The 115,343-nt window shown below is 61.2% G+C and carries 99 protein-coding genes (1 of these 99 only partly in view); 68 read left to right on the forward strand and 31 right to left on the reverse strand.

Features of this window, described 5'->3' with window-relative positions:
- Positions 1-440 precede the first annotated feature (440 nt).
- From HPY65_03130 to HPY65_03215, 18 genes are all read left to right on the forward strand, one after another.
- Complete coding sequence (locus tag HPY65_03130; GenBank protein ID NPU83457.1) at positions 441-1,583, forward strand: acyl-CoA dehydrogenase; 1,143 nt, start codon at positions 441-443, stop codon at positions 1,581-1,583.
- A 76-nt stretch (positions 1,584-1,659) separates the two neighbouring features.
- Positions 1,660-2,466 carry a crotonase/enoyl-CoA hydratase family protein gene (locus tag HPY65_03135; protein NPU83458.1) on the forward strand — a complete coding sequence of 269 codons (807 nt, stop codon included), beginning with the start codon at positions 1,660-1,662 and terminating at the stop codon, positions 2,464-2,466.
- 229 nt (positions 2,467-2,695) lie between these two features.
- Positions 2,696-4,237, forward strand: coding sequence for an AMP-binding protein (locus HPY65_03140; GenBank protein ID NPU83459.1), 1,542 nt, complete (start codon positions 2,696-2,698; stop codon positions 4,235-4,237).
- Between the two features lie 149 nt (positions 4,238-4,386).
- Positions 4,387-6,054: an AMP-binding protein gene (locus tag HPY65_03145; protein NPU83460.1), complete on the forward strand. Its 1,668-nt coding sequence runs from the start codon at positions 4,387-4,389 to the stop codon at positions 6,052-6,054.
- Positions 6,055-6,270: 216 nt separating this feature from the next.
- Positions 6,271-7,947 carry a long-chain fatty acid--CoA ligase gene (locus HPY65_03150; GenBank protein NPU83461.1) on the forward strand — a complete coding sequence of 559 codons (1,677 nt, stop codon included), beginning with the start codon at positions 6,271-6,273 and terminating at the stop codon, positions 7,945-7,947.
- A 4-nt stretch (positions 7,948-7,951) separates the two neighbouring features.
- A complete protein-coding gene (locus tag HPY65_03155) occupies positions 7,952-8,755 on the forward strand; it encodes an enoyl-CoA hydratase/isomerase family protein (protein ID NPU83462.1) in 804 nt (267 codons plus the stop codon).
- A 282-nt stretch (positions 8,756-9,037) separates the two neighbouring features.
- Positions 9,038-9,646, forward strand: coding sequence for a TetR/AcrR family transcriptional regulator (locus HPY65_03160; protein NPU83463.1), 609 nt, complete (start codon positions 9,038-9,040; stop codon positions 9,644-9,646).
- A 333-nt stretch (positions 9,647-9,979) separates the two neighbouring features.
- Positions 9,980-11,122, forward strand: a complete 1,143-nt coding sequence (locus HPY65_03165; protein NPU83464.1) for an acyl-CoA dehydrogenase — start codon at positions 9,980-9,982, stop codon at positions 11,120-11,122.
- A 32-nt stretch (positions 11,123-11,154) separates the two neighbouring features.
- Positions 11,155-12,336, forward strand: a complete 1,182-nt coding sequence (locus HPY65_03170; GenBank protein NPU83465.1) for a CoA transferase — start codon at positions 11,155-11,157, stop codon at positions 12,334-12,336.
- A gap of 168 nt (positions 12,337-12,504) precedes the next feature.
- A complete protein-coding gene (locus HPY65_03175; protein ID NPU83466.1) occupies positions 12,505-13,272 on the forward strand; it encodes a 3-hydroxyacyl-CoA dehydrogenase in 768 nt (255 codons plus the stop codon).
- Between the two features lie 219 nt (positions 13,273-13,491).
- Complete coding sequence (locus HPY65_03180; GenBank protein ID NPU83467.1) at positions 13,492-14,715, forward strand: thiolase family protein; 1,224 nt, start codon at positions 13,492-13,494, stop codon at positions 14,713-14,715.
- A gap of 170 nt (positions 14,716-14,885) precedes the next feature.
- Positions 14,886-16,544 carry a long-chain fatty acid--CoA ligase gene (locus HPY65_03185; protein ID NPU83468.1) on the forward strand — a complete coding sequence of 553 codons (1,659 nt, stop codon included), beginning with the start codon at positions 14,886-14,888 and terminating at the stop codon, positions 16,542-16,544.
- 71 nt (positions 16,545-16,615) lie between these two features.
- Positions 16,616-18,286 (forward strand): acyl--CoA ligase, encoded by a 1,671-nt coding sequence (locus HPY65_03190; protein ID NPU83469.1) that lies wholly within the window; start codon positions 16,616-16,618, stop codon positions 18,284-18,286.
- 538 nt (positions 18,287-18,824) lie between these two features.
- Positions 18,825-20,450, forward strand: a complete 1,626-nt coding sequence (locus HPY65_03195) for a long-chain fatty acid--CoA ligase (protein NPU83470.1) — start codon at positions 18,825-18,827, stop codon at positions 20,448-20,450.
- Positions 20,451-20,830: 380 nt separating this feature from the next.
- A complete protein-coding gene (locus tag HPY65_03200; GenBank protein ID NPU83471.1) occupies positions 20,831-21,364 on the forward strand; it encodes a hypothetical protein in 534 nt (177 codons plus the stop codon).
- Between the two features lie 135 nt (positions 21,365-21,499).
- Positions 21,500-22,348, forward strand: coding sequence for a bifunctional methylenetetrahydrofolate dehydrogenase/methenyltetrahydrofolate cyclohydrolase FolD (folD, locus tag HPY65_03205; GenBank protein NPU83472.1), 849 nt, complete (start codon positions 21,500-21,502; stop codon positions 22,346-22,348).
- 24 nt (positions 22,349-22,372) lie between these two features.
- Positions 22,373-22,975 (forward strand): CatB-related O-acetyltransferase, encoded by a 603-nt coding sequence (locus HPY65_03210; protein ID NPU83473.1) that lies wholly within the window; start codon positions 22,373-22,375, stop codon positions 22,973-22,975.
- Complete coding sequence (locus HPY65_03215; GenBank protein NPU83474.1) at positions 22,972-24,096, forward strand: SGNH/GDSL hydrolase family protein; 1,125 nt, start codon at positions 22,972-22,974, stop codon at positions 24,094-24,096. The genes HPY65_03210 and HPY65_03215 overlap by 4 nt, the downstream gene beginning before the upstream one ends.
- A 36-nt stretch (positions 24,097-24,132) precedes the next feature.
- Here HPY65_03215 and HPY65_03220 read toward each other — a convergent pair whose 3' ends face one another.
- The 9 genes from HPY65_03220 to HPY65_03260 all read right to left on the reverse strand — a co-directional run bounded on the left by HPY65_03220 (position 24,133) and on the right by HPY65_03260 (position 32,767).
- Complete coding sequence (locus tag HPY65_03220) at positions 24,133-24,597, reverse strand: hypothetical protein (GenBank protein ID NPU83475.1); 465 nt, start codon at positions 24,595-24,597, stop codon at positions 24,133-24,135.
- 61 nt (positions 24,598-24,658) lie between these two features.
- A complete protein-coding gene (locus HPY65_03225) occupies positions 24,659-25,708 on the reverse strand; it encodes an alpha/beta fold hydrolase (GenBank protein ID NPU83476.1) in 1,050 nt (349 codons plus the stop codon).
- On the reverse strand, positions 25,705-26,883 hold the full coding sequence (locus HPY65_03230) for a glycosyltransferase (GenBank protein ID NPU83477.1): 1,179 nt from the start codon (positions 26,881-26,883) through the stop codon (positions 25,705-25,707). Before HPY65_03230 ends, HPY65_03225 begins: the two co-directional genes overlap by 4 nt.
- Before the next feature lie 672 nt (positions 26,884-27,555).
- On the reverse strand, positions 27,556-28,476 hold the full coding sequence (locus HPY65_03235; protein ID NPU83478.1) for a hypothetical protein: 921 nt from the start codon (positions 28,474-28,476) through the stop codon (positions 27,556-27,558).
- 26 nt (positions 28,477-28,502) lie between these two features.
- Complete coding sequence (locus tag HPY65_03240; protein ID NPU83479.1) at positions 28,503-29,279, reverse strand: class I SAM-dependent methyltransferase; 777 nt, start codon at positions 29,277-29,279, stop codon at positions 28,503-28,505.
- A gap of 10 nt (positions 29,280-29,289) precedes the next feature.
- On the reverse strand, positions 29,290-29,670 hold the full coding sequence (locus tag HPY65_03245; GenBank protein ID NPU83480.1) for a hypothetical protein: 381 nt from the start codon (positions 29,668-29,670) through the stop codon (positions 29,290-29,292).
- Positions 29,671-29,682: 12 nt separating this feature from the next.
- Positions 29,683-29,829 (reverse strand): hypothetical protein, encoded by a 147-nt coding sequence (locus HPY65_03250; protein NPU83481.1) that lies wholly within the window; start codon positions 29,827-29,829, stop codon positions 29,683-29,685.
- Positions 29,830-29,866: 37 nt separating this feature from the next.
- Entirely contained in the window at positions 29,867-30,886 is a 1,020-nt protein-coding gene (locus tag HPY65_03255; GenBank protein NPU83482.1) for a hypothetical protein, read from the reverse strand.
- An 18-nt stretch (positions 30,887-30,904) separates the two neighbouring features.
- Positions 30,905-32,767, reverse strand: coding sequence for a carbamoyltransferase (locus tag HPY65_03260; protein ID NPU83483.1), 1,863 nt, complete (start codon positions 32,765-32,767; stop codon positions 30,905-30,907).
- Positions 32,768-32,883: 116 nt separating this feature from the next.
- Between HPY65_03260 and HPY65_03265 the strand changes: the two genes are divergently transcribed.
- The 6 genes from HPY65_03265 to ftcD all read left to right on the forward strand — a co-directional run bounded on the left by HPY65_03265 (position 32,884) and on the right by ftcD (position 43,012).
- The gene (locus HPY65_03265) at positions 32,884-34,350 is read left to right on the forward strand and encodes an MBOAT family protein (GenBank protein ID NPU83484.1); all 1,467 of its coding nucleotides are present in this window, start codon (positions 32,884-32,886) and stop codon (positions 34,348-34,350) included.
- Positions 34,351-34,706: 356 nt separating this feature from the next.
- The gene (locus tag HPY65_03270; GenBank protein ID NPU83485.1) at positions 34,707-39,329 is read left to right on the forward strand and encodes an RHS repeat protein; all 4,623 of its coding nucleotides are present in this window, start codon (positions 34,707-34,709) and stop codon (positions 39,327-39,329) included.
- A gap of 10 nt (positions 39,330-39,339) precedes the next feature.
- The gene (locus HPY65_03275; GenBank protein NPU83486.1) at positions 39,340-39,783 is read left to right on the forward strand and encodes a hypothetical protein; all 444 of its coding nucleotides are present in this window, start codon (positions 39,340-39,342) and stop codon (positions 39,781-39,783) included.
- Between the two features lie 687 nt (positions 39,784-40,470).
- Complete coding sequence (ftsY, locus tag HPY65_03280) at positions 40,471-41,406, forward strand: signal recognition particle-docking protein FtsY (GenBank protein ID NPU83487.1); 936 nt, start codon at positions 40,471-40,473, stop codon at positions 41,404-41,406.
- Positions 41,407-41,453: 47 nt separating this feature from the next.
- The gene (locus tag HPY65_03285; protein NPU83488.1) at positions 41,454-42,110 is read left to right on the forward strand and encodes a serine/threonine protein phosphatase; all 657 of its coding nucleotides are present in this window, start codon (positions 41,454-41,456) and stop codon (positions 42,108-42,110) included.
- Positions 42,107-43,012, forward strand: a complete 906-nt coding sequence (gene ftcD, locus HPY65_03290) for a glutamate formimidoyltransferase (GenBank protein ID NPU83489.1) — start codon at positions 42,107-42,109, stop codon at positions 43,010-43,012. The genes HPY65_03285 and ftcD overlap by 4 nt, the downstream gene beginning before the upstream one ends.
- On the opposite strand, the gene hypB is transcribed toward ftcD, so the two are convergent.
- Positions 42,969-43,649, reverse strand: a complete 681-nt coding sequence (gene hypB / locus HPY65_03295; GenBank protein NPU83490.1) for a hydrogenase nickel incorporation protein HypB — start codon at positions 43,647-43,649, stop codon at positions 42,969-42,971. The genes ftcD and hypB overlap by 44 nt on opposite strands.
- Positions 43,649-43,999, reverse strand: a complete 351-nt coding sequence (hypA, locus tag HPY65_03300; protein NPU83491.1) for a hydrogenase maturation nickel metallochaperone HypA — start codon at positions 43,997-43,999, stop codon at positions 43,649-43,651. The genes hypB and hypA overlap by 1 nt, the downstream gene beginning before the upstream one ends.
- A gap of 251 nt (positions 44,000-44,250) precedes the next feature.
- Here hypA and HPY65_03305 point away from each other — a divergent pair, with 251 nt between their 5' ends.
- The 23 genes from HPY65_03305 to HPY65_03415 all read left to right on the forward strand — a co-directional run bounded on the left by HPY65_03305 (position 44,251) and on the right by HPY65_03415 (position 76,595).
- Positions 44,251-45,378, forward strand: a complete 1,128-nt coding sequence (locus tag HPY65_03305) for an ImmA/IrrE family metallo-endopeptidase (protein ID NPU83492.1) — start codon at positions 44,251-44,253, stop codon at positions 45,376-45,378.
- 667 nt (positions 45,379-46,045) lie between these two features.
- Entirely contained in the window at positions 46,046-46,807 is a 762-nt protein-coding gene (locus HPY65_03310; GenBank protein ID NPU83493.1) for an SDR family oxidoreductase, read from the forward strand.
- A gap of 76 nt (positions 46,808-46,883) precedes the next feature.
- Complete coding sequence (locus HPY65_03315) at positions 46,884-47,015, forward strand: redoxin domain-containing protein (protein NPU83494.1); 132 nt, start codon at positions 46,884-46,886, stop codon at positions 47,013-47,015.
- A gap of 18 nt (positions 47,016-47,033) precedes the next feature.
- Positions 47,034-47,360, forward strand: a complete 327-nt coding sequence (locus tag HPY65_03320) for a redoxin domain-containing protein (protein NPU83495.1) — start codon at positions 47,034-47,036, stop codon at positions 47,358-47,360.
- A gap of 194 nt (positions 47,361-47,554) precedes the next feature.
- A complete protein-coding gene (locus HPY65_03325) occupies positions 47,555-48,019 on the forward strand; it encodes an Lrp/AsnC family transcriptional regulator (protein NPU83496.1) in 465 nt (154 codons plus the stop codon).
- Between the two features lies 1 nt (position 48,020).
- Positions 48,021-49,304: a glutamate-1-semialdehyde 2,1-aminomutase gene (gene hemL / locus HPY65_03330; protein NPU83497.1), complete on the forward strand. Its 1,284-nt coding sequence runs from the start codon at positions 48,021-48,023 to the stop codon at positions 49,302-49,304.
- 17 nt (positions 49,305-49,321) lie between these two features.
- Positions 49,322-51,064 carry an acyl--CoA ligase gene (locus tag HPY65_03335; GenBank protein ID NPU83498.1) on the forward strand — a complete coding sequence of 581 codons (1,743 nt, stop codon included), beginning with the start codon at positions 49,322-49,324 and terminating at the stop codon, positions 51,062-51,064.
- Positions 51,061-52,083 carry an NAD-dependent epimerase gene (locus HPY65_03340; protein NPU83499.1) on the forward strand — a complete coding sequence of 341 codons (1,023 nt, stop codon included), beginning with the start codon at positions 51,061-51,063 and terminating at the stop codon, positions 52,081-52,083. The genes HPY65_03335 and HPY65_03340 overlap by 4 nt, the downstream gene beginning before the upstream one ends.
- A gap of 163 nt (positions 52,084-52,246) precedes the next feature.
- Entirely contained in the window at positions 52,247-53,278 is a 1,032-nt protein-coding gene (gene gmd, locus HPY65_03345; GenBank protein NPU83500.1) for a GDP-mannose 4,6-dehydratase, read from the forward strand.
- A 183-nt stretch (positions 53,279-53,461) separates the two neighbouring features.
- On the forward strand, positions 53,462-54,394 hold the full coding sequence (locus HPY65_03350; GenBank protein ID NPU83501.1) for a GDP-L-fucose synthase: 933 nt from the start codon (positions 53,462-53,464) through the stop codon (positions 54,392-54,394).
- A gap of 355 nt (positions 54,395-54,749) precedes the next feature.
- The gene (locus HPY65_03355; GenBank protein ID NPU83502.1) at positions 54,750-55,214 is read left to right on the forward strand and encodes a MarR family transcriptional regulator; all 465 of its coding nucleotides are present in this window, start codon (positions 54,750-54,752) and stop codon (positions 55,212-55,214) included.
- Between the two features lie 19 nt (positions 55,215-55,233).
- Positions 55,234-56,082, forward strand: a complete 849-nt coding sequence (locus tag HPY65_03360) for an amidohydrolase (GenBank protein NPU83503.1) — start codon at positions 55,234-55,236, stop codon at positions 56,080-56,082.
- Between the two features lie 437 nt (positions 56,083-56,519).
- On the forward strand, positions 56,520-58,439 hold the full coding sequence (locus HPY65_03365) for a PAS domain S-box protein (protein ID NPU83504.1): 1,920 nt from the start codon (positions 56,520-56,522) through the stop codon (positions 58,437-58,439).
- Positions 58,440-59,416: 977 nt separating this feature from the next.
- Positions 59,417-59,785 carry a hypothetical protein gene (locus tag HPY65_03370; protein ID NPU83505.1) on the forward strand — a complete coding sequence of 123 codons (369 nt, stop codon included), beginning with the start codon at positions 59,417-59,419 and terminating at the stop codon, positions 59,783-59,785.
- A gap of 180 nt (positions 59,786-59,965) precedes the next feature.
- Entirely contained in the window at positions 59,966-61,453 is a 1,488-nt protein-coding gene (locus tag HPY65_03375) for a sigma 54-interacting transcriptional regulator (protein ID NPU83506.1), read from the forward strand.
- 681 nt (positions 61,454-62,134) lie between these two features.
- Positions 62,135-63,871, forward strand: a complete 1,737-nt coding sequence (locus HPY65_03380) for an aldehyde ferredoxin oxidoreductase (GenBank protein NPU83507.1) — start codon at positions 62,135-62,137, stop codon at positions 63,869-63,871.
- 107 nt (positions 63,872-63,978) lie between these two features.
- Positions 63,979-64,203: a MoaD/ThiS family protein gene (locus HPY65_03385; GenBank protein NPU83508.1), complete on the forward strand. Its 225-nt coding sequence runs from the start codon at positions 63,979-63,981 to the stop codon at positions 64,201-64,203.
- Positions 64,204-64,207: 4 nt separating this feature from the next.
- Complete coding sequence (locus HPY65_03390) at positions 64,208-65,026, forward strand: HesA/MoeB/ThiF family protein (protein NPU83509.1); 819 nt, start codon at positions 64,208-64,210, stop codon at positions 65,024-65,026.
- Positions 65,027-65,432: 406 nt separating this feature from the next.
- Positions 65,433-71,939 carry an autotransporter domain-containing protein gene (locus tag HPY65_03395; GenBank protein NPU83510.1) on the forward strand — a complete coding sequence of 2,169 codons (6,507 nt, stop codon included), beginning with the start codon at positions 65,433-65,435 and terminating at the stop codon, positions 71,937-71,939.
- A gap of 51 nt (positions 71,940-71,990) precedes the next feature.
- Positions 71,991-72,566 carry a flavin reductase family protein gene (locus HPY65_03400; GenBank protein NPU83511.1) on the forward strand — a complete coding sequence of 192 codons (576 nt, stop codon included), beginning with the start codon at positions 71,991-71,993 and terminating at the stop codon, positions 72,564-72,566.
- A gap of 155 nt (positions 72,567-72,721) precedes the next feature.
- Positions 72,722-73,420 (forward strand): aspartate/glutamate racemase family protein, encoded by a 699-nt coding sequence (locus tag HPY65_03405; protein NPU83512.1) that lies wholly within the window; start codon positions 72,722-72,724, stop codon positions 73,418-73,420.
- Between the two features lie 210 nt (positions 73,421-73,630).
- Positions 73,631-75,034 carry an NCS2 family permease gene (locus HPY65_03410; protein ID NPU83513.1) on the forward strand — a complete coding sequence of 468 codons (1,404 nt, stop codon included), beginning with the start codon at positions 73,631-73,633 and terminating at the stop codon, positions 75,032-75,034.
- Positions 75,035-75,071: 37 nt separating this feature from the next.
- The gene (locus HPY65_03415; GenBank protein ID NPU83514.1) at positions 75,072-76,595 is read left to right on the forward strand and encodes an ABC transporter substrate-binding protein; all 1,524 of its coding nucleotides are present in this window, start codon (positions 75,072-75,074) and stop codon (positions 76,593-76,595) included.
- A 340-nt stretch (positions 76,596-76,935) separates the two neighbouring features.
- On the opposite strand, the gene HPY65_03420 is transcribed toward HPY65_03415, so the two are convergent.
- The 18 genes from HPY65_03420 to HPY65_03505 all read right to left on the reverse strand — a co-directional run bounded on the left by HPY65_03420 (position 76,936) and on the right by HPY65_03505 (position 95,098).
- A complete protein-coding gene (locus HPY65_03420; GenBank protein NPU83515.1) occupies positions 76,936-77,157 on the reverse strand; it encodes a hypothetical protein in 222 nt (73 codons plus the stop codon).
- A gap of 3 nt (positions 77,158-77,160) precedes the next feature.
- Positions 77,161-77,541: a hypothetical protein gene (locus HPY65_03425; GenBank protein ID NPU83516.1), complete on the reverse strand. Its 381-nt coding sequence runs from the start codon at positions 77,539-77,541 to the stop codon at positions 77,161-77,163.
- A 65-nt stretch (positions 77,542-77,606) separates the two neighbouring features.
- Entirely contained in the window at positions 77,607-78,140 is a 534-nt protein-coding gene (locus HPY65_03430; protein ID NPU83517.1) for a MerR family transcriptional regulator, read from the reverse strand.
- Positions 78,141-78,362: 222 nt separating this feature from the next.
- A complete protein-coding gene (locus tag HPY65_03435) occupies positions 78,363-79,277 on the reverse strand; it encodes a lysophospholipid acyltransferase family protein (GenBank protein ID NPU83518.1) in 915 nt (304 codons plus the stop codon).
- Positions 79,274-82,363: a methyltransferase domain-containing protein gene (locus tag HPY65_03440; GenBank protein ID NPU83519.1), complete on the reverse strand. Its 3,090-nt coding sequence runs from the start codon at positions 82,361-82,363 to the stop codon at positions 79,274-79,276. The genes HPY65_03435 and HPY65_03440 overlap by 4 nt, the downstream gene beginning before the upstream one ends.
- A complete protein-coding gene (locus HPY65_03445) occupies positions 82,360-82,992 on the reverse strand; it encodes an AMIN domain-containing protein (protein NPU83520.1) in 633 nt (210 codons plus the stop codon). Before HPY65_03445 ends, HPY65_03440 begins: the two co-directional genes overlap by 4 nt.
- Before the next feature lie 62 nt (positions 82,993-83,054).
- Positions 83,055-83,789: a leucyl/phenylalanyl-tRNA--protein transferase gene (locus HPY65_03450; GenBank protein NPU83521.1), complete on the reverse strand. Its 735-nt coding sequence runs from the start codon at positions 83,787-83,789 to the stop codon at positions 83,055-83,057.
- Positions 83,790-83,792: 3 nt separating this feature from the next.
- A complete protein-coding gene (clpA, locus tag HPY65_03455) occupies positions 83,793-86,081 on the reverse strand; it encodes an ATP-dependent Clp protease ATP-binding subunit ClpA (GenBank protein ID NPU83522.1) in 2,289 nt (762 codons plus the stop codon).
- Positions 86,082-86,113: 32 nt separating this feature from the next.
- A complete protein-coding gene (clpS, locus tag HPY65_03460; protein NPU83523.1) occupies positions 86,114-86,437 on the reverse strand; it encodes an ATP-dependent Clp protease adapter ClpS in 324 nt (107 codons plus the stop codon).
- A 121-nt stretch (positions 86,438-86,558) separates the two neighbouring features.
- The gene (locus tag HPY65_03465) at positions 86,559-87,299 is read right to left on the reverse strand and encodes a glycosyltransferase family 2 protein (GenBank protein NPU83524.1); all 741 of its coding nucleotides are present in this window, start codon (positions 87,297-87,299) and stop codon (positions 86,559-86,561) included.
- 25 nt (positions 87,300-87,324) lie between these two features.
- Positions 87,325-89,055, reverse strand: coding sequence for a DegV family EDD domain-containing protein (locus HPY65_03470; GenBank protein ID NPU83525.1), 1,731 nt, complete (start codon positions 89,053-89,055; stop codon positions 87,325-87,327).
- A 9-nt stretch (positions 89,056-89,064) separates the two neighbouring features.
- Entirely contained in the window at positions 89,065-89,484 is a 420-nt protein-coding gene (locus HPY65_03475; GenBank protein NPU83526.1) for an acyl-CoA thioesterase, read from the reverse strand.
- 32 nt (positions 89,485-89,516) lie between these two features.
- A complete protein-coding gene (locus tag HPY65_03480) occupies positions 89,517-91,082 on the reverse strand; it encodes an aromatic amino acid lyase (protein NPU83527.1) in 1,566 nt (521 codons plus the stop codon).
- Between the two features lie 54 nt (positions 91,083-91,136).
- Positions 91,137-92,429 carry a radical SAM protein gene (locus tag HPY65_03485; protein ID NPU83528.1) on the reverse strand — a complete coding sequence of 431 codons (1,293 nt, stop codon included), beginning with the start codon at positions 92,427-92,429 and terminating at the stop codon, positions 91,137-91,139.
- 34 nt (positions 92,430-92,463) lie between these two features.
- Positions 92,464-93,177: a hypothetical protein gene (locus tag HPY65_03490; protein ID NPU83529.1), complete on the reverse strand. Its 714-nt coding sequence runs from the start codon at positions 93,175-93,177 to the stop codon at positions 92,464-92,466.
- Positions 93,174-93,791 carry an outer membrane lipoprotein carrier protein LolA gene (locus HPY65_03495; GenBank protein ID NPU83530.1) on the reverse strand — a complete coding sequence of 206 codons (618 nt, stop codon included), beginning with the start codon at positions 93,789-93,791 and terminating at the stop codon, positions 93,174-93,176. Before HPY65_03495 ends, HPY65_03490 begins: the two co-directional genes overlap by 4 nt.
- Before the next feature lie 129 nt (positions 93,792-93,920).
- Positions 93,921-94,649 carry a 3-oxoacyl-ACP reductase FabG gene (gene fabG / locus HPY65_03500; protein NPU83531.1) on the reverse strand — a complete coding sequence of 243 codons (729 nt, stop codon included), beginning with the start codon at positions 94,647-94,649 and terminating at the stop codon, positions 93,921-93,923.
- Entirely contained in the window at positions 94,646-95,098 is a 453-nt protein-coding gene (locus HPY65_03505; GenBank protein ID NPU83532.1) for a hypothetical protein, read from the reverse strand. Before HPY65_03505 ends, fabG begins: the two co-directional genes overlap by 4 nt.
- Positions 95,099-95,408: 310 nt before the next feature.
- Here HPY65_03505 and HPY65_03510 point away from each other — a divergent pair, with 310 nt between their 5' ends.
- From HPY65_03510 to HPY65_03535, 6 genes are all read left to right on the forward strand, one after another.
- Complete coding sequence (locus HPY65_03510) at positions 95,409-96,719, forward strand: AMP-binding protein (GenBank protein ID NPU83533.1); 1,311 nt, start codon at positions 95,409-95,411, stop codon at positions 96,717-96,719.
- The gene (locus HPY65_03515) at positions 96,706-97,626 is read left to right on the forward strand and encodes an ABC transporter ATP-binding protein (GenBank protein ID NPU83534.1); all 921 of its coding nucleotides are present in this window, start codon (positions 96,706-96,708) and stop codon (positions 97,624-97,626) included. Before HPY65_03510 ends, HPY65_03515 begins: the two co-directional genes overlap by 14 nt.
- Positions 97,623-98,864 (forward strand): ABC transporter permease, encoded by a 1,242-nt coding sequence (locus HPY65_03520; protein ID NPU83535.1) that lies wholly within the window; start codon positions 97,623-97,625, stop codon positions 98,862-98,864. The genes HPY65_03515 and HPY65_03520 overlap by 4 nt, the downstream gene beginning before the upstream one ends.
- A gap of 93 nt (positions 98,865-98,957) precedes the next feature.
- Complete coding sequence (locus tag HPY65_03525; GenBank protein NPU83536.1) at positions 98,958-99,227, forward strand: acyl carrier protein; 270 nt, start codon at positions 98,958-98,960, stop codon at positions 99,225-99,227.
- A 4-nt stretch (positions 99,228-99,231) separates the two neighbouring features.
- The gene (locus HPY65_03530; protein NPU83537.1) at positions 99,232-100,395 is read left to right on the forward strand and encodes a hypothetical protein; all 1,164 of its coding nucleotides are present in this window, start codon (positions 99,232-99,234) and stop codon (positions 100,393-100,395) included.
- A gap of 2 nt (positions 100,396-100,397) precedes the next feature.
- Positions 100,398-101,273: a hypothetical protein gene (locus HPY65_03535; protein NPU83538.1), complete on the forward strand. Its 876-nt coding sequence runs from the start codon at positions 100,398-100,400 to the stop codon at positions 101,271-101,273.
- Positions 101,274-101,341: 68 nt separating this feature from the next.
- On the opposite strand, the gene HPY65_03540 is transcribed toward HPY65_03535, so the two are convergent.
- Positions 101,342-102,178 carry an arsenite methyltransferase gene (locus tag HPY65_03540; protein ID NPU83539.1) on the reverse strand — a complete coding sequence of 279 codons (837 nt, stop codon included), beginning with the start codon at positions 102,176-102,178 and terminating at the stop codon, positions 101,342-101,344.
- Between the two features lie 106 nt (positions 102,179-102,284).
- Positions 102,285-102,566 carry an AbrB/MazE/SpoVT family DNA-binding domain-containing protein gene (locus tag HPY65_03545; GenBank protein NPU83540.1) on the reverse strand — a complete coding sequence of 94 codons (282 nt, stop codon included), beginning with the start codon at positions 102,564-102,566 and terminating at the stop codon, positions 102,285-102,287.
- A 182-nt stretch (positions 102,567-102,748) separates the two neighbouring features.
- Here HPY65_03545 and HPY65_03550 point away from each other — a divergent pair, with 182 nt between their 5' ends.
- From HPY65_03550 to HPY65_03620, 15 genes are all read left to right on the forward strand, one after another.
- Positions 102,749-104,095, forward strand: coding sequence for a radical SAM protein (locus tag HPY65_03550; GenBank protein NPU83541.1), 1,347 nt, complete (start codon positions 102,749-102,751; stop codon positions 104,093-104,095).
- Positions 104,092-104,934, forward strand: coding sequence for a polysaccharide deacetylase family protein (locus HPY65_03555; GenBank protein ID NPU83542.1), 843 nt, complete (start codon positions 104,092-104,094; stop codon positions 104,932-104,934). The genes HPY65_03550 and HPY65_03555 overlap by 4 nt, the downstream gene beginning before the upstream one ends.
- Before the next feature lie 102 nt (positions 104,935-105,036).
- Complete coding sequence (locus HPY65_03560) at positions 105,037-105,420, forward strand: hypothetical protein (protein NPU83543.1); 384 nt, start codon at positions 105,037-105,039, stop codon at positions 105,418-105,420.
- Between the two features lie 29 nt (positions 105,421-105,449).
- Positions 105,450-105,725 carry a phosphopantetheine-binding protein gene (locus HPY65_03565; GenBank protein ID NPU83544.1) on the forward strand — a complete coding sequence of 92 codons (276 nt, stop codon included), beginning with the start codon at positions 105,450-105,452 and terminating at the stop codon, positions 105,723-105,725.
- Between the two features lie 39 nt (positions 105,726-105,764).
- Complete coding sequence (locus tag HPY65_03570; GenBank protein ID NPU83545.1) at positions 105,765-106,847, forward strand: radical SAM protein; 1,083 nt, start codon at positions 105,765-105,767, stop codon at positions 106,845-106,847.
- 39 nt (positions 106,848-106,886) lie between these two features.
- Positions 106,887-107,522 (forward strand): hypothetical protein, encoded by a 636-nt coding sequence (locus HPY65_03575; protein NPU83546.1) that lies wholly within the window; start codon positions 106,887-106,889, stop codon positions 107,520-107,522.
- Positions 107,522-108,520 carry a radical SAM protein gene (locus tag HPY65_03580; GenBank protein ID NPU83547.1) on the forward strand — a complete coding sequence of 333 codons (999 nt, stop codon included), beginning with the start codon at positions 107,522-107,524 and terminating at the stop codon, positions 108,518-108,520. Before HPY65_03575 ends, HPY65_03580 begins: the two co-directional genes overlap by 1 nt.
- 37 nt (positions 108,521-108,557) lie before the next feature.
- Positions 108,558-109,811 carry a beta-ketoacyl-[acyl-carrier-protein] synthase family protein gene (locus HPY65_03585; protein NPU83548.1) on the forward strand — a complete coding sequence of 418 codons (1,254 nt, stop codon included), beginning with the start codon at positions 108,558-108,560 and terminating at the stop codon, positions 109,809-109,811.
- Positions 109,812-110,039: 228 nt separating this feature from the next.
- A complete protein-coding gene (locus HPY65_03590; protein ID NPU83549.1) occupies positions 110,040-111,305 on the forward strand; it encodes a beta-ketoacyl-[acyl-carrier-protein] synthase family protein in 1,266 nt (421 codons plus the stop codon).
- Positions 111,306-111,386: 81 nt separating this feature from the next.
- Positions 111,387-111,863, forward strand: coding sequence for an acyl-CoA thioesterase (locus tag HPY65_03595; GenBank protein NPU83550.1), 477 nt, complete (start codon positions 111,387-111,389; stop codon positions 111,861-111,863).
- On the forward strand, positions 111,860-112,717 hold the full coding sequence (locus tag HPY65_03600) for a hypothetical protein (GenBank protein NPU83551.1): 858 nt from the start codon (positions 111,860-111,862) through the stop codon (positions 112,715-112,717). Before HPY65_03595 ends, HPY65_03600 begins: the two co-directional genes overlap by 4 nt.
- Positions 112,718-112,873: 156 nt before the next feature.
- Positions 112,874-113,173 (forward strand): acyl carrier protein, encoded by a 300-nt coding sequence (locus HPY65_03605; GenBank protein NPU83552.1) that lies wholly within the window; start codon positions 112,874-112,876, stop codon positions 113,171-113,173.
- Positions 113,155-114,390, forward strand: coding sequence for a 3-oxoacyl-ACP synthase (locus HPY65_03610; protein ID NPU83553.1), 1,236 nt, complete (start codon positions 113,155-113,157; stop codon positions 114,388-114,390). Before HPY65_03605 ends, HPY65_03610 begins: the two co-directional genes overlap by 19 nt.
- Before the next feature lie 22 nt (positions 114,391-114,412).
- A complete protein-coding gene (locus tag HPY65_03615; protein NPU83554.1) occupies positions 114,413-115,270 on the forward strand; it encodes a 1-acyl-sn-glycerol-3-phosphate acyltransferase in 858 nt (285 codons plus the stop codon).
- Positions 115,267-115,343 carry the 5' end (the start) of a glycerol-3-phosphate acyltransferase gene (locus tag HPY65_03620; GenBank protein ID NPU83555.1) on the forward strand. Its footprint extends 550 nt past the window's final position, so the window shows 77 of its 627 coding nt (coding positions 1-77); the start codon lies at positions 115,267-115,269; its stop codon lies beyond the right edge, outside the window. The genes HPY65_03615 and HPY65_03620 overlap by 4 nt, the downstream gene beginning before the upstream one ends.

Below are 115,343 nucleotides of genomic sequence, written 5' to 3' on the forward strand. Positions count from 1 at the left end.
TCCGATGCCGATCATGGGCTCTCTGGACGGTTCAGGCAACACGGTTTCTGTGAGACAGCCGAACGAGCGATTCCCCGGGAGGTTGTCGTCCACGCCTCCGCGCCATACTGCTGCCGACGTGACGGGAAAGACCTGAATCCGGCGTCTGTTCCATCCATCAGGAAAAACCGGGGACAAAACCCGCCGGAACGGGAGATGGACATCCATTCCTGCAAGACTGGTTCACTCTGCGATGAAGCGCGCATCGACCCCTTGAAACGTCACTCGATCAATCAGCGATTTCCTGTGATCTCCAGGGGCGGCCACCGGTGGAAGGACCATCTCCCGGCCGTCGACCGCAGCATTCCGCATGTATTTTATGCCGCCCGGCAGCAAAGGGCTCCGTGGCGGCGGCATTTATCCATTTCGGATTCATCGGCATATCGCCAAGGAGACAGATCATGGACATTCTGAATTATACGGAAGAGCACGGGATCTTCCGCGACACGGCACGAAGGTTCGTTGCGAACGAACTGACACCTCACGCCGAAGAATGGGAAGATGCCGGCATCGTTCCCCGGAGCGTCTGGCTGAAGATGGGACAGCAGGGATTCCTGGGTACTTCCGTTCCCATGGAATACGGCGGACCGGGAGCGGATTTCCTCTACTCGATGATTGTGATCGAAGAGCTGGCCCGGGCGAACCTGTCGAGCTTCTCCACGTGGCTCCACAGCGACATCGTCGTCCCGTATATCGTGTCGTTCGCGACGGAAGATCAGAAGCAAAAGTATCTTCCCGGCTGTGTGAGCGGCGACATCATCACATCGGTGGCCATGACGGAGCCCAACGCGGGGAGCGATCTGGCGGCCATGAAGACAACGGCCGTGGAGGACGGCGACTTCGTCGTCATAAACGGCCAGAAGACGTTCATCTCGAACGGGATCAACTGCGACCTGTGCGTCCTGGCCGCCAAGGACCCGTCCGAGAAGAACCCCCACGCGTCGGTGGACCTGTATCTCGTGGAGGCGGACACGCCGGGCTTCGAGAAGGGCAGGAGGATCAAAAAGGCCGGCTGTCACAGCCAGGACACGGCGGAACTCTATTTTACGGACTGCCGGATTCCGAAGCAGAACCGGCTGGGGGAAAAGGGCACGGGCTTTTTAAAGCTGATGCAGAAGCTCCAGCAGGAGCGCCTGGTCTGCTCCGTCGTGGCCATCGCCGGAGCGGAATACATGCTCGACATCACCATCCCCTACTGCCGCGAGCGGACGGTATTCGGGAAGCCGATCTCCAAGTTCCAGCACAATCAGTTCGAGATCGTGGAGATGGCGACGGAAATCAAGCTGGGCAGGACCTTCATCGACAAGCTGGTGGCGGACCACATGGAGGGCCGCAACATCGTCATCGAGACGTCCATGGCCAAGTACTGGACGACGGACCTGGCCTTCAAGGTGGCCGACCGGTGCATGCAGCTTCACGGCGGCTACGGGTACTGCGATGAATATCCGATCTCGCGCGCCTGGCGGGACTGCCGGGCGGCCCGGATTTTCGCCGGCACCAACGAGATCATGAAGGTCATCATCGCGCGCTTCATGGGGCTGTAGGGAAGACAGCGGACCGCGGCCGCAGGTGTGACGGCGGCCTTTGAAAGAACCGGCATGGACCGGGGAAGGAGGAACGATGGCTGAAAAGGCTCCCTTCAGGGTGGAAAAGGAAGGACATGTGGCCTGGCTGATCCTCGATCGGCCGGAGAAGCGGAACTGCATGACGTTCGATTTTTTCTCCGGACTCACGGAGCATTTCGGGCGGTTCAACGACGATCCGGAGGTCCGGGTCGTTGTCGTCCGAGCCGAGGGGAAGACGTTCTGTGCCGGTCTGGACCTGGTCGAGGGGGCGGCGATCCTCGGGGACGGGTCCGCATCGGGGCGCGAGAAGACAAGATGGAAGATCCGGTGGCTCCAGGACTGCATCAGCGCCGTGGAGCGCTGCCGGAAGCCCGTCATAGCCGCCGTACACGGCCACTGCGTCGGCGGCGGCATCGACCTGACAAGCGCCTCCGACATCCGCCTGGCCTCCCAGGATGCCATTTTCTCGATCCGGGAGACGCGCATCGGGATCGTGGCCGATGTGGGCACTCTGCAGCGGTTCCCCACGATTGTCGGCCAGGGGCTGTTCCGGGAGCTGGCCCTGACGGGAAGGGATTTCACCGCCGAGGAGGCCTTGCGGATCGGTTACATCAACCGCCTTTATGAGAACCGCGAAGCCCTCCATCAGGGGGCACGAGCGCTGGCGGAGGAGATCGCCGCCAATCCTCCCATGACGGTGCAGGGCGTCAAGGAGTCCATCCTGTTCAACCGGGACAACGGTGTTTTCCCGGGGCTCGATTACATAGCGCAGATGAACTCTGCGATCCTGCCGAGCAAGGATTTGATGGAGGCCGTGGCGGCATTCATGGAGAAGCGGAAGCCCCATTTTGTCGGGGACTGATCCGGAGCATTGCCGGGTTGCAGTAAAGGAAGACGAATTCCCTCCGGTACGGGCCTGAGCGGCCGGAGCGGTTTATTTCTTTTTCAGGCGGGCCGGCCCGGTCCCGGGCGCCGCAGATACCGACCGGGAGGAACCGGGGAATATCGCCCATTCGCTGCTGATTGTAGAACTTCATTACGGAAGAACGGTTTGAAAAGGATTTTTCATTCGGCTTGTAAAGGAGGAATACATGTCAGGAAAAGCAACGGGAACGTTTACGATCGGTAACTATCCGAAGGTCGCCGCTGTACGCTACGGTGACCGGGAGGCGATCAGCTGCATGACGACGGGCCGTCGCCTCACCTTCCGGCAGGTCAACCAGCGGATCAACGGCCTGGCGAACGGGCTTCTGGGACTCGGCATCAAGAAAGGAGACAACACCGCTTTCCTTTCCTACAACCGCCACGAAATCGTGGAGACCTATCTTGCCCTGGGCAAGATAGGCAGCATCGGGCTGCCGCTCAACTATCGCCTGTCACCCCAGGAGATGGTCGAGCTGATGGTCTTCTGCGGTACGGAAAACCTGATTTTCGACGCTTCCTTCACAGCGCTTGTCGAGGGACTTCGCCCGCAGCTCCCGGCGATCAAGCGTTTCGTCTGTTTCGGGAATGAGATTCCGGATTTTGCCGTGTCTTATGAAGAACTCATCCTCAAGTCCTCGCCGGAGGAGCCGGACGTGGAGATCACCGAGGAGGATCCCCAGTACCTCAACCTGACCTCCGGGACCACGGGGCTGCCGAAGGCCTACATGCTCTCGCAGTACAACAACGCCGGCGGCGGCCCGACCATGATCTACATGCACGACGTGACGCCGAACGACGTGGTCATGACCGTGTTTCCGATTTACGGACGCGTCGGCTTTGCCTGGTCGGCCTGCGCGCTTTTTGCGGGGGCCCGCAACGTCATTCACCAGTTCGACCTGTCGAAGATTCTGGGGGTCATCGAGCAGGAGAAGGTGACCATCTCCAATTGGGTGCCCACCATGGCAAGCTTCGTTCTCGCCCTTCCGGACGTCGAAAAGTACGACCTTTCCTCGCTGCGCGCCCTCGTCTTCTGCTCCTCGCCGTTTTCCGTGGCGCTTCAGGAGCAGGTCAAGAAACGGCTGTGTCCAAACCTCTATGAGTTTTACGGGCTTCAGGAGACCGGCCTCCTGGTCAACATCGGGCCCAAGGACAAGGAGCGCAAGCCCGAGTCCGTCGGGACGCTTTATTTCGGGGCGGATGTGCGGATCGTGGACTTTCAGGGCAAAGACGTTCCCGTCGGTGAAGTGGGCGAGATCATCGGCCGGGGAGTTGCCGTCACAGCGGGTTATTACAAGAACGAGGAAAAGACGAAGGATATGTTCAAGGACGGCTGGTTCTACACCGGCGACCTGGGACGCTTCGACGAAGAGGGGTTTCTATACCTGGCCGGCCGGAAGAAGGACATGATCATCACGGGCGGCCAGAATGTGTATGCGATCGAGGTGGAGGAGATGCTGATGGGCCACCCGGCGGTCCTGCAGTGCGCCGTCATCGGCCTGCCCGACGACACCTGGGGCGAGATGGTGACGGCCGTCATCATCCCATTTCCCGGCCGCGAGGTGACGGAAGATGAACTCATCGCCTTCGGCCGCGAGCGGATCGCCCATTTCAAGGCCCCGAAAAAAATCATTTTCGTGGACAATCTTCCCATGACCCCGACGGGAAAAGTCCAGAAGTTTCTCCTCGTGGAGCAGTTTGCCTCTACGTGAGCGGAGGCTGTCTCTGAATGTTAACATTTTTTTAGGACGGATCGCGCAGGTTTCCCATGGCGTGAGCGTCCCACCGGCACTCTTGCGGAATCGGGACATCTGCAGTTCCCCGGAAATCCGGTGCGGCGCGGTCCGTGAAGGAGAGTGACATGGATGATGTATACGCGGCGAGGCCCTGGCTGCGCAACTATGACAGGGCGGTTCCAGAGAAACTCGAATATCCTTCCATATCTTACGCCGACGCATTGCGGAAGGCCTTCCAGGAGGTCCCCTCCCGGGTTGCCCTCCTTTACATGGGAACGGAGATTACGTACCGGGAACTGGACGAACTGTCCGACCGGTTCGCCCGGTTTCTGATTGAAACGGGGTGCCGGCCCGGCGACGTGGTCGGTTTCCACATGCCCAACATCCCCGCCAGCTATATCGGATCCGCCGGCACCCAGAAGGCGGGCTGCATCTTCACGGGGGTGAGCCCGCTGCTTACCGCCGAAGAGCTTGCCTACCAGTTGAACGATTCCGGAGCGAAGGTCCTGATCACGGCGGATCTGCTGTTCCCCGTCGTGAAGCAGGCCGTCGGCGAAACGGGCGTGAAGGTTGTCGTGGTGGCCTCCATCTTCGACTATATGCCCCAGGATGTCCCCGCTTCTCCAGTGACCCCGATCCCCGGGATCGAGACACTCGGCTTCAGGGAGGCCATCGGGTCCATGCCGGCCGATCCGATCGATGTGAAGGTCGATCCGGGCGCCGCCTGCCTCATGATGTACACGGGCGGGACGACGGGACCCCCGAAAGGGGCGCTCCTCACGAACGACAACATCGTCGGCCACATGACGCAGCTCAACGCCTGGCTGGGCTATCCGATGGGAGAACACGTCGCGATGTCCGCCTTCCCCATGTTCCACCAGGCGGGAAATTTTATGGTCATGTGGAACATGGCAATGGGATCCACGAACATCATCATTCCCAATCCGCGGGACCTCCAGTACTTCGTGAAGGCCATGGAGACCTATCGCCCGACGATGACCGTCAATGTGCCCACCATCTACCTGGAATTGTTGAAGCTGCCCGAGTTCCGGGCCCTCGATTTCTCCGGGGTTCGGTTCTTCGTCAGCGGCGCCGCGGCGTTCCCGGCCGAGAACATCCGGGAGTTCGAGGAAGTCGTCGGGAAGGGAAAGGTGATCGAGGTCTGCGGCATGACGGAGACCAGCCCGGTCATTGTCGCCCTGCCGCTGAAGGGGGTCAAGAAGGTCGGGTCCGTCGGCATGCCCGTCTGCGATACGGAGGTGAAGCTGGTGGATCCTGAGACCGGAATGACAGTTCCCCTCGGGGAGCCCGGGGAAATGGTTGCCCGGGGCCCCCAGGTCTTTTCCCTGGGATACCACAACAAGCCCGAGGAAACGGCCAATACCCTCCGGGACGGGTGGATCTATACAGGCGACGTGGCGGTCATGGACGAGGACGGATACTTCTTCATCGTGGACCGGCTGAAGGACATGGTGAGCGTATCCGGCTTCAAGGTCTTCACCCGGGTCGTGGACGACGCCCTTATGGCCCATCCGGACATCGACAACGCCGCGACCATCGGCCTGCCGGACCCGAAAAGGCCGGGTTCGGAACTCGTGGCCTGCGCTGTGATCCTGAAACCGAATTGCAAAGGCGATGAGGCGATGCGGGAGAAGATTACCGATTACATGAAGAAGGCGGTGGCGCCCTACAAGGTGCCGAAGGTTATTCAATTCGTGGATACCCTGCCCATGAGCGCCGTGGGCAAGGTGCTCAAGCGGGAGCTCCGGAAAAGCATGCAGGAAGTCTCGTAAGACGGATTTCCTCCGCAGTGGCAAGAAGCAATCGGGGGTCATGCGCCAAGGCGAATGCGGATTCGCGCCGCCTGATGAAGGTTGTTCCGCTCCTGCCGCTTCCATTCACGGAGGCGGCTGTGAGCGGCCCGGACGTTTCCCGGTCCGGAAAACAGCGCGGGTTGCGAGGACCGTTTTGCCGGCCAGCCCTGAAATATTTGCAGGAGGATTGGGTCAATGGCTTTTGAGAGAATCTGGCACAAATCGTATGCCCCGGGAGTGCCCCCGGAGATCGAATTTCAGAAAATCACGACGGCGCAGGCCCTGATCCGGTCGGCCAAGAATTTTCCTAACCACATCGCTTTCATCTACATGGGCCGGCGGATCACCTACCGCGAGCTGGACGCCCTCGTGAACCGCTTCGCCAACGCGCTCATTGACCTGGGCGTGAAGGAGGGTGACAAGGTGGGGATGCTCCTGCCCAACCTTCCCCAACTGATCATCGCCTGCCATGCCGTCCACCGGCTCGGGGCCGTGACGGCCATGAACAACCCCCTCTACACGGAAAAGGAACTGGCGCACCAGTTGAAGGACTGCGACGCCCGGTTCCTCATCACCCTCGATCTGCTCCTGCCCCGGGCGCTTGCCCTGAAGGGGCAGACGAGCGTCGAGGCGATCATCACCTGCCATATCAACGACTACCTGCCCTTCCCGAAGAAGCAGCTCTTCCCCTTCGTGAAGAAGGCCATGTACCGGAAGGTGGACCCCCGGAAAGACGTTCACGAGTTCATGACCCTCATGGACAAGGCCTCCTCGAATCCTGTCCCGGACCGGTCCCGATGGGACAAGCTGGGTGCGCTGATCTACACGGGGGGAACAACGGGTGTTTCCAAGGGAGCGATGCTGACCCATGCGAACCTCTCCTCCGTCGTCCAGATCTTCCGTGCCTGGCTGCCCGATCTCAAGGACGGGGAGGTGCACATCGTGGGAACCTATCCCATCTTCCACTCGGCAGGTTACACCGCGAGCCAGAACCTGACCATCGGAAGTGGCTGGACCTCGACGATCATCCCGCGGCCGGAGCCGGGCATCCTCATCGAGACCGTGAAGAAGTACAAGCCGAACTTCCTGCCCGGCGTGGCCTCCATCTTTGTCGGGCTCCTGGCCGACAAGGAGTTCCGCAGCATGGACAAGTCCTTCCTCAAGGGCTTCTTCACCGGGGCATCCCCCATCGCCGCCGACACCGTGCAGGATCTGAAAAAGCTGACCGGCAAGGACGTCTACGAGATCTACGGGATGACGGAAAACACGGCCTTCGCCACGGCGACCCCCTGGGGGGGGAAGGTGAAGGCGGGCACGGTCGGGCTGCCGCTTCCGAATACGGAACTGAAGGTGGTCGACCTGGACGAGGGCACTACGGTTCTCAAGCCCGGTGAGGCCGGCGAGATCTGCATCAAAGGCCCCCAGGTGATGACGGGGTACTACAAGCGTCCCGACGAGACGGCCCTGGCCATCCGCGACGGCTGGCTTTACACGGGGGACATCGGCATCATGGATGAGGAAGGGTATTTCCGCATCGTGGACCGAAAAAAGGACATGATCGTCGCCGGGGGCTACAACATCTATCCCAAGGACATCGACGAGATCCTCTTCCAGCACGACAAGATTCTCGAGGCCTGTACCATCGGTGTTCCCGACACCTACCGGGGGGAGACGGTCAAGGCCTTTGTTGTCCTGAAAGGAGGCGAGAAGATGACGGCGGACGAGGTCATCGCCCACTGCAAGGCGCACCTGGCCGCCTACAAGGTTCCCAAAATCATCGAGTTTACAAGCGAACTTCCGAAGAGCAACGTGGGAAAGATCCTGCGCCGGGAACTCCGGGACCAAGAGATGAAAAAACAATCCAAAGGATGAGGAAATGAAGGAATTCGAGACATTCAGGTTTGAAGAAGTCGAGCCCCGGGTGGGGCTTGTCACCATGAACCGGCCGGAACAGCTCAATGCGGTCAACATCATGATGCTGGACGAATTCGGAGAGCTGTTTTCCCTTCTGTCGAAGGACGACGCCATCCGGGTCCTGATCCTGACCGGGGAAGGCCGCGGATTCTGCGCCGGCGCAGATCTGAACGACGCAGTCGTCCACAAGGATACGCAAGCCTTTTCCGACCCGGAAAACTTTCTCCGGATCGTCCAGGAGCGCTACGGCTCCCTGGTCCTGGGCCTCCGGCGGATTCCCCAGCCGGTCATTTCCGCCGTCAACGGACCGGCCGCGGGCGCCGGATTCTGCATGACCCTGGCGAGCGACGTCCGGGTGGCGGCGCCGGAGGCTTCCTTCATTGCCTCCTTTGCGAACATCGGCCTCTCCGGAGGCGAACTGGGAACCTCCTACTTCCTGCCCCGCCTGATCGGTGTTGCCCGGTCGTCGGAAATTCTCCTGACGGGCAGGAAAGTGAAGGCGGACGAAGCGGAGCGGATCGGGCTGGTCAACCGGGTCGTGTCGCGGGAGGCTCTCCTGGAGACCGCCCTTTCCTATGCCCGGCCCATGATCGCCAAGTCCGTCGGGGCACTGAAGCTGACGAAGCGGGTCCTGGACCAGAACATCGATGCGCCGTCCCTGGAGGCGGCCGTCAATCTGGAGAACCGGAACCAGGCGCTCATGGTCTTCTCCGGCGAATTCTTCAAGCTGGTTCAGCCGTTCTTCAAGGGAGGCGGGAAGGCCTGACCTGCGGCGAAATCGAAAGAATGCGCGGCCCATGGGCGGATCGAAACGCCCGGCCGCGCTTCATTTTTTTCGCCGGAATGCGCCTGTTCCCGGTTTCCGGAGACGGGGATCCGGGAACCTCTGCCGGGGAAGGCGGGCCTCATGTACGGGACAATGGCCCTGGAACCTTCTAATTGACAGGGGCGAAGGTTTCTGGTTAGGTTGCTTTACAATGCTTCAATCATTAGATGGAACAATTTGATGAAGACCGCCCTCGACAAAGCCCGCCAGGATCCCGAATCGATGAAGGCGCGGATCCTGGCCGTTGCCCGGCGGATCTTCGGCGACTACGGCTACCATGGAACCACGACCCGGATGATCGCCCAGGAGGTGGGGATCGACGTTTCCACCCTCCACTATCACTGGGGGGACAAGAGGGGCCTGTACGAGGCGGTTGTCCTGGATATCAACAAGGACCTTGGACAGAGCCTCCGGGACGTGGAAAGGATGATCCACGGGAAGCCCCTGGGCGAACGGCTGGCCATTTCGATCGACGTCATGACGGATTACCTGTTCGAACACCCGGAAATCGCCAACCTCATCCTTCATCGCTATTTCGGCCGCACCCGGGAAGAGGCCGTGCAGGAAATCCAGGTTCCCGAGTTTACCGCCGACATGGCCCGTTCCATGAACCTGATCCAGAGCCGGAAGAAGGCGACTCCGCGGGCTCTTCTGGAGGTCCTGGCGGTCATAAACGGGATCTACAACTTCGTGTCCGGCGAGGTGTTCTTCCGCTCCATCGTGGAGATAGACCGGGAAACATACATTGCCCAGGTAAAGGAAGTGCTGAAATTTATTTTAGTCCCCGCCTTTGTCCAGAGGGAGGGCAAAGGCGATTCTGAGCCGGCGTGATGTTCCAATCCGCCCAATCCCGCTGACCGTTCTTCAAAACCGCCTGTCACTCCGTTCCAGGATGTCTTCCGTGGCAGCCGGTACCGACCGCCGATCATCGACTCTCAAGGAGGAAAACGCATCGCTCGGAACGCGCGAGCCCGCATAAAAACCTGACAGCTCCTCAATGGGGACCAAAACCGGCAGGATGATCTTCCCTGCGACTTCTGCAGAGAAAAGAATCCTTTACAAGCATCGTCCGTCATTCATTCCCGCCCGGATCGAGCCGGATCCGCGGGAACGGCTCATTGTCCATCTTTCTGAAACATTGAAAAAACGAAGGGGAGGAGAGCAATGGAGATTCTGACGTTCACGGAGGAGCACAAGATTTTTCGCGAGAGCCTGCGGCGTTTCCTGGAGAAGGAGATCGTTCCCCACATCGAGGAGTGGGAGGAAGCGGGCATCGTCCCCAAGAGCTACTGGCAGAAAATGGGGGAGAACGGCTTTCTCAGCACCTGGGTTCCCGAGGAGTACGGCGGGGTAGGAGCGGATTTCCTGTATTCCGTCATCGTCTGCGAGGAGATGGCAAAGTGCAATTTCTCGGGCCTCGCGGCTTCCCTTCACAGCGACATCATCGTGCCCTACATCGCCTCCTTCGGAACCGAGGAGCAGAAGAAGAAATATCTCCCGGGATGCGTGACCGGAGACTGCATCACCGCCGTCGCCATGACGGAGCCCAATACGGGAAGCGACCTGGCGGCGATCCGCACCACCGCCGCCGAGAAGGACGGCATGATCGTCCTCAACGGCCAGAAAACCTTCATCTCCAACGGGATCAACTGTGATGTCCTCGTCCTGGCGGCCAAGGACCCGGCGGTGGAGAACCCCCACCGGGCCGTGGACCTCTACCTCGTCGACGCGGGGACGCCCGGTTTTGAAAAGGGCCGGCGCATCAAGAAGGTCGGCTGGCACAGCCAGGACACGGCGGAACTCTATTTCACCGACTGCCGGATTCCGGCGGAGAACCGGCTGGGGACGAAAGGGTCGGGTTTCCTCAACCTGATGATGAAGCTTCAGCAGGAGCGCCTGATCTGCGGGATCGGGGCGCAGGTGGCGGCGGAGTGCATGCTGGAGTGGACGATCAAGTACTGCCGGGAACGGACGGCCTTCGGGAAGCCCATCGCCAAGTTCCAGCACAGCCAGTTCGAGTTCGCGGAGATGGCCACGGAGATCAAGATCGGCCGGACGTTCATCGACAAACTCGTCGCCGACCACATGGAGGGGAAGAACGTCACCGTCGAGGTGTCCATGGCCAAGTACTGGCTCACCGAGATGGCCTGCCGCGTCGCGGACCGATGTGTCCAGCTGCATGGAGGATATGGGTATTGCGAAGAATATCCCATCGCCCGGGCGTGGCGGGACATCCGGGTGACCCGGATTTTTGCCGGCACCAACGAGATCATGAAAGGAATCGTGGCGAAGTTCATGGGACTGTAACATCGGCGCAAGGCTGAAGAAAGGAGGCAGTGATGGCCGGACCTCTTCAAGGACTGAAGGTTCTCGATTTTACAACCCTCCTGCCCGGACCTTACGCCACCATGCTCCTGGCCGATATGGGGGCGGAAGTGCTGCGCATCGTATCGCCCTCCAGGCCGGACCTGGTGGATTTTTTCCCCCCGTTCATTCCGGAAACAAAGCTCTCCGCGGCGTCGGCGTATCTCGGCCGCAACAAGCGGAGCATGGCCCTCAACCTGAAAATCCCCAAGGCCATCGAAGTCGTACACCGCCTGCTTGCCGACTATGACGTCGTTGTCGAGCAGTTCCGTCCCGGCGTCATGGCCAAGCTCGGCCTCGACTACGACTCCCTCGGAAAAGTGAATCCCCGCATCGTCTACTGCTCCATCACCGGGTACGGCCAGACGGGGCCCCTGCGCGACCGGGCGGGGCACGACATCAACTACATCGCCCGTTCCGGCGTTGCTTCCTACACGGGCAAGAAGTCTTCGGGACCGTCCCTCGTGAGCATGCAGATCGCCGACGTCGCCTCGGGCTCCAACCACGCCGTCATCGGCATCCTCGCCGCCGTCTTCGGCCGGCGGCAGACGGGAGAAGGACAGTTCGTCGATATCTCCATGACCGACGGCATGATCGCCTTCAACGCCATGTTCGGCGCCGCCTTTCTGGTGGACGGGAGGGAACAGGTCTTCGAGGGAAACCTCCTCAACGGCGGCTCCCTCTACGATTACTACGAGACGAAGGACGGCCGCTGGCTGAGCTGCGGCCCCCTGGAGCCGCAGTTCTTCGCCAATTTCTGCAATACCCTGGGTCGTCCCGACCTGATTGCCGGCAGTGTGTCCCCGAAGAATCTTGCCCGGGTGAAGGAGGAGGTCCGAGCTGTCTTCCGGACGAAGACCCTGGCGGAGTGGAAGGCCCTGTTCGACGCCACGGACGCCTGCACGGAGCCGGTTCTGACACTGGCGGAGGCCTTCGCGGACCCTCTGGCGGTCGAGCGGGAGATGGTTGTGGACGTCCCGCTGCCGGCGGGGGGAACGGTGCGGCAGCTCGGCTGTCCCATCAAGTTCTCTTCCATGAAGCCGGAGTTCCGCCATGCGGGGGCGCCCGCCGGAGGCGACACGGCGGCGGTTCTCAGGGAGGCGGGTTACACGGCTGCCGAGATCGCGGAGATGGAGGCGGCGGGACTGTTCCGGTAAGGAACGGCTTCCTTCAACCAACCTGCCGGTTCCGTCGGACCCATCGGTGACGGCGGGGCCCGGCCGGGTCGGAAGGAGGACATGGAGTTTTCCGGAGGCAGGATCCGGGCGGGTGCTGTTTCCGGCTGTTATCGGAGCGATTTTTTTCACAAAGGAGGATCAGGATTCATGAACGTGAAGGACTGCATTGCCGTCGTAACGGGAGGGGCTTCCGGACTGGGGGAGGCCTGTGTGAGAACCATCGTGAAGAACGGGGGGAAGGCGGTCATCTTCGATCTTCAGGATGAGCGCGGCGCCAACCTGGCCGCCGAGCTGGGCGCAAACTGCCTGTATACCAAGACGGACGTGACGAACGAGGAGAGCGTCCAGGCCTCCATCGCCAAGGCCGCCGAGGCCTTCGGAACGATCAACGCCGCCATCAACTGTGCCGGCGTCGGAGCTGCCGCCAAGGTCCTCTCCAAGAAGGGGCCCTACCCGTTGAAAGCCTTCAACTGGGTTGTCCAGATCAACCTCATCGGAACCTTCAACGTGATCCGCCTGACGGTGGAGCAGATGGCGAAGAACACGCCGAATGCCGAAGGCGAACGGGGCGTCATCATCAACACCGCCTCAGCGGCGGCCTTCGACGGCCAGATCGGCCAGGCGGCCTACAGCGCCTCCAAGGCCGGCGTCGTGGGGATGACCCTTCCCGTCGCCCGGGAGTGCGCCGATTACGGGATCCGCGTGATGACCATCGCCCCGGGGCTATTCGATACGCCCATGCTGGCCCTGCTGCCGCAGGAGGCCCGGGACGCCCTCGGCGCGAGCGTTCCCTTCCCGAAGCGGCTTGGAAACCCGATGGAATACGCCATGCTGGCGAAGCACATCATCGAGAACACGATGCTCAACGGGGAAGTGATCCGCCTGGACGGTGCGATCCGGATGGCGGCGAAATAAGTTGCGGAATCGGCGTTTATCAAGCGCTCAGAGATTTTTCTCCGACCGTGCACCTGCTCGCTGCACTGCAGCCGCCAAACTTGCGCTGGCGCGCTTCGGACATGGCGGCTGCGGGCGTTCCGCTGCGCGGGCACGGGGCCCGGGAAAAATCTGGTTCACCCCTGATAAACGCCGATTCCCACATGTTTTTATGAGAAAGAAAAAGGAAGGGAAGGAATTATGAGTCATCACGACAAAGATGAAATCGTCATCGTCAGCGCCTGCAGGACGCCTTTCAGCCGATTCGACTCCGCCATGGCGGACATCGCCAGTATCGACCTGGCGGTCATCGTCATGAAGGAGGTCATTGCGAGGGTCGGCGTGAAGCCGGAGGAGCTGGGCGAGATCAACTACGGCAGCTGCGTCATGGCGGAGATGGCCCTGGAGACGGACATCCCCGTCCGCCAGGCCGCGCTCCTGGCGGGCTGGCCTCCGGAGATCCTCTCCGTTACCCTCGACCGGGCCTGCTGCTCCTCCCTGACGGCCCTCCGCCTGGGAGTCCGGGCCATCCGGGCTGGGGAGGCGGAGATCTGCATGTCCGTCGGCTCCGAGAACATGCCCCGGATGCCCCACCTGGTTCCCGGGTTGCGAAAGGGTGTGCGTCTCGGCCACATCCGGATGCTCGACGGCCTCTTCGAACTGGGCTACGGTGCCAAGGGTTTTGCGCCGGTGTCCGTCGACGCCGGCGAGGTCTCCCTGGAGTACGGGGTCACCCGGGAGATGCAGGACGCCTGGGCCTGCCAGACCCAGGATCGCTACGCCCAGGCCTTTGCCGCCGGAAAGTACAAGGTGGGAGAGGAGATCGTACCCGTAGTCATTCCCCAGAAGAAGGGGGATCCCATCGTTATCGACCGGGACGAATCGCCCCGGCGGACCACCATGGAGATCCTGTCAAAGCTGAGGACCGTTTACGGAAGCCCGACGGTCACCGCCGGAAACGCGCCGCCCATCAGCGCGGGCTCCAGCGCGATTCTGTTCATGACGCGGCGGCAGGCCGAGGCAAAAGGACTGAAGCCCCTGGCTACGATTCTCGCGTCCGTTGGAACGGCCACGAAGCCGCGGGACATTCCCGTCATTCCCGCCCTGACCATCCGGGAGGCCCTCAAGCGGACCGGCCTGACCATCGACCGGATGGACCTGATCGAAATCAACGAGGCCTTCGCCGCCATGCCGCTCGTGTCCACGAAGATCCTGGCGGACGGCGACGAGGGGAAGTGGAAGGCCCTCCAGGAGAAGACGAACGTCAACGGCGGCGCCATCGCCATCGGCCACCCGGTGGGCGCCAGCGCCGGGCGGATCACCATGCACCTGGCCTACGAGCTCCAGCGCCGCGGCGGCGGCTACGGCGTCGCGTCCATTTGCGGCGGGTTGGCCCAAGGCGAGGCGGTGATCCTGAAAGTGTAAAAAAGAGCGAAAAAGACCAGAAGGAGGTGGTTTCAGAAAGCATTTCAAAGAACATGAGGAATCGGGGTTCCGGGCCTGATGCGACCGGTGCGGCAGCCCCGATTCCACGCGTTGTCGGACCGAGATCCTTGCAGTCCAACGTTCCACAGTGAAAGAAAAGGAGGGAACCTATGTCTTTCCAGCGGATCTGGCACAAGAGCTATCCACCGGGTCTTCCGGCGGAGATCGACTTCGACCGCATCACCATGCCCGAGGCCCTTACACGGTCGGCCTCGCGGTTTCCCGATAACCCCGCCCTGGTTTATTTCGGCACTGTCATCACGTACCGGGAACTGGACAAGCTGGTCAACCGCTTCGCCAGGGCTCTCCTCGCCCTGGGGGTCAAAAAGGGCGACAAGGTGTCCATGATCCTGCCCAACATCCCCCAGATCGTCATCGCCGAATACGCGGCGTTCCGCATCGGGGCGGTCAACGTCATGAACAATCCCCTGTACACGGAGCACGAGCTGGCCCATCAGCTCAACGACTCCGAGTCCACCGTCCTGGTCACCCTGGACCTGTTCCACCCGGTGGCACGGAAGCTCCAGGAAAGCACCGGAGCGAAAAAGGCCATCCTTTGCGGCCTGGCGGATTACCTGCCGGAGCCGCTGAAGCCCCTCTTCCCGCCGGCCGACGTCCCGCCAGCGGAGGGGGTATACAAATTCATGGACCTGATCGGTCCCCAGCCGGACGATCCCGTCCCGAACGATGCCTCCCTGGAGGAACTGGGGGCCCTCATCTACACGGGCGGGACGACGGGCCTCAGCAAGGGCGTCATGCTGAGCCATGCCAACATCTCCTTCAACGCCCAGCAGTTCCGGAGGTGGTACATCGGGCTCAAGGACGGCGAGGAGAGGCTGCTGGCCATCTTCCCCTTCTTCCACGCCGCCGGATGGACAGGGCTCCAGAATACGTCCATTTACGCCGGGTGGGCGGACATCCTCGTTCCCCGGCCGGAGCCGGACCGGATCCTGGACCTGCTGGAGAAGTTCAAGCCGACTCTCCTTCCGGGCGTGTCCACGATTTTTGTGGCGCTTCTCAACACCGAGCGGTTCCGGAAAATGGACCTGTCCTTCCTGAAGGCCTATCTCACCGGATCGGCCCCCATGGCGGTGGAGACCATCAAGATGCTCAAAGATCTCCGGGACGTGCCCCTGGTCAACGTGTACGGCCTCACGGAGATCACGCCCATGGGGACGGCGACGCCCTGGGGCGGCGACGAGAAGCCCGGCACCGTCGGAATCCCCTTTCCCAATACGGACCTCAGGATCATGGACCTCGAGACGGGGACGAAGGAAGTACCGCTGGGCGAGGCCGGCGAGATCTGTTTCAAGGGACCCCAGGTCATGATGGGATACTACAAGAATCCCGAGGAGACGGCGAAGGTCCTTGTGGACGGCTGGCTCCTGACGGGCGACATCGGGGTCATGGACGAGGATGGGTACGTCACCATCGTGGATCGGAAGAAGGACATGATCCTCGCCAGCGGATTCAACATCTATCCCAAGGAGATCGACGAGCTCCTGATGACCCACCCGAAAGTCCTCGAGGTGTGCACCATCGGGGTTCCCGACGCCTACCGGGGGGAGACGGTGAAGACCTTCGTGGTCGTCAAGCCGGGGCAGACCATGTCGGAGGAGGACGTGACGTCCTTCTGCCGGCAGACACTGGCGGCCTACAAGATTCCGAAAATGGTGGAATTCCTGGAGGCGCTGCCGAAGAGCGCCGTCGGCAAGATCCTGCGGCGGGAGCTCCGGGACCTGGAGATGAAGAAAATGGGAAAGGCCTGACGTTCCGGGCCTTTGAACGATTCCGCCGGCCCTTCGGGGGCCGGCCTTGCACAGATTGAAAGGAGAATACGATGATCCTGGCATCACAGGAAACGATTCGCCGGTGGACTGAGGCGGGGGCCTGGGGACACAAGACGCTGCTCGATTATTTCCGTTTTCACGTCCGCAAGGCGCCTGACAAGATCTGTCTGGTCGATCCATTGAACAAGGAAGCCCTCGTGGGGCTGAAACCGGAGAAGCTGACCTACGGGGAACTCGCCCGAGCGGCCGATGCCGTGGCCGAAGGGCTCCTGGCGAAGGGATACGGGAAGGACGACATTTTCATGGTCCAGCTTCCCAACGTCTGGGAACTGGCCATGCTGTACCTAGCAATCTCGCGCATGGGCGGACTCATTTCTCCCATGCCCATGCAGTGGCGGGCCTCGGAGCTGGAGTTCATCGCAGGGATCACGGAGGCCAAGGCCATCCTGACGGTCGAATCCTTCGGGAACTTCGGCCACGGGGAGATGGCGGAGAAGGTCAAGGCAAAGCAGGCCTCGATCCGGGAGATCATCTACCTGCCGGAGATCCGGGAAATGTCGAAGCAGCCTCTGACGGGGAAGCTCGACGGCATCGTCGTCGACCCCAACGACATCTTCACCCTCTCCTGGTCGTCGGGGACCGAGGCGGAGCCCAAGGGTTGCCCGCTGTCGCACAACAACTGGATCTTTCAGGGGAACCTGTGCTTCGAGATGGCGCCCATCTCCTGGGGGGACAACCTGATCACGGCGGGACCGCTGGTCAACATGGCCTCCATCGGGACGGTCTACATCCCCTGGCTCATCGGCGGCGGAAAGCTCGTTCTCCACCACCCCTTCGACGGTCCTTCGTTCGTCATGCAGCTCATGGCGGAGGAGATCCACTACACCCTGCTGGTGCCGGCGGTCGTGAACGCCCTCCTGAAGCACCCCATGGTGGACAAGTTCGACTTCAGCAAGATGAGGGCCATCACGATCGGCGCCGCTCCACCGTCCCTGTGGTCTGTTCAGGAGCTCCAGCGCCGCTGGGGAATCGACTTCGCCAACATCTGGGGACAGAACGAGGGGACGGCCAACGTGGCCAGCGGCTACGACATTCCCGACATGGCCATGCGCCTGGATCATTTCCTCTTCACCGGCCCGGGGAGCAAGTGGACCCGGACGGGCACCCAGATGTCGAAGCATGTTTCCATGAAGCTGATCAACGCCGGCATCCCCGGCGGCCCGAAGAAAGAAGGGGACGTAGGGGAACTGTGGTACCGGGGGCCCAATGTGATCCCCGGCTACTTCAAGCGGCCCGACCTGACGGCCAAGGCCTTCGACGCGGAGGGTTACTTCAACACGGGTGACCTCTTCCAGTTGAAGGACAACGAGTGCATCGGCTTCTTCGAGCGGTCCAAGGACATCATCATCCGGGGCGGCTTCAACGTCAGCGCCCAGGAGGTGGAGAACATGGTCCTCGGCCACCCGAAGGTCCTGGACGCCGCGGCCGTGGCCATGCCCGACGAGGCCCTCGGGGAGCGGACCTGCGTCTACGTCGTTCCGAAACCGGGCGAAACGGTGACCCTCGAGGAGATCGTGGCTTTCATGAAGGAGAAGGGGCTGGCGGTCTACAAGATCCCCGAGCGGCTGGAGATCATCGAAGCCATCCCGCGCAATCCCGTGGGAAAGATCCTCAAGAAGGTCCTGCGAGAGGACATCAAGAAGAAGTTGGGCACACCCTGACGTCCGCCGGGAGACCACGGCTGCGTTCGGGCGCGGTACAAAAATATGTGGGAGGGGGCTTCCCTCGCGCTCAGAAGCGTTTTTTCGACCCTGCAACGTCTCGCTCCGCTGCAAAGTCATAACTCGCACCTGGCGGTGCTCAGACAGATGACTTTGCGGGCGCTACGCTGCGACGGCAGGGTGCCCCGAAAAAGCCGCTATTCGCGCTCCGGGAAGCCCCCTCTCCCCGACGGACGTTCGCGGGGGCGCGACCGGGGGTTTCCAGAGGAGCAATTGGGACTTTTTTCCCATCCCTCCATCCTGACGGACCGTCGACGACGGATCGCGGGAAAAAACGTCCGCGACGGCGGAAGCCCCCGTGGCAGCCCCCGCGCCAAGGCGCATCCTGCACAGGAAAGGGTGATCCGGCCGGATGGGAAACAAAAGGGGAATAAGGTATGGGGCGGGCTTGAAAGCCGTTCCTTTCTTCAAAGAGCGAAAGATACAGCGCAATGAATTATCCGGGCTTTTCCCAAGGTTGAGAAAGGAGGAGAACGACATGATGGATTACCCGCTCCTGCTGACGACGTTCATGACTCGGACAGCGAAATTCTTTTCGAAGAAGGAAATCGTCTCCGTCTATCCCGAGGAGAACTTCCGCTACACCTATGCCGATTATTACCGGCGGACCTGCCAGCTGGCTCACGCCCTGAAGTCCCTGGGAGTGAAGAGGGGTGACCGGGTGGCCAGCATGGCCCTCAACAGCCATCGCCACCTGGAGCTGTATTTCGGTGTTCCCTGCATGGGGGCGGCCCTGCACACGGTGAACTTCCGCCTGCCGCCGCATCACCTGGCCTACATCCTGAATCACGCAGAGGACCAGGTGGTCTTCGTGGACGAGGATCTGGTCTTCTTCCTGGAGATGATCAAAGACCAGCTCAAGACGGTGAAGCATTTCGTGATCCTTTCGCAGACGGGCAAGATGCCGCAGACGTCGCTCAGCCCCGTCACCCTTTACGACGACCTCATTGCCCCCTTCCCGACGGAGTACGACTGGCCGCGGGACCTCTCCGAGTGGGATCCGGCGCTCATCTGCTACACCTCCGCCACAACGGGAGATCCGAAGGGGGTCGTGTACAGCCATCGCGGTATCGTGATGCACACGTACGCCGCCTGCTGCACCCTCGGCACCACGGAGAGCGACTGCTGCCTCCACGTCGTGCCCATGTTCCATGCCAACGCCTGGGGCGTTCCCTTCGCCTGCATGGCCCTGGGCTGCAAGCAGGTCCTCCCGGGACGGGAGTTGTTGAACATGGAGAAGATCTGCCGGATGATCGCCGACGAGAAGGTCACCTTCACCGCCGGTGTGCCGACGATCTGGATGATGCTGTACCAGTACCTGGAGGCGGGCGGCTGGTACGATTTTTCCTCCCTGAAGGGGATCTTTTCCGGCGGATCCGCCTGCCCCCGGTTCCTCATGGAGGGCCTGAACGAGAAGTACGGATTCCCCATCCACCAGGCCTACGGCATGACGGAGACGACGCCCCTGGTCCTGGCGGCGATCCCGAAAAGTGACATGCAGGGCCTGTCCCAGCAGGAGATGTACGACATCAAATCCAGCGCCGGACTCCTGGTGCCGGGGCTGGAGATGCGGATCGTCGACGAGCGGGGCCGGGACGTCCCCATGGACGGCAAGTCCTGGGGAGAGATCCTGCTCCGTGGCCCCTGGATCGCCAGGGAATACTACAAGGATCCCGAGCGGTCGGCGCCTGTCTTCGCCGGTGGCTGGCTTCACACGGGCGACGTGGGGACCATCGATTCCGAGGGGTACGTTCGCCTGGTGGACCGGACGAAGGACCTCGTGAAAAGCGGCGGCGAGTGGATCTCATCGGTGGACCTGGAGAACCTCATCATGGCCCATCCCAAGGTTCTCGAGGCGGCAATTATCGGGATTCCCGACGAAAAGTGGTCCGAGCGGCCCCTGGGCTGCATCGTCGTGAAGCCCGGGGAGACGCTTACCACATCGGAGATCAGGGACTTTCTCAAGGACCGGGTCAAGGCCGACTGGTGGATTCCCAAACAGTTTGCTTTTATTGATGCGATTCCCAAGACGAGCGTCGGCAAGTTCAGCAAGCGCGACCTCCGGCAGATGCATGCGGAGGGGAAGCTGACGCTGACGTCTTGATCGTCAAGGCTGTTGAAAAAGGGTGTCTGCTGCGTTGTCCTCATCCCACCCCGCTCGACGTACAGTCTAGTACGCCTCACGGTCCGGGATTTCGGGCGCCTTGCATTCAACCCTTTTTGAAAAGCCTCTGGCAATAAGTCGCAACACGATGCTCCTGCTTCTCCGGGGTTCCCCGGCAGCACCACCGCGGGAATCGGTCGGTCACCGGGCGCATGGGCTGTCACGGTGGAAGCGGTTTTCCCCTTGCCTGCCGCAGGCTTTTTCCCTATAATCGGCCCGCTTCCGCAGGAGGGACCCCGGCCTGGGAAAAGGCTGCGCCATCCGGTTGGTGGCGCGAGGGGTGCGGCGGCGAATTCAACCATTCACACGGAGGCATCATCATGAAGAAAGCGTTGGTTTTTTGTGCGGCGATCCTTTTCCTTCTTGGATCGACGGCCGTTGCGGCGGAGTTGAAGGTTGGCGCCAAGGCGTCGGATTTCAATTTCAAGGACTCGAAGGGGAAGGCCTACAGCCTGAACTCCCCGGAGCTGGCCGGTAAGGTCGTTTCATTCTTCTATGCCGACCCGGGCTCCAAGGACATGAACAATGAGGCCCAGGCCGCCCTCAAGGCAGCCCCCGGCATCGAGCGGAACACGAAATACAAGGGGCTCGGTGTGGTCAACCTGAAGGCCAGCATGCTGCCCGACTTTCTCCTGAAGAAGGCGATTGCCAGCAAGCAGAAGGAAGCGCCCGATGCGATCATCCTCATGGATCCCGATTACTCCATGCTGAACGCCTGGGGCCTCACGAACAAGGTGTCCAACGTGATCGTCCTCGACAAGCAGCGGATCTGCCGCTACATCTACAAGGGGAAGCTTCCGAAGGCCGAGATCGACAAGCTGATCAATGTGATCAGGGAATATCAGAACAAATAACGACCCGCGGGTCGATCGGAACGAATCCCCCTTCCTTCAGCCCCGGATATGACGGCGATGGAAGGGGGATTTCTTTTTTCCGTCCCTTTTGATACAGGAAACGGGCAGGTTCCGACAGGGAAGGTTTGAAGAGATATGGCGGCGATCATCGACGGCAAGGCCGTGGCAGGACAGGTGAGGGAAGAGCTGCGACAGAAGGCGGCGATTCTGAAACAGGCGAAGGGCATCGCACCGGGGCTGGCGGTCATCCTCGTCGGGGACGACCCGGCGTCCCAGGTGTACGTCCGGGGAAAGAGGAAGGCCTGCGACGAGGCGGGGTTTCTTTCCCGGGAATACCGGCTCCCGGCGGAGACGCCGGAGACGGAGGTGCTGCGCATCATCGGAGAGCTCAATGCGGACCCGGAAATCCACGGAATCCTCGTCCAGATGCCTGTCCCCCCGCAGATCCGTCCCGAGGCCGTCGTCGAGGCGATCGACCCCCGGAAGGACGTGGACGGGCTGCACCCCTTCAACGCGGGAAGGCTCTTCTCGGGCGACCCGTTTCACAAGGCCTGCACCCCCTCCGGGGTTATCGAGCTGATGGACCGGTACGGGATCCCCATCGAAGGGAAAGAGGCCGTCATCGTGGGCCGGAGCAACCTCGTCGGCAAGCCCCTGTCCCTGATGCTTCTGGCCCGGCACGCCACCGTCACGATCTGCCACACCCGGACCCGCGACCTCGGAGCGGTGTGCCGCCGGGCGGAGATCCTGGTGGCCGCGGCGGGCAAGGCCGGGATGATCCGGGGCGACATGGTCCGCGACGGCGCCGTCGTGATCGATGTGGGCATCAACCGCGTCGAAGGCAGGCTGCTGGGTGACGTAGCTTTCCAGGATGCGGAGCCCCGGGCCTCCTGGATCACCCCGGTGCCGGGCGGTGTCGGCCCCATGACGATCGCCATGCTCCTGGCGAACACGTACCGGGCGGCGGAGCGGGCGACGGAATAAGAAAACCGCGGTGGGACGGGTGCCATGAAATCACTCAAGGACATCTTCGGCCGGCGCAAGGACGCCTTCTACACCCGGGACTGGCTCCGGGAGCCCTACGCGGAGATCGGCGTCCATACCTACGGGAAACCGGAAGTGGTCCAGTTCCACGGTGCCGAGGCGCATCTGACGATCGGTAAATTCTGCTCCATCGCGGGGTCGGTCACGATTTTCCTCGGCGGAGACCACCGGACCGACTGGGTGACGACTTATCCCTTTCCCGTCCTGTCGGCCTTCTGGCCTTCCGTGCCGTCGATTCCCCACTCGGCCGTGACCAAGGGCGACGTGGTCATCGGAAACGACGTCTGGATCGGCTTCGGGGCCATGATCCTCTCAGGCGTGACTATTGGCGACGGGGCCGTGATCGGGGCCAGGGCCATGGTGGCCTCGGACGTCAAGCCCTACACGGTGGCCGTAGGCAATCCCGCGCGATCGGTGAGCCAGCGTTTCGACGATGAAACCGTCGCCCGCCTTCTCAGGATCCGCTGGTGGGACTGGCCCGACGAGGTCATCGCCGAGCGGATCCCCCTGCTGTGCGGCGGCGATATCGCGTCTTTCCTCGACCGCTTCGATCCCGACGGCCCATGAAGGGACGCCTTCGACCCCTCCTCCTTGACACCCTGCTGTTCCTCCTGTCGGTGGCAGCGGCCCTGGCCGTCGCCGAGTGTTCCCTCCCCCTGGTCAAAAACCGCAGCCTCGACGAAGCCGTTTACCAGGCCCGCCGGCCCGTAATCCAGGCCCAGTACGGGGCCTTCCATCCCGTCCTCGGATTCACCCTGCAGAATAACCTCCGGGGCGTCCGGCAGTTCTATCCGGGACAGCTCGACTACACGGTGGACACGAATTCACAGGGATTCCGGGGACCCGAGTGGGACCTGTCTCCGAGGCGGAAAAACGTGCTGATCCTGGGGGATTCCTTCGCCTTCGGCTGGGGTGTTGCCTGGGGGGAAACAATGGGGCAGGTCCTGGAGCGGGAGCTTCGGAAGTCCGATCCCGCCTGGCAGGTGATCAACCTGGCCATGCCCGGCTGGAGCATCCGGGAGGTTGTAGCGGCCCTTGAACTTTATCGGGACGTCCTGAAGCCCGTTGCCGTGATCTATGTCTTCTGTCCCAACGACATCGACGGGATGACGCCGCCGCTCCCCGACGGGACCTATGACCTGTCGTATCATCCGCCGCCGGGCGCCGGGAAAATCTTCGCCGATCTTGTCCGGCGGAACCAGCCTGAGTACCGGTCCCTGAAAAAATGGCTCTACCGGTCCTACCTGAAGGCGTTCCACGCCCGCTTCATCCGGCCGCTGTTGAGCAGACGGATCCGGACGTCCATGCGGGTGGACGCGCCCCCCGCCGGATTCGACTTCCCGCCTCCCCTGGAGACGGCGGACACGCCGGACGGCCCCGAGACCCGTTTCCTTCGCTACGGCCTGCAGCGCCTCCGGACGGCGGCAGGCGGGGCCGAGCTGATCCTGACGACCACGTCCGACAAGTCCATCGTCTACAAGGCGGACCGGCCGGAGAACCTCCGGTGGGTCCTGAAGGACTTCAGCCTGAAAACACCGGGGGCCCGCTTTGTCGATTTCGAGGAATTCGTCAGGCGTTCGCCGGACGGGCGGAAATTCTACCTGGACTTTGACGACCACTGGTCGTCGGCGGGACATGCAGCGGCGGCAGGAATGATTCTTCCGGCCCTCCGGTCGGAGAGCCGGTGAATCGGTACTGCTGAGGTTTCCTGGACGGACGGCCCGTCACTGCGGGCAGGACAGGACGATCTTCTTTCCGAAACCCGCTTCCGGAGACGCCGATGTCCGGTGAACGCGGGAACTGTCGCCGCAATGCCACTCGGCCGTGTAATCCTTTCCGCATCCCACAACCGGATCACCGATCACCTGGTAATTGATCGTGTATTCGCAGCGGGACTTGCCATCGCAGGCCCGGGCAAGGTGTTCCGTCTTGTTTCCGTGAGAAGCGCCGCAGTTCCTTCCGTATGTGCCTGCGACGACCTGGATCCGGTTACCCGACACCGACGGCGGCGTCGCAGCGGCGGCGTCTCCCTGGAAGTGGATGCTCCGGATCCCGTACGTGGGTCCCTTCAGGCTGACCGTCTGGGATGACCCGTCGTCGTAAACGATCACCAACTGGTCCGCCCCGAATGCCGGCCCGTATGACAGGATCAGGCCCAGCAGCAGGAAAAGCAGTGCAGATTTCTTCATGTCTGGTTCCTCCTCTAGAAAACAAAAAAATGGTTTCCGCCTGTGGCAGGGCGTCCCGGGCTTATCTCTCCCCGTTCCGCTTCGTTGCCAGGAAGGCGGCGACGGCCGCCTGAATCGATTCCTTCTCGCAGATGAAGGAGAAGTGGCCGCAGTCTCCGGCCAGCTCCAGCGTCTCCGCGCCCAGGAACCGGGCCCATTCCCGGGCCGGTCCGGGCTGGACCATCCGATCCTCTTTCGCCCAGATGACGAGGTTCCGCGCCTTCACGGTTCTCGCGGCCTCCTCCGGCGAGTTCCTGAAGCTGCGGTAGACGTCCTGGGACATGATCGCCTCGACCTGGGACGCCCAGTTCTCGGCATCGTACGTCGTGATGATCTTTTCGGACTCTGCGAGGAACTGGGGCATGGCTTCCGGACGGATGCGGGCGTTCAGGTTCGCCGGCGTCCAGGCGTTGAGGTTATGGACGGCCGTGATGGCCTTCATGGCCTTGAGTCCTCCCCCTTCGATGCCCCGGGTCGAGCGGATGATGTCGAGCTGGGCCTGCCAGAGAAGGAGGTCGTACGCGGTCTGCCTGGGCGTACCCACGACGGCCACGACCCAATCGGCGGACCCGGGATGGGAAACGGACCATTGAAAGGCGTTGAAGGCCCCCATCGAGATGCCCATGACACCTTTGAGGCGGGACAGTCCCAGGTGGTCCGTTACAAGACGGTGCTGGGCCGCCACGAGATCCCGGGCCGAGAAGCGGGGGAACGTTTCTCCAGGCTGGCTTTTGCTGTTGGACGGCGAGGAAGAAACCCCGTTGCCGAAGGCATCCACGGCCACAATGAAGTATTTCGAGCTGTCCGCCATTTTCCCCGGGCCGATGTATCCCAGCGACGCGAGGTCTTCCGACGTTCCGGACAGCCAGGTCGCAAACAGGACCGTGTTGGATTTCTCCAGGTTGAGGGTGCCGAAGGTGCGGTATCCCACCCGGCAGTCCCGGATCGTCTGTCCACTTTCCAGATTGCATTCGCCGAGATCGGCATACTGCAGCTCCCCGTCGGCCCGCACGGAACCGGGCAGGAGCAGCAGTGCCGAGATCAAAACCGCAAGAATGCGGATCGATTTCATGCTTTTTTGTCCTCCTCTTTTTCGATGACGCCCAGAATGCCGAAGACCGTCTCCAGTCGCCGCTCCCAGGTGTGCTCCCGGCGGGCCCGTTCGAACCCGCGGCGGCGAATCTCCTCCGCCTCGTCCGGATGGGTCAGGAGATGGCGGATCTTCGCTGCCAGGTCGTCCGGGTTTTGCCAGGTGACGATCTCCCGGCCGATGTCATAGGCCCGGGCCAGTTCCGGGTGGTCTTCCGTCAGGTAGAGCCCGCCGCTCATGGGGATCTCGAAATCCCGCCCCTTCAGGCAGAAAGCCTCCGTATGTCCCTCCACCCCGCCGAAGCCCAGGTTGATCCGGCTCTGCGAGTAGAGCTTCACCATGTCTTCCACGGGCAGCGGCCCTGCGGGCCAGCCGGGCCCGAAGGCCTCCACGGCGATGCCCCGGCGGCTCAGGTGATCGATCACGGCGGGCCGGTTCCCGTAGTACTGGCCGACAAAGGAGACGTCGAGGATTTTCTCCACGTCGAAGGGCCGGTGGACGGAGGGATTCGCCCCCTCGGGCAGGTAGATCGGCCGCCCCCCCTGGACGCAGTACTTGATCACGGCGTCTCCGGTGCTGGTCCAGGAGAGGTCGATCCAGCGGCAGATGTCGCGGTTGCCCGCGGCGCGGCCGTCCCGGGTGCGGCCGACGAAGCCCTCCTTGTCGTTGAGGGCCAGGTTGACCGTCGGGATATCGAGGCGATGGACTGCTTCCATCGTCTCCGGGAAGACATGTTCGCCCGAGAGGTAGAAGAATATTGCATCGGCCTCACCGGCTTTCCTCCTTTCCCGGATCCAGGCGAGGAGATCCCGGTTCATGGCCGCTTTCATCCCGCCGTGCCGGTCATCGCCCTCGGCGTTGAAACGGCCGGACCAGTCGTAGCGATGGACCGTTCCAAACATGGCAAGCGACGGGGTGAGGGCTTCGTCTTCCCAGTTGAAATTGCGGTAGACGGCGAGGATGTGAAGGGCGCCTCTGGCCTTCGGCTGCAGGCCGGGGAAGCGGGCCTTGAAGGTGCCGCGGAGGGCCGCCTCGTCGGGGATCGCGAGATTCCGGCGTCGAAAGCGATCCTCGTACTCCTCCTGTTCCCGGACGAGCCGCCGGTCGTTTCTCCACCGCCAGAATCGGTTTCGCAGTGTCCGGAAAAGGTCGGTCATGGATGGCCTCCGCAGGCCGGTTTCACATTCTTCAGTCGTCTCCCCGCTGATTCCGCCGGGGCACCGGGGCTGTCACGGGGGCGAGCTCCTGAACGGGAGAGGGACTTCCCTCGCGCTCAGGAGCGTTTTTTCGACCCTGCAGCGTCTCGCTCCACTGCAAAGTCATAACTCGCGCCTGGCGGCGCTCAGACAGATGACTTTGCGGGCGCTGCGCTGCGACGGCAGGGTACCCCGAAAAAGCCGCTATTCGCGCTCCGGGAAGCCCCCTCCCCGACCGACGTTCGCGGGGGCGCGACCGGGGGTTTCCAGAGGAGCAATTGGGACTTTTTTCCCATCCCTCCAGCCTGACGGACCGTCGACGACGGATCGCGGGAAAAAACGTCCGCGACGGCGGAAGCCCCCGTGGCAGCCCCCGCGCCATCACCCTCGAAACCGCGGGCAGTGCCCGAGCGGGCTGTTCAAAAATGCCCGGATGCAAGGCCCCCGAAATCCTGAACCATGAGTCGTAACCTTTTCGGTACGTCGGACGGCGAAGGATGAGGGAAAAGCGGCAGACGGGTGTTTTTCAAAAGCCCGACCGGAAACGTTTTCGCGATGGCGGCACGTCCCCGTGGCAGCCCCCGTATGCCCGTTTTGCGCGGTGAACCGTTTGAAAACACGAAAACGTTTCTGTTATTTCCACAGTGTGAACAACCTCGCCCCGTTCGACTTGTCCACCCGGTCGTTCATCATGTTGAGGACATGCCCCGCGTCGACGGCGGGAACGCCAAAGCGGCGGGCCGCGTCCACGCAGACCGGCAGGGCGCCGATGCCCGCCCCGACCAGGAGCAGGTCCATCCCGGCCGGGACACGGCCGAGGACCTCCTCTTTCATATCGTGCCAGCGGGTGGCGACATAGCTGTTCGGGATGTCGACCAGCTCGATCTGCGGGCGGCTCCCGTGGCCTTCGAACCAGCGGGCGCAGGCGGCGCCGTCGCTGTCGGAATTGAGGATGGCCAGCCTGCGGCCGTCCATCAGGCGGGCGAAGGCTGCCGAGGAGAAATAGGCGTAGACGGCATAGAAGGGGACGTAGTTCTCTCCCGTCAGCGGGATCCCCGTTTCCTCCAGGTAGCGCAGAAAGGTCGTAGCCGAGGGCCGGCGGCGCCAGCGCTTGAACAGCGCCTTCCAGCCTGCGGTGGGTTCTTCGATGTTGCCCGGGAAGACGAGGGGGGCGAGGAGGCCCGTCCGTGCCAGTTCCCGAAGAGCCTCCGCGTGCAAGGGGAGGGCATCGCGGATGGCGGATTGCGATTCCGCCTGCTGGTAGAGGCCGTTGCAGGCCAGGTCAAAATGATAGAATGCGTACTCGCCGTCGGCAAAGCGGACGACGGGCAAAGGCTTGCGGCGGGCAATGGCGCCGGCGACCCGGTCGCCGAGACGCTTCACGTAGTCGGTCCCCGAAGCTATGTCCCGGTGGAACAGGCAGGTTTCTTCCCGGATCATCTTCGGGTCGTTCACCCGGAAGACGGGATCGTTGTCGATGCCGGAAATGTCGAGCTTTCGGAAGGAAAAGGCTCCGCCGGAGGTGAGCCGCTCGATCGGATCGGGTGTCTTCACGGAATGTCCCTCAAGTCGATGGTCCTTCAGACGCCGGCGATGACATCGCGGAGGATCCGGTAGTCCGTCAGTACGGGATAGCGGGGAAGGGGCTCCGCAGAGACAACCATGGCCAGGGGAATCTTCAGGGCCGACGATTCGCGGTAGTGGACGTGCAGCTCCTTCCAGGGGATCCGTCCATCCTTGTGGAGGGTCCGGATGTCCGCCAGGAAATCGTGGCGCTTCCAGTTCTCCACGAGGACGAACCAGCGGGTTGCCGCCCCGAACAGGTTCGCCAGGGCATTCCGGTGGTTCTGCCGGATGTGCATGATCACCGCCTGGGTGAAGGCCGCCTCGACCCGGGGCAGCTCGAGGCTTCCGGGTTCCGCCGTCAGGTCCCGGGGCTCGACCCAGGCCGGGAGATCCGGGTGCCGCCTCCGGAGGAGGGCCACCTGGCCGTCGGACACGTCGACGCCATGCAGGCGGAATTTCGGATTCAGTACGTGGAGGTTGTGCAGGTGGTCTCCGCCCCCGCACCCCCCCTCCAGGATCGAATCGGGAGACAGCTGGAGGAGCGTCTCGTACGTGATGTGGTAGTTCGGATGGAGGGGCTTGATGTCCCGCTGGAGATTCAGGCGCTCGCCGTCGAAGGCGTAATCCCCTTCCCGGAGGATCAGGGTGTGATCCCGGGCGATGTCGTCCAGGCCCTCCCTGTAGATCTCCGAGTAAAACTGCCAGTCGTAGTCGTCGGGGGCCTTCCTGCCCGTCCGGAGCATCTTGAAGAATTTGCGGATGTGATACAGCCGGTCGGCCGTTGTGCCCATGATCAATCCCCTACCAGATCTTTTCGAAGTCTGCCGGTTCCCAGCGGTGATTCCGCTCCTGGAACGTGCTGGTGCGCGTGTCCGCACGGAAGTGGTCCACCAGCGTCCGGTTGAACAGGCGATAGAGCCAGGCGATGGGCGTCAGGAAAAGGAAGAAGATCAGCGTCAGGAGGATCCTGGAGTTGATGCGGCCGATCCACTGGGCGAATGCGAGCCAGCCCTTTGCGATCGCCGTTGTCAGACGGTTCTCGAAGGTGTTCGCCACGGCCAGGAAGACTGCCGCCCACAGGAGCCAGCGGCTGCCGAAGATCAGAAAGGCAATCAGGAGCGCCAGCGTGAGAACGTGGATCGTCTGGAATATGCCCAGTTTGTCCAGCGGTTTCGGTTCCATGTCCCTTCCGTTTTAGAACAGGGTGTAAATAAACGGAGCCACGGCGGAGCCGCTCGTCAGGATCAGGATGCCCATGAGGAGCAGGAGCACGATCATGGGCAGAAGCCACCATTTTTTCCGTTCCCGGAGGAACATCCACAGGTCTTTCAGAATTTCCATGTTTTCTCCGCGGCCCCGGCCGGGGCCTGAAATCTGTCTATGCTTTGTTCCGGATCGCCTCGAGAATCACCCGGGCGACGACGGCATGGCCCTCGCGCTTCAGGTGGTCGTCCAGAATGTAAAAATGACGGTCTTCCAGGTGTTCCGTCATGTCCATCACGGTCATCCGCCGGATCTCCTCCGGCCACGATCCCGTCCGGAGCTTCTGCCGGAGGAGAGCCGTGAAGGTGTTCGACTGGTGCCGGCCGTTCATTTCGAAAGTGATGATCCGGACCCCCGCCAGCTCGACGCCTCCGTGCAGCAGGGCATGGAGGAAAAGATCCGCCTCGTCCGCCTCCGGTGGCGGCGCGGAAGTCCTCTTTCGCAGGCGTCCCCCCCATTCGTCAACCCTTTTTTGGGCCTTGAGCCGCAGGTACTTCCCGAAGAAATAGGGGTTCGGGCGGCTGTGAAAGGCCGCGAGGCGCCGGAAGGTCTCCTCTCCCATGACCTTGAGCCGGTTGCCGTTCCGGAAAAAGCGCAGATTCTCGTCGTAATCGTCCTGGCAGTACTGGATGACGAGGATCTTCAGTCGCTCCCGGGGGACCTTGCGAAGGATCATCATCTCCCGGACGGTCCCGTAGGAGGGAATGGCCGTGTTGAGGACCCGCAGGCCCGTCTCCCGCTCCAGGATCCGTGAGAACATGTCCTCCCGGTCGACCCCCCAGCCGACGGCGAAGGAGTCGCCCACCACCACGATCTCCGGCGCCTCCAGGGATGCCTCGTCGTCGCGGACGCCCAGCGAGTTGATCTCGTAGCGGTTGCTGAACTCACGGCCGGAATACGTGAATACTCCGGGCTTCAGGGTGTAGCCCAGATCGGGGTCGTGGCGGCCGCAGTCCGGCAGGAACTGCATGACCCGCCGCTCGCCCCCCTGCACGTACAGGTGTCCGACGCTGTTGATGATTCCCTGGGGACATTTCTCCAGGAGGTCGGGACGGCAGGCCAGGAAGCGATAGGCTGCCTCGATGAAAACGAGGACGAAGATCACCGCGGCAGCGGCATAGAGAAAGGGGATCATGGAAGGCGACACCCCCGCTCAGTCCAGGACGAGGTCCTGGCGCCAGTTTCGCTCTTCCAGCCAGGGAGGCTGATTCTCCTTGCGGAAGACGAAGCGGTTCACCACCAGGACGTCCATGTCGGTCCGCATGAAGCAGCGGTAGGCGTCCTCGGGTGTGCAGACGATGGGCTCCCCCCGGACGTTGAAGCTCGTGTTGACGATGACGCTGTATCCCGTCTGCTCCTTGAAGGCCGCCAGAAGCTTCCAATATAAGGGGTTCGTCTCCCGGTGGACCGTCTGGAGGCGGGCCGTGTAGTCCAGGTGCGTGATGGCGGGAACGTCGGAGCGGACGGTGTACAGCTTGTCCTTGATCGGCATCCGGTGGTAGCCCTCGGGGTGAGGGTTCCGCCGGGACTCGACCACGTCGGCGATGAGGAGCATGTACGGAGAGGGCCGGTCGGTATCGAAATATTCCTGCAGGTCCTCCATGAGGACCGAGGGTGCGAAGGGACGGAAGCTCTCTCTGAACTTGATCTTCAGGTTGAGCCGGAGCTGCATGTCCTTGTTGCGGGCGTCGCCCAGGATGCTCCGGTTTCCCAGCGCCCGGGGTCCCCATTCCATCCGGCCCTGGAACCAGCCCACGGCTTTTCCCGAGGCCAGGTCGCCCGCCACTTCCGTCGCGAGGGAGTCGTCGTCTTCGTGCAGGGTGAAGGCGGCGCCGTATCTCTTCGCGACGGCCCGGACGGAGTCGTCGCCGTAGGCGGGCCCCAGGTAGGCCCCCTGCATGGCGTCGCCGTTTCCTTCCAGGACCCGGTCCTTCCCGTAATAGATGTGGTAGGCCGCGCAGGCTGCCCCCAGGGCGCCCCCGGCGTCGCCGGCGGCCGACTGGATCCAGAGGTCGTCAAAAACGCCCTGCCGGAGGAGCTTGCCGTTGGCCACGCAGTTGAGGGCCACGCCGCCGGAGAGGCAGAGGGTCCGGGCGCCCGTCAGTACCTTCGCCGTCTTCGCCATCTTGAGAACAGTCTCCTCGGTAACCTGCTGGATCGCCAGGGCCAGGTCCCCGTGGACCTGTTCGATCTCCGACTCGGGGAGCCGCCGGGGGACGCCGAAGAGGTCGAGCCACCGGTCGTCCTTCACCATGCTGAGCCCCGTCGCGTAGTCGAAATATTCCTGGTTCAACCAGATGGAGCCGTCTTCCTTCAGGTGGACCAGCCGCTCCAGGATCAGGTCCCGGAACCGCCGGACCTGCTCCGACGTTGGGTCGCCGTAGGGGGCGAGACCCATGAGCTTGTATTCCCCCGAGTTGACCCGGAAGCCAAGATAGTAGGTGAAGGCCGAATAGAGAAGTCCCACGGAATGGGGAAACGCCATTTCCTTGAGAACGGTGATCTCCCGGTCCTTTCCGTGGCATATGGAGGCGGTGGCCCACTCGCCGACGCCGTCGACGGTCAGGATCGCCGACTCCCGGAAGGGAGAGGGGTAAAACGCGCTGGCGGCATGGGACAGGTGGTGGTCCGTGAAGAGCAGTTTCGGGGTTTTGCCTTTTCCATCGCCCAGCTTTGCCATCTCCTCGCGGATAAGGCGCTTGAGGAAGACCTTCTCCTTGATCCAGACGGGGATGGCCGAGAGGAAGGACTTCAGGCCACGGGGGGCGAAGACGTAGTAGGTTTCCAGGAGTCGCTCGAACTTGAGGAGCGGCTTGTCGTAGAAGACGACCGCCTCCAGGTCCTCGAGGCCGATGGCCGCCTCCTCCAGGCAGTAGCGGGCGGCGTGCGCGGGAAAGCCCGGATCGTGCTTCTTTCGCGTGAAGCGCTCCTCCTGGGCGGCGGCGACGATCCGGCCGTCTTTTACGATGGCCGCCGCGGAATCGTGATAAAAGGCCGACAGACCCAAAAGGTACAAGCGATGCTTTCCTTCCGTCCCGGGCGGCGCTTTCGTTGCGCCGGGGGACCTTCCGTGATAGAAAACGGGAGCCCGTGCCGGGGTCCCGGTTAAAAAACGAGAGAGGGGAAACGCGGTTGCTCTTCAATTCCTACGCATTCATCCTGTGTTTCCTACCCCTTACCCTGATCGTCCTGGCAACCCTTAACAGAAAAGGGTGGGCCTCACAAGCCAAAACCGGGCTTGTCCTGGCGTCCCTCGTCTTCTACGGATTCTGGGACTTACGGGCCCTGCCGGTCCTCCTTTTCTCCGTTCTCTTCAATCACTGGGCGGCCGTTCGGATCGGTGCCGCCGTCCCGGGCGGTTTCCCGCGCCGGCGGTTTCTCGTCCTCGGCGTGGCGGTGAATCTTCTTCTTTTGGGCTCCTTCAAGTACACGGATTTCTTCCTGGCCAACGCCGGCACCCTGGCGGGGACCCGCCTTGCTCCCCTGGGCCTCGCGGCTCCCCTGGGCATCAGCTTCTACACATTCATGCAGGTTGCCTACCTGGTCGATGTCTCCCGGGATACCAGCCGTCCCGGATCCCTGGCGGACGACGCCCTCTTCGGGAGCTTCTTCCCCTATATCGCCTCGGGTCCCATCGTCCGGCATGATGCCCTGACCTCCCAGTTCGGCGGCTCCCCGGGGCTGCACGTCACGGCGGAGAACCTGGCCCGGGGTCTTTTTCTCTTCTCCCTGGGGCTCTTCAAGAAGACCGCCCTGGCGGATAACCTCGCGATCACCGCGACGGGGGGATTCGACTCGGCGGCGACGCTGAACTTCATGGAGGCCTGGCTCACCAGCCTGTCCTATACCTTCCAGCTCTATTTCGACTTCAGCGGCTACACGGACATGGCCCTCGGGGCGGCCCTGATGCTGGGGATCGCCCTCCCGGCGAACTTCCTGTCCCCCTACAAGGCCGTGAGCCTCCGGGATTTCTGGCGCCGGTGGCACATCACCCTGTCGACGTTCCTCCGTGACTATCTCTACATCCCCCTCGGAGGCAACCGGAAGGGGGAGGCCCGGACTTACGGGAATCTCCTGGTGACCTTCCTGCTGTGTGGGCTCTGGCACGGGGCCGCCTGGACCTTCGTCTTCTGGGGTTTCCTCCACGGGGCGGGGATGCTCGTCCAGAGGCTGTGGGACAAGACGGGGATCCGCATGTCCCGGGCCCTGGCCTGGTTCGTCACCTTCAACTTCGTCAATATCGCCTGGGTTTTCTTCCGGGCCCGGGAGTGGGGGGACGCCCTGAAGGTCCTCAAGGGAATGTGCGGCCTGAACGGATTCGTCCTCTCGAAGAATCTTGCAGAGGTTCCGGTGGTCCGCGAACTGGCGGGGCTGGGCGTCCAGTTCGGGCAGTGGCACGAGCACCTGCCCAAGGCGCCGACGCACCTGTACCTCCTGTGCCTGGCCGCGATTCCGCTGGTCCTGCTGACAAGGAACTCCAACGAGCTGGCGGACCGCTTCACGCCGAACTGGAAAACGGCAACCGCCTTTGCCTTCTTCGTGGCCTGGGGTCTTCTTTCCCTGAACCGGGCGAGCGTGTTCCTCTACTTCAACTTCTAAGTCCTCCTTCTGAATTCATTGGAACGCATGCCGGTTCTGAAATGGAAGCAGGCCGGAACTCCCGCGCCTGCCTGCCCGGCGATACGTGAAGTCGCCAGAATGCAACGTGATCAAGGGTTTGATGACCCTTCCCACCCCGCCGGCACCTAATCCTGCTTACGCAATAAAACCGTAATTTCAAGGCATTGCATTCCTTCCGCGCATCGTTTATCCCGCCTCCTATCATGCGGGGACCGGTTTCATTACGTCCGGTCCGCGCCTGAGCAAATTCCCCCACAGCCATTCCATTTTCCTGGATCTTATCGAGGCCTTTGAGGCCTGTCCCACAACATTTCCGAGAGGAGAGGATCGCCGGGATGAAGAAAGCCGTTGTGAATCGCTGCCTGTTGCTTGTTGTGTGTCTGTTCGCATGGTTGTTCTTTCTTTCCACCGCCTGGGGAGCCTGCCGCGGTGGCGAGCGGATCGGTTACGAGACGCAGCAGATGCAGGTGGGCGCGACACAGATGCTCACGGTCACCGGCGCCGGGCCGGACGGCTCGTACCGCTGGCGGGTCGCCTCGGGCGGCGGGACCCTCTCGGCGACGACAGGGGCATCCGTTGTGTACACGGCCCCCTCCTCGAACCCGGACTGTGTGAACAATCCCGTCATCACTCTCTCGGCGGACGGCGCCTCCTGCGACACCCTGCAGATCGCCGTGCACGGGTCCGGCACCAACGACTGGTATTACCCTGTCTCGAAGGTGGGAGCCGTGGAGGTCTGCCAGGAGCATGCGGACCATACGGCCCTGTGCAGGGCCTGGATCGGATGCGACGGAAACCCCAGCGAGAACTGCCGGCCCTTTGGACCGAACTGTGGGATGACGTCTATATTTTGCAACTCCCATGGCTGGTTCCTGACCCGTCCCTGCAACTCCGAATCGGCACCCTACAATGTACCTCCAGGGACCTACTGCTCCGGCTCCATGGGACCGACCTACAAGGACATCCGGACCCCGATGATGAAGGCCAACGGCTGCTGCCCCGCGGCGCTCCTTCCGGCGGAGCCTCCGCCCCCGGCCTGTGACGTGTCGGTGACATCCTTCGGCGGGACCTCGACCGCCGTCGACGTCCAGAACGGCGGGCGGGTGATCTTTTCCGGGACGATTGCCTCATCGGATCCCGTCTCCTGGACGGTGACCGTGGCGGGGAAGAAGATCGGGGAGGGGACTGGCTTCACCGTGTCGGTCCCCTGGGACGGCCGGCTGGACGGACAGGTCGCGGAGATCGGCAAGACCCATCCGGTGAAGCTCGTGGCGGTGACCACCGAAGGCCGGTGCAGCGCCGAGGGGGAGACGGCCGCCACCGTCACCGCCTCGGAAAAAGACTGCAAGCTCCAGGTCAACATCGGCTCCTCGGCGCATGTCGCCTCAGGGGGACTCTCCGATTCCCTGACCCTCTTCCGGCTCCCGGGCTCCCGGATGATGCCGGACTTCACGCTCTCCTACAACGGCGAAGACGGACGCAGGGGCGTCCTCGGTACCGGCTGGACTCACGACTACATGGAGACCCTCACGGCCGTTCCGGAGGAGGACCGGTACGTCTGGCGGGACGGCCAGGGAGGCCGGCTGGTGCTGTACCGGAACGGTGAAGTCCACACCCCGGAGCATGCCTCCTATCCCGCCCTGACGAAGAACGCCGACGGGACGTACGACCTCTTCTCCCGGGACCTGACCCACCGCCTCTTCAACGCCTCGGGGAAGCTCACGGCCATCCTGGACCGGAACGGAAACACCGTCACCCTCACGTACGATCCGGGCAACAACCTGACCGCCGTCACCGACCCGGCGGGCCGGAAGATTGCCTTCGAGTATGATGCCGCCGGCCTCCTCGGCGCTGTCATCGACCCCAACGGCAACACCCACTCCTTTACCTACACCGGGAAGACCGTGGCGGGGGCCGTCCTGGGGCAGGTCGCCTCGCACACCCCCGCGGGACTGCAGGCATGGAGATTTACGTACGACGACAACCTCCTGATCCTTTCGAAGACGGACCCCCGGGGGTACGAGACCTGCTATGCCTACGATGAAAATCATCGCCTGATCCAGTCGACGGATCCGGAGAGCAGGACCCGGGTGATCCGGTACGATCCCGAGTCGGCCACCTCCACCCTGACGGAGAAGGATGGGGGGACCTGGACTTACCGGTATGAACCCATTCTCGGCGTTCTCCTGGAGAGGACAGATCCCCTGGGCTACACGACCCGCTACGGCTACGACGGCAACCGGAACCTGGTCAAACAGACGGAGCCCGACGGGAGCGAGACCGCCTACACCTACGACGGCTACGGCAACGTCGCCTCGGTCACGGACCCCTTGGGAAAGACGACAACCTTCACCTACAGCGACCTCAGTCAGATCACGACCGTCACCGATCCCCTGGGGAACACGGTCCGCTACGGCTATGACGCCCGGGGGAACCTCCTCACCGTCACCGATGCGTCCGGTGCCGCCACCCGTTACACCTATGACGACCGGGGCAACGTCACCGCCATCACCGACGCCCTGGGGCGGACGCTCACGCTGCGCTATGACGCTTCGGGCAACCTCGTTTCCGTCACGGACCCGGAGAGGAACACGGCGATCCTGGGCTACGACGGCCTGGGAAACCGGATCCGGATGAAGGATGCCCTGGGGAACGCCACCGCGTTTGACTTTGACAGCCTGAACCGGCTCATCCGGATCACCGATCCCCTGGGGCACGTCACCCGCCTCACCCGTGATGCCGGCGGCAACCCCCTGTCGGTCACCGACCCCAACGGCCACGCCACGGGCTACACATACAATTACCGAGACCGGGTGATCGGGATCACCGACGCCCTGGGGCAGCATACGACCCTCATCTACGGCGGGTCGTCCTGCCCCTCCTGCGGCGGCGGGGCGGACAGACTGACGGCGGTGATGGACGCGAAGGGGCAGACCACGACCTTCGAATACGACCTGGCGGGGAGACGGACGAAGGAGACGGATCCCCTGGGGCACGTCGCTTCCTATGCTTACGACGCCCGGGGAAACCTCGCCGCCCTGACACGGCCCGACGGGCGGACCATTACCTACCGGTACGACTGGAACGGGAGGCTGACCGAAAAGGTCTTCTCCGACGGATCGACCGCCGCCTTTCAGTACGACGACGCAGGGAACCTGGTCTATGCGGGGAATCAGAACATCGCCTACCGCTTCACCTGGGATGCGAACCGCCGGATCACCGAGGTTGTCGATTCCGATGGCCGGCTGATCCGCTACTCCTACGATGCCCTGGGGAACCGGACGGAGATGGTCACGCCGGAGGGGAAGGCCGTCTCCTACAGCTACGACCTCGACGGACGCGTTACCGGGATCGGGACGGCGGAGGAGACAGGCAGCGATGCGGGAAGCGGCAGCGGGAACGATGCAGACCACGGAGCTTACCGCTTCACCTACGATGCGGCGGGAAGGAGAACCCTGCTGGCCCGGCCGAGTGGGACAGCTACAACCTACAGCTACGACGCCGGCGGCCGCCTGGTGAAGATCCTCCACCGGGACAAGGACGGCAAGACCCTCGACACCGTCGGCTACGCCCATGACAACGCCGGCAACCGGACCACCCGGGAGGAGAAGGACAAGACCGTCACCTACGGCTATGACGCCGTGGACCGCCTGATGGAGGCCGTGCCGAAGCCGAAATCGAAGAAGGGTATCCTGGGAAGGCTTCTCGATGAGATCGCCAAGAAGCAGAAGGAATCCTATGACTACGATTCCGTGGGGAACCGGGTCCGGGGTCCCGGGAAGAATGAGCGCCAGGCCCATGACGCGGGGAACCGGCTCCTGGAGGACAGGGATCACCGCTACGAGTACGATGCCAACGGCAACCTGATGAAGAAGACCGGAACGGGCGCTCTCGGGGCCGTCACCACCTACCGCTACGACGACGAGAACAACCTGATCGGGGTGCAGATTGCCCTGGGACCCCTCACGACGAAGATCCGATATGCCTACGATCCTTTCGGCAGGCGCATCTCAAAGACCGTCCTGGGGGAGATCGAGATCGGAGACAAGGAATTCAATATCCCCGCGCCCCGGACGATCCGCTATGTCTACGACAACGAAGACGTGATCCTGGAATACCTGAAACACGGGGACAAGGAAGCGCGCATCGCCTCCTACCTCCACGGCCCCGGGATCGACGAGCCTCTGGCGGTGGAGAGGAGAGGACCCCCGCTCTTCGGGGACGGCGGGTTTGAGACCTATGACTACATCGCCGATGGACTGGGCTCCGTCACCGGCCTGGCGGATCAGAAAGGGCGCCTGGTCCAGCGGTACGAGTACGATTCCTTCGGGAACCCGAAGCCGAACCTCTCCCTTGTCTCCCAGCCCTATGCCTTTACCGGCCGTGAGTACGACGCAGATACAGGCCTTTACTATTACCGCGCCCGGTACTACGATCCAAAGGCCGGGCGGTTCATCACCAGGGATCCCATTGGGCTTGCGGGAGGAATCAATCGATACGCTTATGTTGAAAATAATCCGACCAACATGTGGGATCCTTTCGGTCTGTTCAGTGCGGGAGGACCGGGCGCACGCTATCTCGGACATGCCGATTTTTCCGGGAGCGACAGATTTAACTATAATCTTGAAGATACAACCTTCGAAACATCTCCATTCAGGGCGCCAGAACGCCATTTTCGAGACTTATCAATATCGGAACGTGACGTCTCCGCAGCCATAGCGGTCTGTAATAAGGAGTCCTTTGAGAGGTCGATGCATCGAGGTCAAGATTATTTCTCCCATTACGCGAAAGGCTATCGGTGGGCGCCCTTCCGCATTCTGAAAAATCTTGGTTTTGGACATATTTTCGACTTTAATGCGCCTGATGAAGATGTTCGCGCGTGGCAGCTGGCGCAGCAATGGACAAATAAGGGTTGGCTAAAGCAATGGAACATCAATTGTAACTGTAAAAAAAGATGAAAGAAAACTAATGAATACACATAAATATCTGATCATTCTCGGAGCAGTTGTCGCACCGTTGATAATTGTCTTTTCCATGGTCGTAAACAGTCTGGCTGCAGACCTTCAATATACCGTCACAGACAGACCCGATGGCGGATATACAATAAAGATTGAATGTAAAAAGAGAATTTGGAGGCCTATCACGGCAGAAGGGTTCTTCCCGGTGCATAGAAGCTCTTATGTAATAGAATTCAAGGGGAAAGGTGTGGATTGGACTTTTCGGAACGCAGAGGGCTATTACTATTCCTTTCAGGAAATTGTCAGTAAAGACCGATCCTGGGATCTCGGCTATGCTTGGGTTGATCTCGATCGAAAGTATCTTTACCTGAGCTTGTTTTGGGCGATACATCCCGATGATGTTAAACCTCACTATGTCAATGGCCGCTATCGGCTGGATGGGAAAAAAGACTGAGAGGAGTTACGATGAATACTTGGAAATGTGCCTTGTGAAACTATTAAAAATGCGATTTCCCTCTGGATGTCTTCATTCCGGAACCTGGGTCTTTCTACGTCATGGATCGAGGATACTTGGACTTTCATCGTCTCTATCTTCTCTCCCAGTCCATGGCCTTCTTTGTCATCCGCGCAAAGAAGAATCTTGTCGCCCGAAGGCTGTATTCCCATGCCGTCGATTAATCGAATGGTTTAATCTGTGACCAATCCATTGAATCTATTCGACTATTAATGGGACACTACTGATATCGCATATTTTATCGCTACTATTTTGTATCTTTTTTAGCGAGATGATTTACACGTATGCGTATGTGATGTTGGCTAATGGCGTTGACCTGATTACCGGCATTGCATATCCGAAGGCTGGGCGGTTCATTGCTAAGGCTCCGTGCGACACGATGGGTGTCAGAGCTACACATCTGACAAGCATCCCAGCTTTGGTAGACAGGGGACGTTACCTCAACTGTCGAACAAGGAGACCATGGCGAGGCGGTTAAGGATCGAATATCCGGACAAGGGATCACCGCTACGAAATTGATCTCGTTCAAATCTATCCCCTTTTTCACTTTTCTGTGGTAAGCCTCGCCTGACCGGCGTCATCCTTGAACAGCACGGCGCCGGAACCTTCTACCAAGACAGGATTCATATGGGATTGTTTGACCGCAAAAACGGATTTTTCGACAAGCTGAAGTCTGGGCTGGAAAAGACGAAGAAGCTCCTTCTCACCGACGTGGACGACCTGATCCTGGGGGCGAAGGTCATCGACCAGAAGCTCTACGACGACATCGAGGAGGCCCTCATCATGGCCGACGTGGGGCCCACCTTCGCCCACGAGTTGATCGAGCGGATGCAGGAACAGGTGAAGCGAAAGCAGCTGACCCAGCCGGAGCTCCTCAAGAAGGTCCTCCGGGAGTCCATGGAGGAGATCCTTGTGTCCGGGGCTTCGCCCCCGGTTTCCGTACCCGCCGGCAGTCCTCTCGTCATCATGGTCATCGGCGTCAACGGCACCGGGAAAACGACCACCATCGGCAAACTGGCCCGGTTCTACAAGGGTGAGGGGAAAGAAGTACTCCTGGTGGCGGCGGACACCTTCCGGGCGGCCGCCATCGAGCAGCTCGAGGTCTGGGCGAGCCGGACAGGATCGCCCCTGGTGAAACAGCAGGCCGGGGCCGACCCGTCGGCGGTGGTCTTCGATGCCATGAAAGCGGCATCTTCTGTCAGGCAGCCGATTGTGATCATCGACACGGCCGGCCGGCTCCACACAAAGGTCAACCTGATGGAGGAGCTCAAGAAGATGAAGCGGATCATGGACCGCGAGCTGTCCGGGGCGCCCCATGAGACCTACCTCGTCCTGGATGCCACGACGGGGCAGAACGCTGTCTCGCAGGCCAAGCTCTTTCACGACGAGATCGGCGTCAGCGGGATCGTCCTGACGAAGCTCGACGGGACTGCCAAGGGCGGGGTCGTGATCCGCATCGCCCGGGAGTTGAAGATTCCCATCCGGTACATCGGTGTCGGCGAGGGGCTGGACGACCTGAGGCCCTTTGACGCGGCGGAGTTCGTGGAGGCGCTGTTCGACTGAGATCCCGGCCCGGGTGCAGCCGGCTTCGGGGCGCAGAGGAGGGGACGGTGGAGCGCATCTTTGCCGTTGGAGACGTCCACGGCTGCCGTGCCCTGCTGGAGAAACTCCTGGGGCGCCTCGATCTGCGTCCCGAGACGGACACCGTCGTCTTCATCGGGGATTACATCGACCGGGGGCCGGATTCCCGGGGCGTCATCGATACCGTCCTGGAACTCCGGCGTCGGATTCCGAGGGTGATCTGCCTGCTCGGGAACCACGAACGGATGTTCCTGGACTACCTGGAAGATCCCGCCACGGCGATGATGTTCCTGGGAAACGGAGGCGTCGCCACGCTGCGCTCTTACGGGCTCTGGAGGGGGGAGCGGCCGGCGATCGATGACCTCCCGGAGGAGCATCGGCTTTTTTTCGAATCGCTCTCCCTCTGGCATGAAACGGAGCATCATCTCTTCGTTCACGCGGGCCTCCGGCCGGGTGTTCCCCTGGCGGAGCAGGATCCCTGGGATCTCGTCTGGATCCGCCGGGAGTTCATCCATTCCTCCGCGTCCTTCGGAAAGATCGTCGTCTTCGGGCACACCCCCTTCCCGGAGCCCTTCGTGGACGGGACGAAAATCGGCATCGACACGGGCGCGGTCTACGGCGGTCCATTGACCTGCGTGGAGCTGCCGGTGATGCGGTTTCACACGGCGCAAGGAGGCACCGGTTGAGCAATCCGCTGATTCTCGAGTGCATCCCCAACTTCAGCGAAGGACGGGACCGACAGACCATGGAGTCCGTGGCGGCAGCCCTGGACGCGTATCAGGGGGTGAAGCGCCTGGACCTGTGCCTGGATCGGGACCACCACCGGAGCGTCCTCACTTTCCTGGGGGAGCCGGAGGCGGTGGTGAAGGGGGCTCTCGCCGTCTGCAGGCGAGCCCTGGAGCGGATCGACATGCGGGACCACCGTGGTGGCCACCCCCGGATCGGGGCGGTGGACGTGATTCCCTTCGTGCCCCTGGGTGGGGCCGGGATGGACGTCGCCGTGGAGGCGGCCCGCCGGTTCGGTGCGGCCTTCGGGGAGGAGTGCGGCGTTCCCGTTTTCTTTTACGGCGAGGCGGCCCTCCGGCCCGAACGGCGTCAACTGCCGCAGCTCCGGCGGGGCGGCTACGAGGGGCTGCGGGAGCGGATGAAAAACCCTGCCTGGTGGCCCGACGCGGGACCGGTTTCCTTCAATGAACGTTCCGGGGCCTCAGCGGTGGGCGCCCGCATGCCGCTCGTGGCCTTCAACGTGAACCTGGACTCGGGAGATGTGGAGCTGGCCCGGCGCATCGCCGGCAGGATTCGGGAGTCCGGGGGCGGCCTGCCCGCGCTGCGGGCCATCGGGGTCTTCCTGGAGAGCCGAGGAATCGCCCAGGTCTCCATGAACCTGACGGACTGGCGGGTGACCCCCGTCCGTGCCGCCTTCGAGGCGGTGGAAGCGGCGGCGTCCTCGCACGGCGTCGGGATCCTGGAATCGGAACTGATCGGACTGGCGCCCCGGGGGGCCTTCACCGGCGTTTCCCCCGAGGCGATCAAACTGCGGAATTTCAGCGAGAAACACTTCCTCGAATCGCATTTGCCTGGGTCTTGAGCCAGTCAACCCAGGCGTCGAGGCCCGTACCGGTACGGCAGGAAACCTCAAGGATCGGCGCCTTGGCGTTCAGCCGCCCGACCCGCTCCCGGAACGCCGGAACATCGAAATCCGACCCTTCCAGATAGTCCGTCTTGTTCAGGATCACCACGTCGCAGACACTGAACATCAGGGGGTATTTCAGGGGTTTGTCGTCGCCCTCGGGGACGCTCAGGATCATGGCGTTCTTCGTGGCCCCGGTGTCCACCTCGGCGGGGCAGACGAGGTTCCCCACGTTCTCGATGACGATCAGGTCCAGATTCGCCAGATCCAGTTCATTCAGCGCAAGGCGGATCATGGAGGCGTCGAGGTGGCAGAAGCCCCCCGTCCGGAGCTGAACGGCCGGGATTCCCTCCCGGGAGACTGTTTCCGCGTCAACGATGGAGTCGATGTCCCCCTCGATGACGGCGATCCGGAACCTCTCCCGAAGCCGGCGGAGGGTCTGGACGATCAGGCTCGTCTTGCCCGATCCCGGAGAGGACATCAGGTTCAGGAGGAACACCCCTCGCCGCTTCAGATCCGTCCGGATCTCCTCCGCCAGGGCCGTGTTGTCCGCCAGGATCTCTTCCTTGATTTCGATCAGCCGGATCTCGGCCATCAGATCACCTCCATGTTTTCGATGAAGTATTCCCGGCCGGAGATCAACATGGGCCGGTCCGCGCCGCACTCGGGGCAGCGGATCTCCGCTTCCTTCCGGACGTCGGCAGTGAATTCGGCGCTGCAGCCGGAGCAGCGGAAGCGCACCGGGATTTTCTGAATCTTCAGCACGGCGCCCTCCGCGAGGGTCCCCTTGCTGACGTAGTCGAAGTACCGCTGCATCCAGTCTTCCATCAGGTCGCTCAGTTCCCCCACTTTCAGGTGAATGGCCACGATCTTCCGGACGCGGTTTCTCTCGGCATGGCCGAGGACGATCTTCAGGACGCTTTCCATGACGGGGAGTTCGTGCATGACGGCCTCGATGGTTTACGTTGATGCGGTACGGTGGTTTATCCGGGAAGCTCCGTCCGTGCAGCTTCCTGAGCATTCGCCTTCCCGGGTCTCATCCGGTATCAGAAAGGACAGGGGAAGGGAAGGGTGAAAATCGGAGATGCAGGCCTTACGGGAGATTGACACGCGATCAATGAAAAATCTTATCTTGCTTGACATGGAATATAATATTCATTAATGTTTCATCGTCAACAAATGGAGGAGCCTTTCCCATGACCAGAGAAGAAATCGCATCCCGCCTGAAAACAGCCCGTGAAGCGGCAGGCCTGTCACTAAGCGAAGCCGCCAAACGACTGGGCTTTCCTAGCTACCAGACGTTGAGCAACATCGAAAGCGGACAGCGGGAAGTCAAAGTATCCGAACTGGCCCGCTTTGCCCGAACGTATTTCTGCAATCTCGGAGATTTCCTCTCGGGCGAGACAACAGCGAAGGATTGCGCCGTCCTGTGGCGAAACCCGCCAGCGACAAGCGACAAGAAAAGGGAGGCGGAGCGGGAGATCCTGCACCTCTGCGAGCAGTACCACATGCTGGAGCGATTGCTGCGCGTACGGTCCGAAAAAGGATTCGTGGAGGTGACGCGCGAGTCGGTTCGGAACAATGCCTCGATCGGCCGTCTGGCCAAAGAAATCCGAGGCATGATGGGCCTCGGCAAGAGACCGGCCTGTTCGCTCCATAAAGTCCTGGAACAGGAATACGGAGTCAAAATCATCTATTATCCACTTGCCTGCGGTTCCGCTGCATCCATGGTGCATCCGGACATGGGAAAAGCTGTTGTCATCAATGCGAACGAAGCCCCCTGGCGCCGGAATTATGACCTCGCCCATGAACTCTTTCACCTGATCTTGTGGAAGGCTTTCTCACCGGAGGAAATGAACGACACCCTCTTTTTTGACGACGTGGAGAAAAAGGCGGACAAGTTCGCTTCCATGCTGCTCCTTCCGGAAGACGAGATCCGTCGGGTGATTGAGCAGATCATCGAAAACAACAAACAACTTAAGTATTCCGACATCGTCGACGTGGCCGTTGAATTCGGGGTGTCGGCAAAGGCGCTCCTTTACCGCCTCGCTTTCATCAATCTCATCAAATGGGAAACGGCCGATTCCATCGCCAAGGATGAAGAACTGGCAGAGGTGAGCCGGGAAAAGCGCTCACAGGATGTAAAGCCGATTCAATCCGAACGCTTCACCAATCTAGCCATCCGCTGCCTGCGCAAGGGACTGATTTCAAGGGGAAAGTTCGCTGAACTGCTGAGCATCGACCGCAGCGACATCGATGATTTCATAGAAGATTCGGGTTTGATGGAGTCGGAGGGGAAAACGATTGAAATGATGGCTACTTGATGCCGACATTCTCATTGATTTCCTGTCGCTCGACATTCTCGACAAACTGGTTAAGATTCATGAGATCCATGCGGCATCATCAGTCATCGAGGAGGTCCAGTACTTCAAGCGGGATGGCCAAAAGTACTCCGTTTCGTTACGTAAAAAGTACGTCAATACCGGTCTTATCAAGGAATTAAGCGCATCAACGGGTGATGCGGCCGTTCTCTTGAGCAAACTTTCCCAACCCAACCCCTTTAATATCCACCCCGGAGAAATTGAATCTCTGGCAATACTGATCAGGGAAAGTAGCCTCACTTTCTGCACTTGTGATGCCGCCGCGATAAGGACGCTGCCTCTCTTGGATCTTGCGGAACGTGGGATATCTGCCGAGGAGTTGCTCAGAAAGTCAGGGTTGTTGAAGCCAGGACTGAAAGAGAGGCATACAGAAACTTACTTTATGAACAATATTGTGATTGGGAGTGAACAAAATATATACAACTACTGATGTCCGAATCGATCCGGAGTTGACATATGAAGGGGTGCCGCCGGAGAATGTCCTCTTCCTCCCCTTCGGGAAAAACGGCGTTCGAGGCTACGTATCGTTTCATTCCGGTTTCTCTGTTAAAGGATGAGGATCCGGAGCGCAGTTGGGTTGTTGAGAAATGTTTAGCAAGGAGGACGGACCATGCCTGACGAGTATGCACGCATCGCAATTGTGACCGGGGCGACATCCGGAATCGGTGAAGCCACGGCCAGAAAGTTCGTCACAGCCGGCTTCGGCGTGGTCGGCAACGGACGCAACAGGAAAAAGCTCGCAAGTCTGGAAAAAGAACTGGGTCCCGCGTTCCGTAGTGTCGCCGGGGACGCGGCGGACGACGTTGTGCTGGAGCGGCTTTTTGCCTCAGCCGCCGGGCATTTCGGCAGGCCCGCGGACATCGTCGTCGCCAATGCGGGAAGGGGGCTGAGCGGCTCGGTCAAGGACGCGGATTTGTCCCAATTCGAAGACGTCTTCAAGATCAACGTGACCGGCGCCCTCCGGTTGTTGCAGAAAGCCGCGCGGAAGATGGTGGCGGGGCAGGAGGGCGTCTTTCCAAAGGCAGCGCTTGATATTGTTGTCGTCGGGTCCGTGGTGGGGCGGCACATATCGCCCTTTGGAGCGGTGTACGGAGCGACCAAATTTGCCGTCCATGCCTTGGCCGAGGGGCTCCGGCGTGAATTGGGACCGAAAGGGATTCGCGTATCCCTGGTCGAGCCGGGCGTGGTACTCAGCGGCTTTCAGGCTGTGGCGCGACACAGTGCGGAAACCGTGAATTTTTTCAAGGATACATTCGGTCCGCTCCTGACGGGAAGCGATCTGGCGGAGGCGATCCACTTCGTTGTTACGCAGCCGCCTCATGTCCACGTCAGCAACATCACGGTTCGGCCCACACGGCAGGATTACCCCTGACGGAGAGCAGGGGGCGCTGCGGCCTGAGGTTCGGGATCGCGGCGCCTTCCCGCAACGGAAAAGGGAGGAGGAGACGATGGCCAGAGTCGAGCTGAACACCCGCGCGCCGGATTTCACGTTGCCCGACCTCAACGGGAAAAGCATTACGCTCTCGGATTATCGAAACCGGAAGAACGTCCTGGTGGTCTTCAACCGCGGATTCATCTGACCGTTCTGCCGCCGGCACATGGCGCAGTTGCGTCAGGATTATCTGCGCTTCGTGGATTTGGACACGGAAATCGTTGTCGTCGGGCCGGAGGATGCCGGGTCTTTCCGGAAGTACTGGGAGAAGGAAAACCTGCCGTTTGTCGGGCTGCCCGATCCCGGTCACACCGTTCTGAAGCTGTACGGCCAGGAGGTGAAGATTTTCAAACTGGGCCGGATGCCCGCGCAGATGCTGATCGGCAGATCCGGCATGCTTCGGTACGTGCATTACGGTCATTCGATGGCCGATATTCCTCCCAATGAAGAGATCCTCGATCTGATCAGCCGTCAGAATCCGGATGCGCGCTGATATCCCAGGGGCGGCATTCCGGTGTCCGCCCGTGAGAGCGTTTTGCAGCGCCGAGGTCCGGGTGTTCAGGGCTTCGCCAGGCCGCCGTCAGGCGGCTTTTTTACGGCTGTCTCGCCGGGTCGCAACGCTTGATTTTTTCGGGGATTCATGACATGGAAGTCCGCAACTTTCTACCCGAAAAAGGAAATTCGCCGATGCCGACCGATCGTGTCCGCGCCTCCGTTGCCGCCCTTCTCCAGGGGGACCTTCCCCTGGCGGAACGACCCTTCGCGGAGGTGGCAAAGGCCGCCGGGACGACGGAGGAGGCGGTCCTGGAGGAACTCCGGGAAATGAAGGCGGAGGGGATCGTCCGGAAGTTCGGGGCGGTTCTGCGACATCAGCGGGCCGGATACACCCGGAACTCCATGGTCGCCTGGGAGGTGCCGGAGGCGCGGTGCGACGAGGCGGGCAGGATCTTCGCGTCTCGCCGGGAAGTGACCCACTGCTACCGCCGGGAGCCGATGTTTCTCGGCCGGTACAGCGTTTTTACCATGGTTCACTTCCGGGAAGGCGAAGGCGCCGGATTCCTGGAAGAGCTCGCCGACCGGGCGGGGGCATCCGGCTACCTGGTTCTCACAAGCGTGGAAGAACTGAAAAAAACCAGCATGGAGTATTTCTGACATGGCGTGGACATCGGAAGACTGGTTCAACCTGGCCTGCGAGCTGATCCCCGGGGGGGTCAACAGTCCCGTCCGGGCCTACCGGCCCGTCGGCGGAATGCCGTTTTTCGTGGAGCAGGCAGCGGGTTCCCGGATCCGGGACGTGGAGGGGAAGGAATACGTCGATTACGTCGGTTCCTGGGGACCCATGATCCTGGGACACGCCCATCCGGCCGTCGTTGCCGCCATCGCCGAGGCCGCCGCCCGGGGCACGAGCTATGGAGCCCCGACGCCCGGGGAGGTGGAGATGGCCATGCTCCTCGTGGAGACCTTCCCGTCCATCGAGAAGGTCCGCCTGGTCTCCTCCGGGACGGAGGCCGTCATGAGCGCCGTCCGTCTGGCCCGGGGATTCACCGGCCGGGAGAAGATCCTGAAGTTCGAGGGCTGTTACCACGGCCACGCCGATTCGCTCCTGGTCAAGGCCGGTTCGGGTGTTGCCACCTTCGGGATACCCGGAAGTCCGGGAGTTCCGAAAGAGCTGGCGGCGCTGACAGTTACCGTGCCCTTCAACGCCCCGGCGGCGCTGGAGGCGGCCCTGACCGCCCATGGCGATGAGCTGGCCTGCGTGATCGTGGAGCCCGTTCCGGGAAACATGGGGGTCGTCCTTCCTAAGCCGGGATTCCTGGAGACGCTGCGGGAAGCCACGCGGGAGCGGGCGATTCTCCTCATTTTCGACGAGGTGATCAGCGGGTTCCGTGTCGCCTGGGGCGGCTGGCAGACCGTCACCGACATTGCGCCGGACCTGACCTGCCTCGGCAAGATCATCGGCGGCGGCCTTCCCGTGGGAGCCTTCGGGGGCCGAGCCGATATCATGGACCATCTGGCCCCCGCGGGGCCGGTTTACCAGGCGGGCACGCTGTCGGGGAATCCCCTGGCCATGGCGGCGGGTCTGGCGACGCTCCGGATTCTGAAGGAGAACGAAGAGCATTACGAGTCGCTGGACCGGAAGACCTTCAGCCTCTGCTTCGACCTGCAGGCCCTCTTCGAGGAAAAGGGGATCTCCGTGACCGTCAATCGCTCGGGTTCCCTGTTCACCGTCTTTTTCACCCCGGGTCCCGTGACGGATTTCGCGACGGCCGCAAAGAGCGACACGGAGGCGTATGCCCGCTGGTTCCGGGGGATGCTGGAACGGGGGATCAGCCTGCCGCCGTCCCAGTTCGAGGCCTGTTTTGTTTCCTTCGCCCATACGGACGAGGACTTCGAGAGAACCTTGACCGCCTGCCGGGAGACACTGGCGGCGTGGTGAGATAACGGATTCGGAAAATGCAAGACCAGACGCCCATGATCCTTCCTCCAGCCGGTTCCCGGCCCCTGGAGGAGTACGAGACCGCCTTTGCCCGCCGGGAGGACCCGTTTCTCGTTCATTACACCCTGGCTGGGGGCGGGATCGGGAAGTGGGCCTGGACGCGAGGGCAGTTCCGGGACCTCGCCGTCGGGGCTGCCGCCGCCCTGGCCCGGCTCGGGGCGATCCGGGGATCGCGGGTGCTTCATCTCTTTGCGGCCAACAGCCCCCGCGATCTGGCCTTTCGCCTGGCCGCCGTCCTGGCGGGTACCGTCCCGGTGACGGTCAACTGGCAGGCCGACGACCTGGAACGGATCGCCTACAAGGCCCGGGTGACGGAGGCGCGCATCGTCGTTCATGAGGGGCAGGGGCCGGAGCGCCTGGCCGCCCTCTCCTCCCTTCTGCCGGACGCGGTCTTTCTCGATGCGGCGGATTTCGGCCATGAGGATGGAGCTCCCGTATCGGCAGGGCCTGCCTGGGAGGACGAGCGGATCATCATCTTTACGTCCGGGACAACGGGCCTTCCTAAAGGAGTGCGGCTGTCACACCGGAGCTATTGGACAAACCGCCTCACCTTCGAGGACTATTTCAGCCTGGGCGCGGAAGACCCGCTGGACCTCGTTCTCGTGAATCCCCTCCATCACGCCAATTCCTCCGCCATGTCCGACTGGGGACTCCGGAGGCCCGGCGCGGTCATTCACCTGGTCTCACGATACGGTACGGCCTTCTGGAGGATTCTCACCAAGGCCGCAGAGGGTCGGCGGGGACGCCTGGTGACGGCCCTGGTGGCCAGGCACATCGATTTCCTGGAGGACATGGACCGGGAAGGGACGCTTCCCTTGGAGAAGGATCGCCTGGAGAGGGCGCTACGCAATACGGAAATCCTCATCGGCTCCGCCCCCGTGGGGCCGACGACGGTCCGGCGCATCCTGCACTGGTGCGGCCGCCCGCCCCGGGTTCGCTTCGGCTCCACCGAGACGTGCCTCCAGGTGGCGGCGATTCCGGGGACGTTGGCTCCGGAAGCCGTTGTCAACGCCTTCGAGCGGGGCTGGAAACACGAGCACCGGGGCGAGCGGGCCGAGGGATACTACATCGGCCGGGACCATTCCCCGTTTACGGAAATGGACGTCGTCCGGGTGGTCGATCCGGACCGGGAGGGTTACCTGGTTCCCTGTGCAGCCGGTGAACCCGGATACCTGGTTACCCGTGGCGGAAACCTGATGTCGGGATACGTCGGCGACGAGGAGGCGACCCGGGAGGTCTTCCGGGAGGGCTGGTACACGGGTCTCCGGGACATCGGGTTCCGGCTGGAAGGCAGCGACGGCGGACGGGATCTTTACTGGATGGCCCGGGACTCGGCCCTCCTGATCCGCGGCGGGGCCAATTATGCCTATGACCAGGTGGCGGCGGAGCTCTCGGCGGTTCTGACGGACCGGTTCGGCCTGCCCGCCGATTCGTTCCGGCTGGCCGTGGTGGGACTCCGCCTCCAGAGCGAGCATGAGGACAGCTGTTGCGTCACCATCGAGCTGAAGCCCGAGGCCGAGGGACGACGGGACGAACTGGCCCGGTCCTTCCGGGAGGTCGCGAAGAAATCCGTTTCCAAGGGGAGCCGGCCGGACTTCGTCCGCTTTGCCCCCGTTCCCCTCAACTTCAAGGGGGCGATCCTGGTGCCGGAACTGAAGAAGGCCTTCTCGGAAGCCTGGAAGGCCGGAGAGGTGGCATGAAGAAGATCCTTGTGACCGGCGCCGCCGGGTTCATCGGATATCACGTGGCGTCCAGGCTCCTGGAGCGGGGAGACCTTGTCCTGGGCCTCGACAATCTGAACGACTATTACGACGTCTCCCTGAAAGAGGCCCGCCTGGCTCTGTTGGAACCGCATCCCCGGTTCTCCTTCCGCCGCCTGGATATTGCCGATCGGGCCGCCATGGAGGATCTCTTCCGAATCGAGCGGCCGGAGGTCGTGATCCACCTAGCCGCCCAGGCGGGGGTTCGCTACTCGCTTGTGAATCCGCATGCCTATATCACGGCAAACATCGCCGGATTTCTGAACGTGCTGGAGGGGTGCCGCCACCATGGGGTGGAGCATCTCGTCTTTGCCTCCTCCAGCTCCGTCTACGGCGCCAACACCGCGATGCCGTTTTCGGTCCACCAGAACGTGGACCACCCGGTGAGCCTCTATGCAGCCACGAAGAAGGCCAACGAAGGCATGGCCCACTCCTATGCCACGCTTTTCAAAGTCCCCTGTACGGGCCTCCGTTTCTTCACCGTCTATGGTCCCTGGGGGCGGCCCGACATGTCTTTGTTTCTTTTCACCCGGGCCATCCTGGCGGGCGAACCGATCGACGTGTTCAACCACGGGCGGATGAAGCGGGATTTTACCTTCATCGATGATATCGTCGAGGGGGTGATCCGCGTGGCCGACCGCATCCCCGCCCCCAACCCGAAGTGGACGGGGAAGGCTCCCGACCCGGCGTCCAGCTTCGCCCCCTGGCGCCTGTACAACATCGGGAACAACAACCCCGTGGAGCTGCTTCACTTCATCGAGGTGATCGAGAAGGCCCTGGGCCGGGAGGCCCGGAAGAACTTCCTGCCTATGCAGCCGGGGGACGTGTCCGAAACCTACGCCGACGTGGACGACCTCATGGCCGACGTCGGCTTCCGGCCCGCGACGTCCATTGAGACGGGAGTCGCCCGCTTCATTGACTGGTATCGCGGATACTATGGCGGAGAGCCGGGAAGTTAGGGACATGGGAGGATCATAGCGGGAAATGGGATGCGCACCCCTCATTTCTCTGTGCCGACCATGGATAGCCTTTTGTATGTATACGGTTTGCTTATAAAAGTAAGATCAAAGGGATAGAGAAAATGACAAATTCCCCATTTTTACCCAAGGAGAGTGTAAGCGCATGAAAAAAGCCTTGATCACAGGCATCACGGGCCAGGACGGTTCTTACCTGGCGGAGTTCCTTCTGGCGAAGGGTTACGCCGTCCACGGCCTGATCCGCCGGTCCAGCACGTTCAACACCGACCGGATCGACCACCTTTACAAGGATTTCCACGACCCGGAGGCCCGGGTGTTCCTGCACTACGGCGACCTGTCCGTCTCGGGACAGCTGACGGACCTGATCCACGCGATCGACCCGGATGAGATCTACCATCTGGGAGCCCAGAGCCACGTCCGGGTGAGCTTCGACATGCCCGAGTACACCGGGGACATCACGGGACTGGGGACGCTACGGCTCCTGGAGGCGATCCGGAAATCGGGAAACCGGGCGAAGTTCTACCAGGCCTCATCCAGCGAGATGTTCGGCGCGGCGCCGCCGCCACAGAGCGAACTGACGGCCTTCCAGCCACAGAGCCCTTATGCGGCGGCGAAGGTGTACGCCTATTACCTGGTCCGGAATTATCGGGACGCCTACAAGCTGTTCGCGTCCAACGGAATCCTGTTCAACCACGAGTCTCCCCGGAGAGGAGAGACCTTTGTGACCCGGAAGATCACCCGGGCGGCGACGCGGATCAAGCTGGGGCTGCAGGACAAGCTGTACCTGGGAAATCTGGAGGCGAAGCGGGACTGGGGCTACGCCGGGGACTACGTGGAGGCGATGTGGCTGATGATGCAGCAGGAGAAGCCCGACGATTACGCCATCGCCACGGGGGAGACCCACTCAGTGCGGGAGTTTGCCGAAAAGGTCTTCGCAAAGCTGGATCTGGATTACGGGCAGTACGTAGCCATCGATCCGCGATATTTCCGGCCTACCGAGGTGGACGTCCTGCTTGGTGATTCTTCGAAGGCCCGGAAGGCCCTCGGGTGGGAGCCGAAGGTGAGCTTCGATCAGCTTGTGGAGATGATGGTCGACGCGGACATGGAGCAGGCGAAGCGGGAAAAGACGCTGCGGGATGCAGGGTACGACTGCACCGGCAATGGCCGGATGCTGTAAGCCGAGCCGATAAGCACTTGTCTGGGGCTTGGCCTTGTCCCTCGTTTCTTCGACCTACGTGAGGATATGAATCGCTCCCCGGGAATCCGGCGCTTTGCATCCGGTCGCGGTTTTGCAGGTAGGACAATTGCCAGCAGGTAACCGTGCGGGTCCTGGAAGGGCAGTTGAGGAACGGAGAGAGTCATGAAAGAAAAGCGAATCACCGTAACCGGCGGAAAGGGGTTCCTGGGGACTCATCTGCTTCGGAATCTGGCCGGGAAGGGGTACGGCCGGGTGTCCGTAGCGGACCTTCCGGAATACAATCTGGTGGACATCGGAGGCGTTCGGCGCCTCTACGACGAGCAGCGGCCCGACATCGTCCTCCACCTGGCAGCACGGGTCGGCGGCATTGGATACAACGCGGAAAACCCTGCCACCCTCTTTTACGACAACATCATGATGGGGGTGCAACTCCTTCACGAGGGGTACCTCCGCAGGATCGACAAATTTGTCGGCCTGGGAACGATCTGCGCCTACCCCAAGTTCACCCCAGTACCATTCCGGGAGGACGATATCTGGAACGGGTATCCCGAGGAGACCAACGCCCCGTACGGCCTGGCGAAGAAGATGATGCTTGTCCAGGCCCAGGCCTATCGCCAGCAGTACGGTTTCAACGCCGTTTTTATCCTTCCGGTGAATCTCTATGGCCCGGGAGACAACTTCGATCCCCGATCCTCCCACGTCATCCCCGCCCTTATCAAGAAATGCGCTGACGCCGTGGAGAACGGCGAAGAGGAGATCGTCGTCTGGGGGACGGGTGCGGCCACCCGGGAATTCTTCTACGTCGAGGATGCCGCCGAGGCGATCGTGGCGGCCATGGAGCGCTACGACAAGAGCGACCCCGTCAACATCGGGGCGGGCTTTGAGATCTCCATCCGGGACCTGGTGGAGCTGATCGTTGAGTTGACGGGCTTCCGGGGACGCGTCGTCTGGGATGCCACGAAGCCGGACGGACAGCCGCGGCGTATGCTCGATACCACCCGGGCCGTCCGGGAATTCGGCTTCAGCGCAAAAACGGACTTCCGGGAAGGCCTGAGGAAGACCATCGACTGGTACCGTGACTTCAGACGGAAATAGCGGACCGGGGGGGCAGGGTTCCTCCCCGGCCGTATTATGTTCCTTGCTGACACTCATTCTGCATTACTTGTTCTACGGCGGCTGCCGGTAAGAGCTTGAACCGCAGCCAGGCATCCAGGCCTTTCTTGAAAGCCCTCCCTCCTTCTTCACCTTGTGCATTCTGAAGTCCGAATCTTACCCCGGCAGAAACGGCAAAACTTCCTGATCATGGCCACAACCTGAGAACAATTTGTCTTGATCGGCGTTGCAGGACCAGGCAGCAAAACGAAAAAGTGGAAGGAAACGCTTGACGACCGGCCATAGTAGTTCTAATTAGAACAGTCCCAAATCGAACTATGCGCAGTGGAGTTGTGTAATGTCAAAGAGCAGGAAAAAGGAGAAGTCCTTCGCCCGCGAAGGAGGCTTCCTGATCGCCCGGATCTTCCAGGTATCGGGACGCGTCTTTGCCAGGAAGATGAGAGAGAGAGAATTGACCCGCATCACGCCCGAACAGGGGAGGATCCTCTTTGCCCTCTGGCGGAGCGACGGCATTGCCATCCAGGAACTGGCGGGAAAGACGTCGCTGAGCAAATCGACGCTGACGGCCATGCTGGACCGTCTGGAGGAGGCGGGCCATATTGTCCGTGTTCCTTCCTCGGAGGACCGGCGGCGGATCATGATTCGACTGACCGAAAAGGACCGTCTGCTACGGGATGCCTATATAAAGATCTCCGACGAGATGAACGATCTGGTTTATCGAGGATTCAGTGATGAGGAAATCGATGCTTTTGAAGAGCAGTTGAAGAAAATCCTTCGGAACCTCGAGGAGGCCGAATCTTGACGGGAAGAGAGGAGAAGCCATGAAAAACAGGACCGTGATTGACGTCTGGATGCAGCACCCGACGCTGCGCTTCATCAACCATCCCATGTTCGAGTCGCTCCGCCGCTGGACCGGGCTTGGAACCGTGATGGAGGAGATTCCCCTGGAATTCACCGTTGCCGCAATGGACCAGGGAGGGGTAGAAAAGGGGTTGATTTCCGCCTGGTGCGGACCCCGAGGGGAACTGATTTCCAATGACGAGGTGGCGGGATTCGTAGGCCGCTTTCCGGACCGGCTGGTCGGCATCGCGACGGCCGATCTCTACCGGCCGATGGCAGCCGTCCGGGAACTCCGGCGCTGCGTCCGGGAACTCGGATTCCGCGGACTCCGCATCGTTCAATGGCTTTGGGACCTTCCCGTTACGGACCGGCGCTACTATCCCCTCTTTGCAGAATGCGTGGAGTTGGGCATTCCCGTTTGCCTGCAGGTCGGACACACGGGGCCTTTGTGTCCTTCCGAGCCCGGGCGCCCCATTCCGTATATCGACGTGGCCGCCATCGAGTTCCCTGAACTGACGATGGTCTGCGGGCATGTCGGTTATCCGTGGACGCAGGAGATGATCGCCGTAGCCACCAAGCACCCCAACGTCTTCATCGATACGTCGGCCTATACGGCGAAGCGATACCCTCCGGAACTGGTGGCTTACATGAAAACGAACGGGAAGAAGAAGGTTCTCTTCGGGACCAATTACCCCATGATCACACCCCAGAAGTGCCTCGCCGACCTCGATGCCCTGGGACTGGACGAAGAAACGAAGGCCCTGTTCCTATATGGTAACGCCTGTCGGATCTTCGGACTTCTATCCGCAACGGCATCGTCCGAGCGGTGATTTCGGTATTCCATTCGTCCCGCCAAGGCGCGATCCCGCTCCCAAAGCGGGACGAAAAACCAATCCCTATTTCTCATTAATTTATTACTTGCAGTTTTCTCTCTGCAGGTATATGGGTTCCTGCATCTTCCCTATTTCCCGACAATCAACGAATGCAGCCGCTACCTATGAACAAGCGTCGTAGCGAGTGCACCTTCCATATCCGGCAGACAAATCAGGATGTGCCTGCACGTTATCCCGCGAGTATTGGTATCCATGCCCCATCTCAAGGAGTCCATACGGGTTGGGACCGTTTCCATGCCAGGGGTTTGCCCGTAAATGGACATGCATCTCTTCGACCCTAACAAAACAACAGGAGCGTTGGCATGCAAAGGAAGGAAAAAAATGTAGGAGCATCAACAGGATCGAAGGCATTCAAGGCAGGACAGGACAGATTTATGGAACTCATTAACCTCCTCCCACAGGCGGTGATCGAGATCCAGTTCGATGGAACGCTTCTCTTCGCCAATTGGCACAGCCGGAAACTCTTCGGTTACAGTATCGATGACGATGTTGTCGGCAAGGTAAACGTCTTCCAGCACGTTATCCCGGAGGATCGTGAAAGAATTGCCGACGGCATTGGGAAGATGGCCGCTGGAAAGAATGGACGGCCTCCCGAGATCACGGCGGTCAGGAAGGATGGATCGACCTTTCCCGCCATTGTGTATGCGAATCTGATCATGACATCAGGCAATCCCGTTGGTGTCCGGGTGATCGTTGCCGATATCTCGGACAAGAAAGAAATCGAAGAGGCCTACAAGGCCTTGGTGGACCATTCTCTCCAGGGGCTGGTCATCGTTCAGGACGGACGGTTTGTTTTCGTCAATGATTTCTTTGTCCGCAATTGCGGTTTTACAAGAGAAGAACTTCTGGCGCTACCCTTTGACGACATGTGGCAGATGATCCATCCCGAAGACCGGGAACTGGTCATGAACATGCATAAGAACCTGCTGACCGGTGCGATGACAAAGGCTCCGGTTATCGAATACCGGGTCTTTGTCAAAGGACACGAAGGGCTTGAAATGCGCTGGGTCAGCGATTACGGGACGAGGATCGAATACAGGGGGCGCCCCGCTGTTCAGACCGCCCTCGTGGACATCACCGAACGCAAACTCTCTGAAATGGCCATCCTGGAAAGCGAAAGGAGATATCGGGACCTCGCGGAACTGCTCCCGCAAGGTGTCTTCGAGGCCGACATGAAGGGGCGGATTATCTACGTCAACCGCAGTGTCCTGGATATGTTCGGGATCGTGTCCGGCGATTTCGGAGCGGATACAATGATCGCAGACACGCTGGTGCTGAAGGATCGCGACAGAGCGGAGCGAGGGGTGAAAAGGGTTCTGGCCGGTGAGAAGGTGATGGCGGGTGAATATACCTGTGTTCGCAAGGATGGAACGACCTTTCCGGCCATGATTCTGGCCAACGCCATTATCAAGGACGGGAAACCGGACGGGATCCGTGGCGTCATTGTGGACATCACCGTACGCAAGGAGATGAATCGCAAACTCGAGGAATCCGAGGCTCGTTATCGGACCCTGTTTAATTCCACAGGAACGGCAACGGTGCTTAGCGATGAGGATATGAACATTGTGTTGGCCAACCAGAATTTTTATCGGCTCAGCGGATACTCGACGGACACCGAACTGAAGTTCACGGATCTGATCCATTCGGATGACCTGAATTTCATGGTGGATTGCCACCGCCGGCGAAGAATCGATCCGGGATCCGTCCCGAGGAGTTATGAGTTCAGGTTCCGGCGTGCCGATGGAGCGATTCGCAACGCATTTCTCACTGTGGGCATGATTCCGGGTACGAAAAGAAGTGTTGCCTCGATTATCGACATCACGGAACTCAAACAGGCTCAGGAAGAGCTTCGGAAAAAAACGTTCAGCCTGGAAGAAGCGAATTCTGCGCTGCGCGTTCTTTTAAAGCAGCGGGATGAAGACAAGGCCGATCTTGAAAAGAACATCCTGACTAATCTGAAGGAAGTCGTTCTGCCGTTCCTGGACAAGCTCAAGGTACAAAACCTGAACGCTTCGCAACTGAATATCCTGGCGGTGATCGAGGAGAACCTCAAGGAGATCATGTCTCCTTTCCTGAAAAACATTTCGTACAATTATGCGAGGCTGACTCCCCGTGAAATCGAGATCCTGCTCCTCGTCAAGGAAGGCCGTTCAACCAAGGAAATATCACGAATCATCCACACGTCTGAACGCACAATCGATTTCCAGCGCAACAGCATCAGGAAAAAACTTGGAATAAGCAACAGCAAGGTCAACCTCAGGACCTTTATCATGAACAAGGAGGGATCGTTGTAGAGGATAGATGGTTTTCCGTGAAGCGATTCATCTTTGCCGAGATAAGGCTTTTGAAAAACCGCATCCTGTTGATTGTGGAAAACATGGCATATTCTCAGGCTGTTCTTCCATAGCGAGGAATGTGGTTGGTATCTCAAGTGACATAGGAAGTAATCCGAGGGAATTCAATCCCTTGACAAAACGTTCTTGACCAGTGCAAGGGCTTTTGCCCGCCCGAACCGAGGCAGTCCCGATCAATCCATATGAGGGGCTGCCTTTTTTCGTTAGGTTCTCTGCAGTCTTTCCCGCACTGCCTTTCCGATCCGTGCATACTGTTCCCTTGTATCACTCGGGAGTGCTGTGGCACTGGAAGGTGAGCTTCGTCCTTGAGAGTTGTGAAGGGGTCCCGGTCGGCTCGGCAGCCAAACCCAGCTGTTGGCCATATGGACCTATTGTAAGCTCTTCAGCTTTCCATGTCATGTGTCATCATTAAAATTCTTCCCCAAAGTCGGCCCCACTCTATTTCCTTCTTCCACCATCGCATAACCCTTCTTGCAGGAACTTCTGTTTCATCAAAGGGCGGCTCCTCCACTGAATTTGAAATCAATTTTTCCCCGGAAGCCTGATGAATCAAACATCGCAAAGTAGTGCCCTCTTCTTTTTAGGATATTTAATCATATTGAGTAGATGAAAGAGTGTACCTAAGGCATGTACGCATTACCTATAAGATTATCTGGGATTGCCTAAATGGGTTTTGGATGAAAAATTATCCCCAACAAAAGGGAACATGAAGTTCCGGAAGGGAAAACATTCATACGGTTCGTGCGAGAGAAAGATTCAAGGCAAGGATCAAGTATAATAAGAACGATTCCAGCACAGGATCAGGAAGCTATGAAATCCCATCGTCTGAAATGAACAAGTTGGAGAGATGTAATACCTTTGATGTGCGGATAAACAAAACAATACAATGGGATACAACAAAGGAAGGAGGTCCAGTTATGATGAACATGGGACAACGCGGAACGATTGAACAGCATGACAATGCAAATGCTGTCGGAATGTCCGATCATGCAAACCGACTGACCGAGATTGAAGCCGATCTGACGGAGTGTGAAGATGGGGGAACGATGATGGAAGAGCCTACAAAGGTCGTTGTTTATGTTGTCGATGGTGTCATTCAATGTGTTCTCGCGACGAAAAATGTAGAAGTATATGTCGTCGAACATGACATTCGGCACGATCATGGCCGGCATGGAATAAACACAGAACTCTATGGCTTGCCCGTTATGTTGAGCAGACAGAAGAATGTGGTTGCTCCGCGACTGGTCAGAAAGGTCGCACGGGCCCATCGAGATGCGCATTGCTGATGTTTGTTCATCGGATGCAATATCGATTCGGAACAGCTGACCATCACTCGCTCGATCGGGGCAGGGCTGGGGGGGAATTGGCAGGGCAGCATCGGAAAGAGGATAAACCACTTGCCGAATATTTATTGTGAACAATCTGTGGACGAGAAGAGAATGCCAGGTTCTGTTGAGGGGGCGTAGATGAATCGAAATTGTTCTCCTGCCGATGTATTGACGAGAGAGTCAGATCATCCTTTTGAAGCATGCAGTGTTCATGAGTTGGAAGACATCCTCGAGGCATCGCATGATGGTATTTTCATAACCGATGGCCGGGGGAATGTTTTGAGGGTGAACAGTGCGTGGGAACGGATTTGCGGCTTTTCCCGTGCGGACATCATCGGAAGAAATGCACAGGAACTGGTAAACGAAAAACTGTATTCGGAATCAGCTGTGATGGCCGCGATCCGTACCCAGAAGGCGATAACGATCCTTCTTGAAATGACAAAGGGTGAGAAAGCCGGCCAGAAAATCATGGCAACGGCCATTCCGATCTTGGGTCTAGGCGGTGAAATCAAAAGAGTTGTTGCCAACATCCGGGATATAACAGAGATACTCTATCTGAAGGAGCTTCTTGGGAAAACACAAGAACTGAACACAATTTATGCGACCGAGCTGGAGCAGGTGCGTTTACAGCAGTTGCTCAATCACAGCAATGTTATAGCTAGGAGCCAGGCCACCCGGAATATTCTGCAAATGGCTACTCAAGTGGCCAAGGTCGATTCAACCGTGTTGGTCACCGGCGAGTCCGGAGTCGGGAAAGAGGTGATCGCGAACACCATTCATCGCCTCAGCCCCCGCTCGGAAGGGCCTTTGATCAAGATCAACTGTGGCTCCATTCCCGAGAATTTGCTGGAGACGGAACTGTTCGGATATGAATCGGGAGCTTTTACCGGTGCCCGAAAGCAAGGCAAGCCAGGACTGTTTGAAATGGCGCAGAAAGGCACACTTTTCCTGGATGAGATTGGGGATATCACATTCAATTTGCAGGCAAAACTCCTTAGAGCCTTACAAGACCGTGAGATCATGAGAGTCGGGGGGTTGAAGCCAGTGCCAGTGGATGTCCGAATTATTACAGCAACCAACAAGGATCTGGAAGAAATGGTCAGGCAGGGCTCCTTCAGGAGTGACCTGTTCTATCGATTGAATGTTGTTTCCATCCGGATTCCGCCACTGCGAGACCGACGAGAAGACATCCCTTTGCTGGCAATACGTTTTGTTGAAAAGATAAATGAGAGGTACTCTCTCAACAAGCGTCTTTCTCCTGATGTGATAGATGGGTTCCTTATGTATCCATGGCCCGGCAACATCAGGGAGCTTGAAAATGTTACGGAACAGATGATTGTTATGACTAAGGAGGATGAGGTCTCGGTCAGTCAGTTGCCGGCTTGTATAAGGAACTGTATCGTTCCCGGCAATGAGGGACGCAGACGTCTGGATCGGATGCCGTTAAAAGATGCCATTGAACAAACGGAAAGGCAAATTCTGGAACAGGCTCTCAGGAAACACCGGAGCACCAGAAGCGTTGCACGGGCACTGGCAGTGAATCAGTCGACGGTTGTGAGAAAAATTCAGAAATACGGACTCTCATCTCTATGTCGGGAGATGGTTGATCATACGAGCCACGCCTAAGTTTTGAGGAATTGAGTTGGCGGGCTGAAGCTTATTGTTTCTTTGCTGTAATTCTTTGGCTATTCCCCATTCAATATACCTAAAATCACGATTCATGGCTCATGATTTCGGCTGCCATGTATCGGAGTATTGTCGGCCATCAAATAGAGTGTAGCAATATCAATCGGATCCTAAGATATTATCTATATTAATCCTCTCCCAGTCATTACAATTCAAATTCAAACAGATAGTTTTAATGCATTAATATTAAGAGCATTATTAATGGATGCATAAATGAATATCCGATGCAATAATGCATCAATTGAAATAAATTTATAAATACATATAGATAGCATTGTATCGCTTTTTATTATGTACTCAAGTGATGTTGTATGGCATCGTCCGTTAACTTCCTGCTATTAACTTAACCAGCTGTACTTCTTAGCTAAATCAGGGAATATCATTCCTCACAACTGATGATAATTTATGGCACGGTTCCTGCCTAATAGGGGCACAGATTGGCGGTGTTCCCCGAGTTGGCGCGTAAAGATTTTAAACCATTAAGAAAGGAAAGGAGGATGTTGAATGGCTGTAGTTATGTCGGCAGGGGAAGCGGTAAAAAATGAAAGATTCGGGGGCGCCGCCATTCTTTATACAAATACAATGAGATGAAAGTAAATACGGAATTCTCTGGAGGATTCTATGGATATGATTTTGAGAATCGATATGGGGGCTGAAGGCGGACCGGCGGCTAGGACAGAGGCGCCGGGAGAATATGCAGGTTATGGGGGGCGGGCGATGACGTCGGCAATCATCTCGAAGGAGGTACCGCCCCTGTGCCACCCTTTCGGCGCTGAAAACAAGCTGGTCATTGCACCGGGACTTCTTTCAGGGACCGGCGCGGCCATGTCGGGGCGGCTGTCCGTTGGCTGCAAGAGCCCACTCACGGGAGGTATCAAGGAAGCCAATTCAGGAGGACAGGCGGCCCAAGTTCTCGGTCGGCTTGGATATGCGGCGATTGTCCTGGAAGGAAAACCGGAGGCCGGACACCTCTACAAAATTCTCATCAAGAAGGATGGCATCCGGATCGAAGAAGACAACAGTCTGCGAATGCTCCCCAATTACGATCTGATCCAGAGAATGAAGGAACAGTATGGCGATAAGATTGCCTGCATCTCCATTGGGCCCGCCGGAGAAATGAAGCTCTCAGCTGCATCGGTTGCCTGTACGGATCCCGAACTCAGGCCGACCCGCCATGCCGGGCGCGGAGGCGTTGGCGCGGTTATGGGGGCGAAAGGGGTCAAGGTCATTGTGCTGGATGATTCCGGTTTGAAGAACCGTCAGCCGAAAGATCCTGAAAAATTCAGAGAGGCAAACAAGAAGTTTGTAGCGGGCCTTTCCAGTCACTCCGTAACCGGGCAGGCGCTTCCAGCATACGGAACCAATGTCCTGACGAACATCGTCAACGAAGCGGGAGCCTATCCGACGTTCAACTTTCAACAGGGTCAATTCCAGGGGGCTTCGAAAATCAGCGGCGAGACCTTCGCCGAGCTGGAGACACAGCGTGGCGGGAATCCCTCGCACCCCTGTCACCGGGGATGCGTCATTCGCTGTTCCGGCATCTATAACGACAAAAACGGTAATTATATTAGCAAGCAGCCGGAATATGAAACCGTCTGGGCTCATGGAGGCAACTGCGGCATCGATGATCCCGACGACATCGCACTCCTTGATTTCATGGACGACAACTACGGGCTCGACACCATCGAGATGGGAGCCGCCATCGGGGTTGCCATGCAGGCTGGGATTGCCCGGTTCGGCGACGCGGAGGCGGCCGTTAATCTGCTGAAGGAAGTGGGGGAGGGCACTCCTCTCGGAAAGATTTTGGGAAGCGGGGCGGCAATAACGGGCAAGGTCTTTGGTGTTGAAAATGTGCCTGTGGTCAAGGGGCAGGCACTTCCCGCCTATGACCCGCGGGCCGTGCAGGGGATCGGCGTAACGTATGCGACCAGCACCATGGGGGGAGACCATACGGCGGGCTACTGCATCGCGACGAACATCCTCAAGTGCGGCGGTTTTGTCGACCCATTACAGGCGGAGGGTCAGGTGGAACTGTCCCGGAACCTGCAGATCGCCACGGCCGCCATTGACTCGACGGGCATGTGTCTGTTCATTGCTTTCGCTGTTCTGGACCAGCCGGAAACGTTCCAGGCCCTGGTCGACCTGCTCAACTCGTTCTACGGTTTGAAACTGACCGGTGACGACGTCTCTGCATTGGGCCGGAAGATCCTGGATATGGAACGCGATTTCAACCGCCGCGCCGGTTTCACGAAGGAGCACGATCGCCTACCGCGGTTCTTCACAAGAGAACCCCTCTATCCCCACAACACGACTTTCATGGTCAAGGATGCCGACTTGGACAGGGTGTTCGATTGGTAAAATAACGATCGGTGTTGCTGCTGTGTTTGTTCCGGCGGGGGGAGTTATCCCCGCCGGAATGAATCATTTCCAAAATATATACGGGGACAGTTTACTCCTTATCGGGAATGAAAATTCAAGTGAAGCTGTTTGCCTCCCTACGGAGGGGGCGCTTTGACGTTTGCAGTCTGGAGTGCGGTGAAGGAACCGTCGTGGAGGATGTCTTGTCGATCCTGGGAATACCCGAGCAAGAGGCCTCCATCATCTTCATCAACAGCCGCATAGCGGACAAGCGCTCCCTCCTGCGAGGGGAAGACAATCTGGCGATCTTTCCACCCATTGGAGGGGGATAAACAAATGGAGTCCATCGAAGGCTTTCTCGCATCCAATTCCCGGGAGGGGCTTGTTTCCCTCGCTGTCCAACAGGAAGCAAAACGCAGGTTTCATCTGACTCACCGGGAAACCGAGGAATTCATCCTCTCCATGGACCTGTTCCCGATCCGCTACGCCAGAAACCGTAAGACCTTCTCCACGGAACAGCAGTTGAAACTCCTGAACAGCCGGATTGCCGTTATCGGCTGCGGAGGATTGGGCGGGTACATCGTGGAGGAGCTGGCCCGCCTCGGTGTGGGGTCGATCCTGGTCGTGGACCCGGATACTTTTAATGAGCACAACCTGAACCGCCAGCTATTCTCCGTTCCGGGAAACCTGGGGATGCCCAAGGCTGTAGCCGCTGTGCGCAGGGCGAAAGAGATCAATCCCGCCATCCATGCCATCGCGATGGTCACATCCTTTTCGGAGGAGAACGGCGAAGACCTGCTCATGGACATTCAAGTAGCCGCGGACGCACTTGACAATGTTCCCGCCCGCCTGGATCTGGCCGGAGTCTGCGACCGGATGGACATCCCCCTCGTCCACGGCAGCGTCGGCGGCTGGTACGGTACGGTGGCCACGCAGTATCCAGGTGAACGGACGATTCAGCGCCTTTTCGCCAATTTCTCGGGAAGCAAGGGCATCGAGGAAGAACTCGGCAACACGTCGTTCACTCCTCCGCTGGTAGCCAGCATCGAGGTGGCGGAAATCATCAAAATCCTCCTAGGCGAGGGGACAACCCTGAGGGGCAAGCTTCTATCCATCAACCTGATCGACATGGAGATTGTGGACATCAATCTGTAATTTTCGAGACCCCTCCACGCGGTGGGATCTCGTTGTTTTTTAGGAAACCGCTTCCTTTCCCCCATCTGCAGTCACAGCAGGGTTTTGCCTTCAGGAACTCCATGATCGGAGGATGAGGGGTTTGCCTCCCGATCCTGGAATCCGCCAGCGCTCAATCTTGGGATAACCTTTTGATTCTGAGCACGTAACCGCCGGAGCGGTCTGATCGACAGGCCAGGGCAAGACTCGATTCACACCTCCCTGTGTTCCCGTGTTCGTGAGGAAGGCGGGAATACGGTGCTACCTGGACGGCATTAAGGAAAGCGACCGGAGGTTCTCCTGCTATTGCGCATTCGGATGCGGTTTTGGTCGTGAGCAATCATCCGAATGATTCAAATACAACGCTGGCGACATATTCGAGGCTGACATGGAAACGAGAAAAAAAGTGAATAGAAGAAATTATTTGTTCATTTTCGCAATTTTGTTGGCAATCCTCCTTTTCGCCTCACCTACTTGGTCAAGATGTCCCGGTGTAGGTGAAGTTAGCTCGGTCGTCATTATCGATGGAGACGATGCTTGTTTAGATGGGGTCTCTGCAAATAACGCTTTGGAAGCATATATATATGGTTCGATCATTACTTCAGAAGGTCAGGCCGTCGTAAATAATAGTCACGATGACAATACAAAAGTTCGAGTTTATGCAACTGGCCAACTTACGACATCTTGGGAAAAGACTGTAGAGATATTTGCTACAGTTGAAACACATAATAGTGCTGAAATTGTTAATCTTGGAGCTATCTCCAGCGATCATAATGCCGGTATCCGTGTGCGCGGTGGTCAAGCACTTGTCACAAACAATGGATACATATTTGGAGGACAATATGGAATTATGGCAGATGACAAAACTGCCAATCATAGTATTCGAAATGAAGTATCTTCCACCACCACAGTAAAAAACACGATAAAAGGAGGTGTTGCAGGCATCCTGATTTCGAACGGCGATGTCATAAATGGTAAGGATGCTAAGATTATCGGTGGTGAGTCCGGAATCGAGGTTCAAGGTGGCGGGTCAAAGGTCAAGATCACAAATGATGGAGGTGACATCACTGGTGGTAAGAACGGGATCAAGGTCAATGAAGGAAGGGGAGATGTCACGATCGAAAATACGGGAGGCAATATCACTGGTAATGATTACGGAATCAAGGTTGAAGGAAGTGGGGGAGGCGTCACGGTCGACAATACGGGGAAGATTGAAGGTGAAAATGCGGACGGCATCCGTCTTGAAGGGACCGGATCCACCGTCAACAACAAGGAGGGGGGAACGATCAAGGGAGGAGTCGTCGGTATATCGGTAGTGGAGACGGCTACAATTACCAATGAGAATGGTGCGACGATTCAAGGGACAAAGACGGGTGTTCGATACGAGCAATACAATACGTTCACAAACGATGGCAAGGTAGAAGGTACGGAGGAGGGGGGCATAGCTTTTGGAAAAGGTGGCGAACTCATCAACAATGAAACCGGTGAAGTGACCGGTAACGCGTATGCAGTATATACAGGAACCTATAATGACGATCCGACAAAGCAAACAGATAAACTCATTGTAACCAATTATGGCACCCTTTCAGCAACCGGTCCGAATGGAATTGGACTGGTGATCGGCAACGCCGAGTCAGACATCACCAACAAATCGCGAGGAAAAATAAAGGGCACAAAGTACGGCGTTTATGTCCTGGAGAACGGTAAACTGAAGAACGAAGCAGGTGCGACGATTATCGGCGGCACAGCAGGTGTAAGATTTGAGAACCAAGCAGAGTTTACAAACAGTGGCAGTATAGGCGAGATGGACCAAAAGACAGGCAAGGCTTCCGGCAAAGACGGTGTCGTTTTCGCGAACGGTGCGACATTATTTGCGAATGAATCCACCGGTTTTGTGGTCGGCAATGAGAACGGGGTAAAATCCATCGGCGACGCAACGGTGATAAATAAAGGAACCATCACAGGTGGGGAGTATGGGGTGAGGGCCGTTGCCCGTGATGATGGCAGCGGCGGAAAACTGAGCTTAACGAATGAAGGGACCGTCAGCGGCGGTACAACGGGAGTTGAGGCCAACGGTGGTGATATTACGAACACAGGGAAAATTATTGGCGGGACTAATGGTATTAATATCTTCAGTGCAAGCACCGGGAACATGGAGATTACCAATTATGGGACAATTACCGGCGAGACGGGGTACGGGATTAATGCCAATCATAATGGATCCGCTACAATCACAAATTCGGGGACAATCGAGGGAGCGATTCGAGGCATCGACATAAATAAAGGCAAAGTCATAAACAAAGCAGGTGCCAAGATCACGGGCGGCGAGAACGGCATTCGTGTTTATAAGAACGCTGTCATTGAGAACTACGGGACCATCAGCGGTGGGACGCAGAACGGCATCTATCTTGACGAAAACGGGACCGTCAACAATCGGGCGGGGGGATTGATTTGGGGAGATACATATAACGGCATATGGGCGAGGGGTACGAGCACGATCACCAATGCCGCAGGCGCAACGATCCACGGGCAAACCACAGGGGTCCTGTACTCGCAAAACAACACGTTCACAAATGACGGCAAAATTGAGGGCGTCACTGGTAACGGTGTTGAATTCCAGGACGGCGGCGAATTCACCAACAACGCCACCGGTGAAGTAACCGGTGGAAAGTATGGGGTGGCGACGACCGGCGGCACGATCACAAACGACGGGATTATTAGCGGTGGTCGAAGCGGTATTTATACAGGCGGGGAAAGCACCGCGAACCTGGAAATCGTCAATCGGGGGACAATCAGAGGTGATGCATTATACGGGATTGAGGCCCGGCATAAAGGGGCAGCCAATATTACAAATTGGAATAATATATACGGCAAGTATCGGGGTATCGAAATAAATAACGGTACGGTTACGAACAAGGCTGGTGCCAATATTACGGGCGGCGAGAACGGCATTCGTGTTTATAAGAACGCTGTCATTGAGAACTACGGTGCCATCAGCGGTGGGACGCAGAACGGCATCTATCTTGACGAAAACGGGACCGTCAACAATCGGGCGGGGGGATTGATAGAAGGAAAAACATATAACGGCATCTGGGCAAGGGGTACGAGCACGATCACCAATGCTGCAGGCGCAACGATCCGCGGGCAAATAACGGGGATTTTGTACTCGCGATACAATACGTTCACAAATGACGGAAAGGTGGAGGGCGTCACTGGAAACGGCATCGAATTCCAGAACGGCGGTGAATTCACCAACAACGCCACCGGTGAAGTAACCGGTGGAACGTATGGGGTGGCGACAACCGGCGGCACGATCACGAACTACGGGAACATTGAGGGCGGCGATGCCGGGGTCGCGATGGGCGGCGGCACACTGTTAAACAACAACCTGATTTCCAGCAAGGGCACAGGCGTTCTGGCCGGGGCAGCTACCGTCGATAACAACGGAACCATTACCGGTGATGAGACCGGTGTTTCGATCAGCGGTGGCACACTTACGAATGACAATATAATTTTTGGAGGGATCACGGGTGTTTTAAGCAGCGGTGGTAACGATACAAACAACAGCATGATTTCCGGTGGTGAAACGGGTGTTGTGGTTATCGGGGCGGCTACTTTCAATAATTACGGAACAATTGGAGAAATCGTCCAGGACGGGGAAGTCAAACAGACAGCTTTGACTGGTGTTGAGATATATAATGCCAATGCGATCGTAACCAATAAAGGCTGGGTGACGACAGAAGGGAAAGTAAAAGGCGGTACGGTAAAAGGAACAAAATACGGCGTCCATCTCAAAAATAACAGCACGTTGACCAACGAGAAGGGAGCAACTGTCAGTGGCGGCGTGAATGGGATTGAGGTTGAATACGGTAACGTTGAAAACTACGGAGATATCCAGGGTGGTACTGGTTCAGCCATTCATGTAGCCAGCGGCGGCTATGGCAAGCTTTATAATTATGCCGGAGGCAAGGTTACAGGTGAAACGTCCGGTACAGCCGTCCAAGTGGACAAGGACGCATATGCCTACGTTGAGAACCAGGAGGGCGCAGAAATAAAGGCGGAAGGCAAGGCGATTGACCTCCTGGACGGGGGAAAGGGCGACATCAAGAACAGCGGAGAGATCGAGGGGACCGGGACGGAGGGAACCGGGATTCATGTGGGCAAGGCTATGGATGTGGACGGCAAACTGGTACTTTCGGCCGTTGTGACGAATGAGGCCACGGGGAAGATCAGCGGCGGCAAGGACGGTATGCTGATAGACGGCCTGAGTGTAATTTACAACTATGGGGAGATGAGGGGTGGTACTGGTTCAGCCATTCATGTGGCCAGCGGCGGTCATGGCGAGCTTGTCAATTATGCCGGCGGCAAGGTTACGGGGGGTACGTCCGGTGCAGCCGTCCAGGTGGACAAGGACGCGTATGCCTATATTGAGAATCATGAAAAGGGAGAGATCGAGGGAGAGACGGCGATCGGCATCAAGGATGGGGGATCGGGCGACGTCGTGAATGTCGGTACGATCGAGGGGACCGGGACAGAGGGAACCGGGATCCATGTAGGGAAGACTACAGATGCGAACGGTGAACTGGTTCTTTCTACGACTGTAAGGAATGGGACCACAGGGACGATCAGCGGCGGCAGGGACGGTGTGCTGATAGACGGCCTGGGTTTAATTTTAAACTACGGGGAGATGAAGGGTGGTACGGGTTCAGCCATTCATGTGGCCAGCGGTGGTCATGGCGAGCTTGTCAATTACGCCGGCGGCAAGGTTACGGGGGGGACATCCGGTTCAGCCGTCCAGGTGGACAAGGACGGGTATGCCTACATTCTGAACCAGGAGAACGCAGAGATAAAAGGGAACGAGTCTGTCATCGATGTTAAGGGGGCGAGCGACATTGAAAACAGCGGCACGATTCAGCAGGAGAGTAAGTCCGGTACCGATGCTCAGAGTTTCTTATCGGAAAGCAGCATCATTAAAGCCGATGGGACCGTCAGGGCCGCCATCGGCGGCAACAATGCAGGTACAGTCACCATCCTCAACAAGACATTGGGCACCATCAAGGGGGAGAGCGGAATCTTCCTGACCGGTACCGGCAACGACACACTCGACAATTACGGTACGATCATCGGCACCGGCGGCACGGCCGTCAATATGGGGGGCGGCGATGACACGGTCATCCTGCGTTCGGGATCCCGGGTCACGGGTAACATGGACGGCGGAACCGGAACCGATTCCATCCTTTTCGAGGGATCCGGGGAAGTTATGAGCGGCACGGCCCTCAATTTTGAAAGCATCACGAAGACAGGCTCCGGGACGTGGACCGTCAACGGCGACCTCCACAGCGGAAAGACCATATCCGTCTATGGCGGCAGCACAAGCATCCTGAAGGTCAATGGTGATTATATACAGGATGCGAATTCGACCTATATCGTGGAGTTCTTGGATGGGTATGCGGGAAAGATCCACGCCACGACGGCGCACCTCAATGGCGGCCTGGTCGTGGCCCTTGGGTACATCCGGGAAGGTGTCCACACGATCCTTGAGACGGAAAAAGGTGTGACGGGCACGTTTGACGGGCTCGGTGAACCGGGGGTGGAGCATAAGCTTGGCCGCTATATTTCGTATGTGCTTCTCTATGACGACAAGAAAGCGGCCATTTCCTACTTCTGGCGGTCCAGGCACTTCGCGGAAGACGCCCTGACCCGAAACGAGAAGGCCGTCGCCTATTATCTGGACGGCATTTACAACAACCTTTCCGGGGATCTGGCCAACAACGTCTTCCGGGAGCTGATCAAGATGGACGATCCCATGCTCTTCCGCTCGGCCCTCAACCAGATGGGAGGGGCGAGCCATACGGCCTTTGTCACCGTCGACAAGGACCGCCAGAGCCATTACTACCGGAGCCTCCTCCGGCGCGAGGCGGACCTTCCGTTCAAGACGACGGCGGACGAAAAACTCCAAAGCTTCCTGGGACAGACTGCTGCCATGGATGTCGACCAGATTTCTAATGCCCTCGCTGCCGTCGCCGCTCCCCTGGCTCACATCGCCGGCGGGATGGGGCTTCCCTGGAGCGTCTGGGGCAAGAGTTATGCAACGAAAGGCGAACGCCGGGGAGACGACATTGCATCGCGGTATGATTACTGGATGGGGGGAGCCCTGTTCGGGATGGATTATCGGCCGCTGCCGGAGCTTCGGCTTGGCGTCTCCATCGGGTACTCGAAGACGGACATGACGATGAAGGACCTTCAGGACAGCGGCCAGGAGGACAGCTTCCAGAGTTCGCTGTACGCGTCTTATTCCCAGGACAACTGGTATGTCGATGTCGCACTCACCCAGGCCCGCAACAACTACACCATGAGCCGCTCCATTGACTTCGGCGAGATCTCACGGACAGCCGAGAGCAGTTACGACGGGTACGAGTTTTCAGGATACGCCGAGGCGGGCTACAGGCTGCAGGCGCGAGGTTTCCAAATCATGCCGGTTGTGTCCTGTCAGGCCCTCCGCCATCACCGGAACGGCTTCCGGGAGAGCGGTGCGGATTCCTTGAATCTGATCTCGGAAGGCGAGGATACCGACTCGCTGCAGACTTCCCTGGGTATGAAGATCAGCAGAACGTTCAATGCCGGCGAGAGACTTACATTAACGCCGGAATTCTCCGCCCGTTGGATCTATGAATTCGGCGATCCGGAGGCGCTCCTGAATGCCCGTTTTGCCGGTGCGCCAGCCGGCTCGTTCGCAGTGTACTCCGATAACGCCCGCCGGAGCAGCGCCGCCGCCACGTTGGGGGTCACCGGCGACATGGGAAAAAGCCTCGGCTTCTTCCTCCATTACGACGTCGAGCTGAGGGAACGCCAGGCCAGCCACGCCGCGAGCGGAGGTCTGCGATACAGCTGGTAGTTTATGAGAAAGTATTCCTGCTGCAATTTTTCCCATTGAGAAAGGTAGATCATGAAGAGAAGCATCGGTCCCTGCGACATGTTTTTTCCCGTCCCCGCGGCCCTGATCGTCAGCGGAGAGGGAGAACAGGCGAACATCGCCACCGTATCCTGGATCGGTATTGTCAGCTCCGATCCTCCCACGATCGGGATATCCCTCAGAAAGGACCGCTATACCCTGCAATTGATACGAAAGGGGCACGAGTTCAGCGTCAACATCCCTTCGGAGGACCTGTCGATCCAGGTCGATTACTGCGGAATCATCTCCGGGCGCGATGCCAACAAGTTTGAGGCGACCGGCTTTAAAACGGATGCCTCACTTTATATCAGGCCGCCCCTGATTCGGGATTGTCCCTATAACCTGGAGTGCATCGTGGTGGGCGAACAGGAGATCGGGGATTTCGTTCTGGTCATGGGAAAGATCGTCGCCAACCATATCGACGAGAACCTGCTGTCGTCGGAAGGAAAAGTGGAGATGAGCGCCGTCAGGCCGCTGGTCTACTGTGCCGGACCCAGGGAATACTGGAACCTGGGCTGCAAACTGGACGATGCATATACGGTCGGACTGTTCATGGACGCAATTGAATGAACCCATTATTGGAAACGGAGGCACCCTGTCGTGACGACATTCCCGGATCCCATTCGAAGGCTTCCTGAAGCGGATATACCGCCGGGGAAAGAAATTGAACTGACACGGGGATTCAGGGGGACCTTAAAAGAGCAATGTACAAAGGGGGGAATGCAGTGAAGACAATCGGTTTGATCGGGGGGATGAGCTGGGAATCGACCATTCCGTACTATCGGATCATCAACGAAACCGTCAGGGAGCGGCTGGGAGGACTGCACTCCGCCAAGGTCTTTCTCTACAGTGTCGACTTTCATGAAATCGAGCGGCTGCAGCACGAAGGGAACTGGGACGGAGCCGGCGAAGTGCTGGCCGGAGCAGCATGCTCCCTTCAGAACGCCGGCGCCGACTTTATCGCCCTCTGTACGAACACCATGCATAAGGTGGCCGAGCGAATACAGGACGCCACAGATGTTCCCTTTCTCCACATCGCCGATCCCACGGCCGAAGAGGTCAAGCGCAGCGGATTCTGCACCGTGGGCCTGCTGGGCACCCGATTCACGATGGAACAGGATTTCTACAAGGGGCGTCTCCTGGACCGGCACGGCATCGAGGTCATCATTCCACATGAAGAGGACCGCGAACTCGTGCACAGGGTCATCTTCGAGGAGCTGTGCCTGGGACAGGTCCTGGAGGGCTCGCATCTGGAGTTCCGGCGCATTATCGGCGATCTCGCCGATCGGGGAGCCCAAGGAGTCATTCTCGGCTGCACCGAGATCCAGATGCTGGTCAGCCAGCGAGACTCGGATGTCCGCATCTTCGATACCACCGCCATCCATGCGCGAGGGGCGGCGGAGTGGGCGCTGGCAGGCTGTTGAACATGCCTGTTCACTGAATATTTTGCGCCCTTTGATACGGAAGCCGTCGCGTCTCATGATCCGGATTCCGAACAATCCGGCCGCCGGTCGCGTTTTTCTACAGTCCGGAACGGTTCCTCTTAGGCAACCCACAGTTCTTCTTCCATATCTGGCTGCAAGAATGTATAGTCCGCATCACACTTCATACCTCCGATCCGGAGCCCCCAGTCCATGAATGAATTTTTCCGATTCGAGGAACGCGGCACGAACCTGCGGACCGAGCTTTCCGCAGGGGTCACGACGTTTCTGACGATGGCCTACATCATCTTCGTGAATCCCGGCATTCTCTCCGCCGCCGGGGTTCCCTTCGCCGGCGCTGCGACCGCCACGGCACTCGGAGCGGCCTTGATGTGCATCTGCATGGGTCTGGTGACGAACCGCCCGCTGGCCCTTGCCTCGGGGATGGGTCTGAACGCCGTCATCGCCTTCAGCGTCATCGGCTTCCAGCAGGCCAATGTCCCGTGGCAGGTCGGGATGTCGGTGATTTTTCTGGAGGGCGTCCTGATTCTGATCCTGGTCCTTTCGGGGCTCCGGGAAGCGGTGATGAACGCCATCCCGCTGGATCTCAAGCGGGCCATCGGCGTGGGTATCGGCCTCTTCATCACCATCATCGGGCTGAACGGGGGCGGGATCATCCGCCCGGCGCCGGTCACGCTCGTTGCCCTGGGTGATCTTTCACAGAAGTATGTGTGGGTTTCCTTCATCGGCCTTTTTGCCGTCCTGATTTTCAGGACGATCGGGATCCGGAGCTATATCCTCTTCGGAATCCTGGCAGCGACACTGGCTGCGCTGTTCCTGGGTGTAGCGAACCCCCCATCCGGAATCGTGGGGCCGCTCGATTTCCAGACGTTTTTCGGGCCTTTTCAGACAATCGACGGCACGTATGCCGTTCTCCGGGTGTTTACTCCCGCACTCCTGACCACGGTTTTTGCCGTCATGCTGACGGACTTTTTCGACACCATGGGAACGGTCGTTGCGGTGGGAGAGCAGGCGGGATTCGTGGACAGGGAAGGCCGGATTCCCGGAATCCGGGGCATCCTGACCGTGGATTCCGTGGCGGCGGTCACGGGAGGGCTTTTCGGGTCCAGTTCCATCACGACGTATGTCGAGTCGGCGGCCGGTGTCGCCGAGGGAGGCAGGACCGGCCTGACGGCGGTTGTGGTCGGCGTTCTTTTCGCGTTTGCGGCCTTCTTTCCGCCGATCATTCAGATGGTCGGCGGCGGCTTTGCGATTCCCAGCGCCCAGCAGTACGGACTGCTGGTCGGCACCGGCGCCACCGTTCCGGCGGGCGACTATCACCTTTATCCGATCACCGCGGGCGCCCTGATCGTCGTCGGGTTCCTCATGATGGGGATTGTCCGGGAGATCCAGTGGAGCAGCTTTGAAGAGGCCTTCCCGGCCTTTCTCATCATGGTCGGGATCCCGCTGACATACAATATCAGCTACGGAATCGGATTCGGGTTCATCAGCTATACGCTCCTCAAGATCGTGCGGGGCCGGTATCGCGATGTCCCGCCCCTTCTTTACGTCATCAGCGCCGCATTTTTGATCGCCTTTGCATTGCCGTTCGTTTGATCGGCCTGAAACATCATTTCATTCGAGGAGGTATGGCATGAAACTGCTTAGAATGGTTGTCCTTTTCGTGTCCTGTTTGCTGATCGTCATACCGACCGGCGCCGGTGCCGCAGCAGCGGGAAAGATTGTCGTCGCCCAGGGTGTGGACGTGTTGAGCCTCGATCCCCAGAAGGCGGGGACGTCCGTCGATCTGAACTACTGCTCCGCCGTATTCGACGGCCTTCTGCGGAGAACGGGGAAGGACGGGATTGTGCCCAATCTGGCGGAGAGTTATCGGAACGTCGATCCGACGACCTGGGAATTCAAGATCCGCAAGGGCGTCTTCTTCCACAACGGAGATCCGCTGACCGCTGCCGACGTCGCCTTCAGCTTCAGCCGGACGAAGAAGGAGAGCAACCCCTTTAAAATGTTCTTTACGGGCCTGAAGGATGTGATCGTCGTGGATCCCTATACGGTTCGCATCGTTACGGCGAATCCCGATCCGATCCTGCCGAAACGGATGGCCTGTGTCGCGTATGTCGTCCCCGAAAAATACATTCGTGAAAAGGGGGAGGAGTATTTTGCACACCATCCCGTCGGAACGGGCCGCTACAAATTCGTGAAGCACGTCGTCGGACAATTCGTCGAGATGGAGGCGAACGACCGCTACTGGGGACCGAAACCGGCAACGGTCAAGACGCTCGTGTTCAAAACCGTTCCCGATCCGGCCAAGCGCGTGGAGGATCTGAAAAGGGGACGGGTGCAGGTCGCGGTCGGCATTCCGCCCCGCGCCGTTCCCGATCTGCAGAAGAATGCCGGACTGAATGTGATCTCCGGTCCGAGCGGCAGGGTGGTGTTTATCGGTTTCAACCTGCTGAAGCCGGACGGCAGCCCGATTTCGGACAAACGGGTCCGCCAGGCCATCAGCCATGCCATCGACCGGGAGTGGCTCATCAAAAGAACGCTCCATGGAAGCGGCGTACCCCTGGCCACACCCCTGGTCCCCTCCGTCGATGGGTATGATCCCTCGATCCCGCCGATCCCCTATGATCCGGCAAAGGCCCGCAAACTCCTGGCGGAGGCGGGTTATCCGAACGGATTTGAAATCACGCTGGCTACGCCTTCCGGACGCTACATCCACGACCAGCAGGTTGCCGAAGCGATTGTCGGGATGCTGGACAGGGTCGGCATCAGCGTGAGCGTAAAGCTGTATGATTGGGCCGCCTATCAGCAGGCTCTGGCGAGCCGCAAGCTGGAACCCATGTATCTGCTGGGATGGGGCAACCCGTTTTATGACGCCGACGGCGTGCTGATTCCACTCCTTTCAACCGGTACCCGCGTTTCCCATTATTCCAACCCGGAACTGGACAGGCTGCTGCAGGCGGCGCGCTTCGAGATGGATCCGCAAAAGAGGCAGGCCCTTTACCGCGAGAGCCTTCTTAGGATTCAAGACGACGTCCCGGGGATCTATCTCTACGAAGAGGTCGCGCGTTACGGCCTCAGCAGGAACGTGGGCAATTTCCCCGCACCGGAGGGAAGCGAGCGGAAGGACCTCGACATGCTGGAGTTGAAGGGCAGGTAAAGATCGGGTCCAGTCCCCGGCTCCGTCCGTGCTCGTTTCTCTCTACCCCGTCACCCGATGGCGGCCTGTCCTCTCCGTCCTGGGGGCGCTCCTGGCTTTTCCAAAGATCCCGGCCAAGGGCGCCCTCATACGGAACCTCCGGCTCTCCGTGGAGAGCAGGTCAGCTTCCCGTTTTCGCATCCGGAAACAGGGCGTCCCGCGGGAAACCGAAAATCACGCTCTGGATAAGCCTCGTCGCCGCCGCCGTCTGCTCCGCCGTGAAGTAGGCGCCGCGGATCCTGTGAACCCTGCTGCGGTATTCTCTTGCATGTTCTTCTGACCAGAAGAAGACGCTTTCCCGTCAGAATGAGTCGATGATGCTTTCCTCCTCCAGGTTGATCAGATCCACGACCGGCGAAAACGCGATCGGATTGCAGCCCTCCTCTTTCACCCGCCAGCGGAGATCGCTGTCGATCGAGATCTCCATGGGCCGGCAGCAGTGGGCGCATTCCGTTTGAATCGTGACCGACAGAGCCGTCCTGCGTAATTGCCCTTGCACGAAGGGCGTCGCGAATGCGTCCATCGCTCAGGCGGCGTAAATCGTTTCTCCGGTGTCGAAGATCACACGGTGCGGCGTCTTCTCGACGGTGACCGGGTAGGCCCATACGACCTCGCCTGCCTGGTTGCGGAAGAGGAAGGTCATGTGCTTTTCCAGGTCGTCCAGGATCGCATTCACCGTCCCGAGGGGCATAGACAGGGAGTCCGCGATGTGCCCGGGGGGCATGGGCCTTCCGAGGCGGGGGAGTTCCCGGACGACGAAATGGTGAACCGCGTTGTGCTCCCGGGTCATGAAACCGCGATGGGCCCCGTATTTTCTCGCAGCCTCGGGGAGCTTCTTCCTCCACAGAAAGGGGGGGACATCGATGACAAACCTCCACAATCCCATCATGACCCTGTTTTTACCCATATATTTGAACCTCCGGTTCTGTTGGTGATCCGTTGCCTGACGATGAGAGGCGGCATGCCTATGCGTCATTCCCTCGACCATTCCCGGATCCTGTCGATCTCGTCGCCCGTGATTCCCAGTCCCTCGAGAAATTCCTGATGGGACAGGGGGGCCATATTCTCGAAGGCCTTGTGCCACTTCACCAGCCCCTCGTCATCGAGGCCGGCGGCCCGGAGCATGGCGGCCCAGCTTTCCCCGTCGAGAACGGGATAGCGATCCCGGAGCGTATCGTCGTCGAGCATGCGGATGATGACGTGCTGCTGTTCCCGAAGCTGGCTGATCTCCCTGCCCAGCTCCAGCAGTCTTTTCTCGAGGACGTCGCGCAGGCTGTCCCGGGGAGACAGCAGGATCCGGGCGATCGCGGAGAGAGACAGCCCCAGCTGGCGATACATGCAGATCGTTTCCAGCCGCCGGGCGTCCTCCTCCGTGTATCGCCGGTAGTTGGCCCGGCTCCTGCCGGAGGGCGCAAGCAGTCCGATCGAGTCGTAGTAGAGAAGCGTGCTCCGGGACAGCCCGAAGCGCCGGGCCAACTGCCCGATGGTCATGGTCTTTCCTGTCATGGATGGTTATTCCCCTTTCGGGACATGGTCCTGTCTTCTGCATGAATCGTGATCGGGAGTGTAAACTGTGAAGCAATAGACGGGTCAAGCGTTTGTGAAGAAATATTTTTCCTCCCGTATCCGTCCGGCAGACGGAAAAAGAAAAGGCAGAACCTGCCGGCCCTGCCTCTCTGCGTCTGAATGAAACCGTTCTTCAGGATCGGTCCCGGCTCGCCTGCGTTCTCATCCTTCATCCACCCCCGGGGCTTCCACGCCTCCCCGTTGTTCCTCCCCCAGAAAATCCTCGAAGTGGTACCACTGGTCCGGATGGCTGCGGGCTTCCTCCTCCAGGATCCGGGCATAGGCCTGAACAGAGCGGCGGACGGCTTTGTCCCTGTCCTTCCTCGAAGTGGCTTTCACGGTCCAGGGCGGGCTGACCCGGATGCGGTAGCGGCCCCCGGCTTTGCGGTAGACAAAGAACGGCAGGATCGGTGCCCCCGACAGAAGGGAGAAGAGGTGGGGCGTCTCGGGGAGAAGGGTTTCGTGGTCGGCGAAGACGGCCGGGACGGACCGCTGGCTTTCGTGCCAGAGGCGGTCCCCGGTCATGGAGACCAGTCCGCCTTCGCGGAGGAAGCGGATCGCCTCGACGAGATCGAAGGGCGAAGCCGCATCGGGAGATGCCGTCACGAGCCGTATGCCCCGCTCCGACAGGCTCTGCTTCTGCATCCGCTCGATCTGCTCCCGGTGTTTCTCTCCCACGTAAAGGAGAAGCTTCATCCCCTTTCCTTTCAGGAGGTGGGCCGAGACCTCCCAGTTTCCCAGGTGGGACATGAGCAGAACGCCTCCCCGTCCGGAGGCGACAGCCTCTTCCAGGTAATGAAATCCTTCGCTGTCGTAGGGGATTTTACCCCGTTCCTGGAACAGGAAACGGTCCAGGAAGACGGAGGTGAAGTTCTGGTACTGCCGCCAGGTCAGGAGGAGAGCGCGAAGAAGACCCCGCTCCGGGAGGAGAATCCGGTAAAAGCGGACACTCCGGGCAACCCGTCCGGGGAAAAACAGGAAGTAGCCGGCAGCGATAAACCACGCGAAAAACCGGAACACCCAGGGGCCGGCGTAACGGGTGAGGGTCGTGAGGAACCGGTAAAAGGCCAGCTTCATGATTCGTATTCCCGGGGCTTCCGGGCAATGAACCACCAGACCTCGCGGTCCGGCGACATGGATTCCGGAAGGCCGACTCGCAGACCCGTTTCTTCGATCGATCGCCGAACCTCTTCGACGGTGCGGAAGCGTGCCTGGCCGCCCTGCCGTTTCAGTCGCCTCTCCTCGAACCGGCGTTCCGGCGAGGGGGCCGGAAAGGCCGGGACGATGGCCCGGAGGACGAGGACGCCGCCCGGCTCCAGTACCGCTGCAATCCGGTCAAGGGTCAGGCGGAGTTCCCCGTCGTCGAGCATGTGGACCACGTCGAGGAGAAGCGCCGTGTCGACCGGGCCCTGGAGGGACGGCAGGTTCGGGGCCTTCCCGACCGTCATTTCACCCCTGCCGCCGATGGCCCGGGAGGCGACCCGGACCCGGTCGGAATCGGGATCGATGCCGAAGACCCGGGCATCCGGATGGATCTCCAGGAGCCAGGACGAGGGGATGCCGTATCCGCAGCCGATGTCCAGGATCCTCCGGGGACCGGAAACGAAGGAAGCCAGGCGCGGGAACATGGGATCCAGGCGCAGCTTGAAAAACACGAAGGCCCGCACGTATCCCTCGATACGGCGGTAGCGGGCTAGCACGCGCCGGGCATGATTTTTCGATCCGGCCTCCACGGTTTCTTCCGGCAGTGCGATCGGCCGGTAGAGCCGCCGGAGGAGAGGCGGCACGATGGCCGTTGTTCCGAGGAAGGAATAGCCGATTCCCAGGGCGAGGGCGATCCCGGCGCTGCTCAGCATGGCATGGCTTGCCAGGGCCAGCACTCCGAACCCCAAAAACGTGGTGGCGAAGGAAAGCAGGACCGACAGGCGGACGAGTGCCATCGAGGGATGCTTTTCATCGAGGTATCGCTGCTGGGAGCGGACGATGTACATGGCGTAATCGGTTCCCATCCCGATGATGACGGCGGACACCATGATCGTCGGGATGCCCGGGGGCCTTCCGATCAGGTGGAGGGTCCCCAGGGTGCAGATGAGCGCGAAGGCTGTAGGGGTCAGCGCGATAAGGGTCAGCCGGAGGTCCAGAAGATACAGCGCCGCCACCAGGAGGGTCAGGAGGCCGACAATGAGCGCCACCTGGAGAAAGCCTTCCAGAATGACCCTGCCGAGACGTTCCGTGAATACGCCTGGGTCGAACAGCCGGGCCAGGCCGGAGGAATGAAGGCGGTTGAAGAAGTCTTCTCCCCGGTAGGCGGGACCGGGCAGGACCGTGACGAACTGGCGCCAGGGGCCCGTTCCGGCGGCCGGTGCGATTCCCACCATGCCGTACAGGGACGCCGGAATCTCCACGGCGGCTCCCGCCGGCGATTCAAGCTGCCGCAGGAACGGGTCAAAGGTCCAGGGCCGGAAGCCTTCCGCTGCCGCCGCCTCGCCGAGTCTGTGCTTGCAAGCCTCCTTTCGCTCCGTCGTCCAGAAGGCCTGCCATGCCAGCCGGTTCGCCGCGGCCCGTTCCGGTCCCGGGAAGGCCATGGAGGCCACGAAGGCCGCCGACAGGGTTCCTCTGGCGAGTTCCTCGTCCAGCAGGGCCGTCAGGCGGTCTCCCTTTTCCCGCATCTCCCGATAGGTCTTCCCTTCGGACAGCAGGTAAACCCGGTTCAGGATGTCGCCCCAGGCCTGTTTCACCTCATCCTCCGCAGCCAGGGTTTCCGGGCGGACGGTGTTGAGGGACTTCAGGTCCACCTGGAAATCCAGCCGGGCAAAGGGCAGGAGAGCCAGGCACAGGGCCAGTGCCGCCCAGGGCTTCCAGGCTGGATCGGCGGAGGCCAGCTTCTCGGAGAAGCGCCGGAGCCAGGGAGTTCCCTCCCGGCCGGCCGGGGGCACGACGGGGAACAGGAACGGATAGACCAGGTGGACGAAAGCGAAGGTGAAAACGACGCCCAAGGCGGCGAAGGCGCCGAGTTGGGCCAGGGCCGGGAACCCGCTCAGGAACAGAAAGGCGAAGCTCACCGCCGTGGTCATCATGGCCAGGAGGCCCAGGGACCAGACCTCCCGCGTCGTGTCGAGCCCCCGGGTCTCGCGGGTCCGGTCGAGAAACAGGAGATAGGTGATCCCGTAATCGACGGTAAAGGATATGATGGCGCCGCCGAAGCCGATGGCGAGGACGGAGATCGAGGACCGGAAAAGGGACAGGACGAAGTAGGCCAGGGCCGTTCCCATCAGGGCGGGAAACAGGGCGAGCAGTCCCAGGAGAGGGCGGGGGAATCCGATCAGCAGGAGGATGGCCACTGCCACGGTGGAAAAGACCATAGCCCGGCGGGTGTCCGTTTTGGCGGCGCTCTCATTGTCCAGGGCGGCCCGGTAGGCCCCGACGGGGGTCAGAATGAGCCGGGGCGGTCCGGGCCAGGTCCGGTTCAGTTCCGCCTGGATGTCCGCGAAGAGACGATCCGCCCGCTTGGCGAAGTCGGTGGCCGTGGCCGAGGTCCCCGGTTCGGCGACGATGAGGACCCGGGTGCCGTCGGCGGCGAGAAGAATGTCTCCCGCCGGCCGGGCGCCCTTCGCCGGGGCCAGGTGCGACATCCGGCCGAGAATGAGAAAGCGGAGCCCCAGCGGATCCGAGGCCAGCCAGCGGGTCTGGCCGATCCCTTCCAGTCCCTGAATCAGGGATGCCTGGGAGCGGATCGCCGTCCGGACGGCCGGTTTCTCCAGCAGGGGGGCGACGTTGCGCTGGAGGTCCTGCTCCGTGAACAGGAAGGGCAGGTTTTCCACGACCGCGTCCGCCAGTGTCGGGAAAGCCCCCATCTCCGCATCCAGTCCTACCCTGCGGAAGAGACCGCTGTCCCTCATCTTTTTGATGACGAGGGCCGCTCCTTCCTGAAGGGCCCGGGGATCCACCGGATCGCAACGGAGATCCGCGACGATGCGGTCCTGCATGGGATGGCTTTTCAGGACGGCCCTCGCGTCCGCCAGGACGGGGTCGCCGGCGGGGATGGCGTTGAGGATGTCCGTGTCCACGCCCATGCGGCTCTTTCCGATCATGAACAGGGCCGCCACGATGATGACGACGGCCAGGGCCACGGACCAGCGCAGAACGGGAGGGGATTTCTTCATGGGCGACGGCGCGAGCGGGTCTTTTTCGGCTCGATTTCCAGGAGAAGCCGGTTCTCCTTCCGGTACAGGATGGGCCGGACGATGTAATCCTTTTCCGGAACCAGTTCAATGGCCACCCGCATGGACCCGGAGGCGGGGTCGTGGCTGATCCGGACCTGGCGGATCAGGGGGCCTTTGCCGTCCTGTTGGGACGGCACCCCCGGATCGACGGAGGCATTGGAGACGTCGAAGTAGATCCGGGGCTTCTCCCCCGGCAGGGTTTTGAGGACGGGCCGGTAGGGGCGGTCGAAGATGAAGGACACCTGTTCCCGGCCCTTTTGATCGACACCGCACCCGATGCTTTTCAGGCGGAGCGGGGCGACCGCCTTCACGGTTCCCGCTGTGCCGGGCTTTCCCACCGCGGGCCGCTTCGCCGCCTCCGGTTTGGGAGCGGCTTCGGTAGCCCGTCCGGACGGTTGCGCCGGCCCCGGTTTCACGACCGGCATAGCCGTGCCCGAAGGGGTGTCCGCAGTTGAAACGGGCGCACCGCCGGGCAGTTTTCCGGCCTCGGTGGCGGTTCGGCCGGACTCGCCGAAGGCCTGGGCGGCCGTGAGCAGGCACAGGACCAGGAGAATGCAGATACGGTTCATGGACCGGAAATCTCCTCGTAGTACGGCGGGATCCTTACCTGGCGGCCACCCCCGCCGGTCGGTCACCCGGAAGCCGGACGACCATTCTGGATCGGGGTTCCCGGTTCCTGCTCCTTCATCAGGGACCCCCAGTTCCCCCGGATGGTCTCCCGCTCCTGCCCCTTCCGGAGAAGTTCAAGGAACCGGCTGCGGGAAACGAAACGGGCTCCGAGGCTTCCCAGGTGGGTCGTGTGAACCTGGCAGTCCACAAGAAGAAAACCGAGTTTCTGGAGGCGCCGGACCAGGGCGATCAGGGCGATCTTGGAGGTGTTGCTCATCCCGGAAAACATGGACTCCCCGAAGAAGCACCCCCCGAGGGATACGCCGTAGAGGCCTCCCGCCAGTGTGTCCCCATACCAGACCTCCACGGAGTGGGCAAGGCCGGATTGGTGCAGCTCCCGGTAGGCCTCCCGCATCTCCGGGGTGATCCAGGTCTCCGGGTTTCCGGGCCGGGGCTTCCGGCAGGCGTCGACGACGGAGGTAAATGCGGTATCGAAGGTGACCCGGAAGAGATTTTTCTTGAGGAGCTGCCGCATGCTCCGCGATACCTTCAGTTCGTCCGGAAAGAGGACGAACCGGGGGTGCGGAGACCACCAGAGAATGGGCTCGCCGGGGCCGTACCAGGGAAAAATCCCAAGCCGGTAGGCCTCGACGAGGCGGGGCATCGAGAGGTCTCCACCGACGGCCAGGAGCCCCGAGGGGTCGGCCAGCTGGACCGGCGGGAAGACGGGTTCCCGGGGAAGCTGGAAAACCGGCATCGGCTACCCTGGAACCTCCTCCAGGACACGGATCACTATGTCGTCCCCCTCGATGTCCGCCAGGGCCGATCCGCCCTTCTGCAGGCGTCCGAAGAGCACCTCATCGACGAAGAAATGCTTGATCTTGTCCTGGACGAGCCGGCCGATCTCCCGGGCGCCGAACTCGGGCGAATAGCCGCGGCGGGCAAGCTCCCCATAGCAGCGTTCCGTCACCTCGAGGGAGACGCCCTTGTCCCGGAGCTGGACTACGAATTCGCCCACGGTCTTCTTCACGATCGAAAGGACGATGTCCGCCGGGAGGTTTTCGAAATGCACGACCGCGTCCAGGCGGTTGCGGAACTCGGGAGAGAAGGTGCGCTCCACGGCGGCCGATACGGCGTCCTTGTTGACGGGCCTGCTCTCGAAGCCGATGACGGACCGCCCGATCTGGCGTGCTCCGGCATTGGAGGTCATGATCAGGATTACGTTCCGGAAGTCCGCCTTCCGGCCGGCGTTGTCCGTCAGTGTGGCATAGTCCATGACCTGCAGCAGGGTGTTGAAGACGTCCGTGTGGGCCTTCTCGATCTCGTCCAGCAGAAGAACGGCATGGGGCTCCTTCCGGACCGCCTCCGTCAGGAGTCCTCCCTCTTCGTACCCCACGTAGCCGGGAGGTGCGCCGATGAGGCGGGCCACCGTGTGCTTCTCCTGGTATTCGCTCATGTCGTACCGGTGGAGCGGAACCCCCAGGATGGCCGACAGTTGACGGGCCAGCTCCGTTTTGCCCACCCCCGTGGGGCCCACGAACAGGAAGGAAGCGACGGGCTTCTGGGGTTCCCGGAATCCGGCACGGGCCCGCTTGATCGCCTCCGCTACGGCGGTGACGGCGTTGTCCTGGCCGAAGATCTGTTTTTTCAGGTCCGGAATCAGGGCGCGCAGTTTCTCCGCGTCGGAGGAGGAGACGTTCCTTTCGGGAATCCTTGCCATCCGGGCCACCACGCCTTCGACGGCCGGGCGGTCGATCGTGCAGGAGGCGTCCTCCTCCTCCCGGGTCATGGCCGCGCAGGCCCCCGCCTCATCCAGGACGTCGATGGCCTTGTCCGGGAGATGCCGGTCGTTGATGTAGCGAGCCGCCAGTTCGGATGCCGCCTGGAGGGCATCTTCCGTGTAGGAGACCTGATGGTAGAGCTCGTAGCGCTCCCGGAGACCCTTGAGGATCTCCAGCGTTTCCTGGCTTGTGGGCTCGGGGACGTCGATTTTCTGGAACCGCCGGGACAGGGCGCCGTCTTTCTCGAAGTGCTTCCGGTATTCGTCGTAGGTCGTGGAGCCGATGCAGCGGATCTTGCCTGACACAAGGGCCGGCTTGAGGATGTTGGAGGCGTCCATCGAGCCGCCGGAGACCGCCCCGGCGCCGACGATGGTGTGGATCTCGTCGATGAACAGGATGACCTTGTCCAGCTTTTCCAGCTCGGCGATGATCTTTTTCATGCGCTCTTCGAAATCGCCCCGGAAACGGGTTCCAGCAAGGATGGAGCCCATGTCGAGGGCATAGATTTTCGATCCCCTGAGCCGCCGGGGCACGTTTCCCTCGATGATCAGGCGCGCCAGCCCCTCGGTGATAGCCGTCTTGCCGACGCCGGGCTCGCCGACGTGAACGGGGTTGTTCTTGAAACGGCGGCAGAGGACCTGCATCGTCCGCGTGAGGATGTCCTCCCGGCCGATGAGGGGATCAATCTCCCCGGCCCGCGCCTTGGCGGTCAGGTCCGTCGTGAAGGCACTCAGGATCTTGACCCCTTCGGTCTCTTTTTCCTTTTCCTTGCCCGGGACCGCTTTCCGAATTTCCTGCTCCCGGTCCCGGCGGCCGATGGGATCTTCCTCGCTTACCGTCGGGATCACCCGAATGCCGTGGGAGATGAAGTTCAGGAGGCTCAGGCGGGTGATCCCTTCCCGTTGCAGGAAATAGGCGGCAAAGGACTCAGGCTCGCTGAGCATGGAGACCAGGACGTCTCCCAACTCGATCACGTCCTTCTGGGCGGAGAAGGTGTGCCGCACCGCCCGCTCCATGAGGCGGTGAAATCCCAGGGACTGAAGGGGGTCCGACTCGGTCACCACGGGGTTCGTGTCCCGGAGATGCTTCTCCAGGGACCCTTTGAGGCGCTCGATGTTGCCGCCGCTCTGTTCGATGATGTCCCGTCCCTCTTCGAAAAAGAGACAGGCGTACAGGACGTGCTCGGGGGTAAGGAATTCGTGCCCCCGGGTCTTCGCTTCCGTATAAGCCGCCACGATGATGGCGTTAAGATCTTCGCTGATCTGCATATGCCAATCCTTCCGCCGGGATTTCAGCCCGGTCAGGCCTCCTCCATGCTGCAGCGGAGGGGAAATTCCCTCTCTTTGGCCATGGAATGAACGAGGGATACCTTGGAGGAGGCGATATCATAGGTATACACCCCGCAGATGCCTTTCCCCTTGCGATGAACGTCCAGCATGATGCGTGTCGCTTCCGCCGCCGGCTTGTGAAAGACCGAGATCAGGACTTCCACGACGAAGTCCATGGTCGTGTAGTGGTCGTTGTGGAGGATCACCCGGAACATCCGAGGCTCCCGAAGGTCCACCTCGTCTTCTACGTCGATCCCTTCCCCGGGTCGGGGCGGTTCTGCCGGATAGTCAGCCATGAGTGAAAAACCGTTACCTCGCTTCTTGTCGCATGCCCATCGTCCTGAGTGGACGTCCAGGTTGATAATATAAGCAACCGGGGGGGAAATTCAAGCTCTCCCGGTAGAGGAATCCGGCGGGTCAGTCGGAGCGGCGGGACCGGAGGGCGCGGGGAATCAGGATCCGCTGGGCGATGAGAGAGGTGAACGTCCAGGAATTCCTCATGAAATCCAGAAACGGGCGATAGTGGGAAATCCGCAGGTCCCCGGGCGGATAGATCACCCGGACGGGAACTTCCATGACGGGGATATCTCGCCACCTCGCCCGGGCCAGGACTTCCACCTCGAACTGGAAGCGCCTTGCCCGCACGCCCAGGTTCAGCGTTTCAGGGAGGGGATAGACCCGGAAGCCGCTCTGGGTGTCCGCCACGGGCGGCCCTCCGGAGGCCCGGACCCAGAAATTCGAAAATTCCCGGCCGAAACGACTCGTCCAGGGAACCTCCCGGGCGTCCATGCCGCGGCGGTTTCCCACGACGAGGGGCCGCTGTCCCTCCGGAATGGCCGCCAGAAGGAGTGGAATATCCTCCGGGTCGTGCTGTCCGTCGGCGTCGATCGTCACGGCCCGGTCGGAGAATCGTGCTGCCTCGGCCAGCCCTGTGAGAATGGCGGCTCCTTTGCCCATGTTTTCCCTGTGATGGAGGACCGTGATGTCCCCGATGGACGCCAGGGCCTCCGGGGTGCCATCGGTGGAGCCGTCGTTGACGGCGATCACCGGATATCCCTGGTCCAGAACCCGCCGGATGACCGATGCGACGGTCGAGCCGTGATTGTAGACGGGAATGACGACGGGCGCATGGCTCGGATGCTTCCGTTCGGCCCGCATGGAAATCTCCCCTTCCGGAAGGGTTTTACTGCGCATTGTCACCCGGCACCGCATGGCGGAGAAAAGCCACGGCCCATGTTTCCGGCCCCATGTGGGCGGCGGACGTCATCGACAGGGGCTGGAGGAGGATCTCGGCGGCGGGAAAGCGCGAGCGGATCAGGGGGAGGACTTCTTTTTCCAGCCAGGGTCGGTTGTCCGAATGCTCAAGGAGCACCGGGCCGGTTCCTGCGGGAGCGAGCCCCGCCTCCAGTTTTTCGAGGGCATAGCGGACCTGATCGTTCCGGTTCCTTACGACCCCGACCTTCTTTGCCCCGTCGGGCAGGGGGCTGATGACGGGCTTCATATGAAGCATGTCGCCGAAGAAGGCGCTGCCTTTCGAGAGCCGGCCGCCCGCGGCGAGCCATTTCAGGCGGTCCAGGAAGATGTACTCCTCCGTCCGCGCCACGGCGTCCCGGGCGAAAGCCACGACGGCCTCCGGGTCGGATGCCCGGGCGGCAAACCGCGCCGTCTCGATGACCATCAGGCCCAGCCGGCCCGAGGCGGCGCCGGTGTCGATCACCGTCAGGCGGTCGTCCCGGTCGTTCCGGCTCTTCCATTCCCGGGCCACTTCATAGTTGCCGGTGAATACGGACCCGACGCAAAGGTAGAGGACGCGCCCGAAGCGGCCGAGAACGCTCTCGTAGGTCTGCTGCCGCTCGAGGACGGAGGCCTGGGAGGTGGAGACCTTCTCACCCCGCCGCATGGCCTCGAACAGCTCGCCCGGCGAGAAAAGGGTTTCCGGGAGGCACCGTGTCCCCACGGTGAGATAGCTGTCCAGGAGCGTGACGCCCAGCTTCCGGGCCCCCTCCCGGGTCAGTGATCCCGCCGCGTCGGTCATGATGTGGATCGAGGATTCCGCCGCGGCCGTGCTGAAATCGGTGGTCTGCCGGGTCAGGTCGTCGACGGACCATCGGACGACGGGGCCGATGGACTCGATGTTCTTCCTGAGGGAAACCGCGTCGTCGGTGTGAAGATGGACCTTCAGGTAGTCCTGTTCTCGGATAAGGACCACGCTGCGCCCGACGGCGGAAAGCCGGTTGTAGGTCTCCTCCGAGTCGTCCGCTCCCTGGAGCACCAGGTCCACGCACCATCCTCCCTCGTCGGGGCCGGACACGGACCGGCGGACCCGGAGGCGGTCTCCGAAGGCCTCGGTGACGGGGCGGACGCCCGCGATGGGGTTGCCCAGGGCGAGGAAGAACCCTTCGAAGAACAGGTACATGCCAAGAGCGCCCGCGTCGACGACGCCGGCGTCCCGGAGTTTCGGCTGCTGTTCCACCGTATCCCGAACCACGTCCTGAAGCCGGTCCATCAACCGGCGGTACCATCCCGGATCGGTCTCCCCGGGGGCGTCCCGGAGACCTTCTGCCAGGGCCTCGAAAAAGGTCAGCATGGTTCCGGGCTTGGGCTCCCGCACGGCACCACGGGCCTGGTCCGTTCCCCGGGCGACCGCGGCGGCAAGCGAGGGGATGTCTTCCGCGTGGAGGAGCCGGCTGAAGAAGCGGGCGGCGATGTTGCCCGAGTTTCCCCGGGCGGAGAGGAGCAGGTCACGGTTGAGGGCCTCCCGCTCGCGCTCCGGAAAGCGCAGCGGGGCCAGGCTGAGAACGAGATTCCGCCCCGTGTCGCCATCCGCCACAGGGAAGACGTTGATGTCGTCCAGAAGGTCGGACCAGGCGGTCACCCGTTCCACACCGGCGGCGAGGGCTCTGGTAAAATTCATATCCGTCTCTCAGAACCCGAGGGGCAGGCGGATTTCGTCGGGGATGGAGAAAAGGATTTCCATCTCCGGTGCCTTCACGGCCACCTGTTCGGTCCGGCCGCGGGTGCAGACCTGTCCGTCTGCCGCGAGCCGGATCTCGAAGTCGAAGACGAGCTTGAAGCGCGCCTCCCGGACGGTGGCCCGGCAGACGAATTCATCCTGGTAGCGGAGCGGGAGAATGTGTTTGGTCGAGGTCTTGATGATGGGAAAGACGATTCCGGTCCGCCGGTAGATCTCGTAGAGGTCGACCCCGCGGGCACCGAGCAGGGCGACGCGGGCGTCCTCGAAATAATTCATGTAGTTGCCGTGCCAGACCACCTGGATGGGGTCCAGGTCGTAGAAAGGGACCCGACGGGTGATCTCGTAGCTGATGGGTTCTTTGTTTTCCATTGTTATCCCGATTTCCTCGACGTTCCGTTGGGTCATGCCGGCGTAGCGGAGCGGGCGATGAAGGTGACGATCGCCTCGATATCCCGATCCATTTCCCGATCTTCCACGACGGCCGGCGAAAGGTTGCGGACCGCCCGGATCCAGCGGGCCAGCCGGGGCCGGATGCTCGTGTTGCCGCGGATCTCGCAGGCCTGGACCGCCGCCAGGAGGTGGATGGCCGCCGCCCGTTCGGTGAGGGTGCAGACGCGCTCGGCGTCGCGGGCTGCGATCGTGCCCATGCTGACCTTGTCCTGGTTGTTCGACTCCGTCGGCCGGGAAAAAGAGGCCGCCGGCATGGTCAGCTTCAGTGCCTCCGCCGCCAGGGCCGAGATGGAGAGGGACAGGGCCTTGAAGCCATGCCGGAGCAGGCTTTCCCGGCCGTTGGCCCGGACCAGGTCCGCCGGCAGGCCTCGATTGGTATGGGGGTCCACCAGCAGTGCCACCTGACGGTCCGACAGGTCCGCCACTGAGGCGACGGCCGCTTTCAGGGCGTCCGCGGCGAAGGCGATGTGGCCGCCGTAGAAATTGCCGCTCATGACGGGGGGGCCGCCGGCGGGATCGAAGATCGGGTTGTCGTTGGCGCTGTTGGCCTCGGTCTCGATCCAGGGAACGATCCAGGCCAGGGCATCGGCCAGGACGCCGGCCACCTGGGGGACGCAGCGGACCGAATAGGGGTCCTGGAGGGTCTCCGGTGCGTCCGCCTCCATTGTCGACAGGGCATCCTTCGCTTCCAGGAGCTCCCGGAGACGCCGGGCTACTTCGATCTGGCCGGGATGGGGCTTGGCCTCCCCTGCGGCGGGATGGAAATGGGAGGACTTGCCGCGGAGGGCGTGGACCGTGAGCGCCGTGGCCCCGACGACGGCGTCGAGGATTCGGCGGGCCCGATCGGCTGCCAGAACGGCGATGCCCGTCATGGTCGCCGTGCCGTTCATAAGGGACAGGGCTTCCTTGGACTCGAAGGCATAGGGCGGGAGCCCCGTCTCCTGGATGGCCTGGGCGGCGGGCATCCGAATCCCGCGATAGAAGACCTCCCGCTCGCCGATCAGGGCCGCAGCGACGTACGACATGGGGGTGAGGTCTCCCGAGGCCCCGACCGATCCCTCGCAGGGGACGACCGGCGTGATTCCCTCGTTCAGAAACCGGGCCATCCTCTCCAGGAGATCCACCGAGACGCCCGAGTATCCCCTGGCCAGGCCGATCATCCGGCAGAGCATCGCCGCCCGGGTCGCCTCGATCCCGATGGGGTCCCCGGTACCGCAGCCGTGAAAATGGAGGGGGCTGCTGCCCCCGTTCTTCAGGACTTCCTGCCGGGAGAGGCGCTTGCCGCAGGAGCGGCCGAACCCCGTTGTCACGCCGTAGACCGGGACGCCGTCCCGAATGGCGTCGGCCAGCAGGCGGCGGGACCGCTCCATGGCCCGGCGGAAGTCTTTGCCGCCACCAATCCGCACCTCCCGGCCGTCTCTGGCGACGGACACGATGTCATCCAGCCCGACGGGATGTCCGTCGATGACGAGGGGGGTGATTTTACTCTTGGGTTTCAATGCGTTTCGCCTTTCCACGCGGGTTTTTACGATCGGGGCAAGAGCGTTCCTTATCGAAAGGGATTCCGTCCGTCAACCCTTTGTTGACGGATCCTCCCCGACGGCCTCCCCGCGGCGCCCGAACCGGGAGGCCATCAGGTCCCGCCGCCGCCGGCGGTACGTACCGTCCTGGTGCTCCTTTTCGATCACCTTCTTGAGAAGCTTGAACATCTTGTAGGTCTGAGGCTCGTCCCGGTAGAACGTATCCCAGGCGTAATGGAACAGTTCCTGAAGCTTCTCCGGCGGCATGTTCCGTGGCTGGAAGACGACCTTGTCGGCGGTGTAGTCGTTCCAGTCATAGGAAAGGATTCTCCTCTCCCGGTGCAGGTCGTCGAAGGTCCGGGTATGGGGGAACGGCGTCAGGACGGTGAACTCCGCCAGGTCCAGCTCGATCTCCATCAGGAAGTCGATGAGGCGCTTGATGCCGTCTTCCGTATGGTCGTCGAGACCCAGGAGGATGGTTCCCTCGACGCCGATGCCGTGGTCGTGGTAGCGCCGGATGCGGTCCCGGATGGTGTCGGAAGTGTCGAAGACGGCCTGGTAGACGTACCAGGCCCCCGCTTGGGCGGCCAGATCCAGGATCTCCGGGTCATCCTCAATGGGGTGGCAGCACCAGTTTTTTTTCAGGGGGATCATGGCCCGGAAGAGGTCCTTTTCCCATTGGCTGTCCTGGGCAAGGGAGTTGTCCACCACGAAGAGCCGGTTGTTGTCGATGCCGGCGATCTCCTCGACCACCCGGTCGATGGGCCGGGGCCGGAACTGCCGGCCTCCGAGAAAGGAAACGCAGCAGGGGTAGCAGTTGAATCGGCAGCCCCGGGAGGCGTGGACCAGGTCCACCATCTGGACGCCCTTGTAGTTGTACAGGTCCCGCTTCAGGATGTCCCGCCGGGCCGGGCCGATCCACTCCGTCGGCGGCCGGTCGGCAAAGAAATCATAGACTTTTTTCAGTTTTCCCGCCTGGAAATCGCCGATCACTTCTTCCATCCGGCCCTCCGCCTCGCCAAGGAAGATCGAATCGGCGTGCTCCGCCGTTTCCTCGGCGTGGAGCATCGTTCCGATCCCGCCGCAGAGGACGGGAATCCCACGGCGGCGATATTCGCCGGCGATTTCCCAGCCCCGCTTCACCTGGCTGGTGAGCATCATGGAGATGCCGACCAAGTCGGCCTTTTCCTCCAGATCGAGGGGCTCCACGTTTTCATCGGTAAAGGAGACCTCAACGCCGGGCGGCAGGGCTGCGGCGAATACCACCGGACCGTGGGGCGGCAGGTGAAATTCCGTCTGCCCCTCGAGTTTTTTCCAACGGGGATAGATCAGTTTCAGTTTCATGACATGCATTCCTTGAACGGTGCGATGCGGATGCTCATGGGGCGTCCTCCTCGTCCTCCTCTATGGGATTCTCCGGCCGGCTCTCCAGCCGGACGGGCGTCCCGGTCAGGAGGGTCAGCGTCAGCCGGTAGGGAAGGGAGCCGTGGCCCGTCAACTCCAGTCTCTTCGGGAGCCCGTGTTCATTGAGGCCCTCTGCCGTGAGCGTCCGGGTCAGGGTTCCCCCCCCGTACAGCCGGACCTCCCACCGCTGCGGTCCCGTGAGGACCACGTCCGTGGCCGTGTCTCCGTCGGACCGGTAGCGGCAGACGGGGCGGTTTCCCTCTTCCACGCCCACGATCTCGGGGACGGCCCCCGGCGGGAACAGGCAGAACGTCACATCCCGGATCAGGGAACGGGCGAAGTCCCTGTTGGTGAAGGGCGCAACGGCCCGCTCGATTTCCAGGTTTTCGCCTTCGATCCGGGCGGTGAAGAGCACGAATCCCTCGAGGGTCATCAGGGTTAGCCGGAGGGTCTTCGCTGCGGGATCGGCAATGGTGATCCCGATGGCGGAGGTCCCGCTCCCGTCGGGCAGGACCGCCTGGAGGGAGTGGATCAGCCGCGTTTCCTCCCGGAGAAATGGAAGCCGGCACTCCTGCCGGGTCCGTTCGAGAGAGGGGCCCTCTCCGGGCCGGATGGGCGGGAGCGCGCTGCAGGCCGCCAGGAGAAGTGCCGCCGCCGGAAGGAGGAAGAAGGCCCTGTAACGCCTCATGGGGCCGCCTCGCCGGGTTGGGTGAAGATCCGCTCGACAAGCGGCAGGTTGTGTTCCGTCCGGGTGAACTCCAGCATGGTCCAGGCATCCTTTCCTTCGACGATTTTTACGCTCCGGATGGCACCCAGCTTCTCCGGCGAGAGGGAGATCTCGATCCGGGCGATCAGGGTCATGAGGGATGGGTCCTTCGGGACCAGAACGACCCGGGCGGGCCGTCCCCCCTCGAGACGGGCTGTGAACCGGGGATCGGCGTCGAAGCGTCCCTGGGTCCAAGCGGAGATCTCGTCCATCACCATCTGCATGCCCTGAAGCCGTTCGCCTGCCTCGGGAACCCACCCCTTGTCTCCGTAAATATAACGTTTGGCGCTGCCCTTGTGAATCAGAAGGACGCTCCGGACGGGCTTCGTGTACTCCCAGCGGACCGAGGCGGGGGCCTGGAATGAGAAGCGCCCCTCCGACACGAACGGCTTTGCCAGGATTGGCAGGTGCTTCTTCTGGACGAACCGGGCGCGGACCGACCGGATCTGCCCCGCTTCCCGGCGGATGGCGTCCCACGAATCGGCCCACCCGGCGAAGATGAGCACCAGGGCTGCCGCGATCAGCGGGGCCGCCACGGCAAAACGTCTTTTGTGACGTGCAACACCTCGTAAAATGTCGAATTTCATGAATGCGCCAAAATGGAGGGACACTTCCTCCGTCCCACAGGTGCTGGAAATAGGGGAAGTGTCCCTGGATGAACCGGATTAAAACATGCCGCCGTTGACCGAGATCACCTGGCCCGTGACGTACGAAGCGTCGGCGGAGCAGAGGAAGCGGACCACCTTTGCCACTTCCTCGGGACGGCCGATGCGGTTCATGGGAATGATGTCCTTGATGCGGTCTACCGGGGCATGGGCGATCATTTCCGTCTCGATGAGGCCGGGAGCGACCACGTTGACACGGATGCCCAGGCGGGCCACCTCGGCGGCAAGGGAGCGGCTCGCGGCGATGAGGCCCGATTTGGCGGCCGAGTAGTTCACCTGCCCGCGATTCGGCACCAGGGCCGCCACCGACGAGACGGACACGATGGACCCGGACCGGCTCCGGGCCATTTTCCGGAGGACCGGCTTGGTCATATTGTAGAAGCCCTTCAGGGTCGTCTGCAGGACCCGGTCCCAGTCGTCCTCGGGCATCATCATGAACAGCCCGTCGGCGGTGACGCCGGCGTTGTTCACCAGGACGTCGATCTTCTTGTTGTGATTCAGGATTTCCTTCAGGTGCCGTTCCGTTTCGGCGCTGTCGGCAACGTCGAAGCGAACCGTTTCGCCGTCGCCGCCCTCCTTCCGGATCTGTTCCAGGGTCTCCGCCGCCGCCGCGTCGTTGGAGCGATAATTGACGATCACGTAATAGCCCGCCCGGGCCAGCTCCATGGATACGGCCCGGCCGATCCCCCGGCTTCCGCCTGTTACGATAGCCACTGCGGCTTCGCTCATGGTTCCGTCTTTGCCTCCCCGTTCTGTTCTTCACCGAAGACCTGGAGCTGCACACGGGCGAGGGCATCGCCTCCGGTCTCCACGAACCCTTCGAAAACGCTGTAACTTTCCAGGCCGTACAACTGCCGGACCCGGGTATGCAGGACCGCCCGGAATGGAATGACGTCTACCATAAAATCGGCGCTCTTGATGCCGACGATCCATCCCAGGGAGGCGCTCTTCTTTCCCTGGCGCTTTCGCCGGGCGCCGATGCAGACCGCCGCCGTCTGGGCCGTCAGCTCGATCAGCACGATCGGATCCACGCCGGCGGGACCGGCCGTAGGCCAGGCCGGGGTAACCACGGAACGTGCATCGGCCGTCTGGTCGTCCAGATCCATGATTTCGCCGATCAGCTTCATGCGGTCCCGGTGCGGGATCAGGTCTTCGATCTCCAGGTCTGTCGTTTTCATTGGCCTTCTTCCGGATGGTCCGGGTCGATAGTCGCTCCTGTTAAAGGAGATAATTCCTTTTAAGTCAAGCGGAATCCGCTTCGGAGACACGCGCTGCACCGGCGGACAGGCGCCGCCGGGACGGGAATCCGTTTGCCCGGACAACGGCGGGCCGATTCGGGATCAGGGAAATTCGTTGACTCCCTCCCGTGGTTTTGGGTAAGAGGAGCCGTTTCTTGCCGAAAATCTTCCGGGAGTCTGGATCATCGCGAATCGTTTCTCAAATGGGCGTTTGGAGAATTGCCTTCGGCAGCGCTTTGGCGAAGGGGGGATGCTTCTTCCCCCGGAGGACGAAGGGGGAAACCTGTTCGAACTGGCCGAGGGAATCAAGAGGAGCCTCCCGCCGGGAGCCGGACCGGGGGACGTTCTTTGCCTCGCCACGGGGAGCCGCCAGCTGACCGCGGCGGCCGTTGTGGCGTCTCTGACCGGCGGCCCCCGGCTTGTCCTGCCCCATGCCCTTTCCGCAGCCGTGATTCGGGAGATCCACGACTGCCGTCCCCTGCTGGCGGTCCTGGCGGACGAGGCCCTGGAGGTTCCTCCGGGGGTGCCCCTCCTCCGGGAAGTGAAAAAAGCGCCGGCGGAGACGCCGCTCCTGGTTCGGGACGCCGACGAGCCCTTCCTCCATCTCTTCACCGGTGGTTCCACCGGCAGTCCCCGTCTCTGGAGCAAAACTCCGGGCAACCTGTTCGGCGAGGCCTTCTATCTGGCCGAGAAGTTTGGGATCGAGGGAACGGACCGGATCCTGGCCACCGTCCCCCCCGTTCATATCTACGGACTTCTTTTCTCGATCCTCCTGCCCCTGGTGACGGGTGCCCGGGTCGTTGACGCCATGCCGTCTTTCCCCGGTGAGATCGCCGGAGCCCTCCGGGAGACAGCGGCGACCGTCCTGGTGAGCGTCCCCGTTCACTACCGGGTCCTCCGGACGGCTCCCCTCCACGGCCATTCCCTGCGCTCCGCGTTTTCGTCGGCGGGCATGCTCGAAGCGTCCGACAGCCTGCAGTTTCACGATGAGACGGACGTCGGCATCACGGAGGTATACGGTTCCACCGAAACGGGGGGCATCGCCCTCCGGAATCGCTCCGTCGATGGTCCCTGCTGGCATGCCTTCGGGGTCGTGGACTGGAAGATCGAGGGCGAACTCCTGCACGTCCGCTCCCCCTTCCTGTCGCCGGAGATGGAGCGGGACGCAGACGGTTTTGTCGCCACCGGGGATCGCGTCGAGGCCGCCGGGGCGGGGTCCTTCGACCTGCTGGGCCGGATGGACGGGATCGTCAAAGTCGGCGGAAAAAGGGTCGATCTGCGGGAAGTCCTGGAAAAGCTGAAGGGATTGGAAGGGGTCTCCGACGCCTACGTGACGGCCCTTCCCGTCGGAACGGGACGGCAGCAGGAAGTGGCGGCCCTCGTGGTGACGGATCACGCAGACGATACCCTGAAGGGTGCCCTGGAGGCCATCCTGGAGCCCCCGGCCCGGCCGAGACTCCTGCGATCCGTTCGCCGGATCCCCGTCCTGGCCACGGGAAAACCCGATCGCGCCCGCATCGAGGAAATCCTCCGCCACGGCGAGTCCGATGATTCTCATTGAGAGCCTGTCGAAATCCTATGGTCCACAGAAGGCCCTGGACAGTCTGAGCCTTGCTTTCCGGGAAGGGGCCGTCACGGGCCTCCTCGGGCCGAATGGAGCCGGCAAGACGACGCTGGTCTCCATCCTCATGGGGATTCTCCCGAAGGACCGCGGGCGGGTGGTCGTGGGCGGGTACGACCTGGACGACGGACTGGAAGAAGTCCGCCGGATTTCCTGCCTGGTGCCCCAGAACCTGGCCTTCTATTCCACTCTCACGGCCCGGGAGAACCTGTCCTTTTTCGGATCCGTCTGCGGCTTCTCCGGAAAGGCGCTCATGGAACGCATGGAGGCCGCCGTCGCCGCCGCGAGCCTGGAGTCCTTCCTCGACAAGCGGGCGGAGACCTATTCCGGAGGCATGAAGCGGCGTCTGAACCTGGCCATCGGGCTGATGGGGCGCCCCCGGGTCCTGTACCTGGACGAGCCGACGGTCGGTGTGGACGCCCAGTCCCGGACCTGGATCCTCGAGACGATCCGCCGGATCAACCGGGAAGAGGGCGTGACGGTCGTCTATGCGTCCCATTACATGGACGAAGTGGAGCAGGTAGCCGACGATCTCGTGATTCTGGACGAGGGGAAGGTCGTCCTGGCGGGCGGCCGCGACAGGATCCTGGCGGAGGCGGGCGCCCCGGTCCTGGAGGTGGTGGGGATGGATCCCGTCCTCCGGGAGCGCATCCGCGGAATCGACGGCATCACCGTGAAGGAATCGGCCGTGATCATCGACGCCGGCCCCGATCTGGCCGTCTCCCTGAAACGGGTCCTCCTGGCCCTGGAAGGGACGGAAGCCCGGATCGCCGGTGTGAAGGGCGGCAGCCGCACCCTGGAGGACCTGTTCCTGCGGCTCACCTCGCGGGCGCTGAGGGACGAATGAACCGGCTCATCGCCATCCTTCGGAAGGAATTCCTCGTTCTTGGCCGCGACCGCGTGTCGCTCATGGTTCTGTTCTTTCTGCCCGCCGTCTTCATCCTCATCATGTCCCTGGCGATGGGGGAGCTCTTTTCCGGCCACTCCCGGGTGTGGATCCCCGTGATGGTCGTCAACGGGGACGAGGGGCCGCGGGGCGCCGCCCTGGTGGAGATCCTGAAGCAGGCCGGACCCTTCGAAATCAGGACGGGCGCCGCCGGGACAGATCCGGTAGAGGTGAAAAGACTTCTGAAATCGGGCGAGATCCGGTTTGCCTGTCTCGTCCGGAAGGACTTTTCCGCCGCCGTCGCCGCCCGGAACGGGCGGGAGGCGCCCGGTTCGATCCACCTGATCATGGATCCCACGGTTCACCGGCAGGCCCAGGAGCTCTTTCGCACGGCCGTGCTGGGGGCCGTCGGCAAGGTCCGGCTGGCCGCGTTCCTGGAGGGAATCGGTCCGCTCCTGGACGTCGCCGGCGTAGATCGGGCGGCCCTGGCCGACCGGACAGCGTCCGCCGGCGATCCGGCCGTGGCGGTCTCCTATGTTGCCGGGGACGCGAAGAAAAGCCAGGTGCCGAACGCCGTCCAGCAGAGCGTACCCTCCTGGATCGTGTTCGCCGTTTTCTTCATTGTGCTGCCCATCGGGAACGCCTTTATCGCCGAGCGCACCCAGGGCACCTTTTCCCGCCTTGCGGGGATGAACGTGTCGTTCGGACTGCTCCTCATGGGGAAGACGGTTCCCTATTTCCTGGTGAACCAGATCCAGGTGGCGGCGATGCTGGCCGTCGGCGTCTGGGTCGTTCCCCTTCTGGGCGGCACTGCCTTGAGCCTGGGCAATTCACCGGCTGGACTGGCCCTCGTGTCCGCAAGCCTCAGCCTGTGCGCCATCGCCATGGCGCTGCTGGTGGCCGCGCTCGGGCGGACCCCGGAACAGGCCAGCACGGTCGGGGGAATCCTGAACCTGCTCCTGGGAGCCATGGGCGGCGTCATGGTGCCCGTCTTCGTGATGCCGCGCACCCTCCAGGTGCTCTCGAACCTGTCGCCCATGTCCTGGGGGCTTCAGGGCTATCTGGATCTCTTCCTCCGCGGCGGGGGGGTGCGGGACGTGCTGCCCGAGGCGGCTCTCCTTTTGGCCTGCGCGGCGGTCTTCCTGGTGGCGGCTTTTGCCGTTCTCCGGAGAAAGGCGGGGCGGGGCGGGTTTGCGTGAACGGAAGGGCGGCGGGAAAGGCATGCTCCGGAGGCAGGTGCGACCGGACATGAACGGAAACGGCAGAATCATGAAGACTAAAGGAATGCAAGGATGAAAGGATCCCTGGACAAGGCCTTCAAACAGGAAATCAAGGAACTGATCATCGAGGAGTGCGACCTGGCGGACCGCTTCCGCCCCGGGGACATCCGCGACGACGAGCCCCTTTTCGGACGGGACTCCCGCATCGGCCTCGATTCCATTGACGCCCTGCAGATCTCCATCGCCGTACAGCGCTACAACGTCAACATCACCGACAGCAAGGTCATGCGGCGCGTCATGACCTCCATCAGCGCCTTTGCCGATTACCTCCGGCCGGAGTAGATGCATGGAACGAAAGGCCTGCATCCGGGGAGGCGCCCTGTCGTGCTCCCTCGGGACGGAGATGGACGCCGTCATCGGCGCCGTGCGGGACGGGTGCACGCCCTTTGAAATGGTGCCCCTGGACCTGGCGGGCCTCCCCTACGGCCGTCCCTATTACCGGCTTCCCTTTCGGGACGGACGGCGCGACGCCGACGTGGAGCGGTTTTTCTACGACGTCCTTTTCGATACGGTGGCCCGGGCCGTTGCCGGCGCCGGCTGGACGGGCCGGGAACTGGAAGGTGCGGCGTTCCTCTTCGGGTCCACGTCCATCGACATTCCCATCTACGAGGCCGCCTATGCCCGCTCGGAGGAGAACGGGATCCATTTCTTCGTTCACGCCTCCCTCGGCTACGGTTCCATCGCCCATGCGGCTGCGGACCGGTTCGGCATCGGCGGACCCTGCACGACCTTCACCACGGCCTGCACATCCTCGGCCAACGCTATCCTGTATGGGGCCGGCCTGATCGAGACCGGTGTCGTCAACCGTGTCGTTGCAGTCGGGTACGATCTCTACAACGCCACCGGTTTCTATGGTTTCGAATCACTCCGCCTCATGGCACCCGAGCGCTACCGGCCTTTTGATGTGGACCGGGACGGGATTATCATGGGTGAGGGGTGCGGCGTCGTTCTCCTGGAGCGGGGCGATCCTGCGAACGGTGGGTTCATCTTCCGCGGCGGCGCCAACCGGTGCGATCCCTTCAATGTCACGACCCACGAGGAGAACGGGGTGATCATCGCCGCCACCATGAGGCAGGCCCTGGCCGACGCCGGGGTGCCAGCGGATGAGATCGACGCCGTCAAGGCCCACGCCACGGGGAGCGACCTCAACGACCGGACGGAATGCGCAGGCATGCGGACCGTCTTCGGCGACCGCCTGCCTCCCGTCACGGCCGTGAAGCCCTATGTCGGCCACACCGTCGGTGCCTCAGGGGCGATCGAACTGCTGTTGATCACGGAGTCCCTGCGGAGGGGTTTTCTGCCTGCCACACCGGGATTCGAGAAAGAGGATCCGGATCTGGGCGTCAGCCCCCTGAAGGAGCCCCTGCCCATGAAAAAGGCGACGGTCATGCTCAATTACTTCGGGTTCGGGGGCAACTGCACGTCCCTGATCGTGTCCGGCGGAGGCTGACCATGTACATCCACGGTGCCTCGGCCTTCATCACCGAACCGGGAACCCCGGCGCAGATCCTCAAGGAGGAACTGGCCCGGGTATCCACGGCCTATTTCCGGCGGATCAACCGCTACATCCTCCTCTCCCTCATCGGCGCCCACCGCTGCGTAGCCGGCCGGACCGTTCCGGCGGACACGGCGGTATACCTGACGACGGAGCGGGGAAACCTGGGCGAGACGGAAGCGGTGCTGCGACAGATCTTCCGCCAGCACTCCCTTCCCATGCCCTACAGTTTCATCAACACCATGTCGAACACGGCATCCTTCTACGTGGCCCAGGGGCTGGGCGCAGCGGGCCCGAACCTCTCGATTTCGGACCGCCTCCTGTCCTTCGAGCGGGGAATCGAGCTCCTGACCGTGGATTTCAGGCGAGGAAGGGCCCGAAGCGCCCTGCTCGGCGGCGTGGACGAAGCCAATCCCTCGGCGGTTCATTTCGAGCGGACTTATGGGATCCCGGCGGGATCGGTCCGGGGTGTCGAGGGGAGTGCCTGGCTCTGGGTGACGGACGAACCGGAAGGATCCATCGGCCGGATCCTGGGAACAGGTGCGGTCCGGGACGCAGCGGAAGGGGCGATCTGGCTGAGGGAGCGGACCGGCAGGTCCCCCGTTATCGCCTACGGCCTCTCCGTGCCGGCGGCGGCCCGTGAGGCCTGGAGCCGGACCGTCGGGGCGGTGGACGAGTTTGACTACCTCTCCGGGCACGGCTGGTTCGATTCGGCGACGGCCCTGGGGATCAGCCGGTTCGTCCAGGACTGTCCGGGCCGCCTTCTCCTTCACGTGACCTGCGACCGTCCGGGGCGCTACACACTGGCGGCCGTAGAGACCGCCGCGAAATAGCCCTTTCCCCGCCGGGACTCCGGAGCCCGGCGGGGGACGTTTCTTATGGGTTGCCCGGGTAGAGGAACTCAGTGCGCCGGCCGGACGGCGGACACCCGGATGCTGACCGCCGTGGCGGCGAGATCCGACAGCTCCTCCCGGGAAAGCCCCAGATCGCGGACCATGGTCTGGACCGTGGGATCGTTAAGCAGGAAGTCCACCGGGAAGACGTTTTGCCCGACAACCTCGACGTCCATGAATCCCGCGGCGGCGATCGCTCCCAGGTAATCGTCTTTCCGCGCGGCTCCGGCCACGCAGCCGATCCAGGCGGTGAGTGACGCCTTGATCGCCTCCGGAAGATCCTTCGTCAGGACGATGTCCGAGACCATCAGCCGCCCCCCCGGTTTAAGGACTCGGAAGGCCTCCCGGAAAACCTGCTGCTTGTCGGGCGAGAGGTTGATGACGCAGTTCGAGATGATTGCGTCGGCCTCCCCGTCCGCCACGGGCAGGTGCTCGATCTCGCCCAGGCGGAAAGCCACGTTTTCGTAACCCCCCTTCCGGGCGTTTTCCCGCGCCTTATCGAGCATCTCCGGCGTCATGTCCACGCCGATGACCCGTCCCGAAGGTCCCACCTGCCAGGACGCCAGGAAGGCGTCGAAGCCGGCGCCGGACCCGAGGTCCACGACCGTTTCCCCTTCCCGTAGGGAGGCCAGGGCGACGGGGTTGCCGCAGCCGAGTCCGAGGTTCGCCCCCTCCGGGACGGCGGCTAGGTCCTCATCCGAGTAGCCGACGGCCTTGCCGATTGCCGCCGCCTGCTGTGTGCCTCCGCAGCAGCCCGCGATGGGCAGGCTGCAGCAGGAATTTCCCGTGACGGCGATCTTTCCGTACCCTTCCCGGACGCTGGTCCGGATGTCTTCGTTTTTCATCGAATATCCTCCATAATTATAATTGCTTTCGTGCAATAGGATGCAACGGCGGCATTGCATCCGGAATGCCGTTTCCGTTCAATTCTGCGTGTCCGCCCGGGTGCCTTCAGCCCGTCAGGTCTCCCAGGACGGGTCCCAGGAATTCCCGGACCCCCTGGGCCAGGGCGTCCGCCTTGATCAGGGTCAGGCAGCAGACCTCGCCGTCCTTTTCCCAACTGACAAGGGCCAGTTTGTCCCCCGTCCGGATGTTTGCCCGCTCCCGGATGTCCTTGGGCAGGACCATCTGTCCCCGCTCGTCGACTCCGAGAAGGGCCTCGACCCGGCAGCAGCCCTTACCGCTCCGGGACGACGGACAGCATTCCTTTTCACTGCTTGTCTTGTCGGTCATCGTTGCTCCGTAATGAGTGGATTAATCAGATTATTCTGAATGATCTGAATTATAGGTATCGATCTCGAATTGTCAAGGGGAATCGCGCCGGGTTTTTCCGTTTGCCAAGGAGCCGTCAAACCAGTATGATCCCGGAACATTTCCATGCAGTTAACCAATCTCAAGATACAGGTGCCGATCCCTTGAACGTCTTGCTTGTTTCCTTCAATCGCTTGACGGCTCCCTATCCGGTGTATCCCCTGGGGCTGGACTACGTGGCGGGATCCGTTCGCGACCGCCACGACGTCCGGATCGTCGATCTGGCCACGTCATCGCCGGAAGGTCTTCTCGAAGAGATCCGGCGCTTTGCGCCTGCCGTGGTCGGCATTTCGATCCGTAACATCGACAACACGGATGCCTCGGCCCCCCGGGCATTCGTCGAGGATTACCGGGAGATCGCGTCGGAGATCCGCTCCGTCTTCCCGGGCCCCCTCGTTCTCGGGGGAAGTGGCTTTACGATTTTCCCGGATGAGCTGATGTCCCGGCTCGGGGCGGATTACGGAATCCTCGGCGAGGGAGAGCGCTTCCGCCTGCTCCTGGATGCCCTGGAAGAAGGCCGGGATCCGTCGGGCCTGCCGGGTGTCGTTGTGAAGGACGGCCCGGCTCCGGTGCCGGAGTCCTGGAACGGTCCCCTGGTCCGGCATTTTGAAGGCTCCGCCCTTCACGTTGTGGCATATCTCGCCCGCGGGGGCATGATGAACCTGGAGACAAAGCGGGGCTGTCCCCACGACTGCCTGTACTGCACCTACCCCCACATCGACGGCCGGACACTCCGCCGGCGTGACCCGGAGGAGGTGGCGGAGGAGGCGCGGATGCTCCAGGAAAAGGGGGCCCGTTTCCTTTTCCTGACCGACTCCACCTTCAATACGGACCTTTCCCATTCCCTGGAGGTGGCCCGTAGCTTCCGGAGAGCCGGCCTGTCCATTCCCTGGACGGCCTTTTTCGCCCCCTTCCGGGTGCCGACGGACTACTGGCGGGAAATGAAGGATGCGGGGCTGAGCCACGTGGAGTTCGGCACCGAGGCCCTCTCGGACCGGATACTGGCCTCGTACCGGAAACCCTTCCGGACCGCCGACGTCCTCCAGACCCATGAAGCGGCAGTGGATGCGGGCCTTCACGTGGCCCACTACCTCCTCCTGGGGGGACCCGGCGAGGACGGCCGGACCCTGGAGGAGACCCTGGGCCGGGCCGAGGGACTGCGCAAGGCCGTGTTTTTCCTGTTCCCGGGGATCCGTATCTATCCCCATACGGGACTGCACGAGGTCGCCCTTCGCGAGGGATGCCTGCAGGCCTCGGACGACCTCCTGGAGCCGAGGTTTTACATTTCCCCCGTCTTCGGGGAAGGGGAGCTGGAGCGGCTGGTGAGGCGCCACGCGGCGGGGAGGGGAAACTGGGTCGTGGGGGCCGGCGGGGCGGAGACGGCCTCTGTCGTCACGCGCCTCCACCGGCGCGGATGGAAGGGGCCGCTCTGGGAGCACCTGATCCCATGAAGGCGGTGCCTTCCCCCTGGTCGCCGGCCCATCGGACCGGTATCGCCTCCCTGCTGCTGGCGGCAGGCGCGGCCGCCGTGGAGCCCCTGTGGGCGGTTGTTCCCCTGGCGTCTTTCCTGCTCCTCTGCGCCGTGCTGCCGTTCTTTTCCCGATCATCATTCTTTCTTCCCGTCATAAGTAGTGGCAATCCGGATGGAAACGCCGTTTCGCTCACCTTCGACGATGGGCCGGATCCCCGGGTCACGCCCCGTCTCCTGGAACTTCTGGCCGCGGCGGAGGTTCCGGCGGCCTTTTTCGTGACGGGGGAACGGGCGGCCCGATATCCGGAACTGATCCGGGCGATCCTCTCAGCGGGGCATGAGGTGGGGAACCATTCGTGGCGACACGATCCGCTGCTGATGCTCCGCCCGATGTCCGTCCTGCGGCGGGAAGTCGAAGAAGCCCAGCAAATCTTCGCGGAGGCGGGAATCCGCCCGCGGGCTTTCCGTCCGCCCGTCGGGATCACGAATCCGCGCCTTCCGCTCGCACTCCGCGAATCGGGCATGATCTGCGTCACCTTCAGTCGCCGGGGCGCCGACTGGGGAAACCGGCGGGTGGCGGGATTGGCGGGGCGCCTTCTGCAACGGGTCCGCCCCGGTGACATCCTGCTGCTCCATGACGTCTCGCCCCCCGGGACTGGTGGAGTCGACCGTTGGCTGGCGGAAGTCGGAGCCCTTCTCCGGGGGCTCCGGGCGCGGTCGCTCCGGGCGGTTCTTCTATCCGATCTGATTGGACAATCCGTCATGGAGAGGACGTGCGGACCGGGGAAAAAAGGTTTTGATCCTCCGGGGCAAGAGTGATATAGAATCACGCTTTCATCGGCTTCCCTTGACAGGGTTCGGGCGGGAAATCATATCAAGAGTTCTCTTCAGGTTCCGGGACATCCATTGCAATGGAGGAACATGACCGAATACTGGCAGGACCTGAAGCTGATAGGGAAAGAAGCCTCCGGCAGGATTGTCGCGGAAGCACGGTTCTCCCCGGAGTCGCTCTGGTTTTCCGGTCATTTCCCCGGGCATCCCATCGTCCCGGGCGTGGCGCTGTTATACCTGGTGGCGGAGGTTCTTCGCCGGGGCGAGGCCGGAGAAGATAGGGTGATCGTGGAATCCATCCGGAGGGTTCGTTTCCGCCAGCCTGCTCGTCCGGGTGACAATCTGACCGTTCATGTTGCCCCGGAACAGGGGGACATGGAAGGGGAGTACCTGTTCCGGCTTCTCTCGGGAGCGGAAACGGTCTGCAGCGGATCCATCCGGACGCGCCGTGACCGGTCCGGGAATGCGTGTTGAGAATACCGAAGCATCGAGGAGGAAGATTCATGTCTGACGTCAAGGACATTGAACAGCATATTCTTCGCATCGCCCAGATTGTCATCGACGAACTGAGGCTGGAGGATGTCACCCAGGAGACCTTCGATCCCGATCTGGATCTCGTGGATGAACTGGGGATCGACAGCATGGACCTGGCGACCGTGGCGCTCGTCCTTCAGGACGAATACGGCGTGAGCATCGACGAGGACGATTACCCGAAGCTGAAGACCCTCCGGCTGATCGCGGAATATATCCGGACCCGGCTTCAGGAAAAGGCTGCGTGATGCAGGAGATGGAAGACGATTCCGGCGAGGGAGGAGCCGTTGACGAATCGAACCGCCCCGGCGGACAAAACGGAAGGAAAATGGAAATTCGGCGATCTTCTTCGTGACGCCCGGGTGAGGGACCGGTGGGAGAAGGTCCGGAAGTACTTCTTCCTGCGGGAATCCACCTACGACATGACCAATCGCTGCAACATCCGGTGCGACGGTTGTTACTATTACGAGGGAGAAAAGCAGTTTGCCCCGGAAAACCGGGATCCCGGGTCATGGCGGGATTTGATGCGGCAGGAGAAGGAACGGGGCATCACGTACGTGGTCCTGGCCGGCGCCGAGCCCTCCCTGGTCCCCGAGCTTCTCGAGACCTGTTTCGAGATCATGCCCCTGGGAAGCATCGCCACGAACGGATTCCGGCTGATCCCACCCGCCGTAGGCTACAAGATCCACATCTCCGTCTGGGGGAATGACGAAACGAGCCGGCGGGTCCGCAACGCCGCCAACCTCCTGGAGAGACAGCTGGACAACTACGACGGGGATCCCCGGGCGGTGTTCGTATACACCTTCACCAGACAGAATGTCCATGAAGTCGGGGAAGTGGCGGAACGGATCGCCGCCCGCAACGGAAAGCTCACGTTCAACGTCTTTTCAGCCCCTGTCGGCTACGAGGGACCCCTCCGGCACGACCGTTCTTCGCTGCTCCTGACCCGCCGGGCGATGCTGGAGACGATGGAGCGCTATCCGGAATCCGTTCTGTTTTCATCCTATAACGTCGCGGCCCATACGCACGGGCAGGGGCTGCATGCCCTGTACGGCTGCTCCTATCCCCGCCGGAACGCCTCCACGGACATCGGCCTCGGGCGCTCTTTCCGACAGTACCGGGCCGACCTGACCTGGGACCGGAGCGCGGCCTGCTGCGTTCCCGACACGGATTGCGACGACTGCCGCCACTACGCCGCCGGCAGCGCCGTGGTGACGGCCCGCCTTTTCCGGCACGCCGCCGATCCCGACACCTTCCGCTCCTGGCTGGATTACGTGGACACGTATCTGTCGGTGTGGGTCATGGGTTACGAGAAGGGGGAGAATCTGTGCGACCGGCTGGTGGATCCGCCGGGATTCTCCGTGGAATAACGGTCCCGGGAGAACCGGGAATAATAGAAAGGATGGACCATGAAAACGAATTCCACGAGGTTCTGGAAGACCGGAGCCGCACTGCTGATTGCGATGCTGTTTCTCGCCGGCTGCGGGGCCGCCGGGGGCGTCAAGGTGGCCGTCCAGCAGGATAAATACAGCCCCGGATTCCGGGCCGCCGACGCGGGGCGGCTCAAGGGCAAACGGATCGCCCTGGCCTCCTTCATCAACCGGGCGGACAATACGAAGACCTGGAACTTCTACAGTCCGGACAAGAAACTGGTTTACGAGACATCGAGCCCGCTGGAGTCGTTCTTCTGGGAGTGCTACAGCAAGGCCTTCCAGCATGCCGGCGCCCGGCTCGTGGATTATCAGGCCGCCGCCTACCGGGGACCCGGTCCCTGGTGGTGGGGAGCACCCCCTCCGGCGGCCGCAGCCGCCCCGAAGGGCGTTCCCGAGATCCAGCTTGTCCTGACCTCCGTCACGGATCAGGAGGTGCGCTTCCAGGTTTACGTTTTCAGGGACGGCGTCGAGAAATTCAAGAAGGACTATCAGGTAACGATGCCGCCGGGTGCTTCCCAGGACGTCAAGGACCTGGAGAAGCGGGCCTACGCCCTGGTCGACCTGACCTTCACGACCCTCGTCCGGGACCGGGATTTTCAGAAGGCCCTCTGATGCAGACCGTCAGTTCCCTCCTCGACAGCGACTGGTATGAGCGGTACCGGCGGATCTCGCGTCTGAACATCCGCAGTTCCATTTACGACGTGACGAACCGGTGCAACCTGCGCTGCAAGGGATGTTTCTTCTTCTCCTCCGGGGAGCACGAGGCCGCGGCGGACGAGGAAGACATCCGCCAATGGGAGTCTTTCATCGATCGGGAGAAGGCCCGGGGAGTGAACATGGCCATCCTGATCGGCGGCGAGCCGACCCTCTTTCTGGACCGGGTGGAGGCCTTCTACCGGCGGCTCCCGACCTACTGTGCCACCAACGGCCTGATCCGCATTCCCCGGGACCGCTTCCCCGGCATGCTGGTGGGGATCTCCCTCTGGGGAGACGAGGAGGACGAGAAGGCCCTTCGCGGACGGGACGTCTTCAGCGTCTCGCGGAAGAACTACGAGGGTGACAGCCACACCTATTACCTGTACACCATCACCCCGAAGCAGATCGGCCGGACGGAGAAAATCATCCGGAAGATCGCCGATTCGGGGCTGAAAGTGCACATGCAGCTCCTCACCAACGACGAGCAGGTGGAAGGCTTTCACTGGACCCCGGAGGCCCTGCGGGACGTCCGGGCGGAGATGGACGCGATGCTGGAGAGCTATCCCCGGACGGTCATCTCCTGTCGGTATTACCACGAGATCATCTGCACGGGGATGATGATGGGCCGCCCCTTCGGCTGGAACGAATGCCCCTCCGTGACGGAGACCATGGACGACCGGGATCCGCGGCCGAAGCGGCTCATCCGGTTCATACGCTGGGCCGCCGACCTCCGGACGACGCACCGCTGTTGCACCTCCGCCACCCGGGACTGTTCCATCTGCAAGGACGGAGCCGCCCATATGAGCTGGGTCATGGTGAACAAACGCGAACACATGCGCTCAACCAGGGATCTCCAGAACTGGATCGAAGTGTACGAGATGTTCGCCAAGCTCTACGGCTTCATTCCCTGGTGACGGCCCGCCGAACCGCTTTACGAATCTTAAGGACGGCATGCATCCCGATCAGAGACCGGTCATTCTCGGATACGACGCCGTTTCCCCCCTGGGAATCGAGTGGGAGGACCAGTGGCGGCGGGCCGTCAGGGGCGAAAGCGGCATCGGTCCCCTGACCCGCTTTCCCCTCCGGGAGGGTTTCCCCGTCCGGGTGGCTGGCCAGGTCGACGATTTCGACGAGACGCCCTATCCCTTTCTGAAGCCCCGGGAGATGGCCCACTGGACCTCTCCGATCTTCCGGCACGCCATGCTGGTGGTGCACCGGGCGCTCCGGCGGGCCGGCCTACCGATCACGCCGGAGGAAGCGCCCCGGGTGGCGGTCACCTTCAGCACCGCCGTGGGCGGCCTCGACGCCGTCATTTCCGCCGACCGCCTCCTCGTATCGGAAGGCCGTCTCCCCCATCCCTTCACGAACGCCAATTCCTGCGTCAACATGGTGGGCGGCAAGGTGTCGATCCTGACGGGGGCCACCGGACCCATCTGCTCCCCCATCACGGCCTGTGCCACCGGATCCTCCTCCCTGATTCTGGGGGCGATGTTCCTGCAGCAGGGCATGGCCGACGCGGCGATCTGCGGGGCTGTGGACTTCTCCCTCGTGGAGCCGATCGTCGCCGGATTCGCCACGATGAACGGGGCCTACCGCCCCAAGGAGGGCCGGCCGGAGGAGGATCCCTGTGCCGTGAGCCGTCCCTTTTCACGGAACCGGCGGGGATTTGTCATCTCCGAGGGCGCCGGCTGCTTCATCCTGGCCACGAAGGCCTTTGCCCGAGCCCATGGCATTCCCTGGCGGATCGAGGTGGCCGGCTGGGGGATGACCTCCGACGCCTACCACTTTGTGGCCCCCAAGCGGGAAACGATCCGGCGCTGCATGGCCGAGGCGATCGAGCACGCGGGCATCGCGCCCGGCGACGTGTCCGCCGTGAACGCCCATGCCGCGTCCACCCGGGTGGGCGACAAGGTGGAGGCGGAGGCCCTGGGGGATCTTTTCGGAGACGGGATTCCCCCCGTTTCGGCGAACAAGTCCCAGATCGGCCACGCCATGGGGGCCTCCAGCGCCGTCGAGGCGATCCTGGGCATGGAGGGGATGCTCCGGGACACACTCCTGCCGACGATCAATTACGACCCGGATCCGGAGATCGTTCTCGACTGCGTGCCCGGGGTGGCCCGGCTCAAGGAGCAGGAGTTTCTCCTGAAGAACGCCTTCGGCTTCGGCGGCTGCAACGCCTGCCTCGTCTTCAAAAGAGTGGCGTGAGCGGAAATGGGTTTTATCGACGGCTCAGAAATTTTTCGCCGACCATGCTCCTGCTCGCTGCGCTGCAGGCGCCAAACTGGCGCCGGCGCGCTTCGGACATGGCGCCTGCGGACGCTCTGCTGCGCGGGCATGGGACCCGGGAAAAATTTGATTCGCCGCCATCAAAACCCATTTCCGGAGTGGGTGGAAAAGGAAAAAGGGAATCACGGTCATGAGGAAGCTTGATCCATGAGGCCCCCGCGGAACAGACGGGTCTTCGTCGTCGGGTACGGCGCCGCCACGCCCCTGGGTGGGACCCTTGCCCGGACCTGGGAACGGGCCGTCCGGGGCGAGGCGGGGTTCCGGATCATCACCCGCTGCCCGGTGGAAACCGCCTCGAACGTGGTCGGCGAGATTCCCGACTGGGACCCCCGGTCCTACCGCTTTGCCAGCGCCAAGGAGGTTTACAACTGGAACGCCGCCTTCGTGCTGCTTACCATGGCCCTCTGTAAGGATGCCTTGGAGGACGCCGGCCTGGACATGGATGCCGGGACGGCGCCGCGGACGGCCTGCCTCGTCGGCTCGGCCCTCAACGGGACGGACGCGTTCCGGGTCGCTGTGGAGCAGCTCCGTGAACGGGGGCCCCTCCGGGTGAGTCCCTACCTGCTGCCCAACCTCTGCGCCAACCTGCCTTCCGGTAAGGCGGGGATCCTCCTGGGCTTCACCGGACCCATCTTTTCCCCGCAGGGGGCCTGCGCCTCGGGAAACCACGCCATCGGTCTCGGAGCCCGGATGATCCGGGACGGGGACTGCGATTTCGTCCTCGCCGGGGGCGTGGACATGCCGATCCTGCCGGAACTGGTGCATGGCTTCGAGAACATGAACGCCACCATCAAAATCGGCCCGAAGGACAGGGCCTGGAACGATCCGTCCAAGGCATCGAGGCCCTTCAGCCGGGACCGGCGGGGCTTCGTCCTGGCGGAGGGCGGGGCCGTCCTTGTCCTGGCGGCGGAGGACTGCCTCGGGCCGCAGGGACTGACGCCCCGGGCGGAGGTCCTCGGGGTGGGCTGGACCTCCGACGCCTTCCACTTCACGAATCCGAGACAGGAGACCATCGTCCGGGCGATCCGGGAGGCCATCGAAGACGGAGGCATTTCACCGGCAGACGTGCAGTATGTCAACGCCCACGGAACGTCCACACCGAAGGGAGATGCAGCGGAAATCGCCTGCCTCCGGGAGGTCTTCGGCGGCCACCTGAAAAAGATGGCCGTATCGTCCAACAAGTCGCAGATCGGCCACACCCTCGGGGCGGCGGCGGCCATCGAGGCGGTCCTCACCATCGAGGGCATGCGGCAGGGGGTGATCCTGCCCACCATCAACCACATTCCCGATCCCACCCTGGAAGACGTGGACGTCGTGCCCGACGTGGCGAGGAAACAGAGGGTGGAGATCACCCTTTCCAATGCCTTCGGATTCGGCGGCACCAACTGCTGCATCCTCTTCCGGGGGACATGAGAAGAAGGACGGCGCCGGGAAGAACCCGGCATAACGATCAGGAGAAGGCGCCACGAATATTCGATCACGGGAAAATCCGACATGAAACCGAAACCCTTCCATCCGGAGCCGCTGGAGGACGAGCGGTTCGTCCGGGACCGGACTTCGGGGCTGGTCTGGCACCGCTGCACCAACCGGACCCTGTACGCCGACACGGACCGCTCCTCTGTGGTCTACCACTCGAATTACCTCCGCTATTTCGAGATGGGGCGGGCATCCCTGATGCGCGACGCTGCCTACCCGTACCGGGAGATCGAGGAGAGCGGTTTCGTTTACCCCATCATCGATCTCGGGCTCCAGTTCTTCCAGCCGCTGCGCTACGACGATCCCATGTGGATCCACACACGCCCGGGCGATCTGGAGCGTGTCCGCCTCCGGTTCGATTACGTCGTTACACATGCCGAAACAGGCGTCCTTGTCTGCAAGGGTCACACGCGTCACTGTGCACTGAACCGGGCGGGAAGGCCCGTGGCCGTGGACCCCAAAACGGTCCACCTGTGGAAGAGTTTTCCGTCATGACGTCGAGGGAGGGGCAAGCGGTGCGAATCGCCTTCCCGGATGATTTCCTGGATCATGCCTTTGACGGCCGGGCAATCCTGCCTGCCGTGGAGATCCTGGAGATCCTGGCCGGCTCCGTGCAGTGCCGCTTTCCGGATGTATCCGTGCGGATCATGGAGGAGGCCCTTTTCCCCCGGTTTCTCGTTCTCGATCCCGGATCGACCGCCCTGGAGGCCCGAATTGAACGGCAGCCCCTCGATGCCGGCCGCGTGAAGGCGGTTCTCGGCATGGCGGTCCGTTCCCGCTCGGGGGCTATCGGCCGGTTGGCGGTGCACGGAACGGTTGTCTTCGGAGGGGAGAAGAAGACGGAGCCGTTCCCGGGAATGGACCGGGAGCCGGATCGGTCGGATCGGTTCGCCGTTCCAGCCGAGCGGCTTTATCGGGATCTGGTTCCCTTCGGACCGGCCTATCGGAACGCCAGGGACCCCATTGAGATCTGGGAGGAAGGCGCGAAGGCCGTTGTGGAGGCCCCGACCGGAGGAGATTCCCGGCGGTTTCTCGGATCTCCCTTCCCGCTGGATGCAGCCTTGCACGTTGCCTGCGCCTGGTGCCAGCGCTACGGCGACACGGTGGCGCTCCCCGTCGGTTTCGGGAGCCGGCGAATCGTCCGGCCGGTCGAACCCGGCGAGTCCTGCCGGGCGTGGATCGCTGCAAAAGGCTTATCGGAGGGGGTGTTCCTCTTCGACATCCTGATCCTGGATTCCGGCGATCGTCTGCGGGAGGAGCTGTCGGGAGTCCGGATGCGGGACGTGACCCGGGGCCGTATCAGGCCGCCGGCGTGGATTCGGGAAGGATTCGGACGATCCGCCGGATGATTCGCCGATAAACCGGAGCCCCTGCTTGACTTTTCGGGGAACGGAACGATACAAGGAGCCGGGGAATCGGGAGGAGGCGACAGCCTCTCCTGCGATGGAAATCCGGGAGGCGATCCCGAAAGATCCCGATTTCAGAAAGGTGTTTTGGACAGGATCATGACGCGTGAGGCGATCGAAGCCGAAATCCGGCGGATTTTTCTTCAGGAGTTCGAGATAGAAGACCCGGCCATGGACGTGGATCTCCGGGAGGCCTACCAGTTCGACAGCATCGACGCCATCGAGCTGCTGGTGGAGATCGAGCGGTTTCTGGGTTCCGAGCTGACCATGGAGGAGAAGAAGCGGGCCATGGACATCCGAACGGTCCGCCAGATCTGTTCTTACGTGGAAGAACTCGTGCGGGCCCGCCGACCCGGCGGAAGCCTTCCCATCGGAGACTTATGCAAAGAAGGGTCGTAATCACCGCAGCCTCCGCCATTACACCCATCGGCCACGGCCGGGAGGATATCCTGCGCAGCCTCCGCGAGGGCTACTCCGGCGTGAAGCCCCTCCGGCAGGACGATCTCCTGGCGCCCTTCATCCATTCCCAGGTCTTTGGCACCGTCGATTACCCCATTCCCTTCGACTTCAAGCGGGTCAACCGGAAGACCATGGGACCCGTCAGCTACTACGCATGCCAGGTGGCGAAAGAGGTCCTCGAGGCCTCCGGCCTGGAGCAGGAATTCATCACCTCCGGCCGGCTGGGCGTGGCCTTCGGATCCACCCATGGCAGTCCCACGGTGCAGCGGGACATCTACAAGGTCTTTCACAGCAGGGATCGGGCGGGCGTTTCCTCCATCGGGGCGGTGGACTACCTGAAGTCCATGGTCCATACGACAGCTGTGAACATCACCAAGATGTTCGGCATCACCGGTCGTGTCATTGCCTCGTCGACAGCCTGTACCACCAGCAGCCAGTCCATCGGGTTCGGGTACGAGGCTGTCCGGTACGGCATGCAGGACGCCATGCTCTGCGGTGGGGCGGACGAATACGACACCACCACGGTGGCCGTCTTCGACAACCTTCTTGCCTGTTCCACCGCCTTCAATGACGAGCCCGGCCGGACGCCCCGTCCCTTCGACGTCCGCCGCGACGGCCTCGTGGTGGGAGAGGGGGCGGGAGCGGTTCTCCTGGAGGAATACGAGTCCGCCCGGAGGCGGGGAGCGACCATCCTGGCGGAGGTGGTCGGGTTCGCCTGCAACAACAACGGCGGGGACCTGATCCTGCCGAACCTGGCGGGAATCCGCGAGACGCTGCGCCTGGCGCTCCGGGATGCCGACATGGCGCCCGACGAGATCGATCTTGTCAGCGCCCACGCGACGGCCACGAAGATGGGGGACATCATCGAGGCCCAGGCCATTTCCGCCGTCTACGGCGACCGTCCCCTCGTCACGGCCCTGAAGAGCTACATGGGGCACACCATGGCCTCCTGCGGGGTGATCGAGACGATCCTGATTCTCTATATGATGCAGGAGGGGTTTGTCGCCCCGACCCTGAACCTGGAGGAGGTGGATGAGCGGTGCGCCATGATCCGTCATGTCCCCTCTCTCGTGAAGACTCCCGTTCGGGCTGCGGCCGTCCAGAACTTCGCCTTCGGAGGGGTCAATACGGGCCTCATCCTCCGGAAGGAACCGTGATTTCCCCTCCCGGACGGTGCAGATGAATGCAACGCGACCCATGAACCCCCGCCGCTCCGTTTCCAGGGCGCTGATCGACCTCCTGGTGACGCTCCTGCTATGGGTATATTTTCTGGCGGGCACGCTGATTCTGCCTTTCTATGGACTGGCGCACCTGTTCTCGAACGACCGGGAAGCGACGTTCCAGGGGATGAACAGCCGTTTCTACCGGGGTTTCTTCCGCCTGGTCCAGTGGCTGATCCCCGGGCTTTCCCTCCGGATCGGGGCGGACGTCCGCACGCTTCGCTCGACGGTGATCGTCTCGAATCACCTGTCCTATCTCGATCCGATTCTGTTCCTCTCCATCTTCGACCGGCAGAAGACGATCGTCCGGAGCGATTTTTTCCACTATCCGCTTTTCGGTTGGGTCCTGAAAACGGCGGGCTACCTCCCCTCCTCTGCGAACGGGGATCTCTTCTCAACCCTCATGATCAAGCGGGTTGAGGACATGGACCGGTACCTCTCCACGGGCGGGAATCTCTTCATTTTCCCCGAGGGGACGCGGAGCCGGGACGGCCTCCGGCGCCCCTTCAGCCGGGGGGCCTTCCGGATCGCCGCCCGCTGCCGCGCGCCGCTCGGTGTAGTCAGGATCGCGAACACCCACCGGCTGTTCCCGCCGGACCGATTTCTCTTTCGTACGGGCATCCGGGAGCCGGTAACGATCGAGTTGCTGGCGCTTTTGCACCCCGACTGGGATGCACCGGACTTTTCACTCAATGACCTGATCGGCCGGGTTCAGGCCCTGTACGACGAGCGGGAGCTTCAGGAACAGGAGAGGGTTTTTGCGGAAGCAGCCTGCCCCGACGGAGAGCGGCCGGCAGAAGGGACAGGGACGCCGTGACGGACTGCCTGCTATGGGCGGGGGCCGTCTATGCCGCCGCCTCGGTGAACTTCGCCATCCTCGTTCTTGCCAT

This window comes from Syntrophaceae bacterium (genome assembly GCA_013177825.1).
Lineage (GTDB): Bacteria > Desulfobacterota > Syntrophia > Syntrophales > PHBD01 > PHBD01.

Coding starts and splice junctions, on each gene's coding strand:
- HPY65_03130 (NPU83457.1), top strand. CDS start 441: ATGGACATTCTGAATTATACGGAAGAGCACGGGATCTTCCGCGACACG.
- HPY65_03135 (NPU83458.1), top strand. CDS start 1,660: ATGGCTGAAAAGGCTCCCTTCAGGGTGGAAAAGGAAGGACATGTGGCC.
- HPY65_03140 (NPU83459.1), top strand. CDS start 2,696: ATGTCAGGAAAAGCAACGGGAACGTTTACGATCGGTAACTATCCGAAG.
- HPY65_03145 (NPU83460.1), top strand. CDS start 4,387: ATGGATGATGTATACGCGGCGAGGCCCTGGCTGCGCAACTATGACAGG.
- HPY65_03150 (NPU83461.1), top strand. CDS start 6,271: ATGGCTTTTGAGAGAATCTGGCACAAATCGTATGCCCCGGGAGTGCCC.
- HPY65_03155 (NPU83462.1), top strand. CDS start 7,952: ATGAAGGAATTCGAGACATTCAGGTTTGAAGAAGTCGAGCCCCGGGTG.
- HPY65_03160 (NPU83463.1), top strand. CDS start 9,038: ATGAAGGCGCGGATCCTGGCCGTTGCCCGGCGGATCTTCGGCGACTAC.
- HPY65_03165 (NPU83464.1), top strand. CDS start 9,980: ATGGAGATTCTGACGTTCACGGAGGAGCACAAGATTTTTCGCGAGAGC.
- HPY65_03170 (NPU83465.1), top strand. CDS start 11,155: ATGGCCGGACCTCTTCAAGGACTGAAGGTTCTCGATTTTACAACCCTC.
- HPY65_03175 (NPU83466.1), top strand. CDS start 12,505: ATGAACGTGAAGGACTGCATTGCCGTCGTAACGGGAGGGGCTTCCGGA.
- HPY65_03180 (NPU83467.1), top strand. CDS start 13,492: ATGAGTCATCACGACAAAGATGAAATCGTCATCGTCAGCGCCTGCAGG.
- HPY65_03185 (NPU83468.1), top strand. CDS start 14,886: ATGTCTTTCCAGCGGATCTGGCACAAGAGCTATCCACCGGGTCTTCCG.
- HPY65_03190 (NPU83469.1), top strand. CDS start 16,616: ATGATCCTGGCATCACAGGAAACGATTCGCCGGTGGACTGAGGCGGGG.
- HPY65_03195 (NPU83470.1), top strand. CDS start 18,825: ATGATGGATTACCCGCTCCTGCTGACGACGTTCATGACTCGGACAGCG.
- HPY65_03200 (NPU83471.1), top strand. CDS start 20,831: ATGAAGAAAGCGTTGGTTTTTTGTGCGGCGATCCTTTTCCTTCTTGGA.
- folD (NPU83472.1), top strand. CDS start 21,500: ATGGCGGCGATCATCGACGGCAAGGCCGTGGCAGGACAGGTGAGGGAA.
- HPY65_03210 (NPU83473.1), top strand. CDS start 22,373: ATGAAATCACTCAAGGACATCTTCGGCCGGCGCAAGGACGCCTTCTAC.
- HPY65_03215 (NPU83474.1), top strand. CDS start 22,972: ATGAAGGGACGCCTTCGACCCCTCCTCCTTGACACCCTGCTGTTCCTC.
- HPY65_03220 (NPU83475.1), bottom strand. CDS start 24,597: ATGAAGAAATCTGCACTGCTTTTCCTGCTGCTGGGCCTGATCCTGTCA.
- HPY65_03225 (NPU83476.1), bottom strand. CDS start 25,708: ATGAAATCGATCCGCATTCTTGCGGTTTTGATCTCGGCACTGCTGCTC.
- HPY65_03230 (NPU83477.1), bottom strand. CDS start 26,883: ATGACCGACCTTTTCCGGACACTGCGAAACCGATTCTGGCGGTGGAGA.
- HPY65_03240 (NPU83479.1), bottom strand. CDS start 29,279: ATGGGCACAACGGCCGACCGGCTGTATCACATCCGCAAATTCTTCAAG.
- HPY65_03245 (NPU83480.1), bottom strand. CDS start 29,670: ATGGAACCGAAACCGCTGGACAAACTGGGCATATTCCAGACGATCCAC.
- HPY65_03250 (NPU83481.1), bottom strand. CDS start 29,829: ATGGAAATTCTGAAAGACCTGTGGATGTTCCTCCGGGAACGGAAAAAA.
- HPY65_03255 (NPU83482.1), bottom strand. CDS start 30,886: ATGATCCCCTTTCTCTATGCCGCTGCCGCGGTGATCTTCGTCCTCGTT.
- HPY65_03270 (NPU83485.1), top strand. CDS start 34,707: ATGAAGAAAGCCGTTGTGAATCGCTGCCTGTTGCTTGTTGTGTGTCTG.
- HPY65_03275 (NPU83486.1), top strand. CDS start 39,340: ATGAATACACATAAATATCTGATCATTCTCGGAGCAGTTGTCGCACCG.
- ftsY (NPU83487.1), top strand. CDS start 40,471: ATGGGATTGTTTGACCGCAAAAACGGATTTTTCGACAAGCTGAAGTCT.
- hypB (NPU83490.1), bottom strand. CDS start 43,649: ATGGCCGAGATCCGGCTGATCGAAATCAAGGAAGAGATCCTGGCGGAC.
- hypA (NPU83491.1), bottom strand. CDS start 43,999: ATGCACGAACTCCCCGTCATGGAAAGCGTCCTGAAGATCGTCCTCGGC.
- HPY65_03305 (NPU83492.1), top strand. CDS start 44,251: ATGACCAGAGAAGAAATCGCATCCCGCCTGAAAACAGCCCGTGAAGCG.
- HPY65_03310 (NPU83493.1), top strand. CDS start 46,046: ATGCCTGACGAGTATGCACGCATCGCAATTGTGACCGGGGCGACATCC.
- HPY65_03315 (NPU83494.1), top strand. CDS start 46,884: ATGGCCAGAGTCGAGCTGAACACCCGCGCGCCGGATTTCACGTTGCCC.
- HPY65_03320 (NPU83495.1), top strand. CDS start 47,034: ATGGCGCAGTTGCGTCAGGATTATCTGCGCTTCGTGGATTTGGACACG.
- HPY65_03325 (NPU83496.1), top strand. CDS start 47,555: ATGCCGACCGATCGTGTCCGCGCCTCCGTTGCCGCCCTTCTCCAGGGG.
- hemL (NPU83497.1), top strand. CDS start 48,021: ATGGCGTGGACATCGGAAGACTGGTTCAACCTGGCCTGCGAGCTGATC.
- HPY65_03335 (NPU83498.1), top strand. CDS start 49,322: ATGCAAGACCAGACGCCCATGATCCTTCCTCCAGCCGGTTCCCGGCCC.
- HPY65_03340 (NPU83499.1), top strand. CDS start 51,061: ATGAAGAAGATCCTTGTGACCGGCGCCGCCGGGTTCATCGGATATCAC.
- gmd (NPU83500.1), top strand. CDS start 52,247: ATGAAAAAAGCCTTGATCACAGGCATCACGGGCCAGGACGGTTCTTAC.
- HPY65_03350 (NPU83501.1), top strand. CDS start 53,462: ATGAAAGAAAAGCGAATCACCGTAACCGGCGGAAAGGGGTTCCTGGGG.
- HPY65_03355 (NPU83502.1), top strand. CDS start 54,750: ATGTCAAAGAGCAGGAAAAAGGAGAAGTCCTTCGCCCGCGAAGGAGGC.
- HPY65_03360 (NPU83503.1), top strand. CDS start 55,234: ATGAAAAACAGGACCGTGATTGACGTCTGGATGCAGCACCCGACGCTG.
- HPY65_03365 (NPU83504.1), top strand. CDS start 56,520: ATGGAACTCATTAACCTCCTCCCACAGGCGGTGATCGAGATCCAGTTC.
- HPY65_03370 (NPU83505.1), top strand. CDS start 59,417: ATGATGAACATGGGACAACGCGGAACGATTGAACAGCATGACAATGCA.
- HPY65_03375 (NPU83506.1), top strand. CDS start 59,966: ATGAATCGAAATTGTTCTCCTGCCGATGTATTGACGAGAGAGTCAGAT.
- HPY65_03380 (NPU83507.1), top strand. CDS start 62,135: ATGGATATGATTTTGAGAATCGATATGGGGGCTGAAGGCGGACCGGCG.
- HPY65_03385 (NPU83508.1), top strand. CDS start 63,979: ATGAAAATTCAAGTGAAGCTGTTTGCCTCCCTACGGAGGGGGCGCTTT.
- HPY65_03390 (NPU83509.1), top strand. CDS start 64,208: ATGGAGTCCATCGAAGGCTTTCTCGCATCCAATTCCCGGGAGGGGCTT.
- HPY65_03395 (NPU83510.1), top strand. CDS start 65,433: ATGGAAACGAGAAAAAAAGTGAATAGAAGAAATTATTTGTTCATTTTC.
- HPY65_03400 (NPU83511.1), top strand. CDS start 71,991: ATGAAGAGAAGCATCGGTCCCTGCGACATGTTTTTTCCCGTCCCCGCG.
- HPY65_03410 (NPU83513.1), top strand. CDS start 73,631: ATGAATGAATTTTTCCGATTCGAGGAACGCGGCACGAACCTGCGGACC.
- HPY65_03415 (NPU83514.1), top strand. CDS start 75,072: ATGAAACTGCTTAGAATGGTTGTCCTTTTCGTGTCCTGTTTGCTGATC.
- HPY65_03420 (NPU83515.1), bottom strand. CDS start 77,157: ATGGACGCATTCGCGACGCCCTTCGTGCAAGGGCAATTACGCAGGACG.
- HPY65_03425 (NPU83516.1), bottom strand. CDS start 77,541: ATGGGTAAAAACAGGGTCATGATGGGATTGTGGAGGTTTGTCATCGAT.
- HPY65_03430 (NPU83517.1), bottom strand. CDS start 78,140: ATGACAGGAAAGACCATGACCATCGGGCAGTTGGCCCGGCGCTTCGGG.
- HPY65_03435 (NPU83518.1), bottom strand. CDS start 79,277: ATGAAGCTGGCCTTTTACCGGTTCCTCACGACCCTCACCCGTTACGCC.
- HPY65_03440 (NPU83519.1), bottom strand. CDS start 82,363: ATGAAGAAATCCCCTCCCGTTCTGCGCTGGTCCGTGGCCCTGGCCGTC.
- HPY65_03445 (NPU83520.1), bottom strand. CDS start 82,992: ATGAACCGTATCTGCATTCTCCTGGTCCTGTGCCTGCTCACGGCCGCC.
- HPY65_03450 (NPU83521.1), bottom strand. CDS start 83,789: ATGCCGGTTTTCCAGCTTCCCCGGGAACCCGTCTTCCCGCCGGTCCAG.
- clpA (NPU83522.1), bottom strand. CDS start 86,081: ATGCAGATCAGCGAAGATCTTAACGCCATCATCGTGGCGGCTTATACG.
- clpS (NPU83523.1), bottom strand. CDS start 86,437: ATGGCTGACTATCCGGCAGAACCGCCCCGACCCGGGGAAGGGATCGAC.
- HPY65_03465 (NPU83524.1), bottom strand. CDS start 87,299: ATGCGGGCCGAACGGAAGCATCCGAGCCATGCGCCCGTCGTCATTCCC.
- HPY65_03470 (NPU83525.1), bottom strand. CDS start 89,055: ATGAATTTTACCAGAGCCCTCGCCGCCGGTGTGGAACGGGTGACCGCC.
- HPY65_03475 (NPU83526.1), bottom strand. CDS start 89,484: ATGGAAAACAAAGAACCCATCAGCTACGAGATCACCCGTCGGGTCCCT.
- HPY65_03485 (NPU83528.1), bottom strand. CDS start 92,429: ATGAAACTGAAACTGATCTATCCCCGTTGGAAAAAACTCGAGGGGCAG.
- HPY65_03490 (NPU83529.1), bottom strand. CDS start 93,177: ATGAGGCGTTACAGGGCCTTCTTCCTCCTTCCGGCGGCGGCACTTCTC.
- fabG (NPU83531.1), bottom strand. CDS start 94,649: ATGAGCGAAGCCGCAGTGGCTATCGTAACAGGCGGAAGCCGGGGGATC.
- HPY65_03505 (NPU83532.1), bottom strand. CDS start 95,098: ATGAAAACGACAGACCTGGAGATCGAAGACCTGATCCCGCACCGGGAC.
- HPY65_03510 (NPU83533.1), top strand. CDS start 95,409: ATGCTTCTTCCCCCGGAGGACGAAGGGGGAAACCTGTTCGAACTGGCC.
- HPY65_03515 (NPU83534.1), top strand. CDS start 96,706: ATGATTCTCATTGAGAGCCTGTCGAAATCCTATGGTCCACAGAAGGCC.
- HPY65_03520 (NPU83535.1), top strand. CDS start 97,623: ATGAACCGGCTCATCGCCATCCTTCGGAAGGAATTCCTCGTTCTTGGC.
- HPY65_03525 (NPU83536.1), top strand. CDS start 98,958: ATGAAAGGATCCCTGGACAAGGCCTTCAAACAGGAAATCAAGGAACTG.
- HPY65_03530 (NPU83537.1), top strand. CDS start 99,232: ATGGAACGAAAGGCCTGCATCCGGGGAGGCGCCCTGTCGTGCTCCCTC.
- HPY65_03535 (NPU83538.1), top strand. CDS start 100,398: ATGTACATCCACGGTGCCTCGGCCTTCATCACCGAACCGGGAACCCCG.
- HPY65_03540 (NPU83539.1), bottom strand. CDS start 102,178: ATGAAAAACGAAGACATCCGGACCAGCGTCCGGGAAGGGTACGGAAAG.
- HPY65_03545 (NPU83540.1), bottom strand. CDS start 102,566: ATGACCGACAAGACAAGCAGTGAAAAGGAATGCTGTCCGTCGTCCCGG.
- HPY65_03555 (NPU83542.1), top strand. CDS start 104,092: ATGAAGGCGGTGCCTTCCCCCTGGTCGCCGGCCCATCGGACCGGTATC.
- HPY65_03560 (NPU83543.1), top strand. CDS start 105,037: ATGACCGAATACTGGCAGGACCTGAAGCTGATAGGGAAAGAAGCCTCC.
- HPY65_03565 (NPU83544.1), top strand. CDS start 105,450: ATGTCTGACGTCAAGGACATTGAACAGCATATTCTTCGCATCGCCCAG.
- HPY65_03575 (NPU83546.1), top strand. CDS start 106,887: ATGAAAACGAATTCCACGAGGTTCTGGAAGACCGGAGCCGCACTGCTG.
- HPY65_03580 (NPU83547.1), top strand. CDS start 107,522: ATGCAGACCGTCAGTTCCCTCCTCGACAGCGACTGGTATGAGCGGTAC.
- HPY65_03585 (NPU83548.1), top strand. CDS start 108,558: ATGCATCCCGATCAGAGACCGGTCATTCTCGGATACGACGCCGTTTCC.
- HPY65_03590 (NPU83549.1), top strand. CDS start 110,040: ATGAGGCCCCCGCGGAACAGACGGGTCTTCGTCGTCGGGTACGGCGCC.
- HPY65_03595 (NPU83550.1), top strand. CDS start 111,387: ATGAAACCGAAACCCTTCCATCCGGAGCCGCTGGAGGACGAGCGGTTC.
- HPY65_03600 (NPU83551.1), top strand. CDS start 111,860: ATGACGTCGAGGGAGGGGCAAGCGGTGCGAATCGCCTTCCCGGATGAT.
- HPY65_03605 (NPU83552.1), top strand. CDS start 112,874: ATGACGCGTGAGGCGATCGAAGCCGAAATCCGGCGGATTTTTCTTCAG.
- HPY65_03610 (NPU83553.1), top strand. CDS start 113,155: ATGCAAAGAAGGGTCGTAATCACCGCAGCCTCCGCCATTACACCCATC.
- HPY65_03615 (NPU83554.1), top strand. CDS start 114,413: ATGAATGCAACGCGACCCATGAACCCCCGCCGCTCCGTTTCCAGGGCG.